This is a genomic window from Pseudomonas sp. MH10 (assembly GCF_034353045.1).
Classification (GTDB): Bacteria; Pseudomonadota; Gammaproteobacteria; order Pseudomonadales; family Pseudomonadaceae; genus Aquipseudomonas.
This window is the reverse complement of sequence record NZ_CP133783.1, coordinates 3,104,183-3,219,525: the sequence shown is the minus strand read 5'-3', so window position 1 is coordinate 3,219,525 and position 115,343 is coordinate 3,104,183. Positions and strand designations below refer to the sequence as shown.

Annotated in this window: 83 protein-coding genes, 1 tRNA gene and 1 riboswitch (2 of these 85 running past the window's edge); of the genes, 61 read left to right on the top strand and 23 right to left on the bottom strand. The window is 57.0% G+C overall.

Features of this window, described 5'->3' with window-relative positions:
* The 4 genes from msrA to aceE form a co-directional block, all read right to left on the bottom strand.
* Nucleotides 1-127 carry the 5' end (the start) of a peptide-methionine (S)-S-oxide reductase MsrA gene (gene msrA / locus RHM59_RS14310; RefSeq protein WP_322167318.1) on the bottom strand. The gene continues 521 nt to the left of window position 1, outside the view, so the window shows 127 of its 648 coding nt (coding positions 1-127); its start codon is at nucleotides 125-127; the stop codon falls past the left edge of the window.
* A 163-nt stretch (nucleotides 128-290) separates the two neighbouring features.
* Nucleotides 291-2,999, bottom strand: a complete 2,709-nt coding sequence (locus RHM59_RS14305; RefSeq protein WP_322224465.1) for a putative bifunctional diguanylate cyclase/phosphodiesterase — start codon at nucleotides 2,997-2,999, stop codon at nucleotides 291-293.
* 295 nt (nucleotides 3,000-3,294) lie between these two features.
* Entirely contained in the window at nucleotides 3,295-4,944 is a 1,650-nt protein-coding gene (gene aceF / locus RHM59_RS14300) for a dihydrolipoyllysine-residue acetyltransferase (protein ID WP_322224463.1), read from the bottom strand.
* A 153-nt stretch (nucleotides 4,945-5,097) separates the two neighbouring features.
* Nucleotides 5,098-7,743 carry a pyruvate dehydrogenase (acetyl-transferring), homodimeric type gene (gene aceE / locus RHM59_RS14295; protein ID WP_322167322.1) on the bottom strand — a complete coding sequence of 882 codons (2,646 nt, stop codon included), beginning with the start codon at nucleotides 7,741-7,743 and terminating at the stop codon, nucleotides 5,098-5,100.
* A gap of 383 nt (nucleotides 7,744-8,126) precedes the next feature.
* Here aceE and glnE point away from each other — a divergent pair, with 383 nt between their 5' ends.
* The 7 genes from glnE to RHM59_RS14260 all read left to right on the top strand — a co-directional run bounded on the left by glnE (nucleotide 8,127) and on the right by RHM59_RS14260 (nucleotide 17,490).
* Entirely contained in the window at nucleotides 8,127-11,075 is a 2,949-nt protein-coding gene (gene glnE, locus RHM59_RS14290) for a bifunctional [glutamate--ammonia ligase]-adenylyl-L-tyrosine phosphorylase/[glutamate--ammonia-ligase] adenylyltransferase (protein WP_322224461.1), read from the top strand.
* A gap of 128 nt (nucleotides 11,076-11,203) precedes the next feature.
* Entirely contained in the window at nucleotides 11,204-12,238 is a 1,035-nt protein-coding gene (gene waaF, locus RHM59_RS14285) for a lipopolysaccharide heptosyltransferase II (RefSeq protein WP_322167324.1), read from the top strand.
* 11 nt (nucleotides 12,239-12,249) lie between these two features.
* The gene (gene waaC, locus RHM59_RS14280; RefSeq protein WP_322286706.1) at nucleotides 12,250-13,311 is read left to right on the top strand and encodes a lipopolysaccharide heptosyltransferase I; all 1,062 of its coding nucleotides are present in this window, start codon (nucleotides 12,250-12,252) and stop codon (nucleotides 13,309-13,311) included.
* A complete protein-coding gene (locus RHM59_RS14275; RefSeq protein WP_322167325.1) occupies nucleotides 13,311-14,435 on the top strand; it encodes a glycosyltransferase family 4 protein in 1,125 nt (374 codons plus the stop codon). The genes waaC and RHM59_RS14275 overlap by 1 nt, the downstream gene beginning before the upstream one ends.
* Nucleotides 14,432-15,238: a lipopolysaccharide core heptose(I) kinase RfaP gene (gene rfaP / locus RHM59_RS14270; protein WP_322224459.1), complete on the top strand. Its 807-nt coding sequence runs from the start codon at nucleotides 14,432-14,434 to the stop codon at nucleotides 15,236-15,238. The genes RHM59_RS14275 and rfaP overlap by 4 nt, the downstream gene beginning before the upstream one ends.
* A gap of 63 nt (nucleotides 15,239-15,301) precedes the next feature.
* The gene (locus RHM59_RS14265; protein ID WP_322224457.1) at nucleotides 15,302-16,054 is read left to right on the top strand and encodes a lipopolysaccharide kinase InaA family protein; all 753 of its coding nucleotides are present in this window, start codon (nucleotides 15,302-15,304) and stop codon (nucleotides 16,052-16,054) included.
* Entirely contained in the window at nucleotides 16,054-17,490 is a 1,437-nt protein-coding gene (locus RHM59_RS14260; RefSeq protein WP_322224455.1) for a lipopolysaccharide kinase InaA family protein, read from the top strand. The genes RHM59_RS14265 and RHM59_RS14260 overlap by 1 nt, the downstream gene beginning before the upstream one ends.
* Nucleotides 17,491-17,554: 64 nt before the next feature.
* On the opposite strand, the gene RHM59_RS14255 is transcribed toward RHM59_RS14260, so the two are convergent.
* Nucleotides 17,555-23,599, bottom strand: coding sequence for a membrane-targeted effector domain-containing toxin (locus tag RHM59_RS14255; RefSeq protein ID WP_322224453.1), 6,045 nt, complete (start codon nucleotides 23,597-23,599; stop codon nucleotides 17,555-17,557).
* A 223-nt stretch (nucleotides 23,600-23,822) separates the two neighbouring features.
* Here RHM59_RS14255 and RHM59_RS14250 point away from each other — a divergent pair, with 223 nt between their 5' ends.
* The 7 genes from RHM59_RS14250 to RHM59_RS14220 all read left to right on the top strand — a co-directional run bounded on the left by RHM59_RS14250 (nucleotide 23,823) and on the right by RHM59_RS14220 (nucleotide 32,396).
* Complete coding sequence (locus RHM59_RS14250; RefSeq protein WP_322167330.1) at nucleotides 23,823-25,580, top strand: carbamoyltransferase; 1,758 nt, start codon at nucleotides 23,823-23,825, stop codon at nucleotides 25,578-25,580.
* Nucleotides 25,564-26,694, top strand: a complete 1,131-nt coding sequence (locus RHM59_RS14245) for a glycosyltransferase (protein ID WP_322224451.1) — start codon at nucleotides 25,564-25,566, stop codon at nucleotides 26,692-26,694. The genes RHM59_RS14250 and RHM59_RS14245 overlap by 17 nt, the downstream gene beginning before the upstream one ends.
* Nucleotides 26,694-27,590, top strand: a complete 897-nt coding sequence (locus RHM59_RS14240; RefSeq protein WP_322224449.1) for an antimicrobial resistance protein Mig-14 — start codon at nucleotides 26,694-26,696, stop codon at nucleotides 27,588-27,590. Before RHM59_RS14245 ends, RHM59_RS14240 begins: the two co-directional genes overlap by 1 nt.
* A gap of 8 nt (nucleotides 27,591-27,598) precedes the next feature.
* Nucleotides 27,599-29,005, top strand: a complete 1,407-nt coding sequence (locus tag RHM59_RS14235) for a PIG-L deacetylase family protein (protein WP_322170681.1) — start codon at nucleotides 27,599-27,601, stop codon at nucleotides 29,003-29,005.
* Between the two features lie 30 nt (nucleotides 29,006-29,035).
* Complete coding sequence (locus RHM59_RS14230; RefSeq protein WP_322167334.1) at nucleotides 29,036-29,992, top strand: glycosyltransferase; 957 nt, start codon at nucleotides 29,036-29,038, stop codon at nucleotides 29,990-29,992.
* 296 nt (nucleotides 29,993-30,288) lie between these two features.
* A complete protein-coding gene (locus RHM59_RS14225; protein WP_322167335.1) occupies nucleotides 30,289-31,173 on the top strand; it encodes a glycosyltransferase family A protein in 885 nt (294 codons plus the stop codon).
* On the top strand, nucleotides 31,170-32,396 hold the full coding sequence (locus RHM59_RS14220) for an O-antigen ligase family protein (protein WP_322167336.1): 1,227 nt from the start codon (nucleotides 31,170-31,172) through the stop codon (nucleotides 32,394-32,396). Before RHM59_RS14225 ends, RHM59_RS14220 begins: the two co-directional genes overlap by 4 nt.
* 3 nt (nucleotides 32,397-32,399) lie before the next feature.
* Here RHM59_RS14220 and RHM59_RS14215 read toward each other — a convergent pair whose 3' ends face one another.
* Nucleotides 32,400-33,050 (bottom strand): toluene tolerance protein, encoded by a 651-nt coding sequence (locus RHM59_RS14215; protein WP_322167337.1) that lies wholly within the window; start codon nucleotides 33,048-33,050, stop codon nucleotides 32,400-32,402.
* A 106-nt stretch (nucleotides 33,051-33,156) separates the two neighbouring features.
* Between RHM59_RS14215 and msbA the strand changes: the two genes are divergently transcribed.
* A complete protein-coding gene (msbA, locus tag RHM59_RS14210; RefSeq protein WP_322167338.1) occupies nucleotides 33,157-34,953 on the top strand; it encodes a lipid A export permease/ATP-binding protein MsbA in 1,797 nt (598 codons plus the stop codon).
* Nucleotides 34,954-35,172: 219 nt separating this feature from the next.
* Nucleotides 35,173-36,594 carry a bifunctional D-glycero-beta-D-manno-heptose-7-phosphate kinase/D-glycero-beta-D-manno-heptose 1-phosphate adenylyltransferase HldE gene (hldE, locus tag RHM59_RS14205; RefSeq protein WP_322224447.1) on the top strand — a complete coding sequence of 474 codons (1,422 nt, stop codon included), beginning with the start codon at nucleotides 35,173-35,175 and terminating at the stop codon, nucleotides 36,592-36,594.
* 500 nt (nucleotides 36,595-37,094) lie between these two features.
* Here hldE and RHM59_RS14200 read toward each other — a convergent pair whose 3' ends face one another.
* From RHM59_RS14200 to RHM59_RS14185, 4 genes are read right to left on the bottom strand one after another with little or no spacing between them, the layout of a single operon-like run.
* Complete coding sequence (locus RHM59_RS14200; protein WP_322167340.1) at nucleotides 37,095-38,042, bottom strand: metal ABC transporter ATPase; 948 nt, start codon at nucleotides 38,040-38,042, stop codon at nucleotides 37,095-37,097.
* A gap of 39 nt (nucleotides 38,043-38,081) precedes the next feature.
* On the bottom strand, nucleotides 38,082-38,894 hold the full coding sequence (locus RHM59_RS14195; protein ID WP_322224445.1) for an aldo/keto reductase: 813 nt from the start codon (nucleotides 38,892-38,894) through the stop codon (nucleotides 38,082-38,084).
* Nucleotides 38,891-40,081, bottom strand: coding sequence for an NAD(P)/FAD-dependent oxidoreductase (locus tag RHM59_RS14190; RefSeq protein WP_322224443.1), 1,191 nt, complete (start codon nucleotides 40,079-40,081; stop codon nucleotides 38,891-38,893). Before RHM59_RS14190 ends, RHM59_RS14195 begins: the two co-directional genes overlap by 4 nt.
* Nucleotides 40,082-40,131: 50 nt before the next feature.
* Nucleotides 40,132-40,464, bottom strand: a complete 333-nt coding sequence (locus tag RHM59_RS14185; protein WP_322184245.1) for a multidrug efflux SMR transporter — start codon at nucleotides 40,462-40,464, stop codon at nucleotides 40,132-40,134.
* A gap of 93 nt (nucleotides 40,465-40,557) precedes the next feature.
* Here RHM59_RS14185 and RHM59_RS14180 point away from each other — a divergent pair, with 93 nt between their 5' ends.
* On the top strand, nucleotides 40,558-41,442 hold the full coding sequence (locus tag RHM59_RS14180; protein WP_322167344.1) for a LysR family transcriptional regulator: 885 nt from the start codon (nucleotides 40,558-40,560) through the stop codon (nucleotides 41,440-41,442).
* A 14-nt stretch (nucleotides 41,443-41,456) separates the two neighbouring features.
* A complete protein-coding gene (gene waaA / locus RHM59_RS14175) occupies nucleotides 41,457-42,734 on the top strand; it encodes a lipid IV(A) 3-deoxy-D-manno-octulosonic acid transferase (protein WP_322224441.1) in 1,278 nt (425 codons plus the stop codon).
* Between the two features lie 159 nt (nucleotides 42,735-42,893).
* On the opposite strand, the gene RHM59_RS14170 is transcribed toward waaA, so the two are convergent.
* On the bottom strand, nucleotides 42,894-44,333 hold the full coding sequence (locus RHM59_RS14170; protein ID WP_322167346.1) for a TolC family outer membrane protein: 1,440 nt from the start codon (nucleotides 44,331-44,333) through the stop codon (nucleotides 42,894-42,896).
* 141 nt (nucleotides 44,334-44,474) lie between these two features.
* Nucleotides 44,475-44,579, top strand: a riboswitch (TPP riboswitch).
* Nucleotides 44,580-44,735: 156 nt separating this feature from the next.
* Between RHM59_RS14170 and thiC the strand changes: the two genes are divergently transcribed.
* Both thiC and cytX read left to right on the top strand, forming a co-directional pair.
* A complete protein-coding gene (thiC, locus tag RHM59_RS14165) occupies nucleotides 44,736-46,625 on the top strand; it encodes a phosphomethylpyrimidine synthase ThiC (protein WP_322224439.1) in 1,890 nt (629 codons plus the stop codon).
* 150 nt (nucleotides 46,626-46,775) lie between these two features.
* On the top strand, nucleotides 46,776-48,062 hold the full coding sequence (cytX, locus tag RHM59_RS14160; protein ID WP_416195095.1) for a putative hydroxymethylpyrimidine transporter CytX: 1,287 nt from the start codon (nucleotides 46,776-46,778) through the stop codon (nucleotides 48,060-48,062).
* On the opposite strand, the gene RHM59_RS14155 is transcribed toward cytX, so the two are convergent.
* A complete protein-coding gene (locus RHM59_RS14155) occupies nucleotides 48,031-48,780 on the bottom strand; it encodes an RsiV family protein (protein ID WP_322167349.1) in 750 nt (249 codons plus the stop codon). The genes cytX and RHM59_RS14155 overlap by 32 nt on opposite strands.
* A 206-nt stretch (nucleotides 48,781-48,986) precedes the next feature.
* On the opposite strand from RHM59_RS14155, the gene RHM59_RS14150 reads away from it, so the two are divergent.
* The 13 genes from RHM59_RS14150 to RHM59_RS14090 all read left to right on the top strand — a co-directional run bounded on the left by RHM59_RS14150 (nucleotide 48,987) and on the right by RHM59_RS14090 (nucleotide 62,127).
* Nucleotides 48,987-49,604: an NUDIX domain-containing protein gene (locus RHM59_RS14150; RefSeq protein WP_322167350.1), complete on the top strand. Its 618-nt coding sequence runs from the start codon at nucleotides 48,987-48,989 to the stop codon at nucleotides 49,602-49,604.
* On the top strand, nucleotides 49,595-50,047 hold the full coding sequence (locus RHM59_RS14145) for a DUF1249 domain-containing protein (RefSeq protein ID WP_322167351.1): 453 nt from the start codon (nucleotides 49,595-49,597) through the stop codon (nucleotides 50,045-50,047). Before RHM59_RS14150 ends, RHM59_RS14145 begins: the two co-directional genes overlap by 10 nt.
* A gap of 180 nt (nucleotides 50,048-50,227) precedes the next feature.
* Nucleotides 50,228-50,713: an Hcp family type VI secretion system effector gene (locus tag RHM59_RS14140; RefSeq protein ID WP_322224435.1), complete on the top strand. Its 486-nt coding sequence runs from the start codon at nucleotides 50,228-50,230 to the stop codon at nucleotides 50,711-50,713.
* Nucleotides 50,710-52,182 (top strand): hypothetical protein, encoded by a 1,473-nt coding sequence (locus RHM59_RS14135; protein ID WP_322224432.1) that lies wholly within the window; start codon nucleotides 50,710-50,712, stop codon nucleotides 52,180-52,182. Before RHM59_RS14140 ends, RHM59_RS14135 begins: the two co-directional genes overlap by 4 nt.
* Complete coding sequence (locus RHM59_RS14130) at nucleotides 52,179-52,565, top strand: hypothetical protein (RefSeq protein WP_322167354.1); 387 nt, start codon at nucleotides 52,179-52,181, stop codon at nucleotides 52,563-52,565. The genes RHM59_RS14135 and RHM59_RS14130 overlap by 4 nt, the downstream gene beginning before the upstream one ends.
* Nucleotides 52,566-53,195: 630 nt before the next feature.
* A complete protein-coding gene (locus RHM59_RS14125) occupies nucleotides 53,196-53,582 on the top strand; it encodes a hypothetical protein (RefSeq protein ID WP_322224431.1) in 387 nt (128 codons plus the stop codon).
* Between the two features lie 382 nt (nucleotides 53,583-53,964).
* Entirely contained in the window at nucleotides 53,965-54,774 is an 810-nt protein-coding gene (gene cpdA / locus RHM59_RS14120) for a 3',5'-cyclic-AMP phosphodiesterase (protein ID WP_322167356.1), read from the top strand.
* Nucleotides 54,775-54,880: 106 nt separating this feature from the next.
* Complete coding sequence (locus tag RHM59_RS14115) at nucleotides 54,881-55,486, top strand: YqiA/YcfP family alpha/beta fold hydrolase (RefSeq protein WP_322184241.1); 606 nt, start codon at nucleotides 54,881-54,883, stop codon at nucleotides 55,484-55,486.
* An 86-nt stretch (nucleotides 55,487-55,572) separates the two neighbouring features.
* Nucleotides 55,573-57,477 carry a DNA topoisomerase IV subunit B gene (gene parE, locus RHM59_RS14110; RefSeq protein ID WP_322167358.1) on the top strand — a complete coding sequence of 635 codons (1,905 nt, stop codon included), beginning with the start codon at nucleotides 55,573-55,575 and terminating at the stop codon, nucleotides 57,475-57,477.
* Complete coding sequence (locus RHM59_RS14105; protein WP_322167359.1) at nucleotides 57,477-58,454, top strand: esterase-like activity of phytase family protein; 978 nt, start codon at nucleotides 57,477-57,479, stop codon at nucleotides 58,452-58,454. Before parE ends, RHM59_RS14105 begins: the two co-directional genes overlap by 1 nt.
* Complete coding sequence (locus RHM59_RS14100; protein ID WP_322167360.1) at nucleotides 58,451-58,975, top strand: retropepsin-like aspartic protease family protein; 525 nt, start codon at nucleotides 58,451-58,453, stop codon at nucleotides 58,973-58,975. The genes RHM59_RS14105 and RHM59_RS14100 overlap by 4 nt, the downstream gene beginning before the upstream one ends.
* A 7-nt stretch (nucleotides 58,976-58,982) precedes the next feature.
* Nucleotides 58,983-61,241, top strand: coding sequence for a DNA topoisomerase IV subunit A (gene parC, locus RHM59_RS14095; RefSeq protein WP_322224430.1), 2,259 nt, complete (start codon nucleotides 58,983-58,985; stop codon nucleotides 61,239-61,241).
* Nucleotides 61,242-61,422: 181 nt separating this feature from the next.
* Nucleotides 61,423-62,127 carry a PqiC family protein gene (locus RHM59_RS14090; protein ID WP_322224428.1) on the top strand — a complete coding sequence of 235 codons (705 nt, stop codon included), beginning with the start codon at nucleotides 61,423-61,425 and terminating at the stop codon, nucleotides 62,125-62,127.
* A gap of 186 nt (nucleotides 62,128-62,313) precedes the next feature.
* On the opposite strand, the gene RHM59_RS14085 is transcribed toward RHM59_RS14090, so the two are convergent.
* Nucleotides 62,314-63,873, bottom strand: coding sequence for an AhpA/YtjB family protein (locus tag RHM59_RS14085; protein WP_322167363.1), 1,560 nt, complete (start codon nucleotides 63,871-63,873; stop codon nucleotides 62,314-62,316).
* 130 nt (nucleotides 63,874-64,003) lie between these two features.
* Here RHM59_RS14085 and serB point away from each other — a divergent pair, with 130 nt between their 5' ends.
* Nucleotides 64,004-65,218 carry a phosphoserine phosphatase SerB gene (gene serB, locus RHM59_RS14080; protein ID WP_322167364.1) on the top strand — a complete coding sequence of 405 codons (1,215 nt, stop codon included), beginning with the start codon at nucleotides 64,004-64,006 and terminating at the stop codon, nucleotides 65,216-65,218.
* Nucleotides 65,219-65,255: 37 nt separating this feature from the next.
* On the opposite strand, the gene RHM59_RS14075 is transcribed toward serB, so the two are convergent.
* The 4 genes from RHM59_RS14075 to RHM59_RS14060 all read right to left on the bottom strand — a co-directional run bounded on the left by RHM59_RS14075 (nucleotide 65,256) and on the right by RHM59_RS14060 (nucleotide 70,678).
* The gene (locus tag RHM59_RS14075; protein WP_322167366.1) at nucleotides 65,256-67,043 is read right to left on the bottom strand and encodes a molecular chaperone; all 1,788 of its coding nucleotides are present in this window, start codon (nucleotides 67,041-67,043) and stop codon (nucleotides 65,256-65,258) included.
* Between the two features lie 186 nt (nucleotides 67,044-67,229).
* Nucleotides 67,230-68,093 (bottom strand): archaetidylserine decarboxylase, encoded by an 864-nt coding sequence (asd, locus tag RHM59_RS14070; RefSeq protein ID WP_322167367.1) that lies wholly within the window; start codon nucleotides 68,091-68,093, stop codon nucleotides 67,230-67,232.
* Between the two features lie 50 nt (nucleotides 68,094-68,143).
* Nucleotides 68,144-68,959 (bottom strand): thiosulfate sulfurtransferase, encoded by an 816-nt coding sequence (gene rhdA / locus RHM59_RS14065; protein ID WP_322224426.1) that lies wholly within the window; start codon nucleotides 68,957-68,959, stop codon nucleotides 68,144-68,146.
* Nucleotides 68,960-69,142: 183 nt separating this feature from the next.
* Nucleotides 69,143-70,678, bottom strand: a complete 1,536-nt coding sequence (locus RHM59_RS14060) for an HDOD domain-containing protein (protein ID WP_322167369.1) — start codon at nucleotides 70,676-70,678, stop codon at nucleotides 69,143-69,145.
* A 207-nt stretch (nucleotides 70,679-70,885) separates the two neighbouring features.
* On the opposite strand from RHM59_RS14060, the gene motA reads away from it, so the two are divergent.
* Together motA and motB are read left to right on the top strand one after the other, a co-directional pair.
* Nucleotides 70,886-71,737 carry a flagellar motor stator protein MotA gene (motA, locus tag RHM59_RS14055; RefSeq protein ID WP_322167370.1) on the top strand — a complete coding sequence of 284 codons (852 nt, stop codon included), beginning with the start codon at nucleotides 70,886-70,888 and terminating at the stop codon, nucleotides 71,735-71,737.
* 3 nt (nucleotides 71,738-71,740) lie between these two features.
* Complete coding sequence (motB, locus tag RHM59_RS14050; RefSeq protein WP_322224424.1) at nucleotides 71,741-72,772, top strand: flagellar motor protein MotB; 1,032 nt, start codon at nucleotides 71,741-71,743, stop codon at nucleotides 72,770-72,772.
* Between the two features lie 610 nt (nucleotides 72,773-73,382).
* Here the strand turns inward: motB and rsgA are convergent.
* Entirely contained in the window at nucleotides 73,383-74,414 is a 1,032-nt protein-coding gene (gene rsgA, locus RHM59_RS14045) for a small ribosomal subunit biogenesis GTPase RsgA (protein ID WP_322167372.1), read from the bottom strand.
* A gap of 99 nt (nucleotides 74,415-74,513) precedes the next feature.
* On the opposite strand from rsgA, the gene orn reads away from it, so the two are divergent.
* Nucleotides 74,514-75,050 carry an oligoribonuclease gene (orn, locus tag RHM59_RS14040; protein ID WP_322167373.1) on the top strand — a complete coding sequence of 179 codons (537 nt, stop codon included), beginning with the start codon at nucleotides 74,514-74,516 and terminating at the stop codon, nucleotides 75,048-75,050.
* 130 nt (nucleotides 75,051-75,180) lie between these two features.
* Nucleotides 75,181-75,795 (top strand): trimeric intracellular cation channel family protein, encoded by a 615-nt coding sequence (locus RHM59_RS14035; protein ID WP_322167374.1) that lies wholly within the window; start codon nucleotides 75,181-75,183, stop codon nucleotides 75,793-75,795.
* Nucleotides 75,796-75,913: 118 nt separating this feature from the next.
* On the opposite strand, the gene queG is transcribed toward RHM59_RS14035, so the two are convergent.
* Nucleotides 75,914-76,993, bottom strand: coding sequence for a tRNA epoxyqueuosine(34) reductase QueG (queG, locus tag RHM59_RS14030; protein WP_322167375.1), 1,080 nt, complete (start codon nucleotides 76,991-76,993; stop codon nucleotides 75,914-75,916).
* 63 nt (nucleotides 76,994-77,056) lie between these two features.
* On the opposite strand from queG, the gene RHM59_RS14025 reads away from it, so the two are divergent.
* The 12 genes from RHM59_RS14025 to RHM59_RS13970 all read left to right on the top strand — a co-directional run bounded on the left by RHM59_RS14025 (nucleotide 77,057) and on the right by RHM59_RS13970 (nucleotide 92,052).
* Nucleotides 77,057-78,556: an NAD(P)H-hydrate dehydratase gene (locus tag RHM59_RS14025; protein WP_322224422.1), complete on the top strand. Its 1,500-nt coding sequence runs from the start codon at nucleotides 77,057-77,059 to the stop codon at nucleotides 78,554-78,556.
* The gene (gene tsaE / locus RHM59_RS14020; protein ID WP_322224420.1) at nucleotides 78,544-79,014 is read left to right on the top strand and encodes a tRNA (adenosine(37)-N6)-threonylcarbamoyltransferase complex ATPase subunit type 1 TsaE; all 471 of its coding nucleotides are present in this window, start codon (nucleotides 78,544-78,546) and stop codon (nucleotides 79,012-79,014) included. The genes RHM59_RS14025 and tsaE overlap by 13 nt, the downstream gene beginning before the upstream one ends.
* A gap of 15 nt (nucleotides 79,015-79,029) precedes the next feature.
* A complete protein-coding gene (locus tag RHM59_RS14015) occupies nucleotides 79,030-80,448 on the top strand; it encodes an N-acetylmuramoyl-L-alanine amidase (RefSeq protein ID WP_322170684.1) in 1,419 nt (472 codons plus the stop codon).
* Nucleotides 80,445-82,355, top strand: a complete 1,911-nt coding sequence (gene mutL / locus RHM59_RS14010) for a DNA mismatch repair endonuclease MutL (RefSeq protein WP_322224418.1) — start codon at nucleotides 80,445-80,447, stop codon at nucleotides 82,353-82,355. Before RHM59_RS14015 ends, mutL begins: the two co-directional genes overlap by 4 nt.
* A complete protein-coding gene (gene miaA / locus RHM59_RS14005; RefSeq protein WP_322167379.1) occupies nucleotides 82,355-83,326 on the top strand; it encodes a tRNA (adenosine(37)-N6)-dimethylallyltransferase MiaA in 972 nt (323 codons plus the stop codon). Before mutL ends, miaA begins: the two co-directional genes overlap by 1 nt.
* 91 nt (nucleotides 83,327-83,417) lie before the next feature.
* Nucleotides 83,418-83,678, top strand: a complete 261-nt coding sequence (hfq, locus tag RHM59_RS14000) for an RNA chaperone Hfq (RefSeq protein ID WP_299828917.1) — start codon at nucleotides 83,418-83,420, stop codon at nucleotides 83,676-83,678.
* 12 nt (nucleotides 83,679-83,690) lie between these two features.
* The gene (gene hflX / locus RHM59_RS13995; RefSeq protein ID WP_322167380.1) at nucleotides 83,691-84,992 is read left to right on the top strand and encodes a ribosome rescue GTPase HflX; all 1,302 of its coding nucleotides are present in this window, start codon (nucleotides 83,691-83,693) and stop codon (nucleotides 84,990-84,992) included.
* A gap of 96 nt (nucleotides 84,993-85,088) precedes the next feature.
* Nucleotides 85,089-86,270, top strand: a complete 1,182-nt coding sequence (hflK, locus tag RHM59_RS13990) for an FtsH protease activity modulator HflK (RefSeq protein WP_322167381.1) — start codon at nucleotides 85,089-85,091, stop codon at nucleotides 86,268-86,270.
* A complete protein-coding gene (gene hflC / locus RHM59_RS13985; RefSeq protein ID WP_322224415.1) occupies nucleotides 86,270-87,139 on the top strand; it encodes a protease modulator HflC in 870 nt (289 codons plus the stop codon). The genes hflK and hflC overlap by 1 nt, the downstream gene beginning before the upstream one ends.
* A 293-nt stretch (nucleotides 87,140-87,432) precedes the next feature.
* Complete coding sequence (locus RHM59_RS13980) at nucleotides 87,433-88,620, top strand: ATP phosphoribosyltransferase regulatory subunit (RefSeq protein WP_322167383.1); 1,188 nt, start codon at nucleotides 87,433-87,435, stop codon at nucleotides 88,618-88,620.
* A gap of 54 nt (nucleotides 88,621-88,674) precedes the next feature.
* Nucleotides 88,675-89,967, top strand: coding sequence for an adenylosuccinate synthase (locus RHM59_RS13975; protein WP_322224413.1), 1,293 nt, complete (start codon nucleotides 88,675-88,677; stop codon nucleotides 89,965-89,967).
* A gap of 150 nt (nucleotides 89,968-90,117) precedes the next feature.
* Complete coding sequence (locus RHM59_RS13970; RefSeq protein ID WP_322224411.1) at nucleotides 90,118-92,052, top strand: methyl-accepting chemotaxis protein; 1,935 nt, start codon at nucleotides 90,118-90,120, stop codon at nucleotides 92,050-92,052.
* 139 nt (nucleotides 92,053-92,191) lie between these two features.
* Here RHM59_RS13970 and RHM59_RS13965 read toward each other — a convergent pair.
* Nucleotides 92,192-92,278: transfer RNA gene (locus RHM59_RS13965), tRNA-Leu, on the bottom strand.
* A 234-nt stretch (nucleotides 92,279-92,512) separates the two neighbouring features.
* Here RHM59_RS13965 and rnr point away from each other — a divergent pair.
* Together rnr and rlmB are read left to right on the top strand one after the other, a co-directional pair.
* On the top strand, nucleotides 92,513-95,140 hold the full coding sequence (rnr, locus tag RHM59_RS13960) for a ribonuclease R (protein ID WP_322224409.1): 2,628 nt from the start codon (nucleotides 92,513-92,515) through the stop codon (nucleotides 95,138-95,140).
* Nucleotides 95,137-95,895: a 23S rRNA (guanosine(2251)-2'-O)-methyltransferase RlmB gene (gene rlmB / locus RHM59_RS13955; protein WP_322167387.1), complete on the top strand. Its 759-nt coding sequence runs from the start codon at nucleotides 95,137-95,139 to the stop codon at nucleotides 95,893-95,895. The genes rnr and rlmB overlap by 4 nt, the downstream gene beginning before the upstream one ends.
* A gap of 339 nt (nucleotides 95,896-96,234) precedes the next feature.
* Here rlmB and RHM59_RS13950 read toward each other — a convergent pair whose 3' ends face one another.
* On the bottom strand, nucleotides 96,235-97,335 hold the full coding sequence (locus RHM59_RS13950) for an IS110 family transposase (RefSeq protein WP_322167083.1): 1,101 nt from the start codon (nucleotides 97,333-97,335) through the stop codon (nucleotides 96,235-96,237).
* Nucleotides 97,336-97,586: 251 nt separating this feature from the next.
* Here RHM59_RS13950 and rpsF point away from each other — a divergent pair, with 251 nt between their 5' ends.
* The 6 genes from rpsF to RHM59_RS13920 all read left to right on the top strand — a co-directional run bounded on the left by rpsF (nucleotide 97,587) and on the right by RHM59_RS13920 (nucleotide 103,701).
* Nucleotides 97,587-98,012, top strand: a complete 426-nt coding sequence (gene rpsF, locus RHM59_RS13945; RefSeq protein ID WP_322167388.1) for a 30S ribosomal protein S6 — start codon at nucleotides 97,587-97,589, stop codon at nucleotides 98,010-98,012.
* Between the two features lie 28 nt (nucleotides 98,013-98,040).
* Nucleotides 98,041-98,271 (top strand): 30S ribosomal protein S18, encoded by a 231-nt coding sequence (gene rpsR, locus RHM59_RS13940; RefSeq protein WP_002551829.1) that lies wholly within the window; start codon nucleotides 98,041-98,043, stop codon nucleotides 98,269-98,271.
* 36 nt (nucleotides 98,272-98,307) lie between these two features.
* Entirely contained in the window at nucleotides 98,308-99,204 is an 897-nt protein-coding gene (locus RHM59_RS13935; protein WP_322224407.1) for a hypothetical protein, read from the top strand.
* Nucleotides 99,205-99,223: 19 nt separating this feature from the next.
* Nucleotides 99,224-99,670, top strand: a complete 447-nt coding sequence (gene rplI / locus RHM59_RS13930; protein ID WP_322167390.1) for a 50S ribosomal protein L9 — start codon at nucleotides 99,224-99,226, stop codon at nucleotides 99,668-99,670.
* Between the two features lie 109 nt (nucleotides 99,671-99,779).
* Nucleotides 99,780-101,174, top strand: coding sequence for a replicative DNA helicase (dnaB, locus tag RHM59_RS13925; RefSeq protein ID WP_322167391.1), 1,395 nt, complete (start codon nucleotides 99,780-99,782; stop codon nucleotides 101,172-101,174).
* Between the two features lie 226 nt (nucleotides 101,175-101,400).
* Nucleotides 101,401-103,701, top strand: a complete 2,301-nt coding sequence (locus RHM59_RS13920; RefSeq protein ID WP_322184237.1) for a YgiQ family radical SAM protein — start codon at nucleotides 101,401-101,403, stop codon at nucleotides 103,699-103,701.
* 49 nt (nucleotides 103,702-103,750) lie between these two features.
* On the opposite strand, the gene RHM59_RS13915 is transcribed toward RHM59_RS13920, so the two are convergent.
* Nucleotides 103,751-108,082 carry a hypothetical protein gene (locus RHM59_RS13915; RefSeq protein WP_322224405.1) on the bottom strand — a complete coding sequence of 1,444 codons (4,332 nt, stop codon included), beginning with the start codon at nucleotides 108,080-108,082 and terminating at the stop codon, nucleotides 103,751-103,753.
* 295 nt (nucleotides 108,083-108,377) lie between these two features.
* Between RHM59_RS13915 and RHM59_RS13910 the strand changes: the two genes are divergently transcribed.
* The 3 genes from RHM59_RS13910 (at nucleotide 108,378) to RHM59_RS13900 (ending at nucleotide 115,158) form a co-directional block, all read left to right on the top strand.
* Complete coding sequence (locus RHM59_RS13910) at nucleotides 108,378-111,668, top strand: transglutaminase family protein (protein ID WP_322224403.1); 3,291 nt, start codon at nucleotides 108,378-108,380, stop codon at nucleotides 111,666-111,668.
* A 101-nt stretch (nucleotides 111,669-111,769) separates the two neighbouring features.
* Nucleotides 111,770-114,256 carry a circularly permuted type 2 ATP-grasp protein gene (locus tag RHM59_RS13905; RefSeq protein ID WP_322224400.1) on the top strand — a complete coding sequence of 829 codons (2,487 nt, stop codon included), beginning with the start codon at nucleotides 111,770-111,772 and terminating at the stop codon, nucleotides 114,254-114,256.
* The gene (locus RHM59_RS13900; RefSeq protein ID WP_322224398.1) at nucleotides 114,256-115,158 is read left to right on the top strand and encodes a transglutaminase family protein; all 903 of its coding nucleotides are present in this window, start codon (nucleotides 114,256-114,258) and stop codon (nucleotides 115,156-115,158) included. Before RHM59_RS13905 ends, RHM59_RS13900 begins: the two co-directional genes overlap by 1 nt.
* An 81-nt stretch (nucleotides 115,159-115,239) precedes the next feature.
* On the opposite strand, the gene RHM59_RS13895 is transcribed toward RHM59_RS13900, so the two are convergent.
* Nucleotides 115,240-115,343: the 3' portion of a hypothetical protein gene (locus tag RHM59_RS13895; RefSeq protein ID WP_322184233.1), read on the bottom strand. It continues 82 nt past the right edge of the window; only the last 104 of its 186 coding nucleotides appear in the window; its start codon lies off the right edge, out of view; the stop codon is at nucleotides 115,240-115,242.

Below are 115,343 nucleotides of genomic sequence, written 5' to 3'. Positions count from 1 at the left end.
CCAGTAGTGGGTTGCCGTTGACGAAATGTTTCTCCGGAACGGTCATCGGTGTTTCGCGGCCCGGGAGGGCTTGTTCAGCGGTAGGCAATACGTTTTTGTTCACGAGTATCTCCGAGCGCAAAGCCATGATTCATGTCCTCTAGTCAGCGGGAGGTTACAGAATGGGGATGGTCGATGGGGTCATAAAGAGGTGATAGAAGAAAGACCGACAGTTTGCCCGACTGTTCAGCTGTGAGGGAAGGGGGGAAGGAGGGATCAGGACGAACGTAGTATTCAGCGCGACAGCGGTATCAGCAGGTCAAGGGATCAGCCAGCGGGCCGCGTGGGTAACGTCGGAGTTTGTCGATCAGGTCGCTGCCTGGAATAGGGCGGTCGAACAGATAGCCTTGGCCGACGTCACAACGGTGTCGGCGCAGGAACGCCAGTTGTTCGACAGTTTCGATCCCTTCGGCCACTACTTTGAGTTTGAGGTTGTGCGCCATGGCGATCACCGCTGAGGTGATTTCCATATCATCCTGGTTGTCCGGAATGTCGCGAATGAAGCTGCGATCAATCTTGATCACATCAATCGGGAATTTTTTCAAGTAGCTGAGGGACGAATAGCCAGTACCAAAATCGTCCATGGCCAGGGTCAGCCCGAGCTGTTTAAAGAAATCGAGTTGTTGGCGAGTGTCGTCGGTCGCTTCCAGCAGCAGCCCTTCAGTCAGTTCAAGCTCCAGCATGGTTGCAGGCAGGCGCTCTTCTTTGAGGATGTTGGCAATCGACGTCACCAGGTCGGGATCAGAAAACTGTTTGGGTGAGACGTTGATCGCGACGTGCAGGTGATTCAGCCCGGCAGCGGTCAGTTCTTTGCTCATGCGACACGCCTGACGCGCGACCCATTTCCCGATGGGAATAATCAGTCCGGTTTCCTCGGCCACGCTAATGAACTGATCTGGACGGATCATGCCTTTTTCCGGGTGATTCCAGCGCAGCAGTGCTTCCATCCCCAGTAGACGCCCACTGCGCAGGCACAGCTTGGGTTGGTAAAACACTTCCAGTTCATTCTGAGTCAGTGCACGACGCAGATTGTTTTCGACGAACAGCTTGTAGCTGGCCTCGGCATTCAGCGCTTCGGTGAAGACCTGCACCTGATGCTTGCCGTTGGCTTTGGCTTTGTGCAGCGCCAGGCCGGCATTCTTCATCAGTGTTTGCGGGTCGCCGCCGTGAATGGGTGCACAGGCGAGGCCCACGGAGCCGGTGACACTGATCAATTGGTTGTCGACGAACATAGGCTTGTCGAGGGTTTTGAGCACCTGAGCGGCGATCTGCATGCCGGCTTCGACATCAGTGTCGTCCAGTAGCACCGCGAATTCATTACTGGCAAAGCGCGCAAGGCTGCCGCTGGGGCTCAGGCTGTTGCGCAGACGCCGGGCAAGGCTGATCAGCAGTTTATCACCGGTCTGGTGGCCGAGACTGTCGTTGATGCGCTTGAAGTTGTCGATGTCCACCAGCAATAGGCTGATCGGTGTGTCGCTGTCCCGTGCAAACCGTTCATCAAGGTTGCGGATAAACGCCGGCCGGTTACCCAGGCTGGTGAGGTTGTCGGTGTACGCCAGGCGCTCGATGCGCTGTTGTGCCGCCTTGGTCTGGGTTATGTCTTCGTAGATGCCGATGTAGTGGGTCAACTCGCGGTCGTCACCATACACCTTGGAAATCGACAGTTGGCCCCAGTAAGGTTCGAGGTTTTTGCGACGGCTTTTGAATTCGCCCTGCCAACTATTGCTTGTGTCGAGGCTTGAATTGGCGTCGATCAGCAGTTCGTTGAGGTTTTCCAGCGCTGGCAGTTCGGAGAGCCGATGGCCGTGCACTTCTTCAGTGGTGTACTGAGTGATCGCGGTGAAGCTGGGGTTGACGTACTCGACCACGCCGTTGCAGTTGACCAGCAGAAACGCGTTGGCGCTTTGCTCCACGGCACGCTGGAACAGGTGCAGGGCGCTGGTGGCGGCGCGACGGTTATGATTGTTGATGACTTGGGCGAACTGGTCGGCCAGTTCGCCAGAAAAGGCAATTTCATCGGACTGCCACGGGCGTGAAATGCCGATCTGCTCAAGGCACAGCACGCCAACCACCAAGCCGTCGATGCGGATGCTGGCGTCGAGTATTGCATTGATGTCTTTGGGTCTTAATTTTTCGGCCAATTCGCTGGTACGCGGATCGTGCATGACATCGTTGGCATCGATGGCGCGGCTGGTGTGCAGCGCTTCGAGGTAGTTCGGGAAGTTAGTAAGGTCAATGCCTTTGGGCTGTATGAATTCACTGGTGTCACGGTGGAACGCAGCTATGGGTTCCAGATGACTGCCGCTGAGATCCCAAATGCTGGCGCTGGAGATGTCATATATTTCGCAGGCGCTTTGGGTGATCAACTTGGCCGCTTCTTGCACCGAATCATGTGTGCTGTAACGATGACGGGCCAAACGCAAAATCAGGCTTTGCTGGGCACGAACTCGCTCCAGGTGCTGCAACTGATCTTGCTGAGCGCGCTGGTTGAGTTCGAGGGCGACGTGCAGCCGGTTGTTTTGGGTGTCCAGATCGGTCGCGTTGGACGGGTCGTTGTCTGCGAACAGTCCCTCGACCACCATCAAATAACCGCGAAGCAAGTCGCGGTTGTGTTGTCGATAACCTTCGCCCACTTCCAGCAGGCTGATAGCGCCTTTAGCGCAATGCAGTGTGTAGCGGATCTGATAGAACGGGCTGTCGGCCAATTGGTGCTGCACGGAGTCGTGCATTTGATAGCGCACTTCTGGCTCCATCAGGCTGGCATACGGCGAGCCAATCAGCGCACACAGGTCTACTGCCGGTACGCCGAACTGTTTTTCGCAATTGGGATCAAGGTACAACAGCGCCCAGCTCGCTTCATTCAGCCGTTCGAAACGCAGCATGCCGAGCCGCGAGGGCACCGGCAATTGCGTTACTACCTCGACCGCAGTTCGACCGGCGGCATCGGGCTGGCTTTTCATCAAGAACTCGCTTTCAGAATGCTGATCGCGCACGGGCTCAAGCCCTCTGTTATGTCGCGTGCCGCAAGGTTGCATCATGCGGCTCTGGCTGACAAGTGAGCGCGGTGGCTTAGTGCTATAAATCTATCGGTTTAGTGCGTTCTTTTAGGCAAAAAAAGCCCCGCCAAGTTGGCGGGGTTGAGGTACGAGCGTGGCAGCTCGGAAAATCGGTTTCTGTAGTAGCCAACTTGTTGGCGAAAGCTTGGCGCGGTCTTTCTGACAATACGCCTCGCCAGCAAGTTGGCTCCTACAGTTTTTACAGCAGCATCGTGCGAATGTCCGCCAGCAGCTCGCCCAAACGCTTGGTGAAGCGAGCGGCAGCGGCGCCGTTGATGACGCGGTGATCGTAGGACAATGACAACGGCAGCATCAGTTTTGGCTGGAAGGCTTTGCCATCCCAGACTGGCTGGATGGTGGCCTTGGACACGCCAAGGATTGCCACTTCCGGCGCGTTGACGATTGGCGTAAAGCCAGTGCCACCAATGTGCCCGAGGCTGGAAATCGTGAAGCACGCGCCCTGCATGTCGTCGGCAGACAGCTTTTTCGAACGGGCTTTCTCAGCCAGTTCAGCTGCTTCAGCCGCCAGTTGCAGCAAGCTCTTCTGATCAACGTTCTTGATGACCGGGACCAGCAAACCTTCCGGGGTGTCCACGGCAAAGCCGATGTTCACGTATTTCTTGCGGATGATCGCTTTGCCGCTTGGCGCCAACGAACTGTTGAAGTCCGGCAGTTCCTTGAGCAGGAAGGCACTGGCCTTGAGCAGCAGTGGCAATACGGTCAGTTTGACGCCGGCCTTTTCTGCGACAGCTTTTTGCGCGACACGGAAAGCTTCCAGCTCTGTGATGTCAGCCTGATCGAACTGAGTCACGTGTGGAATGTTCAACCAGCTGCGATGCAGGCTGGCGGCGCCAAGTTGCATCAGGCGCGTCATCGGTACTTCTTCGGTTTCGCCATAACGGCTGAAATCGACCACCGGAATCGGCGGAATGCCCGCGCCACCGGTAGCACCGGCAGCCGGAGCAGCTTTGGCCTTTTGCATCATGGCCTGGACGTAAACCTGCACGTCTTCCTTGAGCACGCGACCGTGGGGGCCGGTTGCGCCGACAGCGCTCAGCTCGACGCCGAATTCACGGGCCAGTTGGCGTACTGCCGGGCCAGCGTGAGTCTTGGTGCCGTCTTTGGCCGGTGCAGGCGCTTGGGCCGGCGCAGCGGGTGCCGCTTCGGCTTTTAATGCTGGCGCAGGTGCCGCTTCAGCCTTGGCTGGAGCCGCAGCAGGTGCAGCCGCTGGAGCCGGCGCGGCCGGTGCAGCTGCACCGGCCACTTTCAATTTCAGGATCAGGTCACCAGTGCCGACTTCATCGTCCAGCTTGATGATGATGCTTTCCACAACGCCGGCAGCCGGCGAAGGGATTTCCATACTGGCTTTGTCGGATTCGAGGGTGATCAGTGATTGATCCGCCACGATGGTGTCGCCGACCTTGACCATCACTTCAATAATCTTGGCCTTGCCCGACGAACCGATATCAGGAACATGGATGTCCTGAACGGTTTCGCTGGCGGCAGCCGCAGGCGCCGCAGCAACCGGTTCAGCCGCAGCTGGAGCAGGCGCTGCTTTTTCTGGAGCAGCCGCTGCAGCAGGAGCAGCCGCCGCAGGTGCTGGTGCAGAAGCTTCACCTTCTACTTCCAGCTCAAACAGTTCGTCGCCTTCTTTCAGGCGGTCGCCCAGTTTCACTTTCATGCTTTTGATGACACCGGCTTTGGGCGCAGGAATTTCCATGCTTGCCTTGTCCGATTCCAACGTAAGAATGCTCTGTTCGGCTTCGATGCGATCGCCGACCTTGACCATTAACTCAATGACTTCGCCTTCACCGTTGCCGATGTCGGGTACTCGAATTAGCTCACTCACAATGTCTCTCCTTCGGAGAACCTGTTCACTCTCGACTGCACTGTATGGGTTGCGACGAACACAGCGTCGGACGCTCATTTACGTGTGTAAATTCCGCATCCTCAGCTGCTCCGCGCTTCTTGTCAGCGCCCTTTGCGATCTGGAGACAGACTCTTAACAGTCCAGTGGGTTACGTTTTTCAGGGTCGATGCCGAACTTGGCAATGGCTTCAGCCACTACTTTAGGTTCGATATCGCCGCGATCAGCCAAGGCTTCCAGAGCTGCAAGCACCACGAAGTGGCGGTCGACTTCAAAGAAGCTACGCAACTTCTTGCGGCTGTCACTGCGGCCGAAACCGTCAGTTCCCAGGACTTTGTATTCCTTGGTTGGTACCCACTGACGAATCTGGTCAGCGAACAGTTTCATGTAGTCGGTCGATGCGATCACTGGACCCTTACGGCCAGTGAGGCATTCTTCCACGTAGCTCAGGACAGGTTTCTGACCTGGGTGCAGACGGTTGCTGCGTTCTACTGCCAAGCCATCGCGACGCAGTTCGTTGAAGCTGGTAACGCTCCAGACGTCTGCACCGACATTGAACTGCTCGCGCAGAATCTTCGCCGCTTCGCGTACTTCACGCAGGATAGTGCCCGAGCCCATGAGTTGGACGTGGTGTGCTGCTTCCTTGGTGTCTTCTTCAAGCAGATACATGCCCTTGATGATGCCTGCCTCGGAACCCGCCGGCATGGCCGGGTGCGCGTAGGACTCGTTCATCACGGTCAGGTAATAGAAAACGTCCTGCTGCTCTTCGAACATCAGGCGCATGCCTTCACGGATGATCACCGCGAGTTCATAGCCGTACGTCGGATCGAATGTGCGGCAGTTCGGGATGGTCGAGGCCAGAATGTGGCTGTGACCATCTTCGTGCTGCAGACCTTCGCCGTTGAGCGTGGTGCGACCGGCCGTGCCACCCACCAGGAAGCCACGGGTGCGGCTGTCGCCAGCGGCCCAAGCCAAGTCACCTATCCGTTGGAAACCGAACATCGAATAGAAGATGTAAAACGGAATCATCGGTTGGTTGTGGCTGCTGTACGAGGTACCGGCAGCAATGAAGGAGGACATGGCACCTGCTTCGTTGATGCCTTCTTCGAGAATCTGACCTTTCTTGTCTTCGCGGTAGAACATCACTTGTTCTTTATCGACTGGCTCGTAGAGCTGGCCGACGGACGAGTAGATGCCCAGCTGACGGAACATGCCTTCCATACCGAAAGTGCGCGCTTCGTCCGGGATGATCGGCACGATGCGTTGGCCGACTTCCTTGTCCTTGACCAATTGCGACAGAATCCGCACGAAGGCCATGGTGGTGGAGATTTCGCGGTCGCCAGTACCGTCAAGCAGTGCTTTGAGGCTTTCCAGCGGTGGCGTCGGCAAGCTGAAACTCTTGGCGCGGCGCTGAGGCACGAAGCCGCCCAGTGCAGTGCGGCGCTCGCTCAAATAACGGGCTTCGGCGCTGTCTGGTTCTGGTTTGAAGAACGGCAGGGTGTCCAGTTGGTCGTCTTTGATAGGAATGTCGAAACGGTCGCGGAAGCTTTTCAAGCTGTCGACATCGACTTTCTTGGTGTTGTGCGCGGTGTTTTTCGCTTCACCGGCGCCAGTGCCATAACCTTTGATGGTCTTGGCCAATACCACGGTCGGTTGACCCTTGTGGTTGACTGCCTGGTGGTAAGCCGCATACATCTTGTACGGGTCGTGCCCACCGCGGTTGAGCTTCCAGATTTCGTCATCGGACAGATCAGCAACCATCGCCTTGAGTTCAGGCGAGTTGAAGAAGTGTTCACGAACGAATGCGCCGTCTTTGGCTTTGTAGTTCTGGTACTCGCCGTCGATGACTTCGTCCATCCGGCGTTGCAGGATGCCGTCGGTATCTTTAGCCAGCAGTGGGTCCCAGAAACGGCCCCAAACAACTTTGGTCACGTTCCATTGAGCGCCACGGAACACGCCTTCGAGTTCCTGGATGATCTTGCCGTTGCCGCGAACCGGACCGTCGAGACGTTGCAGGTTGCAGTTGACGACGAAGATCAGGTTGTCGAGTTTTTCGCGACCGGCCAGGGAGATTGCGCCCAAGGATTCCGGTTCGTCGGTCTCACCATCGCCCAGGAAACACCAGACTTTTTGCTTGCCTTCAGGGATGTAGCCGCGGTGTTCCAGGTACTTCATGAAGCGTGCCTGGTAGATCGCCTGGATCGGGCCAAGGCCCATGGACACAGTCGGGAACTGCCAGAAATCTTTCATCAGCCACGGGTGTGGATAGGACGACAGGCCTTTGCCATCAACTTCCTGACGGAAATTGTTCATCTGGTCTTCGGTGATCCGGCCTTCCATGAATGCACGGGCGTAAACGCCTGGTGATGCGTGACCCTGGAAGTAGATCAGGTCGCCGCCGTGTTCATCGGTCGGAGCCTGGAAGAAGTAGTTGAAGCCTATGTCATACAGCGTCGCGCTGGAGGCGAAGCTGGAAATGTGACCGCCCAGGTCGGGGTCGTTCATGTTGGTTTTGACCACCATGGCCAGTGCGTTCCATCGCACCAACGAGCGAATGCGGCGTTCCATGAACAGGTCGCCAGGCATGCGTGCTTCGTGGGTAACGGGAATCGTATTACGATACGGCGTCGTGATGGCGTACGGCAGCTGGGAGCCACTTCTGGTGGCCAGCTCGCCCATACGGGTCATCAAATAATGAGCGCGGTCTTCGCCTTCTTTGTCGAGAACCGATTCCAGGGCGTCCAGCCATTCCTGGGTTTCGACGGGATCGAGGTCTTGCATGGCTTGCTCCAGGGCGGAAAGGCTTCCAGAATCGGTTGCCTGAGTTTGCGACTGGCCTTGTGGGCAGACGACATAAAATTTTTGGATGACCGGAGGTTGTACCGGCGTTGTGTAGTTTTACTACAAATCGTCAGCCATTTCAGCCTTTCGACTTAGCCTCCTAGTAGTAAAACTACAGAAGAGCGTGAGTCCGGCTCCTGTTGTGTTGTGATGTAAATCGATAATGTGAGTGCGAAGCGAACTGTAACAGGTTAAAACTTGATGCTGGCTGCTAATAAATCCTATTTTTCAGCTATTTATTACCTTTGTTTGACGATCCTGTCATTGATGCATTTCTTTCTACCATTGCGGCGGTCCCTTCCCACGCCGACCAAGGATAGACCATGAGCCTCCCTTTGCTGGCCGATCTGCCGGCCATCCTCCTGCCGTTTGTCGATCGTGCGCAACAGACTTTACGCACTAATGCGACGGCGTTATCGGACACTGCCTTGGCTCAACTTGATGCGTGGCCCGACACCCGACAGGTAACCTTCGACCGGGTGTGCGCGGCCAGCGATTTTGTGGCCGAGCAAGTGTCCCGTGACACGCACATGTTTTTGGACCTGGCGGACTCCGGGCAGTTGGACCGCAGTTTTGCCGTGGGTGAACTGCGTGGCCAAATCTCCGCCGCCGTGCTGACCGCCGACACAGAAGACGACCTGGGCCGCCTACTGCGTCGACAGCGCACCCGGCATCAAGTTCGTATTGTTTGGCGTGACCTGACCCGCCAGGCCGACCTGATAGAAACCTGCCGCGACCTGTCGGACATGGCCGATGCCTGCATCGACTTGGCTTACCAATGGTTGTATCTGCGCCATTGTCAGCAATTGGGCACACCCATGGGTCGTCGCAGCGGGGAACCGCAGCAGATGGTGATCTTGGGGATGGGCAAGCTGGGGGCGGTTGAACTCAATCTGTCGTCCGACATCGACCTGATCTTCGGTTACCCCGAAGGCGGTGAAACCCAAGGGGTCAAGCGGCCCATTGATAACCAGGAGTTTTTCATCCGGCTGGGCCAGCGGCTGATCAAGGCGTTGGACCCGATCACGGTGGATGGCTTCGTGTTCCGTGTTGATATGCGCTTGCGGCCATACGGGTCTTCCGGCGCGCTGGTGCTCAGCTTTAATGCACTTGAACAGTACTACCAGGATCAGGGCCGTGATTGGGAGCGCTACGCCATGATCAAAGCGCGAGTCGTCGGTGGAGATCAGCTAGCGGGGGCGCAATTGCTCGACCTGCTGCGGCCATTTGTTTACCGACGCTACCTGGACTTTTCGGCCATCGAAGCGCTGCGCACCATGAAGCAGCTGATTCATCAGGAAGTCCGCCGCAAAGGCATGGCCGATAACATCAAGCTCGGCTCCGGCGGCATTCGAGAAGTCGAATTCATCGCCCAGGCGTTCCAGTTGATCCATGGCGGTCGCGACCTCAGCTTGCAGCAACGGCCTTTATTGAAGGTGCTGAACACCTTGGAAGGTCAGGGTTACTTGCCGCCTGCGGTGATTAGCGAGTTGCGCGAAGGCTATGAATTCTTGCGCTATACCGAGCATGCGATCCAGGCCATCGCCGATCGTCAGACCCAGATGCTGCCAGACGGCGAAGCTGACCAAGCGCGTATCGCCTTCATGCTGGGCTTTGCCGACTGGGCGAGCTTTCATGAGCGGCTGATGTATTGGCGCGGCCGGGTGGCGTGGCACTTTCGCGGGGTTATCTCCGATCCTGATGAAGAGGAGGGCGGCGAAGACAGTGAAATGGTCGTCGGCGGAGAGTGGTTGCCGCTGTGGGACGATTCTCAGGATGAGGAAGCGGCTTGTCGACAACTGGAAGAGGGCGGTTTTGCCGACGCTGCTAACGCATTGAAACGCTTGTCGGGATTGCGCAACAGCCCGCAGTTACGTGCCATGCAGCGGCTGGGTCGCGAGCGTCTGGATGCCTTTATTCCGCGGCTGTTGGCCCAAACGGTCGAGCACAGCAACCCGGACTTGGTGCTGGAACGCGTGCTGCCGCTGATTGAAGCCGTTGCTCGGCGTTCGGCGTATCTGGTGTTGCTCACCGAGAACCCAGGGGCATTGCGACGCCTGTTGACGTTGTGTGCCGCCAGCCCGTGGATCGCCGAGCAGATCGCGCGCTTCCCATTGTTGCTGGATGAACTGCTTAACGAAGACCGTCTATTCAGTCCGCCGCTGGCCCCAGAGTTGGGCGCCGAATTGCGCGAACGGTTGACGCGTATTCCCGAAGACGACCTTGAACAACAGATGGAAGCCCTGCGCCACTTCAAATTGGCGCACAGCCTGCGTGTGGCGGCCTCGGAGATCAGCGGTCATCTGCCGTTGATGAAAGTCAGCGATTACCTGACCTGGTTGGCGGAAGCGATTCTTGAACAGGTGCTGGCGTTGGCGTGGCGACACACCGTGGCCAAGCACGGCACACCGAAGCGTTCCGATGGCACCTTATGTGATCCGGGGTTTGTCATCGTCGGCTACGGCAAAGTCGGCGGCATCGAGCTGGGCCATGGTTCTGACCTGGACTTGGTGTTTATCCATGACGGCGACCCGCAGGCCGAGACCGATGGCGCCAAGCCCATCGACAGCGCGCAATTCTTCACTCGGTTGGGCCAGCGAATTATTCACCTGCTGACTGCCCAAACCAACTCTGGCCAGTTGTACGAGGTTGATATGCGCCTGCGACCCTCAGGCGCATCGGGGCTATTGGTCAGTTCATTGGGCGCGTTTGATCGTTACCAGCGCAACGAAGCCTGGACCTGGGAACATCAGGCGTTGGTCCGCGCTCGGGTGTTGGTGGGCAGCCATGCAGTCGGCGCAGCCTTTGAGGCCGTGCGCGCCGCAATAGTGGGGCGCGAACGTGACCTACCTGCATTGCGGACCGACGTCAGTGAGATGCGCGCCAAGATGCGCGGGACCCTCGGTAGCAAGGCCACCGCCGCCGGAACGGCCGCCAACGCCTTTGAAGCCACGGCGCCGTTCGATCTCAAGCAGGATGCCGGTGGTATCGTCGATATCGAATTTATGGTGCAATACGCCGCCTTGGCGTGGTCCTGGGAGTATCCGCAGCTGCTGCGTTACACCGACAACATCCGCATTCTTGAAGGGCTGGAACAGGCCGGTCTAATCCTGGGCGCAGATGCAGACCTTTTGCGGGAGGCTTATAAAGCCTATCGTGCAGCCGCTCACCGTCAGGCCTTGCAGAAGCAGGCCGGGGTAGTGGGTGGTGATCAGTTCCATGCCGAGCGGCGAGAAGTGTTGCGGATCTGGGCGGGGTTAGGCTTGAGCTAATCAGTCTTGCCCGGCGAGCCAAGGGAAATGTGTCTTTATAGCTATGACGGGGAGGCGTCAGGTTGTGTGGAAGTGCTCCGCAACCTGAAAAGCCTCCCTGATCGTTTCTGGTGGTTTTTGGATTAAGCATGAGAATTCTGATCGTAGGGCCAAGCTGGGTCGGCGACATGGTGATGGCGCAAACACTGTTTCAGTGCCTGAAGCAGCGTCACCCTCAGTGTGAAATCGATGTGCTAGCGCCCGAGTGGAGTCGGCCGATCCTTGAGCGCATGCCTGAAGTGCGCAAGGCTTTGAGCTTTCCGCTCGGCCACGGTGTACTTGAATTAGCCACTCGCCGACGAATCGGCAAGTCATTGAAGGGGCAGTACGACCAGGCAATTCTACTGCCCAATTCCCTGAAATCAGCGCTGGTTCCGTTTTTTGCGGGCATCCCCAAGCGTACGGGGTGGCGTGGCGAGTTTCGCTACGGCTTGCTCAACGACGTGCGCACCTTGGACAAGCAACGTTACCCGCTGATGATCGAACGCTTCATGGCCTTGGCCTATGAGGCTGGCGCTGAGATCCCCCGACCTTATCCTCGCCCAAGCCTGCAAATCGATGCCGCTACCCGCGACGCCACGCTGCAGAAGTTCGGTTTGAGTCTTGATCGTCCGGTGTTGGCGTTGTGCCCCGGTGCCGAGTTTGGCGAATCCAAGCGCTGGTCGGCTGAGCATTACGCCAAAGTCGCCGAAGCCAAGGTCCGTGAGGGCTGGCAAGTCTGGCTGTTTGGCTCAAAGAAGGATCATCCGGTCGGCGAAAGCATTCGTGAACGGTTGATCCCCGGTTTGCGTGAAGAGTCAGTCAACCTCAGCGGCGAAACCTCGTTGGCCGAAGCGATTGATCTGATGTCTTGCGCGGACGCGGTGGTGTCCAACGATTCCGGGCTTATGCACGTTGCTGCGGCGCTCAACCGGCCATTGGTGGCGGTTTACGGCTCCACTTCGCCGGCCTTTACGCCGCCGTTGGCTGAACACGTCGAAATCGTCCAGTTGGGCATTGAGTGCAGCCCGTGTTTCGAACGTACCTGCCGTTTTGGTCATTACAATTGCTTGCGTCTGCTTGAACCCAAACCTGTGGTCGAGGCGCTGGGTCGCTTAGGCGGCACCCCGGTCGAGGTTTCCTGATTTTGTGTAGTTTGCGGGTACTGTTGATTAAGACCTCCTCCATGGGGGATGTGATTCACGCGCTGCCAGCGCTGACCGATGCTGCTCGTGCGCTGCCAGGCATACAGTTCGATTGGGTCGTCGAAGAAAGCTTCGCCGAGATTCCCTCCTGGCACCCTGCGGTGGCCGAGGTCATTCCGGTGGCAATTCGTCGCTGGCGCAAGAATCTCTGGCAAACCTTCAAGAACGGCGAATGGCGCGGCTTGAAGAAACGCTTGAGCGAAACCGACTACGACTTGGTAATTGACGCCCAAGGGTTGGTGAAAAGTGCGTGGCTTACCCGTTACGTGAACGCGCCGGTGGTTGGCCTTGATCGGCTGTCGGCCCGCGAACCCTTGGCGAGCCGATTCTATGATCGGCATTTTCCCGTCAGTCCAGAGCAGCATGCGGTGCAGCGCTCGCGGTTGTTGTTTGCGCAGGCATTGGGCTATGAAGTGCCGGACGATATCGGTGATTACGGCCTTGACCGCTCGCGCTTGATAGACGCACTCGTGGATGAGCCGTTCGTGCTGTTCTTGCATGGCACCACCTGGGCCACCAAGCATTGGCCGGAACTTTACTGGCGGCAGTTGGCGCAGCTCATGATCGGGCGCGGCCTGCACGTGCGACTGCCGTGGGGTAATCCTGCCGAGTTGGCGCGTGCCGAGCGCATTGCCCACGGGCTCGATAACGTTGTGGTGCTGCCCAAACTCAATTTAGCGGGTGTCGCGCGGGTGTTGGTCGGTGCTCAGGCTTGTGTCGCGGTGGACACCGGCCTCGGGCATTTGGCGGCGGCGCTGGATGTGCCGACCCTGTCGCTGTTCGGTCCAACTGACCCGGTGTTGACCGGTGCTTATGGTCGATCCCAGGTCCACATGGCCAGTGACTTCCCTTGCGCGCCCTGCCTGCAAAAGAAATGCACCTATCGCCCGACCGCTGAAGAACAGCGTCGTTTCGATCTAAATAGCGAGTGGCCGTTGTGCTTCACTCGTTTGAATCCCGAGCGAGTAGCCAGCCAATTGGGCTCGCTGTTGCTGGCAAAGGAACTCAGTTGATGCAGTTGGCTTTTGTACTTTATAAATATTTCCCGTTTGGCGGCCTGCAACGCGACTTCATGCGCATTGCCCTGGAGTGCCAGCAGCGTGGCCATCAGATTCGCGTGTATACCTTGACGTGGGAAGGCGAGGTGCCACCCGGTTTTGAGGTGGTGATGGTGCCGGTCAAGGCGCTGTTCAACCACACGCGCTACGAAAGGCTTAGCGCCTGGGTCGAGGCGGATCTGCTCAAGCGTCCAGTGGACCGTCTGATCGGCTTCAATAAAATGCCGGGGCTGGATGTGTACTACGCCGCCGATGGCTGTTTCGAAGACAAAGCGCAAAATCTGCGTAATTCGCTGTATCGCCGCTGGGGTCGCTATCGCCACTTCGCCGCTTACGAGCGTGCGGTGTTCACCAAAGACGCGAAAACTGAAATATTGATGATCTCAGAAGTGCAGCAACCGCTGTTCGTCAAGCACTATGACACCCCTGCCGAGCGCTTCCATCTGCTGCCGCCGGGGATTGGCCTAGACCGCCGAGCACCCATTGAAGCGCCGCAAATTCGCGCCGAATTCCGTCAAGAGTTTGGTCTGGCCGATGATGACTTGTTGGTGGTGCAAATTGGCTCCGGGTTCAAGACCAAGGGCGTGGACCGTAGCCTCAAGGCGCTGGCCGCCTTGCCATCTGAGCTGAAAAAACGCACGCGACTGTTTGTAATCGGCCAAGACGATCCCAAAGTATTCCAGGTGCAAAGTGCCACGTTGGGAGTCAGCGAACAGGTGCAGTTCCTCAAGGGGCGCAGTGACATACCGCGCTTCTTGATGGGTGCCGATCTGCTGATTCACCCGGCGTACAACGAAAACACCGGCACAGTCTTGCTTGAAGCCTTGGTCGCGGGCCTGCCAGTACTGGTCAGCGCTGTCTGTGGTTATGCGCATTACATTGCCGAAGCCGACTGCGGGAGAGTGTTGACCTATCCGTTCGAACAGGCGCAACTCAATCAATACCTCGCTACCATGCTGGCTGATGATTCGGCACGGGTAGCCTGGAGCCGACACGGTTTGGTCTTTGCCGATACAGCGGACCTTTACAGCATGCCGCAGCACGCGGCCGATGTGATTCTGGCGGAGCACCACCGATGAAACTGATTCTCGCTGAACCATTCAAAAGCCTCTGGAATGGACGTGATGCGTTCACCGAAGTCGAGGCGTTGGACGGTCAGGTTTATCGTGAACTCGAAGGGCGGCGCACCTTGCGCACTGAAGTGGAAGGGCGCGGTTACTTCGTCAAGATTCACCGGGGTATTGGTTGGGGCGAGGTGGCCAAGAATCTGGTGACTGCCAAGCTGCCGGTACTCGGCGCTGGTCAGGAGTGGCGGGCGATCAACCGCCTGCACGAGGTCGGCGTACCGACCATGACCGCCGTGGCCTACGGCGAGCGCGGGAATAATCCGGCCGCCCAGCATTCGTTTATCGTCACCGAAGAACTGGCGCCCACCGTTAGCCTGGAAGACTTCAGTATTCACTGGCGCCAGGAACCACCGGCACCGCGCCTCAAGCGCGCGTTGATCGCTGAAGTCGCGCGCATGACCGGCATGATGCACCGCGCCGGGGTCAATCACCGTGACTGCTACATCTGCCACTTTCTGTTGCACACCGACAAACCGGTGACCGCCGAGGACTTCAAGCTGTCGCTGATCGATCTGCACCGTGCTCAGACCCGCAAGACAATCACCTTGCGCTGGCGCAACAAAGACTTGGCGGCGCTGTTTTTCTCGGCGCTGGACATCGGCCTGACTCAACGCGATAAATTGCGCTTCATGTGTGGATACTTCCAACTTCCGTTGCGCCAAGTGGTCGCACAAGAGTCGGCACTGCTCGCGTGGCTGGAAACTAAAGCCAGCAAACTGTATGAGCGCAAGCAACGCTACGGGGATGCGCTGTGATGGTGGCTGGCAAACGGACAGTTTCGACAACCATGGCATCTCGGCTAATTCGTGGGAACGGCAATGAGTGACTTCATCGCAGCAACCGAGCGCGGGCTGCTTGAGCGACATGGCCTGGCTGATTTCAATTCGCTGTGGGACGTGCAACTGGACGCGGTGGATGAGCCCAATATCGGGCGCGGCGGGTGGAGCAGCGTGTTTCGTCTGGAGCTCGAAGGGGCGGGTTTCTACCTCAAGCGCCAAAATAATTACCTGACGCGAACCTTGCATCGGCCGTTCGGCGAGCCGTCGTTCTCCCGCGAGTTTCGCAACATTACTCGTTATCAATCGTTAGGCATTCCGTCCCTGCAGGCAGTGTTCTTTGGCGAGCGCCTGATTGAAGACGAACGCCGGGCCATTCTGATGACCCGGGCATTGGACAGCTGGACTGACTTGGACTCGCTGTTACAGCAGTGGCCAACCTTGAGCGCCCATCAGCGTTTGGCGATTTTGCAGGCGTGTGGTCAGCTGGCGCGTACGCTGCACGCGGCCAATCAAGTTCATGGTTGTTTCTATCCCAAGCATATTTTCCTGCGCTCGCGTGCCAATGCGTATCTGGCGCAACTGATTGATCTGGAGAAAACCCGCCCGGCGTTTTTTGGCTGGCGTGACCGGATCAAAGACCTGGAGCCATTGCTGCGTCGGGCGCCGTTCTGGACCGAAGCTGAAGTGCGCGAACTGCTAGCGACGTACCTGCAAGCGGCTACCGACAGTGAGTTAGTCGGTCTCTGGTGGCAGCGTCTGGCGAAGCGCAGCAGCTATAAAGAGGCACTCTGATGCAGTTGTCAGAACTTAAATCCGCCGGGCGGACGCCGACGCTGCCTATTAACCTGGCGCTGGCCGACGCTGCCGGCCCGGCTGAATTGCAATTGTTGACCTTGTTGCGCGTGCTGCCGGGGCAACGCTATGTCGGTGCTGGCATCTGGCGCGGGCGTGCGGTGTTGGCGAAATTGTTGGTTGGCCCCAAGGCGGCTCGGCACTTTCAGCGTGAGCGCGACGGCGTTCATCTGCTGTCCGAACAAGGCATGACCACTCCTTTGTTGCTGGTCGAAGGCCTCAAAGAAGGCGAGGGTGGCTGGCTGCTGTTCGAGTTTCTGGAGAACGCGCAAAGCCTTGGCGATGCCTGGGCAGACGTCGAAGCATTGCCGGCACTGGCGCACGAGCAGCAAACGGTATTGGGCGAAGCACTGTCGGCAATCGCGACGCTGCACAGCAAAGGTCTGTGGCAAGAAGACCTGCACCTCGACAACCTGCTGCGCCACGACGGTCAGTTGTATTTGATCGACGGCGCGGGCATTCGCGCTGAACAGGCGGGTAAGCCGTTGTCGCGGCAACAGGTGCTGCAAAACCTCGGCGTTTTTTTTGCTCAGTTGCCGAAGACTTTGGAGCCGTTCACTGAAGAGCTGTTGGTGCATTACCTGTTGAGTAACGCTGAACACGCCCTCCCGATGGAAGCCCTGAAAAAACAGATAAACAAAACTCGCGGCTGGCGTCTGAAAGACTTCCTCAGCAAAGTTGGGCGCGATTGCAGCCTGTTCAGCGTCAACGACGGCCCCTTCGGCCTGCGCGCGATTCGTCGCGAAGAAGTGACGGCGATGTCGCCGGTGTTGACTGACGCCGATGCGTTGCTTGATCGCGGTCATTTATACAAGACCGGGGGCGCGGCCAGTGTGGGCCGTGTCGAGGTGGCGGGCCGTCCACTGGTGATCAAGCGCTACAACATCAAAAATTTCGCCCATTGGCTCAAGCGCTTCTGGCGCCCAAGCCGCGCCTGGCACTCCTGGCGTGAAGGTAATCGACTGGCGTTTCTCGGGATAGCGACGCCTAAGCCGCTGGCGTTGCTGGAGCTGCGATTCTTCTGGCTGCGGCGCAAGGCGTATCTGGTGACTGAGTATTTGCCGGGGCCGGACATCATCGAGCGGTTTGCGTCGCATGTGGTCTCGGGCATTGCACCGGAAGCAGAGTTGCTGGCGCTTGATCACTTGTTTGCTCGTCTGATTGACGAACGCATCAGTCACGGTGATCTAAAAGGACATAACGTGTTCTGGCATCAAGACCGCTGGGCACTGATCGACCTCGACGCCATGTGCCAGCACACCTCGGCTTCATCGTTCGCCTGCGCGTTTGCGCGGGACCGAGCACGGTTCATGCGCAACTGGCCCGTCGAAAGCGCGCTGCACCAATTGCTGGAGCAACGCTTGCCTCGGGGTTGAGATGCTCTTGTGCGGCCATCTGTAGGAGCCAACCAGTTGGCTCCTACAGATATTTCCAGGTCAATCAGCCGACGCGGATCAAATTCAGGTCCTCAAGTGCTTGAACCAGATCCCACAGATCATCGTATGGCTGTCGATGGATCGATTCCCATGCCGGGTGTTCGACGTACAACAGGCCTTGCTCATCCCGGCTAATAACAATGCGCTCAAGGCCGGTGTCTTTTGATCGATGCACGATCACCGAATGGTCCGGTATGGACTCATCGATCAGGAACATTCCAGGCTCGGTCAGCTCTGTCTCGGTCGACAAGACCAGGGGTGTTCTATCGACGACTGCTGATTCGGTGACGTAATCCAGCGTTTGCATTTCAAGGCGGTAATCGCTCTGCAAATAGACGCTTTCGCGGGCATGGTTTTCCACCAGATGTTCGCCCGGATCCCTGAATGGTCCCCGCACCGAGCTTGGGCCGACATCAATGACTCGAATTCCTATAGCCCCTTCAAGCTCCGCAACGCCGGGAACAATTTTCTGGAAAGTATTGGCGTGGGTGTTGCCCACCAAGGCAATCCAGTTGTGTGACCCCATGACTTCTTGGTGCTTGCGAATCGTACGCGAGGCAAAGAAGTTCATCATTTGCTGGCGCGTGGTGGGCGCCTTGTTTTTGAGGCCTTCCAGGTGATAACTGGCTGAGCAATCAATGGCCCTGACTTCCAGTCCTTGTTCCCGTGCCCGAATCACCAGGTTTTCGAAGGTGTAGACCTTGTTGGGGTCCGTGGCGTAATCCCGGTCGAGTTTCTTCAAATCATGCAACAGGGTCTTGCTCATCTGCCCGGTCTCGGCGAAGCGGTCGAGATCGGCTTGATGCAGGTCCGTCTGCAGGTGTTCCATGTACAAGGTTTTTACCTGCTTGCGCGAGAGGTGCGGCAGGTTGTCGATAATGAATTGTTTGCTGGCGATGGAGCCATGCGCTTCGCCCACAACTGCGCCCGAGGTGTGTCCGTACAGCGTGTCGATGAAGTCTGGAATCGTTGTCCCTGGTTCAACGTTGGGTAGCGTTGGACGCGGCGGTAGAGCAACGGCAATGACCTGTTGCGCATCTTGTTGCAGTTGCCTGCGCAGGTCGAAAAACGCGTCGCGGACTGGGGTCAGGTGTTCGTCGTTGAAGGCATAGTCGTCATGCAGCCCGCCGTCACGGAAGTTCGCCAGTTCATGCATCGTCGGTCGCAGGTCGATGGGCAGATCGTAATTGGCGTCGAGGAGGGATTGCTGGATGGCCGTGAGTGAATGTTCCGCCGGCCAGGCATCCGGATCGACTCGCTGCCAAAGGCCAGTTTCATCTAGCTGAAAACCATGGCTGCCCGCGAAAGTAACGCTGTCCGCAGCTGAATGGGCGTTGCCCTCGAACAGTCGATACAACGCATCGTCCAAGTGTTTAGTTGGGGCTGTAGGGGGGGTTACCGTGAGGGTTGCAATCCGGAAATCAGCCATTTGTAGCGTGAAGTCGGCCTTGGCAAACGGATCGCCGGCAATCGATCCCGCTGCATCGCGACTCACTCGCGACGCGCTGCCAGCGGGGAGGCCTTCGAATCGCACACTGATCGCACCATTGAGTTCAGCGATCCCCGGGACCTGCCGCCAAGTGTTCGCCATTTTTTGGTCGAGCAACGCGATCCAGCGCCGTTGCGGCAGTGCCGTCGTGTCTGCGGCAATTACGTTGCTGCCAAAAAAATTGCTCATTTTTTGGGCGGCTGCAGGGTCATCTGCGGCAATGGCTACAGGGTTGTTATTGGACGGGTAGCTGACCGCCGAGTTGAACGGTTTGACCTCAATACCGTGTTTATGCGCGGCCTTTATGAGGTGGTAGTAGTCGTATTCCTTACTCTGATTATCCAGGGCGCCACCGTCGAGCTGTTTAAGGTGGTATTTGATCTCATGGGATCCCGATTTCGTCTTGCTGCCCAGTTTTTTGTACTTGGCCAACTTCCTCGGGTGGAGGTCGGTGAACAGGTGCTCGATGTACAACACTTCGACTTTTTGCTCGACGAGCAGCGGCATGTTGTCGATCAGCCATTGCTTACTGACTACCGAACGGGGCGCTTCGCTGATCACCAAACCATTGGTTTTTCCGAAGATCCCGTTGAGCAACGTCTCTGGCCGCGCCGCCACGTCAAACAGCGGAAGGTCGGGTCGGACTGGAAGTCTGACCTGTTCAAAAAAGGCGCTTGCGTCCCGGTAAAGAGCCTCCCTGAATCCTGAGTACGCTTTACGCAGGTCCGCGTAAATCTGCTCCATCCATTGCTCGATTCCAAGGCCGCTAAGGCCCAGCTGTGCTGCCGAGGGGTCGATGATGCCGTGCGTGTAAGGCCGCATATTTGGGGGCAGTTCATAGCTGTTCAATTCGCTGGCTGCTGAAGGTGGGTTGGCAGCTTCTTCCTCCAACGGATGAAAGTTCGGACGGCCGCCGCCACGCAGGTTCAGGTCGACCACCTGCCATTGGCCATTGCTGTCGAGGTAAACCGGTTGCTTGCCAAAAAAGGCGAAGGGATTACTGCCATCGACGATATGCCAGCAACGCATTCGTGCGTCGAATTGGACCCTGAACGTCAGGCCCTGCAGCTCGATGTAGTGTTGGCCCTGAACCAGAGTGACGCCTTTGGCATGCCCGCTGGCGATAGACGTTGTCTCTCGCAATGACACGCTTACGGCATAGGCTTGATTGAGCGTGCCCTGGGGAATGGCCGAATCTGTTTCTCGACGCAACGGCTGCCAGACCCCAGCGCTATTTTTTTCCGCAAATTGACCGGTGGGGATCAGCTCATCGGGGTGGCGAACATTCACCCTGAACAGCGGCGCGTGAGCGTTCGGGGTTGGACTTCCTGCCCAAAACTGCTCACCGTGAACCTGCATTGGGCGAAGCTGTTCAACGGGCGGTGACATTCGTTGAAGGTGTTTAGCGGCGTTGAGCACCTGTTTTTTTCCGCCATTGCCGGCCACATTGCGCAGGACATGGCCAAACCCCTTGAGCCCCGAATGCAGGTCGCCCGCGGCGCCGAGGCCATTGAACAGCGAGCTGAGAAGGTAGCCACTGGCGGCTTCCTTGTCGCCGTCGCTGAAAGCTTCGAGCGCGTGCAAGCTGTCACGCATCGCCAATAAAGCACCGACCGCGAAACTGGCAGGGGGAAAGGGCAGGGTGACGGCGGTGGCGATCAGTTCGACGCTGGTCCAGATCAGTTTTCTGAGCAGGTCGTTGCGTCCGCTGATGGTGTCTTCGACGTCGTGGACTTTGCGTTGGATGATCTGGTTGAAGTGCTGATCGTAGAGGTCAGTCAGTGGCGAGTCGGGCAGTATCGGGGGCTGACTGTTCCCGCCTGCTTTCATGTCCGCCAGAAAGAACGCCAACTTGCGGTTGGCGCTGATGCGGCAGCGATCCTTGTAGTAGTCACTCATACCGTGGTGTTTGAGCGTGTCAACAAAACTGCCGAGCAGGCGGAAATCCAGTCCGTCGGGCGCGTTCGGGGTATAGAGCAACGCGTCTCGGGCGTTGCCGGTGTGGTCCGGGGTCAGCACATGGCAGCCCAGCGCGGTTTCGGTTCGGGCGCCGGGCAGTGGCAGGAAATCCAGCAGGTTGCCGAGTTCAGGCACGTCAGTTGCGATCAGCGGGTTATTCAATTTGAACTGCAACGGGTAAAGGGGATGGCGACGACGAGTATCGGGTTCGCTGACGTGCATCTGCTCAATGGATGCCTTGAGCCACTGATATTGGTGTGCGTTGATTTCGTTTTTTAGATGGCTACGCAAGGCGGCAGCGTTCATCTGTAATTGGGTGATGAGCAGGCTGGTACGGCGACGGTACGTATAGCCCGTGCCGTGCGCATTGAGCAGAGTGCTCTTGATGCGAGCCACGTACTGATCGCTGAGCCACGCACCGTGTACCGAACGCGCCACTTTCTCGGCCGTTAGCGGCGTCAGGTCGATACCGTCGGGGCCCTTGAATCGAGCGTCGGTCAAAGCGTTGGTGGTGATCGGGTTGACGCTGTCGTCGTAGCCGTTGCGCAACATCTGAGTGTAATTCAGGGTTTCGCGGCTCGAAATGATCATGATTTCGTCAGAGTCGACCTGGCCCTCAGCGGTCCCGAGCAGTTCATTGATTTTCTGTGTGGCTCGCCGATGCACGTAGTCATCAAACGTCTGAATCTGCGCATGGGCTTTGGCCTCGTAGTGCACGTGGGCGGCATTGATGGCGTCCTCGAGTGCAACCAACTCCTGACGTTGGCTTGCGCTGGCGTTCAGGTACCAATGTGGAGTGTGTTGTTCCTGTTCGGCGAGCATCACCCCAATGCGCTTGTTCACCAGTGCGCGTAGCCCTTCGTCATAAGCCTGGGCTTGGGTGAAGGTGATGAAGTCGGCCGGTGGCTGGGGCTTTTGTTTCAGTTCGGACAACTGCTTTTCGAGGGCGATACGTTGGGTAGCGGGCACCTGCTTGAGCAGGTATTCGCTCAGGTCCGGGAACGCGCTCCAACTCGTCAATTCCTGACGCAGCTGATTTTCGTTGTCGAACCCTTGGAATTGACGGCCTCGCGGGTTTTCGGCCATGAACATCACCAGGCGTTCGAGCTGGCCTTGCGCGTCTTCTTGGCGGAACAGCAGCAGGTTGCTCAATACGTCGTGGTTGTTCAGCTTCACCTGCTGCACGCCTATCGTCCCGCCCGTTGCTTCACCGGCGGCTTGATTGAAGGCTTCGATCAAGTTGAAGTCCCGTGGCAGGATATGACCTTGCAGCTTCGCCGCGTAGGCCATGGCCGTCACCTGCTGGCGGGTCACGTCGCGCATGACCCGCTGGACGTTTGGCGATCCGTAGGCTTCTCGTTGCACTGGGGCGAAAGCGCTGCGTAAGTCCAGCGTCTGGATCAGTCCGCCAATATAGCCGTTGGTCAGTCCTGGGTAGGCCGAGCCAAGCGGCTGCCCCTGAAGAGTGACGGTGCTCCACGTCAGGAAAGCCGAACCAGCGTCCATGTCGCCGGGATGCAGTCCGTAGAGTGCCAGTTGAGTCAGGGAGCGGGTGACTTTATAGGGCTCGTTGCTCAGCGGTAACGTGCGCCATGTGGAAATCATCAGGTGTTGCGGGTTCAGATCATGGCCCAGATCGTTTTCGATTCGAGCGCGCAGGCGCTCGGTGGCAAACTGCTCTGGTGACGAAGCGCCGCCGAGCAGGCTCGATAATGCAGCACGTGCTTGCTCGTACTGTTTCAGGCTTTCGCCGTAGTGCAAGAGTTCTTCCCGGCTCGCGAGCGTGAACCAGTCCGGCAGGGCTTTGCGTTGCTTGCTTGCGTTGCTGCTGATGTCACGCAGTGCAAGCATCGCCGCTGGGCCAAAAAGTCCGGTCATGCGGATGGACTGATTGAGCAGATGTGCTCCGCCTTCGAACGCATGGCTGATATCCGCGCGTTGTTTGTCCAGTTGCCTGTCAAAAACGTGTTCGAACGGCATTTCGGCAATGGGCGTCAACTGCCAATCCAGCGTATCGAAGAGTTCAAGAAACAGGCCAGGGTCGGTTTCGATCTCGAGGAGCAGGGCCTGGAACCGTTGTTCGACATTGTTTAGCAACAGGCTGCGCAGGGCCGAGTTGTTGACCCAATGGGTAAGGGACTCAAGCAGCAACGCCCGGGAGCTAAACCCCTCCACGCCATAACCCGGCAGCACCAGTAACGTCGGTCCTTGGTGAGCGATGATTACCAGCGCACCGGCCAACTCAACGGTGTTTTGATCATTGAGCTTCAGTTGCAGGCTATAGAGTTCAGGTGCGAGGTGAGCGCCACTGTCTGTGGCCGACAGTGGCAGGCATTCGTTGTAGATAGAGTGCAAGGAACCGTCGGCAATTTTCAGCGCGACTTCATCGCGCAAGGCTTGCCCAAAGCCGGCAATGAACAGCTCACGCCGTGGTGTGTTTTGGGCGCTGGGTGCGCTCCAGAAAAAATCGATTCGGTTATGTATTTCTTGCAGTGTCAGGCCCTCAGGCTCTGGCAAGTGCGCGAGTTCGTTGGTCAGCGTGGCGCTTAGCGTCCTCAGGCGGCTGAGTAAAACTGAGGTGTTATTCAATAATGTCTGCATGCAGGACTCTTTAGTGGAGGCGTGGGGTGTTTCACGTCAATCGAACCAAAAAATCCAGCAGGCGGAGTGTTAGATAGTTATTGAAGTGTGGCGGCGGCAACCCGACCACAGGTAGCCTCATTACGCTATAATCCCGCGCTTTAGCTGTTCCTCGCGCCTGTTGCGAGGGCACATTTTTTCAGGCGCACGCCGCCTGCATACAGACTAAAGAGGCTAGACCCCTGTGGCATTGACGATTCTTGGCCTGTCCGGCGCCCTTAGCCATGATCCTTCCGCAGCCCTGTATATCGACGGCAAGCTGGTAGCGGCCGCTGAAGAAGAACGCTTCGTTCGCGATAAACATGCAAAGAACCGCATGCCGTACGAATCGGCAAAGTTCTGTCTGGAACAAGCGGGTATCAAGCCTTCTGATGTTGACGTGGTGGCGATTCCATTCGCGCCAGTCAGCCTGTTTGGCAAGGCTCGTTGGCATTACGCCAAGCGTTACTGGTATGCACCGGATCGCGCCCTTGATGCGCTGTTGATGGGCAACCGTCGCTACAAACGCTACCGCAACAAGATCGTCTTCTGCCTGGAACAGCTGGGCTTTGATCCGAAAAAGATCAAGATCGAACCGGTTGAACACCATTTGGCTCACGCCTCCAGCGCTTACCATTGCTCCGGTTTCAAAGAAAAAACCGCGATCATGGGCATCGACGGCAAGGGTGAATACGCCACCACGTTCTTCGGTTATGGCGAAAACGGCAAAATTCACAAGATCAAAGAGTTCTTCGATCCGGACTCCCTCGGCGGCTTGTATGGCGCGATCACTGAATTCCTCGGCTTCGAAATGCTCGACGGCGAATTCAAAGTGATGGGCATGGCGCCGTATGGCGATGCCAGCAAATATGACTTCTCGCGTCTGGCGACTTTTGAAAATGGCGAACTGGTGATTAACACCGACTACGCCAACGTCGTCGGTTTGCGTCGCTATAAAGAGAAAGGCAAGGGTTTTTACTTCTCGCCGAAATTGATCGAATGGCTGGGCCCGCGTCGTCAAGGCGACGTTGCTGACGAGCCGTACATCCATTACGCGGCCAGCATACAAGCGCTGTTCGAGAAGCTGTCATTGCAGATGATGGACTTTTATCTGGGCGACATCCTCAAGGAAACCGGCAAGCTAGCGTTCGCTGGCGGCTGTGCGTTAAACGTCAAACTTAACCAAAAAATCATCGCTCGCCCGGAGGTCAAAGAGTTGTTCGTGCAACCGGCGTCCGGCGATGCCGGCACCGCAGTGGGTGCTGCCGCGTATGTGTCCCACTCCCGTGGCGTACCGGTCGAGAAGATGGAACACGTCTACCTCGGCCCGGAATACAGCAACGAAGACGTGATCGCCGCGTGCGCTCGTCACCCGAGCAAACCGGTCTGGCGCCAGATCGACAATACCCCGCAGCGCATTGCCAAAATCATGGTCGAAGGCAATCCTGTGGCGTGGTTCCAGGGGCGGATGGAGTTTGGTCCGCGCGCACTGGGCGGTCGTTCAATCATTGGTTGCCCGAGCATTCCTGGCGTGGCTAACCGGATCAACGAACAAATCAAGTTCCGCGAGCGCTGGAGGCCTTTCTGCCCGTCTATGCTGGATACGGTCGGCCCGCAGATGATCAAGATTGATCACCCCGCGCCGTTCATGACCTTCACCTTCGAAGTGGCTGAAGAGTGGAAAACCCGGGTGCCGGAAGTGGTCCATGAGGATGGCACTTCCCGCGCTCAGGTGCTGGAGCGCCGGTTCAATCCGCGCTACTACGACATGATGAAAGCGCTGGAAGAACTGACCGGCAACGGCGTGTCGCTTAATACGTCGCTCAACCGACGTGGTGAGGCGATGATTTGTTCGCCGACCGACGCGCTGAACATGTTCTTCGGCTCCGATCTGGAATACCTGATCATGGAAGACATTTTGGTCCTCAAAGACGGCGTAGACGCTTATGACACGTTCGGCTGATCGCCATGTGCTGCAGTTTTGTCACGGCTATGACGGGCCGTTTCTCGACTGCGCCCGGCAATACGCCAGCTTGTTTGCCGGTAAAGGGTATCGGGTCACTACGGTATTCCTGACCGGCGCCGCTGATCCGGAGGTGGCCGCTGCGTGCGCCTCTGATGAAGTGTTGTTCCTTGAATACAGTTCCAAGGCCATCCGTGGCCTGAAGCTGGGGGCGATTCGCGATCTGCGCAAAATCGCCGCCACGCGTTCTTTCAGTTTCTGCATCGCTCATCGTTTCAAGCCGGTTTACATCGCCTTGTTGGCGACTCGCTTGCCGGTGATCGGTGTGCACCACGCGTTTGGCGACTACCATCGCCGTACCCGCAAACTGTTCGCGCATCTCTTTCGTTGGCGCCTGAGCCTGCTGGGCGTGTCCGACGCAGTGCGCGATGACATGCGTAAAAGCCTGCCGAAGTGGCCGACGGGTCGCATTCAAACCCTGTACAACCGGATCGACGTCGAGCAATTGCAGGCCACTCAGTTGCCGCCTGCCCAAGCCCGTCAAGAGTTAGGGCTTTCAGCGTCCGCATGGATCGTCGGCAATGTCGGTCGTCTGCACCCGGATAAAGATCAAGCAACGCTGCTGCGCGGTTTCGCCTTGGCGCTGCCGAATTTGCCCACTGAGAGCCAGTTGGTAATTCTTGGCACCGGTCGGCTGGAACACGATCTCAAAGCCTTGGCGCTGGAATTGGGCATTGGTTCACAGGTGCTGTTTCTCGGCCAGATTTCTGAAGCCCGCCGCTACTACAAAGCGTTCGATGTGTTTGCGCTGAGTTCGGACCACGAACCGTTCGGTATGGTGCTGCTGGAAGCCATGGTCGCGGGTGTTCCATTGCTGGCAACGGCGGCGGGTGGCGCCAAGGAAGTGGTTGAAGGCGTCGGCATTCTGTTTCCATTGGGTGATGATCAGCGTTTGGCCCAAGGCCTTATTCATCTGGCGACCCTGGATGAATCACAGCGCGCGGCCTGCGCCGAGTTAATGCTGCTGCGATTGCAAGAGCGGTTCTCTGATCAATCTGTGCGCGATGTGTTCTGGCGCTTGCCGCAAGTCATCAGCCTGATCGCGGAGTCGTAATGCTCAACCGATTTCAACGCTGGCGTGAACGTGGCTGGACCCCTATCGATGCCCCGACCTACGCCCAGGCCTGGCAACGCTTTGGTGGCAGCGTCGCAACTCATCCCCTGGTGATCGAACGCTTGGCCGCGCTGGCCGACATCCCTGTGCGTTACCTGGGTTGGGAACAGGGCGGCGAATTGCAGGCCGCGATCCCGACCTGGGGTCGCTCATTGGCGCTGTCAAAAGACGTGCTCAAGCGTAAAGGCAAAAAAGGTTTGTTCGATTTGGGCAATGCCGAGCTGATTTTGCCGGTGGCCAGCGGCGCGCAGGTTGCGCTACGGCACCGAGGACGCTATCTCTCGGCGCTGAATGAAGGCCGCGTCAGTACCCTGAAGCCTCAGCCGGAAGCGCTGGCAATGTCCCGTGCGCCGGAAGAGCTGTCAAAAAAATTTCGCTACAACCAACGGCGTGAGTTGCGGCTGCTGGAAGAGGCGGGCGGCGTAGTGCGCCCCGTCACTGATTTCACCAGCGCTGAATTGGCCGGCATGTATTGCAACCTGTTCCAGCGACGCTGGGGGTTCCCGGCCACGGGCGCTGAACGAATGGCAGACGTGGTCGAATTGATGCGTGAGCTGATGATCGGCTCGGTGCTGTTTCTGAACGATGCACCGATTGCCATCCAGTTGGTATACCGAGTCGAAGCGCCGGAATGGATCAGCGTCGAATACATCAACGGTGGCGTTGATCCTGAAAATCGAGGCTTTAGCCCTGGTAGCGTCCTCAGCTTCCTTAATACCCAAAGTGCTTGGGAACAGGCGCGCGCCGTTAATAAGCCACTGCGGTTCTCGTTTGGGCGTGCTGATCGCGAGTACAAGGACCGTTGGTGCAATCCCGTGCCGGTGTTTCAGGTATGACCTCAGGGCTGAGCCGAAAGCAGCAGTTGCTCAAGCGCCACCGGCGCAACAAGCGCGCGGTGTTGCTGATCGGCCTACTGCTGCTGGTTGTGATCGGTGTGCTGGTGGCGTGGTGGTTACCGCTGCTGTTGGCGGTTGTGGGATGGGTAGCCCATGAAGCCTGGTTTGCCGACCATTTGTTTTACTCCCCGAAAGATGATTATTGTTACCGCCTCCCGGAGGACAACGAACAGCTGAATGTCCGTCTGGAGGGCGAGTCTTTGCGATGTGATCACCCGCTGACGCTGACCGGCGATGAAACATTGATCGTTGAGCTGCGAATCAAAAGCTCGTGGCTTGGACGTTTTCTGGACCCCGTCATTGATTTGCTGAGCACCGACGCCAGCGATCAGCAGGCCTTCGAACGCGGCGTCGACGGTTTGCGTTACCTGAATTTGACCGGCCTGGGCGCCTCATTGGCCGACAGCTCGCTGCGTGTGCGCGGACGGTTTTGTCGGGTGTTGGGGCCACCGAGGTTGTGGGTATTTCGCCACACTGATGCCCGCCGTCAGCGGGTCATGGTGATTGCGCCCCACGCCGATGACGCCGAGTTGGCAGCGTTCGGCTTATACAGCCAAGCGGATGAAGCCTGGATCGTGACCCTGACCGCCGGTGAAATCGAAGCCGAACATTATCAGCAGATGGGCATGCCGCCTGCTGAAGCGGCGCGAGTCAAAGGCCGTTTGCGTGCTTGGGACAGCATCGCGGTGCCGCGTTGGGGTGGGGTGCCGGAAGCCCATTGCGTACAGCTCGGGTATTTCTGTCTGCAACTAACTGCAATGCAGGCCTCGCCGGATCAGCCCATTGCATCCCGAGAAGCAGAATTGAGTGATACCCGACTGTTTCGTCAGTTCAATCCGATGCTGTTACCCGGCGATTCGGACGGTGCGCCGACCTGGAACAATCTGTTGGCGGATCTGCGTGCTGTGTTGTTGAAGGCCCGTCCTCAAGTGTTGGTCATGCCGCATCCGTCGATTGACCCTCACCCAGATCACATCTGCGCACAGGCCGCCGTGCTTGAGGCATTGCAAGGCTTGGAATGGCAGCCGCAAACGATTCTCGGCTATGCCAATCACCTCCATGACAACGACCGCTGGCCCATGGGCAACGCCTACACCGGCGTAAGTTTGCCGCCCTATTTTGCAGGCGATGATTTGATCCCTTACAGCCTTGAACTGTCGGCCTCGACACAACGTGACAAGGCCATGGCGCTGGGCATGATGCACGACCTGCAACCGCCAGCGCCTTTCAAGCGCCGGGTCCGTCGTTGGTTGCAACAGCTGCTGGCGGGGCGACGTTGGCCGGCAGAAGGTGAAAACGAATTTTTCAGAAAAGCCGTCCGCCGACACGAGTTGTTCTGGCGCAAGGACAGTTGATTTAACCGGCACTGCGCCTTGAGGAAAACGATGAAGGTTCTATTTCTGGTGCAAAAGGAACAGCGTGCCATTCTGGATCGCCTGTATGAGGGCGTCGCGGAGCATTGCGAATGTGATTTGCGCTGGCTGACTTCGGCGCAACAGCGGAACCTGCGAGGCTACTTCCGGCGTGAAGTGGACGTCACACGTTACGACCGCATCGTTTTCTTTCTTCGCTTCAAACAAGAAATTCGTCAGGTACCGTTTATTCGCACGGTTCCCAATCTGGTCATTCTCGAACACGACGCCTACCAAAATTACATCCCCTGCAAATACACCGGCAAATTCAGCGCGCACTATCGCAAACTGCCGTGGGTGCGGGTGATCAGTTCAGGGTTCATGGTCAGCGAGCGTCTGCGCGAAGAAGGTGTCGACGCGGTGTTTGTACCCAAAGGCTACGACCAGAATTTGTTACAGGACCAAGGCCGCAAGCGGGACATCGAACTGGCCTTCGTCGGCAGCACCAACAGCGTTGCCTATAGCGGTCGTAAGGCGTTGCTTGAAGAGCTAGGCCGGGTGGAAACGCTAGTCGTGACCCGGACCAAATCCGGCGAGGAATATCGCGACACGTTGAATCGGATTCAGTTTTTTGTAAGCGCGGATGTCGGCATGGGCGAATACATGATCAAAAATTTCGAAGCCATGGCCTGTGGCTGCGTATTGTTGGCATTCGATCAAGGGGCCGCCGAGAATAGTGCGCTGGGTTTGATAGATATGCAGAACGTGGTGTTCTACAGCAGCATTCCCCAGTTGCAGGAAAAGCTCGCGCTGCTACGTACCGACCCCGAACTGGCATCGCGAATAGCCATCAACGGAAGAAATCTTGCGGTATCACAATTCAGTTTCGCGGCAATTGGTAAACGCGTTGTCCAAGAGCTTGAGCCTAAACTTCGGGTCCAGGCAAAATTGAGCTGGTTCGACCGTCTTCGAGGAACCGTTGGAATTTGATCGGTGGTTGGACTCAGCTATTGAGTTTGACGGGTATGCTCTCCGAGGACGATGCTGCTCGGATTGATGTGCCCCGAACGAAAATTCAGTACGTGGACATGAGAGGGCAGGCGTTGGAAAACAACACTTCTACTTTAAAAAAATCGGCAGTAAACAGTGATGGCTATGAAACCTACATTGCGTAAGGATGCTCACCTGTTTTTTTTTGGCAGGTGGGATGATCCGCAGGCATCAAGCAGTAGCAAACCACTACGGCAATGGATGCAACGGCAGGAAGGGACGGATTGGACTCGAACATGAAATGGCCTTTGGTCTCGATTCTGGTGCCGTGTTTCAACCACGAGCGCTACATCGAAGAGTGCTTGCTGAGTATCCTTCGGCAGGACTATGACAACTTTGAGTTGATTGTCGTTAACGACGGATCGACCGACGCCAGCGCCGAAAAAATCGAGGCGTTGCGCCAGATCTACGGTTTTCAGTTCTATCAACAAGAAAACGAGGGCGTGAGTGCTGCGCTGAATACGGCCCTGAGTCATGCTGTCGGCGAATTCATCATCACCCACGATTCCGATGATGTGATGCTCGAAGGCCGCGTGCGTCGTCAGGTCAGTTATCTGCAAGAGCATCCTGGCGTTGGCTTACTCGGTGCAAGAGTCATTTATATAGATGCTGAAGGGACGCAGCTCAAACACAGCGAGCCTACCAAGAACTCGGTGCAAAGCTGGACATTTGATCAACTGCTCGCGAGTGCCCATGCGGTGGGTGCGCCTGTTGCGATGTACCGCCGGGAAGCAATCGACAGGGTTGGGGGTTACGATCCAACGATCAAGGTCCAGGATTTTCAGATGACCTTGAAAATTGCTCGCTTGGATTATCGCGTCGATATCTTGCCTGACTTCGTCACCTTGTACCGCCGACACGATACAAACATTTCCAAGGTTGCCTACAAAAGTCAGCTTATTTATGACTTGCAGGTCATCGAATCGTACAAAGACAACCCTGCTTATGCGTCAGCTAAATTGGCCATCGTCAATAAGGCGCTGAAAGAGTCAGTGGTCGCCGACAAAGACTTTGCTCGCGGACTGTTCATCAGCATTCCGGTATACCGTTGGAACAGACTGACGTGGAAACGCTTCAGGCATTTCATCTTCAAATCCAACAAGAATAAAGGTGTTCGGTGAGTCGTAATCTTCAGCAGTCCAGTAACTTCATCGATGGCTTCCACGATATACGAACTCAATTGAGCGCATTGCGCAGTCATTTCGGAATGGCGGGCCAGTTGCTTGGCTTTGGGTTGTTCTGGAGCGTTGCCGGGGTGCTGCTGACGCCCTCGATGAAGTTTTATACCTGGTTAATGACGGCGTTTGTGTATTTACCGTGCATCTATCTGCTGATCAAACGGTTCGGGGATTTTCGGGAAATGGTCCAGGGACGGCGAGAGCTGTGGCTGTTTCTGGTGTTATTCAGTTGGTCGGTTATATCCCTGAGCTGGAGCGGCACGGATGAAAATTATTTAACGCTGATCAAGCGCGAACTGTTTTTCCTGTCGCTGGTGCTGGGCTGGGTCGTGTGGGGCCGGATATTCAATCGACAACTGCAAAGCATGCTGATTATTTGGGGCGCGATGGCTGGCGTGTATGCGCTGGTTTCCATCATTGCGTTTCCAATGCGCGATCTGCCGAGGATTTATGGGTTTGGCAGTTTCATGGATAACCCGAATCCAGCCGGTTATACCATCGGGTTTTTGCTGGTGCTCAGCTGCACTTGGTGGCCTCAACGCCTTTGGGCAAGGCTGGCGTGGGCGGCATTGCAAGCGTGCTCATTGTCGTTTGTCATCATGACCGGCAGTCGTGGCCCGCTTGTTTCATTGGTGGCGGTGGCCGGCGTGGTTATGTTGGTGGGAGGAAGACCGCTCTACAGGATGTTGGCGGTGACATTGGTTATCGCTGCTGTTTGCCTGTTCATGTTTGAACCCTCGTTGTTGCAGCGGGGTGATTCCGAACGGCTGGGGTTGATAAAAAACGCGCTGGAGCTTATACCGCAGCATCCGTGGCTCGGCATCGGCCTGAGCGCTAACTATGCGGTGTCGGCCGGCGGTGCGATTTTCGACCACTGCCATAATTTTGTGCTCGATACCGCGTTGCAATACGGCGTGATATTTACCGCGCTGTGGGTGTTTCTCTGGGGCTGGGTCGGGTTGCGCGCTTGGCGCTGCCGCGATCAAACGCTGGGCATGGCCGTGCTGCTGGCGTGGGTCTTCGCCTCGGTGGCCTTGCAGTTTGATGTGTTTACCCTGTTCGGGCGGGCGCGAGCGATGTGGATGGTGGTTTGGGTGCCGTTCCTGCTCAGTTTGTGCCTGAGTAAAACCCCGGTCAGCGAGCGGCCATTGATTGACCGCGTCTGAATCTTACAACGCCAGCTTTTCTATAAGGGTGCTGCGCTCCCAGCCATGAGTGCTGTGGGCGCTGTAGCTGTTAAAGAAATGTGTGCCTTGTTCTTGAAGCAGCCACTCATGGTCGTTCCGATAGCGGCGCATATGTTGGAAGTTGCGCAAGCACATGCTCTTGCGCAACGGACCGCGCAGGGTGCGCATGTCGGCAATGTCGATCAGCCCCAGTTCGTTGTCGGGTGTCATCACGACATTGCCCAGATGCAACGAGCGAAAATAAATCCCCAGATTGTGCAGGTTTGCAACGAAGCGTCCAAATGCCTGGAGCAAAACAGGATCGCTGAAGTTTGTGGGATCAGCGATGACTTGCCGTAACGTCAAGCCTGGCAACGGTTCGTAATGCACCACATCACGGGAAATAGTGGCGACCCGGTAGGTGGCCAGGATGTCCGGGCAGCGCACGCCGCGCTTCTTTAACTCCACTGCGTTATCGGAAAAACGTTGGGCATAAGGAAAGAATGCTGCCGACGAAATCAGCCGTTTGCGCCGAAACAATTTCATGAAGTTGCCGTCCTCGAGGCGCAGCACCTTGTCTCCGAAGAAATCGGCCTCGATCACCTCCGCATCTTTGCGTAAGGCTTGGTAGTCAGCGTAAGCGAGTGCGAGCATGCGGGCTCCTTCAAAAATGGCCGCCATCATACCCCAGCCGGCGGCCTAGGGTTTAATGGCTCCGGGCTGTGATAGTATTCCGGCTCTCTTTTCTGTACCGATGACTATGAGCAAGCCAGAACAAAGCTCCAGTATGAAAATCTATTTCCGACTGCTGACCTATGTCATGCCTTATATCGGCATCTTTTTCCTCAGCATCATCGGTTTCGTGATATTCGCATCAACCCAGCCAATGCTGGCGGGCATCCTCAAATACTTCGTCGATGGACTGAGTAACCCGGAAGCCGCACTGTTTCCCAATGTTCCCTACCTGCGTGACTTACAGCTGTTGCAAGCGGTGCCGTTGCTGATCGTGTTGATCGCAGCCTGGCAGGGCTTGGGCTCGTACCTGGGTAACTATTTTCTGGCCAAGGTCTCGCTGGGTCTGGTGCATGACTTGCGCGTCGAGTTGTTCAATAAGCTGTTAGTTTTGCCCAATCGCTATTTTGATACGCATAACTCGGGTCATCTGATTTCACGCATTACTTTCAACGTCACCATGGTCACTGGCGCTGCGACCGACGCGATTAAAACCGTGATTCGTGAAGGCTTGACGGTGGTGTTCCTGTTCATCTATTTGCTGTGGATGAACTGGCACCTGACCTTGGTCATGCTGGCGATTTTGCCGGTGATTGGATTGATGGTTGGCAGCGCCAGCAAGAAATTTCGCCGGCAAAGCAAAAAGATCCAAGTTGCAATGGGCGATGTTACCCACGTTGCTTCGGAAACCATCCAGGGTTACCGCGTCGTGCGCAGCTTCGGCGGCGAAAGTTATGAAGAAGAGCGTTTTCGGGAGGCCAGCCAAGGCAACACCGATAAGCAACTGAGAATGAACAAAACCAGCGCGATCTATACGCCGATGCTGCAATTGGTCATCTATTCCGCCATGGCGGCGCTGATGTTTCTGGTGTTGTTGCTGCGTGGCGATGCGACCCCCGGCGATCTGGTGGCTTACATTACAGCGGCGGGCTTGTTGCCCAAGCCGATTCGCCAGTTGTCAGAAGTCAGTTCGACTATCCAGAAGGGCTTGTCCGGCGCAGAAAGTATTTTCGAGCAGTTGGACGTTGAGCCAGAAGTGGACCTCGGCACTGTCGAGCGTGATCGCGTGACCGGCCACCTTGAAGTGCGTAACTTGAGCTTCACCTATCCCGGTACAGAGCGGCAGGTGTTGAACAACATCAGTTTCACTGCAGCGCCGGGGCAGATGGTTGCACTGGTTGGCCGTTCGGGCAGCGGCAAGTCGACGTTGGCAAGCCTGATTCCACGTTTCTACCACCATGGTGGCGGCGGAATTTTTCTGGACGGTGTAGAAATCGAAGAGTATCGCTTGCGTAATCTGCGTCGGCACATTGCCCAAGTCACTCAACACGTCACGCTGTTCAACGACAGCATTGCCAATAACATCGCTTACGGTGATCTGGCAGGTGCGCCTCGCGCCGACATTGAAGCCGCCGCAGCCGATGCTTATGCGTTGGAATTTGTCGAGCAACTGCCGGAAGGTTTCGACACTCAGGTGGGTGAGAACGGTGTGTTGCTGTCCGGTGGGCAGCGTCAGCGCTTGGCGATCGCCCGGGCCTTGCTCAAAAATGCACCGCTGCTGATTCTGGATGAAGCGACCTCTGCACTCGATACCGAATCGGAGCGTCATATCCAGGCGGCATTGGATCAGGTCATGAAAGGCCGGACCACGCTCGTCATAGCCCACCGCTTGTCGACCATCGAGAAGGCCGATCTGATTCTGGTCATGGATCAGGGCAGCATCGTCGAGCGTGGCACTCACGCGCAGCTATTGGCTCAGAACGGCTATTACGCTCGTCTGAATGCTCTGGGGCTTGATGAACCGGTGGTTGCGGGTATCGCGTAGCATTCAAACGGTTCTATTTGTCTGTAGGCGCCAACGTGTTGGCTAAAGGACTCACGATTTGGTTGTCAGGTGTGCAGCCTCGCCAACACGTTGGCGCCTACAGATATATTGTCTTACACCTTAAGTCTCCTGAATCCTCGGCTGTTCAGCCACCTAGAGTTCCCTCTCCAACCCTGTGCTAAGATTCCGCTCTTGTTCATTCTAGTAACGGGTTGTTTGATGAAGTTGTCCATGCCGCGTTTTGATCAGGCGCCTGTCTTGGTGGTTGGCGATGTCATGCTCGACCGTTATTGGCATGGCGGTACCTCAAGAATTTCACCTGAGGCGCCCGTGCCAGTGGTCAAAGTCGAGCAAATCGAGGACCGCCCGGGCGGTGCCGCCAACGTTGCCCTGAACATCGCCGCCTTGGGCGCGCCAGCTTCTTTGGTTGGCGTGACCGGGGAAGATGAGGCTGCCGACAGCTTGGTCAACAGCCTGAAAGGCGCAGGCGTGAATGCGCGCTTCCAACGCATCGCCCATCAGCCGACCATCGTCAAGTTGCGGGTCATGAGCCGTCACCAGCAACTGCTGCGGATCGACTTTGAAGAATCGTTCGCCACTGACTCGCTGGCGCTGAGTGCCGATGTCGAAGACATGCTCGACGGCATCAAAGTCATGGTGCTGTCCGACTACGGCAAAGGTGCGTTGCAAAACCACCAAGTGCTGATTCAGGCCGCACGGGCGCGTGGCATTCCGGTGTTGGCTGACCCAAAAGGCAAAGACTTCTCTATTTATCGCGGTGCCAGCGTACTCACGCCGAACCTCAGTGAGTTTGAAGCCATCGTGGGTCATTGCGCTGACGAGGCTGAATTGGTCGCCAAAGGCGCGCAGTTGATGAGCGAGTTGGACTTGGGCGCACTGTTGGTTACCCGTGGCGAGCACGGCATGACCCTGCTACGTCCCGACCAGCCTGCGTTGCACCTACCAGCCCGTGCCCGTGAAGTATTCGATGTCACCGGTGCCGGCGATACGGTCATTTCGACCCTGGCGGCTGCCATCGCCGCAGGTGAAGATCTGCCTCACGCCGTCGCGCTGGCTAATTTGGCAGCAGGGATCGTGGTCGGCAAGCTCGGTACAGCGGCCATCAGTGCACCGGAACTGCGTCGTGCCATTCAGCGTGAAGAAGGGTCGGAGCGTGGCGTTCTCAGCCTCGAACAACTGCTGCTTGCGATTGATGATGCGCGCGCGCACAAAGAGTCGATTGTGTTCACCAACGGCTGCTTCGACATCCTCCATGCCGGGCATGTAACCTATCTCGAGCAAGCACGCGCTCAGGGTGATCGGTTGATCGTAGCAGTCAACGATGACGCGTCTGTCAGCCGCCTGAAAGGGCCGGGCCGACCAATCAACAGTGTCGATCGGCGCATGGCCGTGCTGGCAGGCTTGGGCGCGGTGGATTGGGTGATCAGCTTCCCTGAAGGCACACCGGAACATCTGCTGTCCCAGGTCAAGCCAGATGTGTTGGTTAAAGGCGGCGATTACGGCATTGATCAGGTCGTCGGTGCCGAGATCGTTCAGGCGTACGGCGGTACGGTCAAAGTGCTGGGGCTGGTTGCCAACAGCTCAACCACGGCAATCGTCGAGAAAATCCGCAATCAGTGATGTGAAGGCTCCTAGTGGTCTGGTGTGGTTTGACTGAGGCTCTGTGGGACCGAATTTATTCGGGAGTGGATTTTCAATCCGACCTCGTACGTGTCTGACACGACGCCTTCCCGGATGAATTCGGTCCCACCGATTCTGGCGACACAGAACTTTCTGTAGGAGCTGCCGAAGGCTGCGATCAGATTTTCAGTGCCTACTATTCCGTGTCTGCCAAAAGTCTCTGTGGGAGCTGGCTTGCAACGAAAGCGTTAATGCAGGCGACCCAGGTTTTAGGTCGACATTAGCGGCGCGACTACCGGCCTCTTCGCAGGCAGGCCTCCCCACAGGATTTGTGGCTGCTTGCTATCAACCGTGTCAATGAAACCCCCGAGTCGTACCGGCTTCGCAGCCCTCGCCAGGTCCTACAGTTGTCCGTGTTTGCTGCGACAACGCGTTGACGGACCACCTCAGGGCATGAATGAATTCTGTCCCACAAGGGGGGGCACACAGAGGCGCGCAAATTACAGATGCCCGCGGGCGAGCTGCATCAATTTACCGGTCAAGCGTTTGAGCCCGGTCTTTTTCGGCGGCGGGGTCATGCCTTGCTGTCGTAGCCAGTCCTTCCAGCGAATCCGCTCTTCCCGTACGACCCAGCCCTCTTGTGCTGCAAAGCTTTCCGCCAGGTACAGACCACGAGTTCCCGCCGGTTGCAGTTTGTCGCGCTTGAGGGTGTACAGCTCTGCTTTGGGCACGCCGTCTTCCAGCGGCATCAAATACAAGTCCGGTTTGCTGCGGTTCAAGCGCGCTACCAGTTCATCGTTTTCCAGGCTTTCATCGACATGGAATAGGCTGAGCGGGCGAGCGTCTTTCGGCACTTCCAGGCGCATGTCATAGATCAGCTGCAGCGATGAAGTGGGCAAATGCACGTAGGCGCGCGGGCGTTCCATCAACATCATGTTGCCGCAGCGCACCGGTCTTGCCGCCCCAGACAACGGACTCAACCGAAAGGGCAGGGCCTCACGGTAGTGCAGCGCCGACGCGTAGGGCGCTGGCAGCCACGTGTCGCCGAAGCGTCCGCTTAGCCAGCCTTGTGGCGTTTCGATCAGGCATTCTTCGGCAACTTCCTGAATAGCCGTGTGCAGCGGTAGATTAAGCTCGTGGGCGGGCACATAACCAGAGATCAGTTTTAACACCACATCACCACGGTCTTGCCGACGCTGGCGGACCAGTACCCAGTAATCACGGTTTTGCCAGTTCAGGGTCAGCCGCACTGAGACCCCGAGATTGGCCAACTCAACCGAAAATCGTTCGGCATCGGGTACGTCGATCTTGCGACGACGTTGCAGTGTTTGGGAAAAATTCAACGGCATGCCGACGCTCTGGTAACTCAAACCTTCAGGCGTGGCATCGACAATCAATGGCAGGGTTTTAAAGTTGCTGGGGTTTTTCCGAATCAACGTTCGCGGCATTGCGGCTCCTTCGTTCGTTGGGGTCAGCCGTCGCCAGATTCAGGTTTGGCCAAGAATCACGGCGGCAGCAATTGCCACGTTATGGGCCAGGTGCAGCGGATTAATCGTTCCGACAATAGCACTGGCAACACCAGGATGCGCAAACAGCAGTTGGAAGCTGGCGTGAATCGGGTCAATTCCAGGGCTTAGACAGACATGCCCGCTGGCCAGCGCTTTCTTCACCAGAACGGCTTTTCCATGGCTGGCGGCGTAGTCCAGAACCGGCCTTTCAGTTTGCTCGTTGAGATTGTAGGTGACCATGGCGCAATCGCCTTCGCGCAACGCGAGTAAGCCGCCTTCAACGGTTTTGCCGGAGAACCCATAACCGCGGATTTTGCCCTGTTGTTTCAATTCGGCCAGTGCTTCATAAACCCCGGATTCATTGAGTACGGCCAGATCGTTGCCGTCAGAATGCACGAGCACTAAATCGATGAAGTCGGTTTCAAGGCGTTTAAGGCTGCGCTCAACTGACAGGCGGGTGTGGGCGGCGCTGAAATCATGGCGTGACTGACCACCTTCGAATTCTTCCCCGACTTTGCTGACGATGACCCACTCATGACGCTGCCCACGCAACAACGGACCGAGCCGTTCTTCGCTGGTGCCATAGGCCGGGGCCGTATCAATCAGGTTTACCCCTAAGTCTCGCGCCAGTTTAAGCAGCATTTCTGCTTCACGGTCGTCCGGAATTTTGAAGCCGTTGGGGTATTTCACCCCTTGATCGCGGCCCAACTTGACGGTACCCAGACCCAGCGGAGAAACGCTCAACCCCGTGCTGCCCAGTGGGCGATGCAATTCGTGCAAGGTCTTCTTCATGGCAGCAGCCGATCCCACTCTGGTATCGCCATCGGCGGTTTTGGCAGGCCGACCAGAGGCGGCTGCGGTGTTGGATGAACCCCGTCCCGTGCCAATGCCGCCAGTACTCTATCGGCAAAATCCGGGGCCAGCGCAAGTTTGGTGGGCCAACCCACCAGCAGGCTTTTCTGCACAGACAAGTACGCGTTGTCTGGTCGGACCAGGCCTGACTGCGCGGGCTCTGCGCGATCAATACGCAAGGTCGCCCACTGTGCCTGGCTCAAATCGACCCACGGCAGCAAATTACCAAGTTCTTTTTTCGCTGCCGCAATTTGTGCCGCAGGATCGCGGGCTACACCGTCAGCTTCCGACAAGTCGCCGCCGAGGTACCAGACCCACTGGCCGTCAGCTGCTGGATGAGTGGTGACCGTGACCCGAGGTTTTGGTCCGGCGCCGAGGCAGTGGGCGTAAAGCGGTTTCAGCGTCGGACCTTTGACCATTACCATGTGCAGCGGGCGACGTTGCATGATTGGGAAGGTAACGCCCATCGACTTGAGCAACTCGGCATTACCTGCGCCTGCGCTCAAGACCACTCGCTGAGCATGAATCTCACGGCCATCGACCCGCAGACCGGTCAACTCTTGCCCGGCATACAGCGGTTCGATTTTTTCGCCTGCCAGCAAACTCTCGCCCGACAACTCGGCGAGGCGCTCAATCAAGCTGGGCACGTCGATCACAAGCTCAGCCAGCCGATAGACCTTGCCTTTAAATGCGGGATTTTGCAGCGCGGGCGGCAAGTCAGTGCCGGTGACTTGATCAACGCGACCCCGCACGGCTTTGCTGGCGAAGAAGCTGGTGAGGTTGCCCGCGATGGTGCCCGGCGACCACAAGTAATGGGCATCGGACAGCAGGCGCACGCTGGACAGATCAAGCTCGCCTTTTCCCGACAAGGCTTCACGCCAGCGGCGAGGCATGTCAGCGATGGCTTCCGATGCGCCACTCAGGGCGCCATGCAGCGCGTATTTGGCACCGCCGTGGATAATCCCTTGGGATTTTGTGCTTTGCCCGCCGCCGAGGCTGGCGTTTTCCACCAAAACAGTCGAGAACCCCTGACGGCGCAAACGCGCATTGAGCCAAAGACCGGCAACGCCGGCGCCGACAATCAGTACGTCAGTGGTCAGGATGGAGGGAGTGGGCACAGATGGCATGAGCGACCTCAGTGGCTAGACGAATCTGGCCATTATAGAGGATCGCGTTTTCAATGCCCGGCGGTTTTTGAGAACAGCTGAATCACCACCACACCGGCCACAATCAGGCCCATGCCGAACATCGCCGGCACATCGAGTTTTTGCCCGTAAACGAACAGCGCCGCGATGCTCACCATGACAATTCCCATGCCGGCCCAGACCGCGTAAGCAACACCCACCGGGATGCTGCGAACCACTAGCGTCAACATCCAGAACGCGATGCCATAACCCACGATGACCAATAGCAGCGGCACAGGCGTGCTGAACCCTTTGACCGCTTTCATGGAAACGGTGGCTATGACTTCGGCGCAGATGGCGATGGCCAGATAGTAGTAGGCGGTCATGGTGTTACTCCTTTTCATAAGCTGCGCATTCTAGCGGTTCAACAGATGGGGTAAAGTCATTACCCATCTCATTAATCGATAGGTTGGCCGGCTGTGCAATGGAACCTTGAGCAAATGCGTCTGTTCGTCAGCGTCGCCGAGCAGCGTTCGTTTTCGGCCGTAGCCCGTGACATGAAGCGCGCTCAGTCAGCGGTAAGTAGCGCCATCGCGCTGCTGGAAGCCGATTTGGGGGTGGTTCTATTTGAACGCAGCAGCGGTCGGCAGCCTCGGTTGACCGAAGCGGGTGGTGCGCTATTGGAAGAGGCGCGGGAATTGTTGCGCCAATGCGAGCGCCTCGATGGCCGGGCGCTGGCATTGATGCGCGGTCAAGAGGCGCGCTTGCGCTTGGCCCATGACGAAGCCATGCCTTATCAGCCGGTGCTGGACAGTCTCGAAGCCTTGGCCGAACGATTTCCGACGCTGGAAATGCAACTGGCCAGCGGCGCTCAGGGCGATGTGGCGCGCAAGCTGGTTGAGCGTCGAGCGGATTTGGGTTTGCTGTTTCACCACGAACAGATGCCCCAAGCCCTGGAGCGCCGGGTCTTGGGCAGCGTCGAGATGGTCACGGTGTGTGCGGTGGGGCATCCGTTGGCGGGCGAGCCTCGGGTGAGTCGCCAGCTATTAGGTCGCCACCGTCAGCTATTGATCGCGCCCCAGCAAAGCGGCTACCCCGGCGGCGAACAGATCAGCGCGCAGGTCTGGCGCGCTGACAGTTTCTACGTGATGGCCGAGCTGCTCATGCGCGGCCTCGGTTGGGCCTGGCTGCCGCGACATGTGGTGCAGTATCCGGCCTATCAAAACCTGATGGTTGAGCTAATCAGCGACTGGACGCCGCCCGCCTTGGTGGTGGAAATGGTCTGGCGCCGGGATGAACCGCTGGGCCCGGCCGCGAGGTGGCTGGCCGATAGCTTTGCCCAGCATCTGCAAGCGATTGGCTGATAAACTCCGCCGCCATGAATAGACTCCTTTATAGCGTGTTGTTTCACGTCGGTTTGCCGCTGCTGGCCCTGCGTCTCTGGCTGCGGGCGCGAAAAGCGCCGGCTTATGCACAGCGGATCGGCGAACGTTTCTCGTTTGGCCTGCCAGCTATGCAACGCGGCGGAATTTGGGTGCACGCCGTTTCCGTCGGCGAGAGCATCGCTGCAGCGCCGATGATCCAAAGCCTGTTAGCGCGCTATCCGCAGTTGCCAATCACCGTGACCTGCATGACGCCCACTGGCTCGGAGCGGATCAAAGCCTTGTTCGCGGGCGAATCCCGGATTCAACATTGTTATTTACCCTACGATTTGCCGTGGGCTGCGGGGCGCTTTTTGAATCATGTCCAGCCTTCGCTGGGGGTGATCATGGAAACTGAGCTGTGGCCTAACCATATTCACCAGTGTGCCAAGCGCGCAATCCCGGTGGTGCTGGCTAATGCCCGGTTGTCCGAGCGTTCAGCGCGTGGCTACGGGCGTTTCGCCAAGTTGACGCGGCCGATGCTGGCTGAGATGAGTGGTCTCGCGGTGCAGACTGAAATAGAAGCGCAGCGCTTTCGTGATCTAGGCGCACGACCGGAGTGTGTTGAAGTCACCGGGTCGATCAAGTTCGACTTGAGCATCGACCCGCAGCTGTTGATCCGGGCGGCAGATTTGCGTGAGCAGTGGCAGTCCGTTCAGCGTCCGACGTGGATCGCGGCCAGCACCCATGCGGGCGAAGACGAAACCGTGTTGGCGGCCCATCGGCAACTGCTGATCAGCCATCCCGACGCGTTATTGATTCTGGTGCCGCGCCACCTTGAGCGCTTCAACAGCGTTTACGATTTGTGTCAGCAGCAAGGGTTCGAAACGGTTCGTCGCTCGACCGCGCAGCCCGTCACCTCCACCACCTCGGTGCTGCTGGGCGACACCATGGGCGAGTTGCTGTTTCTTTACGCAATCGCTGATTGTGCGTTTGTCGGCGGCAGCCTGGTGGCCAATGGCGGGCATAACCTGCTGGAACCGGCAGCATTGGCCAAACCGGTGCTAAGCGGTCCCCACCTGTTCAACTTTCTGGAAATCGCCGCACTGCTTCGCGCTGCCGGGGCGTTGCAAGAAGTGAGCGATGCGAAAGGGCTGGCAGTAGCAGTGCAACAGCTATTCGACCAACCCACGAAAGCCCAGCAAATGGCCGATGCCGGATTGAAGGTAATGCATGCCAACCAAGGCGCGTTGCAGCGTTTGTTGGACATGCTGGCGCGGGTGGCTGGGTTGTAAGCTCATGCCAATATCTGTAGAGCCAACTTGTTGGCGAGAGGACGGAGGCAGTTCGTCAGGTAAAACGCCTCGCCAACCAGTTGGCTCAGATTGAGTTCCTGTGTCGGACCTATACCGGGAAGGCGCTGTGTCCGACGTTGATGATGTTGTAGGCAGCAATCACTTCTCTGACGGCTTTTGGAAGTTCTTCGCCGACTCTTTAGCCAAGTCCGGCGGCAGGAAGTCTTTATCCGGGTTGTAATCAGCTTTCAAATACCGGGACAAGTCCTGCAAGTCCCCCGGATTCAATGTCCCGGCTGCTTGCTTCAAACGCAGGTTGTCGAGGATGTAGTCATAGCGCGTGTTGTTGTAATCGCGCACTGAGCTGTAGAGCTGACGTTGGGCGTCGAGCACGTCGACAATGTTACGGGTGCCCACCTGATAGCCAATCTCAGTCGCTTCCAGTGCGCTCTGGTTAGAGATGATCGACTGCTTGCGCGCCTGGACCTGCTCAACATCGGTGTTTACCGCGCGGTGCAGGTTACGGGTGTTTTCCACCACTTGGCGACGCAGGCTTTCACGCTGCTGTTCGCTCTGGTTCAGCCGTGCATAAGCTTCGCGCACTTGAGAGCTGGTCAGGCCACCGCTGTAAATCGGAACATTCAACTCGATGGCAATACTGCGTTGCTCAACGTCGCCGCCATAGTTTTGGCCGGTGAAGTTCGGGTTGCTGAAACCGAACGCATCGTTATCGCCACGCTTGTAGCTGGCAACGGCATCCACGGTCGGTGCGTGACCGGCCTTGCGTTGGCTCAAGGTTTTTTCTGCCGCCGTCACGGCGTAGTTACTGGCGAGCAAGTTCAAGTTTTGTTGTGATGCCGTGTCCACCCATGCCTTGGCGTCATTGGGGGTTGGTGGCAGCACCGGTAAGGTGTGAACAATGCCTTCGATGGAGTTGTATTCGCGATTGGTCAAGGTCGCCAACGCCTGGAACGCATCGTCCACCTGGCGCTTGGCAACAATGCGATTAGCCCGTGCCGTGTCGTAGCTGGCTTGCGCCTGCAGCACGTCGGTCTTGTCTGACAGACCCACATCGAAACGTTCGTTGGACTGGTCAAGCTGACGTTTGAATGCAGCTTCTTCGGCCTTGGTCGAGGCCAAATTGTCTTCGGTGCGCAAAACCGTGAAGTAGTCTTGAGCGCTTTGCAAAATCAGATTTTGCTCAGTAGCGGAAAGCTGCAGGATCGCCTCTTCGTTGACGTCTTTCGCGGCTTGAAACTGGTACCAGCGGTCTGCACGGAAAATGGGTTGGCTCAACGTGGCCTGATACACCGTGCCACTGCGAGTGAAGTTCGCCGAGGGCTGATCGATCTGGGTGCGAGTGGTTTGCACGTCAGCGCCGGCAGACAGGTTGGGCAGTAATCCGGCGCGAGCCTGGGGCACCACTTCTTTTTGCGCTTGGTAGTTAGCGCGTGAGGCCGCCAGGTCTGAGTTGTTATCCACAGCCTCTTGGTAGACGTTGACCAAACCCGTCTTGGTCGGCAAAGGCACGTCAGCAGCCCAGACCATTCCATTGGAAGCACAAGACACGGCAAGAGCCAGTGAAAGTTTGCGCAGCATGAGGCGTTCCCTAAAGAGAGTAATAAATCGCGTAGCGAGTGTAGTGCCCGGCTTAGTTCGCAACAATCCTGCATATCGGCCATTTATCGAGTGATATTCAACGTTATTGGCGTTATGCCCATCTCTTGCACTAGACTGGCGTCGTTCTTGTCGGGGTGCCTTGCTATGAGGCTGAGATCGGTTAATCCGGATCCCGTTGAACCTGATCAGGTTAGCGCCTGCGTAGGGAACAAGATTTCTCGTCTCCCGGCGAGTCCTCTTGAGTGTCGTCCGGGGTCGATTGTTCATAAAGTGAACAGTAGCGCTTCCTTTCTATGCTCAGCACCGTTCTTGGTGCACCCGTCCGTTTCAGGTTTGCTCCGACAATAAATCCGCCGCTGGATGACGTCTGGAGTGCCCGTGATGAGTTCAAAATTAAAAAACACCGCTAACTTGAGTGAATCGGCCCAAGTCGATTCAGGATCAGTTCAGCCGTTTACCCGTTCGCAAAAAATCTACGTTCAAGGCTCGCGCCCAGACATTCTGGTGCCAATGCGCGAAGTCAGCCTGGACGTCACACCGACCGATTTCGGCGGCGAGATCAATGCTCCCGTGGTTATTTATGACACCTCAGGCCCATACACCGACCCGAACGTGATCATTGATGTGCGCAAAGGCTTGGCTGACATCCGTTCGCCGTGGATCGATTCGCGCAACGACACCGAACGCCTGTCGGGGTTGAGTTCCAACTTCGGCCAGCAGCGTCTCAGCGATGTCGAACTGACCAAGCTGCGCTTTGCCCATGTGCGCAATCCGCGTCGGGCCAAAGCAGGTGCTAACGTCAGCCAGATGCACTATGCGCGTCAGGGCATCATCACCGCCGAGATGGAATACGTCGCCATCCGCGAAAACATGAAGCTGCAAGAAGCCCACGCGGCCGGCCTGCTGACTCAGCAACATGCCGGTCACAGCTTCGGCGCCAGCGTGCCAAAACACATCACCGCTGAATTCGTCCGTGACGAAATCGCCCGTGGTCGCGCCATCATTCCGGCCAACATCAACCACGTTGAGTTGGAGCCGATGATCATCGGCCGTAACTTCCTGGTGAAAATTAACGGCAACATCGGCAACAGCGCACTGGGCTCTTCCATCGAAGAAGAAGTGGCCAAGCTGACCTGGGGCATCCGCTGGGGTTCGGACACGGTCATGGACTTGTCCACCGGCAAGCACATTCACGAAACCCGTGAGTGGATCATCCGCAACTCACCGGTGCCAATCGGCACCGTGCCGATTTATCAGGCGCTGGAAAAAGTCGACGGGGCGGCCGAAGACCTGACCTGGGAGTTGTTCCGCGACACGCTGATTGAACAAGCCGAGCAGGGCGTGGATTACTTCACCATCCACGCTGGCGTGTTGTTGCGTTATGTACCGCTGACCGCCAAGCGCGTCACCGGGATCGTTAGCCGTGGTGGTTCGATCATGGCCAAGTGGTGCCTGGCGCATCACCAGGAAAACTTCCTGTACACGCATTTCGAAGACATCTGCGAAATCATGAAGGCCTACGACGTCAGCTTCTCGCTGGGCGATGGCCTGCGTCCGGGTTCCATTGCCGACGCTAACGATGCGGCGCAATTTGGCGAGCTGGAAACCCTCGGCGAACTGACCAAAATCGCTTGGAAGCACGACGTACAAACCATGATCGAAGGCCCAGGCCACGTGCCGATGCAGTTGATCAAAGAGAACATGGACAAACAGTTGGAATGCTGTGACGAGGCGCCGTTCTACACCCTCGGTCCGCTGACCACCGACATTGCTCCGGGTTACGACCACATTACGTCAGGTATCGGCGCGGCCATGATTGGCTGGTTCGGTTGCGCGATGCTTTGCTACGTCACGCCGAAGGAACACTTGGGTCTGCCGAATAAGGATGACGTCAAGACCGGGATCATCACCTACAAGATCGCGGCCCATGCGGCGGACTTGGCAAAAGGGCATCCTGGCGCGCAAATCCGCGACAACGCCTTGAGCAAGGCCCGGTTTGAATTCCGTTGGGAAGACCAGTTCAACCTAGGCCTCGATCCCGACACAGCACGCTCGTATCACGATGAAACCCTGCCAAAGGACTCGGCAAAAGTCGCGCACTTCTGCTCCATGTGCGGGCCGAAATTCTGCTCGATGAAGATCACCCAGGAAGTGCGCATCTACGCGGCTAACCAGAAAATCGACACCGTGGACGCTGCCGTGCAGGAAGGTTTGCGTGAGCAGGCCGAGCGCTTCAAGCAGGAAGGTAGTCAGTTGTATAAGAAGGTTTGATTTGAACCGATGAAAAATCCCCTGTAGCAGCCAACTTGTTGGCGAGGGTGACTGCGCGGTTTTTCAAATTGACCGCGTCGTTTGCTTCGCCAGCAAGTTGGCTCCTACAGGTTTTGGATAAACCGCTCCTCCGAGATCACACCCGTGACTATTGCATCCAACACCTACTCTCCCGACATTCCTGTGCCTCTGGGCAAGCGTGTGTTCGGCGGGCGAGATCTGTTTTCCCTGTGGTTTTCCCTCGGCATTGGCCTGATGGTTCTGCAGACCGGCGCGTTGTTGGCACCGGGGCTAGGGATGTCAGGTTCTATGCTGGCGATTTTTCTCGGCACCCTAGTGGGCGTATTGCTGCTGGCTGCCGTTGGTGTAATTGGCAGCGATACCGGGCTTTCAGCCATGGCGGCGCTTAAGCTCAGCCTCGGCACCCACGGTGCATCGCTGCCTGCGATTTTGAACTTGGCGCAACTGATTGGCTGGGGCGCTTTCGAGATCATCGTGATGCGCGATGCCGCCAGTTTGTTGGGGGCACGGGCATTTGCCGACGGCAGCCTGTGGGCGAACCCGTTGCTCTGGACTCTGGTTTTTGGCGCGCTGGCGACCTTTCTGGCCGTCAGTGGCCCGTTGACCTTCGTCCGTAAGGTCCTGCGCAAGTGGGGCATTTGGCTGTTGCTGGCCTCCTGCGTTTGGCTGACCTGGAACTTGTTGACCAAGACCGATCTGACCGCGTTGTGGGCCCACGCCGGCGACGGCACGATGCCGTTTGCCGTCGGTTTCGACATCGCCATCGCCATGCCATTGTCTTGGTTACCGTTGATTGCCGACTATTCGCGCTTCGGCAAGCGCGCCAAAAGCGTGTTCGCCGGTACGGCGTTGGGCTTCTTTATCGGCAATTTCTGGCTGATGAGCCTGGGGGTGGCCTACACCCTGGCATTCGCGCCAAGTGGTGAGATGAGCCCGCTGTTGCTGGCGCTGGCCGGTGCCGGGATGGGTATTCCGCTGCTGTTGATTTTGATCGACGAATCGGAAAACGCCTTCGCCGATATTCACTCGGCAGCGGTCTCCAGTGGCATTCTGCTGCGGATCAAAGTCGAGCACCTGGCCTTGGGTATCGGTGTGATTTGCACCTTGATCGCCTGCTTGGCGCCATTGGCGCAATACCAGAACTTCTTGCTGCTGATCGGCTCGGTCTTCGCGCCGTTGTTCGGCGTGGTTTTGGTCGATCACTTCATCCTGCGCCGTCGCAGCCTTCAGGCCGCTACCGTCGGTTTTCGCGGGATGAGCCTGTTGGCGTGGTTGGGCGGCGTCAGCACTTATCACCTGCTGGCGAATCTGTACCCGGATGTGGGCGCAACACTGCCAGCGCTGGTGGTGTCTGGCGTGTTGCAATTGCTACTGGGCCGAGTATTTAGTCGCGGCTCGGGAACAGTTCCGGCTTGAGGATCCCATTGAGCTGAAGGTAAGACATCTTCAGCTCAATGTGGCCCATGGCGTACGGCGCAATCGTCGTCACGCCGTATTTCAGGATGACTCCGCCATACGTCAACGCGACGTTCGGGGTTTTCTGGAACGGCCAGGCCTGCACGAACGCCGGGTCCTGAGCGACTTTGGTATTGATCATCCATTCTTTGTGCGCTTGTTGCGCCGTCAGCCAGAAAGCATCTTCCTCACCAGGCACTAACATGTCTTGCAGCGTCAGGGCCTTGTGCAACGGGCGAGAATAGTTAATGAACGCGCGCCCCGGCGTGCCGTGTTCGCCGCCGTTTTCCAGGTAGCTGGACAGTTCAATGATCACCAGACCGTCATGCTGCTCACGTACTTTGGCCTGCAAATAGCTGTTGGTGCTGTTCGGCGCTTGCTGCAGGAATTGCTGTTCATAGGCGTTGAGCGATGCCGGTAATGGCGTAGCCCCAGGCGTATTCCGAGCCATCTGCAGCAGCGTGTTTTGGATCAGGCTGTCCAGATTCGGTTCGTCTGGGAAATGCACGGTGTCAACGTTCACCAAGGGACAGTCCGGCGTTGCGCAGCCCGGTTTAATCTGTTCCGAGGCGTCACGCTGAGCGTCGAGCGGTGAGTGAAAATTGGGTTGAAACAAGCTTTGGCAGGCGCCCAGCGCCAGCGCGAAGCAAGCCAGGGTAGTGATCCTCAACAATGACATGGTGATCCTTGGCAAAAACAAAAAAGGCGGGTCGACGTGCTTCGACTGCAAACAGCTCCATCAGTTCGCCACTACGCTAACTTGATGTCGTCTGCGGGCTGCTAGTCTACCGTGGTTGCTTCAATGGCAGTGTTTGGGGGCTGCATCTGGCGATAGAGCGCGTTAGGATGTTGCCAAGCCGGTTCAGGCTCAGTAGCGAGAAATGTATGACTGACACGAACAACTCCGTCCCATCGGCGGTAGAGATTACGCGACGCGAAAATTGCTATCAGGGGTTTTATCGCCTGGACCGTGTACACCTGCGCCACGAGCTTTTTAACGGGGGCATGAGCAAGGAAATCAGTCGTGAATTGTTCGTCCGCCACGATGCGGTGTGCGTGCTGCCCTACGACGCCAAGCGCGACAAAGTGGTGTTGATCGAGCAGTTTCGAGTCGGTGTGCTGGGCAAAATCGACAATCCGTGGCTGATTGAATTGGTCGCCGGGTTGATCGACAAGGATGAGCAGCCGGAAGAGGTTGCCCACCGCGAGGCAGAAGAGGAAGCTGGTCTTGTTTTCAGCGAAATGGTGCCAATCACCAAATACTTTCCATCCCCAGGCGGCAGCAGTGAATACGTTCACCTGTACCTGGGGCATTGCGACAGTGAGGGGGCGGGTGGTTTGCACGGTCTGGAATCGGAAGGTGAGGATATTCGCGTATCGGTGTGGGCGTTTGACGATGCCTTAAAAGCCATAAGCGATGGACGAATTTTTAATGCCGCTACGCTTATTGCTTTGCAATGGCTGGCATTGAACCGAACTGAAATCAGGGGGCTATGGTCGTGAGACTTGTGCGCGAGCGCTATAGGGTTGACCTCGTCGGGCTGCAAGCTGCCTGCGAGGCAAACTATGCGCGCTTGATGCGACTGCTCCCGGACATGCGCAATCAACAGCGTTCGCGCCGGGTCGCCGTGACCCAAGGCGATCAAATGCTTGGCGTACTGGCGGTCGAAGTCCTCCTCGACTGTCCTTACACCACCACCTTGCAGGTACGTCAGGAACACAGCCTGCCGTGGCTCCCGGTACCCAAACTCGAAGTTCAGGTGTACCACGACGCGCGCATGGCCGAAGTCATCGGCGCCGAACACGCCCGCCGTTTTCGTGGCATCTACCCATACCCCAACGAAGCCATGCACCAGCCGGATGAAAAGGCTCAACTTAATTTGTTCTTGGGTGAGTGGCTGAGTCACTGTTTGGCGTGTGGACATGAGTTTGAAGTGGTGCGTTGAGGGTTTTTCGATTGTTTAGAATAGTTGATTGAGTTGCGCAAGAAGTTGCGCAACATGGTTCGAGCAAACAATTGAAGTAACTCTTTATTATTTTTTCATCGTGCGATTTTCAGAAACGTCCTACAGCCAACTGGGGAAACTTTCCAATAAACTACCCTCCATCAAAAAGGAGAGGTAGTCATGGCTAACCCTGGATACATGACCATCACCGGCAAGGCTCAAGGATTGATTTCGGCAGGCTGCTCCAGTAAAGAGTCGATCGGCAACAAATACCAGTCAGCGCATACCGACGAAATAATGATGCTTCCTTATACTCGAAACCTGACCAATTTTGAGAATAACAACAGCTCGACCCACGGCCCCATTATTATCTCCAAATACATCGATAAATCGTCTCCCTTATTAGAGCAAGCACTGACCCGAAGAGAAGAGTTGGACTGCACGTTTGATTTTTATCAAACAACGCCCTCGGGTACGCAGGAGAAGTTTTATTCGATATCGATCAAGGGTGGACTCATTGTCGACCTGACACAGGACATGCCTGATGTGATCTTTCAATCTGACGGTGAAATGCGAGAGCACGTCGCTTTTCGTTTCCGTGAGATTAATTACACGAACCTCAGAGCGGCCACCAGTGGCTATGGCTTTTGGGGTGAACCACGATGAGCGCCAGCAGTGATGATATCTGGGATGTCCACCAAGCAGCAGGTCAACTTCAAGGACAAGCCCTTAGTGTCAGCGCCCGACACCTTGATCAAGGTCATGGGCGCGTGTTGTTTATTCGGGAAGTGTCCTATTACGCCAAACGTATTATTGATGACGTTGAACTCGGTCGTAAAACCCCCACGCAGGGCATCGACGCCATATTGAAAGAGTACCGCAGCCTTGCGAGTCAATCGCAGGCGTTGGCGCGTGATCGCCAACGTGCCGTAAGCAATAGCGTCAAACGCATTCCAGTGCCACGGCTCACCCAACCGGCTATGCGACCTGATCCCGAGCGCTTACTGCGTTATGTCTTTGCTCAACACCTTAAGGTGACCAATGAAAAGACCCTGGCCACCCTCCACCTGCCGGTTCCGACGTCAATATATGAGCGTTACCAGCTTTTTCCTCCAGAGCTGCAGCCGGAACCCATCGAACTGCATGACCCAGGGTTCTACATCGTTCCCAGAAGCACTACGGTTGAACGACTGGAAGCGCAATTGTTCACCTCAGCCAGTTCCAGGGTCATTGCCAAGTTCAGGATCCTGAACCCTGGGTTGGATCAGATAAAAGCCGGGCAAATGATTGTGCTCAGCGATCCCGATAATGGGCGATGCACCGAGGAAGAAGCGCGGCTGATGGCAACGGCACGCGTGGTGAACAAGGTATTGGAGGATCTTAGCCCGGAAGAAGCCGACTTCATGGTTCTCCACCGTGATGAAATCGAGTCTTTCATCAAGTACGGCTCTATTGGGACCAGCATGGCCGCGGCGGTTTACAAAGACAACATAGACACGGTAGGACAAATCCTGAAAGCCATTGAAGACCTGCACAAGCGCACCTTCAACCAACACGGGCACCTGCGATCCCCCGAGTTCTTTGCCGAACGCAAACAACTGTTTGCTCAACTCGACACCCACCTCACCACGCTGACCAAACATACCATCGACTACCCCGACCACCCGAAACTGAAAACCGCCTTGGGCATTTCCAGCCGCAGCTTGGTGCATCGCTGGGGCCGGGCCGGTGCACACGACATGAACCCTGGATACGCCACCCACTTAGCCGCAGTGTCCAAAGCCTCCAAGTACATAAATTATGGTGGCTGGGTGGGCACTGCTATTAGCGGCGGGGCTTCTTATATGAAAGTGCAGGATGTTTGCCGGGCGGGTGATGTTGAGGCGTGTGAGAAGGTGAAGTTTACGGAGACAGGGGGTTTTATCGGCGGGGCTGCAGGCGGTTTTGTCGCAGGCGGAATTTTAAGCGCCGTCGGAACTGGAGCGATCTGCTTTGCTATCGGGGTTCCGACTGCTGGGGTGGGAACACTTGCATGTGGTCTTGTGGTAGTGGGGGGAGGGTCTTTCGCCGGAGGGTATTTCGGGGGAATGGGTGGTGAAAAGGCAGGCGAGTTGATTTACGAGGTCAGAAAATGAGCATTAGTACCGCCGATAAAATTTACCTCTGTGTCTGGTTAGTTTATTTTGCAAGCATGCTTGCTTGGATTGGCGCAGCGATGTATCTCGCCTACACCAAAATGGACCTGATGTTGGCCCACATGAAGAATAGTCCGATAGTTATGATTCGCAGGTTTTTGATACACGCGGGTCCTTGGGGGCGGATGCATGTCTTTGGGGTAATAATGGGGATGATGGTCACGCCTGGTATGGCTCTTCGGAGGGGGGCGGTTAGCGCCGAGGATCTGAAGAATTTTCCTGCCGATCTGAAGCGCAAACTGATTGTGATGCAATGGGTTGGTTGGGGGCTGCTTTTGGTTATGTGTGCACTGGCAGCATATGCAAAATTCGGTAATGCCTAGCTTTGCGGTTAGTTACTCGCCCTCGTCAACCGCGTTGAAGCGATAAGCGAAGTGATTTACGAGGTCAGAATGAGCTTGGGTACTGCTGACAAAATATTCCTCACTGTTGGGTTAATAGATTTCAGTGGAGCTGTGATTTGTATTGGGGTTGCATTACATATCGCCTATACGAAAATGGATATGCTGTTGGATTGCTTCAGAAACAGCCCTGCTGTCAAAGCTCTAACGCCTCTACGTTTCGGAGGGGCGTGGGGGCGACTATTAATAGTTGGAGGGATTTCTGGCTTCGTTACCTTTTCCGATTTTTATATTAAGAGAGGCAGTATTAGTGCGGAGGATCTCAGTGGGTTGCCCGCAAATATTAAATGGAGACTAATAGTGTTTCACTGTTGCGCTATTGTTGTCTTAATAGTGATGATTGGTGTAGGGGTGGTTGCCCAGCTCAATCTTGTTTAGTATTTAAAATAAGCAGTGTGAGGGCTTGCAGTATGCGTCAAACCCAGTCGCGGCTTGTTTTCGGGGTAGGAGCGTTTGTATGTGGCGTTTTAATTATTGGCGAGGGGGCTTTGCAGCACAGATCTGCTGGAAAGGCGTTGAAACGGCAGGCAATGTGATTTACGAGGTCAATAAATGAATGTGAGTACCGCTGACAAAATTTTCCTTTGTGTAGGCCTAGTAAATTTTGGAGGTATTTTTATTTGGATCGCCATAGCGCTGTATCTCGCCTACACCAAAATGGACTTGATGCTGGGTCATATGAAGAATAGTCCGATAGTTATAATTCGCGTCTTTTTGATACACACGGGTCTCTGGGGACGGCTTTATGTCTTTGGGTTAATAATGGGAATGATGGTCACGCCTGGTATGGCTCTTCGGCGGGGGGCGGTTAGCGCCGAGGATTTTAAGAATTTCCCCGCCAATCTGAAGCGCCAACTGATTGTTATGCAGTGGGCTGGTTGGGGGCTGCTATTGGTTATGTTTGGATTTGGAGCGTATGCCAAGTTTGGTCGTGGCTAGCTTTGCGGTTGCTTACTCGCCGTCCGCAAGATCGACTCATCGAAACAATTCGAAGGCTACGCAAACCTTGTTGTAGGGGTTGCCACGTCTATAGTGTGATGTCGGGACAAAACCTGGGTTGGCATAAACCATAACGTGCAATAAAAGCTGGTGGCTCGGGGTCATTCATGAGCAACGTATACCTTGGTTTGGGTGGTTGCAGGATAAATAATTATTGGATAAGAGGTTATCAAAAATGTGATTACTGCTGAGCAACGGTAGCGGGAGTTGGTTTCGATGACAGTGAATTCGCACGCACAATGTGACCCATTCCTCACCCCAAGGTTTGCCCGTCCGCGCGCTTACGACCATAATCGCCCAATCCCGCCCAAGGAGACGGCCTTTGCCGAGCGCATCCCATCAAGCATCGTCGGTGCTAGTAGTCCAACTGTCCGACAGCCATCTCTTTGCCAACGCGGACGGCAAACTGCTGGGCATGAACACCCGCGACAGCCTGAGTAAGGTGATCGAGCGTGTCTTGGCCGAACAACCGACTATTGATTTGCTAATAGCAACGGGTGATCTGTCCCAAGACGGTAGCGTTGAGTCTTACGAGGCGTTTCGCCAAGTCAGTGCGCAAATTTCGGCACCCACTCGCTGGATTCCCGGTAATCACGACGAGCTACCGGAGTTGGCTGAAGCCGCCCGGCACAGTGAGTATCTGGAGCCGATCACCGATCTCGGCCATTGGCGCATTACCTTGCTGGATTCCGCCGTCCCCGGTTCAGTACCCGGTTTTTTGCAGGACGCTCAGTTGCAATTGCTGGCCCGCTCGTTGAGCGCCGCCCCGGAGCGCCATCATCTGGTGTGCCTGCACCACAATCCGGTTCCCATTGGCTGCCAGTGGATGGACCCGATAGGCCTGCGTAATCCCGAGAAGCTGTTTGCCGTGCTTGATCAATTTCCCCACGTGCGGGCAGTGCTGTGGGGGCACGTGCATCAGGAATACGACCAGATGCGGCATAACGTGCGTTTGCTGGCATCGCCTTCGACCTGTATTCAATTCGCCCCAGGCAGCCTCGAATTCAAGGTCGACACTGCGGCGCCGGGCTATCGCTGGCTACGTCTGTACGCCGACGGCCGGCTTGAAACCGGAGTCTCGCGGGTCGAGGGGCTGGATTTTGAGGTGGACTACGGCGGCGAAGGTTATTGAGCGACATGTCCCGTTTTTAGCGGGAAACGTCCGAAGGCAAGTTATCCGGCGTTAGTCCCTGTAAACTCTGCGTCTTTGTTTCGATCAAGAACGCAAGGGAGCGGACATGACTGGCGAACCCTCAACATTGCTGTATATCCACGGCTTGAACAGCTCGCCGCTGTCGACAAAAGCCAGCCAGTTATCGACGTTGATGCAGTCCTTGGGGCTTGGCGCGCAGTTACGCGTGCCTGCACTGCATCATCATCCACGTCAGGCCATCGCTCAGCTCGACGCCGCGATTGCCGAGCTGGGCAGGCCGCTGCTGGTCGGCAGCTCACTCGGCGGCTACTATGCGACTCACTTGGCTGAGCGCCACGGTCTCAAGGCAGTGCTGATCAACCCGGTGGTCAATCCGCATCGGTTGTTCGACGGGTTCCTCGGTACTCAACAGAACCTGTACAGCGGCGAAAGTTGGGAGCTGACCCACGACCATGTGACGGCGTTGGCCGAACTGGAAGTGCCGCCCCCGCAGGATCCGCAGCGTTTTCAAGTGTGGCTGCAAACGGGTGACGAGACCCTCGACTACCGCCACGCCCAGACGTTTTACCGCGCTTGTGCCTTGCGTATCCAGGCGGGCGGTGATCACAGCTTTCAAGGCTTCGCCGAGTGCTTGCCGGTGTTGCTGACAATGGCCGGCTTCGCGCCGGAGCTTGTAAACGTAAACCTGTAGGAGCCAACAAGTTGGCTCTTACAGGAGATCCAGTTTTTGCGCGATGACGCGACCGACTTTTAATGAATAACTGACGACGAGACCCCATGGCCAATCCCAGCGCTAGCTCTTATAACGCAGACGCCATCGAAGTCCTCTCGGGCCTCGACCCGGTTCGCAAGCGTCCGGGCATGTACACCGACACCACGCGGCCGAACCACCTTGCCCAGGAAGTCATCGACAACAGCGTCGATGAAGCCCTCGCCGGGCACGCAAAATCAGTGCAAGTCATCCTCCACGCCGACAATTCGCTGGAAGTCTCCGATGACGGCCGCGGCATGCCGGTGGACATTCACCCGGAAGAAGGCGTCTCGGGCGTCGAGCTGATCCTCACCAAACTCCACGCAGGCGGCAAGTTCTCGAACAAGAACTACCAGTTCTCCGGCGGTTTGCACGGTGTAGGGATCTCGGTGGTCAACGCGCTCTCGAATCACGTTCGGGTGCGGGTCAAGCGCGACGGCAACGAATACGAAATGACCTTCGCCGATGGCTACAAGGCCAGCGAACTCGCAGTAATAGGGACCGTTGGCAAGCGCAATACCGGTACCAGCGTCTATTTCGCGCCGGACCCTAAGTATTTTGATACGCCGAAATTTTCCGTCAGCCGCCTCAAGCATGTGCTCAAGGCGAAAGCGGTGCTATGTCCGGGCCTGTTGGTCAGTTTCGAAGACAAAGCCACTGGCGAGAAAATCGAGTGGCATTACGAAGACGGCTTGCGCTCCTATCTAGAGGACGCTGTCAGCGATTTCCTGCGTCTGCCGGACGTGCCGTTTTGCGGCAGTTTTGCCGGTAATAAAGAAGCCATCGATTGGGCGCTGCTGTGGTTGCCCGAGGGCGGTGACAGCGTTCAAGAAAGCTACGTCAACCTGATCCCGACTCAGCAAGGCGGCACCCACGTCAACGGTCTGCGTCAGGGGCTGCTGGATGCGATGCGCGAATTTTGCGAGTTTCGTAGCCTGTTGCCGCGTGGCGTCAAACTTGCGCCGGAAGACGTGTGGGAACGGATTGCGTTCGTTCTGTCGATGAAGATGCAGGAGCCGCAATTCTCCGGCCAGACCAAAGAGCGGTTGTCGTCCCGTGAAGCTGCCGCCTTTGTTTCCGGTGTCGTCAAAGATGCGTTCAGCCTGTGGCTTAACGCCAACTCCGAGCTGGGCATGCAACTGGCCGAACTGGCGATCAACAACGCCGGGCGCCGCCTGAAGGCCAGCAAGAAGGTCGAGCGTAAGCGCGTCACCCAAGGGCCGGCATTGCCGGGCAAACTGGCTGATTGCGCGGGGCAGGACCCTATGCGCTCCGAGCTGTTTCTGGTTGAGGGTGATTCTGCGGGCGGTTCGGCCAAACAAGCGCGGGACAAAGAGTTTCAGGCGATTTTGCCGTTGCGCGGCAAGATTCTGAACACGTGGGAAGTCGATGGCGGCGAAGTACTGGCCAGCCAGGAAGTGCATAACATTGCCGTCGCGATTGGCGTCGATCCGGGCGTCGCTGATATCAGCCAATTGCGTTACGGAAAAATCTGCATCCTCGCCGACGCCGACTCCGATGGTCTGCACATCGCCACCTTGCTCTGTGCGTTGTTCGTTCAGCATTTCCGTCCGCTGGTCGACGCCGGTCACGTTTACGTGGCAATGCCGCCGCTGTACCGGATCGACCTCGGCAAAGAAATCTATTACGCACTGGACGAAGCCGAGCGTGACGGGATTCTTGACCGTCTGGTGGCGGAGAAGAAGCGCGGCAAGCCTCAGGTCACACGCTTTAAAGGTCTGGGCGAAATGAACCCGCCGCAATTGCGCGAAACCACCATGGACCCGAACACGCGTCGTTTGGTCCAGCTCACGCTGGATGACTACGCGGCAACGTCTGAAATGATGGACATGCTGTTGGCGAAAAAACGCGCGGGTGATCGCAAGACTTGGCTCGAATCCAAAGGCAACCTGGCTGAGGTTTTGACTTGATGCGACGTTGGTTGAGCGCACTCCTGTTGATCGCGTCGCCGGTATTTGCAGCCCCTGTGCCACAGCTGAAAATGCTGGCCGAGCATGCGGTCGATGGCATGGTCGGCGGTAACCTCTCAGGCCTGGCGTCTTGCGGTGGTGTGTTGTGGACCGTGTCGGATCGCGACGATGCGCTGCTCTACCGCCTCGACACGTCCGCTGCCGTATGGAAAGCAGAAGGTCAGGCGATTCTGGTGCCGCCGGTGCCAGACAGTGGTCTGCCATTTACTCTGGTTTCGATGGCCAAAGCCTCGGCGCTGGTTCGTGGCGGCAGTTTGGATTTTGAAGGCGTGACCTGTGATGGCGCAGGTAATCGATACCTGGTCAGCGAGGGCTATGCCTCTGTGTTGCAAGTGCCGGTCACGGGCGCGCCGAACTGGTTGAACCTTCCAAAGAGCGTGGTTCAACAAGCCCGAGATAGCGGCCTGCTGCAGGACTTCAATGCAATCTTCGAAGGCATTGCGATCAATCCTGCCGGCGATCAACTGTGGCTTGCAGCCGAGCGTGAAAAACGCGGGCTGCTGTCGGTTCGTCGAGAGCAAGGCGCCTGGGATTGCAAAGGCAGTTGCGTAATGCTCAGCGAGGGCGGCAAGCAAATCATGCCTGCACAAATGGGCAGTCGTAGCGTTTCGAAAGATTTCTCTGATATTTCGCTGTTCGAAGGGAAGCTATTTACCCTGGAGCGTGCTGCTTACCAAGTGTGCCGTCGCAACCTCGACACCGGCGCAGTCGAGCGCTGTTGGTCATTCGCTGACGACGCGCTGGTGCCTGCAAAGCGCTACGCGCAAAAATTTGGCTTGGCCGAAGCATTGGTTATAGATGCAGAGGGCGCGTGGATCGGCGTCGATAACAATTTTGGTGCGCGGGCAGACGGTGAAAAACGGCCGATTGTCTGGCGGTTCGCGGCGCCCAAGGAAGGTTGGAGCGCCAAGCCTTGAGCCAGTCGCCACCGGGAAAACGTGCCGGTCGTGTGCTGTTGATCCTTGCATGGTGCGCTGGGCTGTTTTTGGCGACTCGTTATTTTGGTGTATGGGAACAGCGTCAGGAAAACCCGAATCCGGTCGTGACGTCGCAACATGGTGACGGCTATATCCAGGTTTTATTGCAAAGCAATGCTCAGGGCCACTTCGTTGGCAACGCCCAGATTAATGGCAAGACCGTGGAGTTCTTGCTCGATACCGGCGCCACCGACGTTGCGATTCCTGCCGAGGTGGCGGACACCTTGCACCTGAAGCGCGGCATGCCAGTGACCACCAGCACCGCCAACGGGATGGCTCAGGGCTTCCGGACTTCGCTGGAACGTTTGCAGCTTGGCGACATCGTCCTGCATGACGTGCGTGCCATGGTGTTGCCCGGCCTTGACGGCGAACAGATACTGCTCGGTATGAGTGCAATGAAACAACTCGAATTTACCCAGCGCGGCGGCACCATGCTGCTGCGCCAGACCACACAAAAATGAGGCTTGCATGAGCGATTCCCTTGACCTCAGCCTGGATGGCGTAGAACGCCGATCACTGGCCGACTTCACCGAACAGGCCTACCTCAACTATTCCATGTACGTGATCATGGACCGTGCCTTGCCGCATATCGGCGACGGCCTGAAGCCCGTACAGCGGCGCATTATCTACGCAATGAGTGAGTTGGGCCTTGATGCCGACTCCAAGCACAAGAAGTCGGCGCGTACCGTCGGTGACGTACTCGGTAAGTTTCACCCCCACGGTGACTCCGCTTGTTATGAAGCCATGGTGCTGATGGCTCAGCCTTTCAGTTATCGCTATACCCTGGTTGATGGCCAAGGAAACTGGGGTGCGCCGGATGATCCCAAATCATTCGCCGCCATGCGTTACACCGAAGCGCGTCTGTCGCGTTACTCGGAAGTGTTGCTCAGCGAATTGGGCCAAGGCACTGCGGATTGGGTGCCCAACTTCGACGGCACTCTGGATGAGCCCGCAGTGTTGCCGGCACGTTTGCCAAATATTCTGCTCAATGGCACCACTGGTATTGCGGTAGGCATGGCCACTGACGTGCCGCCGCATAACCTGCGGGAGGTCGCGTCGGCCTGTATCCATTTGCTCGACGAACCTAAAGCCACCATCGAAGAGCTGTGCGAGCACATCAAGGGCCCGGACTATCCGACCGAAGCAGAAATCATCACTCCCCGCGCCGACCTGCTGAAAATGTACGAAACCGGCAAAGGCTCGGTGCGTATGCGGGCGGTGTATCGCATCGAAGATGGCGACATCGTTGTGACTGCGTTGCCGCATCAAGTGTCCGGTGCCAAGGTGCTGGAACAAATCGCCGCGCAGATGCAGGCCAAGAAACTGCCGATGGTTGCCGACTTGCGCGACGAGTCGGACCACGAGCATCCGTGCCGGATCGTGATCATTCCACGCTCCAATCGCGTCGAACTCGATGAGTTGATGCAGCACTTGTTTGCGACCACCGAGCTGGAGTCCAGCTACCGGGTTAACATCAACATCATCGGCCTGGACGGCAAACCCCAGCTCAAAAACCTGAAAGCGTTGCTCAGTGAGTGGCTGGTGTTCCGTATCGGCACGGTTCGTCGGCGCTTACAGTTCCGCCTGGACAAAGTCGAACGTCGCTTGCACCTGTTGGACGGTTTGCTGACGGCATACCTGAACCTGGATGAAGTGATTCACATCATTCGAACGGCCGAGCATCCTAAGCCCGAGTTGATCGCACGGTTTGGGCTGACTGAAATTCAGGCCGATTACATTCTTGATACACGTTTGCGTCAGTTGGCTCGTCTGGAAGAGATGAAGCTGCGGGCCGAGCAAGACGAATTGCGCAAAGAGCAGGCGCGCCTGCAATCGTTGTTGGGCAGCGAAACCAAGCTGCGCAAGCTGGTCCGCAATGAACTGATAGCCGATGCTGAAACCTATGGCGATAACCGTCGCTCGCCGATTGTCTCCCGTACCGAAGCCAAGGCGTTGTCCGAAAACGAGTTAATGCCGACCGAGCAGGTCACGGTTGTGCTGTCGGAAAAAGGCTGGGTGCGTTGCGCTAAAGGCCACGATATCGATGCCACAGGGCTTTCCTATAAAGCCGGCGATGGTTTCAAAACCTCTGCGGCTGGGCGCTCCAATCAATTTGCTGTATTTATCGACTCCACGGGGCGCAGCTATTCGTTGGCGGCTCACACACTGCCTTCAGCGCGTGGCCAGGGCGAACCGCTGACCGGAAAGTTGCAGCCGCCACCGGGCGCGACCTTTGAGTGCGTGCTGCTACCGGACGACTATGCCTTGTACGTCATTGCTTCTGATGCCGGTTATGGCTTCGTCGTGAAAGGCGAAGACTTGCAGGCCAAGAACAAAGCGGGCAAAGCCTTACTCAGTTTGCCGAAGGGTGCGAAGGTGATCCTTCCTCGTCCAGTCCCCAATCGCGAGCAGGATTGGCTTGCCGCCGTAACGACCGAGGGACGGTTGCTGATCTTCAAAGTTGCCGATTTGCCGCAGTTAGGCAAAGGGAAAGGCAACAAGATCATCGGTATCCTCGGCGAGCGTGTGGCCAGCCGCGAAGAGTACGTGACGGATCTGGCGGTCATACCCGAAGGCAAAACATTAGTTCTGCAAGCAGGCAAACGCACGCTATCGCTCAAGGCTGATGACCTGGAGCACTACAAAGGTGAGCGCGGCCGTCGCGGGAACAAGCTGCCTCGCGGATTCCAGCGGGTAGATGCGTTATTGATAGAAAACGCGCCATAAAAGCGATTTAGGCGCTTTGTCTTCGTTTTGACGCGAAGATCGACGCATAATCGCTGGAGTCACAGTCAATATTCACGGATGATATGCGGTCTTGAGTCACCAGCGTGGCTGAGTGCCTTCATATTTTTGTGAGTATTTTTTAGGCTGTGACCCGCCTTGTGGCGGCTATCTGGATGTGACGATGAATCTTTTGCGACTTCCTTTTGTATTGTTAATGACCTGCGTGCTGGGCCTGGTCGGTTGCAGCCTTCAGCAACCTACGTCTCTTTATCAGCTCGACGCCGGGCAACCGGGTCAACCTAAACAAAGTGCTGGAGTGGCCGTTTTACTGGGTCCCGTTTCAGTGGCCGATTACCTGCAACGTGAAACGCTGTTGCAGCGTCAGCCAGATGGCAGCCTGATCGCATCGACCGACGGTCGCTGGGCAGGCAGTCTGTCTTCAGACATTGATCAACTGCTTCTGCGGCAACTGGCTTGGAAACTCGACAGCCAGCGCGTGGTGTTGGCCCCGGCCACCACCAGTTTCACCCCTGACGTGCAAGTGGTGCTGTCTATCACCCGGCTTGATTCAGGCGTGAACCAGCCGGCCATTCTCGACGCTCAATGGCGCTTGCTGGATCGAAAGGGCCAGGTTCGTGACACCAAGCTGATTCACATGGAAGAGCCGCATTTGGGTAGCTCGGCCGCCCAAGTGAAAGCTCAAGGTGTGTTATTGCAGCGTCTGGCCGATCAACTGGCCGTCGCAGTCAAGCCGCTGGCAAACCAGCCGATAGACGAGCCGAAGAAAGTAGCGCCCGCCCAAGTCCGAAACAACAAAGACCAAGACAAACCAAAGATGCCAATGGCTTCGCCGATTCGTACTGACATGGAAATATTCCGCTTCTAAACGAACGGATTTATGACCATAAAAAAGCCCGCAGCGATGCGGGCTTTTTTACTGAGTATTTTCACTGCCGCTTCGGCAACCACCGCATAACCTGTTGAATCAAAAGATGCTCCTCTTCGCTACGGGAAAGGATAGGCATGACGCAAATCTGTAGGAGCCAACGTGTTGGCGAGGCGGACGAAGCGGTTAGACCTTGCCACGGCTCTCGTGCATTCGTGACAGTTGACGTTCGAGCATCGACGGATACGGTTCCATCAGGCGTTCGACGCAGCAGGCGCCTTCAGGGTTGGCGATAGGGCGTATGCGGGCGCGCTGGCGTACCAGCGGGTCATCATTGATCTTACGTTCAACCAGCAGCAAATTACGGCTGTGTTGCGAAAGGGCCAGCGCGCTTTGTGCAGTGTCGGTGAGCAGCAGGTCGATTTGGCTGAGGCCGGACAAGCCATCTCCCAGTGTCAGCCCCAATTGCAATTGCAGTGTGATGCCGCTGTCAGCGACTTCTATTTGCAGGGCGTGACTCAGCGCCCGAAGCAGTTCGCCGCAGCAAATCGCGTTGGTCAGGTAGTCGTCACCGCTTTCTTGGCTGTGAAACAGCATCAGTGTGCTGCCGTCATTCAACGTCTGCACTTCGCCCTCATAGAGCGAGGCCGCCTGATCAATACAGTCGCGGTAGCGTTGTAGCAAATCGGTCAGTCGTGCGCGGGGTAAGCGACGCAATTGATCTTGAGCGCCAAGCTGCACCGCCAGGACCGCACTGTGCTGAGGTTGAGTCGGCGCAGCAGGTGCTTTCACTGCGGATCTGATCATCGGGGCCGGCGTGGAGTGGTCGCGCAGATCCGCAAACGGATCTTCTTCGTCCTCTTCATCTTCTTCGGCGACGATACGCCGAGGCACTAAGGCCGGCACGCGCGGTTTGGGTGCTTCGTCAAAGTCCCGGTCGTGCGGATCGTCGCTGGCAAACATGGGCTCAATGTCGTCTTCCGTCTCGATGTACGGATCGTGGCCTTCGCTTTCATCGTGCTCAGGTTCGGGTATGGGCTCAGGCTCCGCAGGTTCTGGAGCGAAAGACGCTTGCAGCTGACGAGCCAAGTCACCGATTTCATCTTGACGGTCAGTAGCGGGCGTGTGTTCGTCGATGTCCCGCAACCACACGCGCAGTTGCAGCAGCGGGGTGGAAATATAACGGCCAAGACGCAAGCTCAGTGCCAGTGCCAGCGCCAGTAAAATTCCGCTGAGAATACCCATGCTTTGCAAACTGATGGTCATCGGCTGCTGGAATTGAGTCATGTCCAGACTGATGCGCAAGTGCCCGGCCATCACATCTTGGAAAGTGATCTTGATTTCATACAACCCTTCTGACTCACCTAGGAGTCCGTTTTTCGGGCGATTTCCGGCTTCGGCAAGGATGCGGTTATCCACGCTATAAATAGCGGCATGAGCCACTAGCGGGTTTTTCACCAGGTTGCCTAGCAGCACGTTGAGGCTGAGGATGTCGTTGGACACCAGCAACTCAGTGGCGGAAGTGGCTGTCTGGGTTGTCAGGGCCTGGCCGAGTGCGTCCGCCTGTTCGTGCATGGCTTGCTTGAATTGCAGGCCCATGACGCAGGCGTAGATCAGCAGCGCCAAAGCGACGAGGATCACGTTATGGCTGGCGATACGCAAGGCAAGCGGTACACGGCGGTGGCGCAATGCCCGAAAGATCAGTAGGAAAAAATTATCGGTTTTAACTGGCGTGGGCCGGTTCACTGAGCACGGCTCTTTTGGTGAAGTTGCCGGGCAGTATAACGACCGACCCTTGAGCGGCAAAGCGCTCGCTGTGCCCGATGGTCACTGAAAGTGGTTAGAATGCGGTTTTTTTCCACTGCGGGGGTGCGCCTTGCGCGAAATCGTCCTGATAAACATCACGGGTGAAGACCGTCCTGGTCTCACTGCGGCCATCACTGGGGTACTTGCCCAGGGTGGAGTCAACATTCTTGATATTGGTCAGGCGGTGATCCACGACACGTTGTCGTTTGGAATCTTGGTTGAGATTCCGGGAACCGAGCAAGGTTCGTCAGTGCTTAAAGATATTTTATTCACTGCCTACAAACTCGATCAGCAGGTACGGTTCACGGCCGTGTCCGAAGACGACTATGCGCAGTGGGTTGATGGCCAAGGCAAGGCGCGGCATATCGTGACGTTGCTGACACGTAAGGTCACGGCTGAGCAGTTGCAACGCGTTAGCTCCATCACGGCTAAATACGGCTTGAATATCGACCAGATCGATCGGCTGTCTGGACGGATGCCGTTGGACACGCCCGCTGACAAGGGCAAAGGCTGCATTGAGTTTTCGGTGCGCGGCGAGCCTGCCGACCCGAAAGCCATGCAGGCTGAATTTCTGAGCGTCGCCCAAGAGCTGAATGTCGACATCGCCTTTCAGCAGGACTCTTTATTTCGACGTAACCGGCGTCTGGCAGTGTTTGACATGGACTCGACGCTGATCGAAGCCGAAGTCATTGACGAGCTGGCCAAGGCCGCCGGCATCGGTGAGTTGGTGTCCGAAATCACGGAGCGTGCGATGCGCGGCGAGTTGGATTTTCGCGCCAGTTTCAAAGAGCGTCTGGCGTTGCTCAAGGGGCTGGATGTCAGTGTGCTGGATGAGATCGGCGCCTCTTTGCGCCTGACCGAAGGCGCCGAAACATTGTTCGCGGAGCTCAAAAGACTGGGCTACAAAACGGCGATTTTGTCGGGTGGTTTCACGTACTTTGCAAAACAGCTGCAAGCGAAGCTCGGCATCGACTATGTGTTTGCAAATGAGCTGGAAGTGGTCGATGGCAAAGTGACTGGCGTGGCCATTGAGCCTATTGTCGATGCACAGCGCAAAGCTGACCTATTGCGTGAATTGGCGCAAAAGGAAGGCTTGAGTCTTGAGCAGACCATTGCCGTCGGAGATGGCGCCAATGACCTGCCGATGCTGGCGATTGCCGGTCTCGGCGTGGCGTTCAGGGCCAAGCCGTTAGTGAAGCAATCTGCCAAACAGGCGATCTCGACACTGGGCCTGGACGGGATTCTTTACCTGCTGGGTTTCCGGGATCGTGACGGCCGAGTTTGATCAATACAGCGGTGTTCTGGCGACACCGCATGATCGATCAAAGTAATGTCCACAACGAATCGAACTCTTCTTCCTGTGCGGTTTCGAGCGACTGAGGCTTGCGCGGCAGTTCGATGGTTTTATATTCGAACTGGTTGAAACTGCCTGTGCCTGTGCGGCGTTTGCCCAAGGCTGCGCGATGCTCGTCGCCGCTGTTATTGATCATGACGCTCAGGCCTTCCTGAAAGGGTAATCGTGGCGCAAGCAAGGTCGCTGGCTGATCGATTGCCCGCACTTCCGGCAGTAATAACGCGCGCAAATACGGGCTGGCGGGGTCGGTGTTGCGCATCAATTGCAAGCCGCAGGGCTGGGCAAAGGGTGCCACCAACTCAATGCCCATTTGCGTACCACCGCTACGTACCTGACGAATCCAGCGCACGACGGCGATGCTCCAGCCTTGCCCGCTGCCATCCTGGATGCCGACCATTTCTCCGGCCTGCAATTGGCTAGGTACTTCTTTAGGCCACGCCAAACAATAGCCGCCGGGACTATGGTTGATGACGCTTAGCGCAAAAGTCGGGAATGAATGCTGAGCGTTCGATGCTAAATCACCGCCGTCCGCTTCGACATATTCGTACTCAATTTCTTCGTAGGGGTGCGCGGACGATTCGCGGGCGCCGTCGAAAGCGGCTGACCAAACATCGGGCGTCGCGGTAATCGAGAGTTGGGTATGAAACTGCGCCGCCTTGTTGGCAGCAGGAATTTTAAGCATTTCGCTGAACGACTTTTGTCCGCCAAGGTAGTAGTGCAGCGCACTCATGCCGATACACAGCGTGAGAAGACCTTGGCCCGCGGTGCGCTGGAACGTTCTTTCCGAAACGTCGCCCCACGCTGCCGAGAGGTGTTGCAGCAGGTCGAGAGAGAAACCGTGTGGTACCAGTAGCTCTGAGCCTGCGCGCTTATCCACCGGTAAATCGAGGTAACCCTTGATGGTTGCCGCCAGTGTCAGTGGATTGATACCCAGCAGACTCGGTAATTGCTGATCGAGATACAACGATTTATAGCGCGGTGGGGCATCAACATCCTGCGCCACAGCGAACAGGCTGGTCGCCTCAGCGGGAGATTGTAGTTTTACCAGACGGCTCCAAGGCTCCAGGACCTCGGCGAGCCGACCAATATTGAGCTGACGCATTTGATTGCAGCGAGAGCAACCCAGCAATACAGCCACTACATAAGTTTGTTCGGTGCTCAGCGTTTTGGTGTGGCTGGCAAGAGGGTCGGGTATCGCAATGTTTTGCAAATGATGATGGCGAGCTATCAGATAAATCTGATGCAGCTCCAGCCACAAGCCTTCCGGCACGGGGCAATACAACTGGCTCGCTCGAATCAGTGTGCCGTTGAGGCTGTGCAAGGCACGTTGCGTCGCTGTGGCCAGCAGCGTGGTGCGGTCTTTGGAGAACCGCGGCGAGATGCGTACGATGATCTGTTTATAGCCCGCCGCCAGCTGGTTTTGCAGTGCCTGGCACAGGTTGGCGACTTTGCGCGGGCGCTCGTCGAGCACGATGGCCTGGCTGAGGAAGTGCCGCTCAAGGTTCTTGCAGACGTAATAGACCTCTGGGCGCAGCAGTTCGAGCAGTTGCAGGCGATTTTCGCTGGGTGTTAGCAAATGGTTAAGTTCGCCCAGCGCCTGATAGAGCAAACGAGCTGTTTCACCAAGGTTGGCTTTGGGCAGGACGGCAATCCAGCGTTTCAAGTCGCGTGGGGTCGGTTCACAAAACGACAGGCTCAACTGCGTAGGCGACGGCGTAGGTGCGCGCAACGACAGATGAAGGCTTGAATTACTCATTTGCTCGGGAAACTCCAATCACGCAATGGCTCGAGCGGTTGCTCATTCTGAACAAAGCCATGTCCGACGACCGACTCTAGCAGCATCGGCGTGCGCTGACAGCTTTCGATAGCCATTTATCCATGACGGCTGGCGGGTTGCCCTGCCAGCCTATCGGGGTGAGGCCGCTAAGGGAGTGAGTTGATGTCACGCCTGAGTAGCCTGACCCAACGCTTGACCCATCTGCACCGGACTGAGTGCGCCCAATCGGTCGGCCCATTTCATTTGATTTGGCCCAAACAACACGATGGCAGTGGAGCCGAGCTTGAAGCGCCCAAGCTCTGCGCCTTTTTCCAAATGAATCGGAGCGCGAGCGGCTTCGTCGTAGCGCACTGTTTTCAGTTCGCGCTTGGGCGGTGTGACCAGACCGGCCCATACCGTTTCGATCGAGGCAACGATCATCGCGCCCACCAGGACGACGGCCATCGGACCACACTCGGTATCGAACACGCAGACGACGCGCTCGTTGCGGGCAAATAACTCCGGAACGTTTTCGGCTGTGGTCTGATTGACCGAGAAGATGCGTCCAGGGACGTAAACCATTTCACGCAACGTGCCAGCCAGCGGCATGTGTACGCGGTGGTAGTCTTTTGGTGACAGATAGACCGTCGCGAAATCGCCGCCCATGAAAGGGGCAGAAAGACTGGCATCGCCGCCCAACAGCTCGAGTACGCTGAAGCTGTGACCCTTGGCCTGGAAAATCCGGCCATGCTCAATAGGCCCCAGTTGACTGATGGCACCATCAGCAGGGCTGAGAATTGCGCCCCAGGTTTGATCCAGCGGTCGAGCGCCTGGCTTCAAGGCACGAGTGAAGAAGTCGTTGAAGTGGTCGTAAGCGGTCAGGTCTTCAACCAGTGCTTGCGACATGTCTACCTGATAGCGCCGAGCGAACCACGCGGTGAAGGCATTTTTAAACCAGCGGACCCGGCACTCGGCCACGCAGCCGGCCAGGCGGGACAGCAGGTGGTGCGGCAGCAAATATTGGCTGAAGATAAACAAACGCTGTTTCATCACATTTCCTAACGTGTTCTTTAATGAATAGCCACAGTCTGCAGCGTGTTTTATTTCTCGACCGGGGTATCAGGATGGTTGCCCCATTCGCCCCAAGAGCCGGCATAGCCTTTTACGCGTGGATAGCCCAGCGCCTTGGCCACCAGATAGGTAAAGCCCGAGCGATGGTGGGTCTGGCAGTGGGTAATTACTTCTTTGTCCGGAGTAATGCCGAGCTTTTCGAGAATTTGCGGCATGTCTTTGCGGATTCGCAAATTGCGCGACGTATCCATGCCAGCAGTCCACTCGAAGTTCACTGCCCCTGGGACGTGGCCAGCTTTGGCCGCAAGGACTTTTTCGCCAGAGTATTCGGTGGGTCCGCGCGCATCCCAGATAGCCAGATCAGTCGCGCCCAAACGGCTTTGCAAATATTCCCGGGTTGCGGTGGGTTCGCTGTGCAAGGTCAGAGGGACAGGGCCGCCGACGTTCGCCGGGACCTCGGTCGACAGAGGCAGTTGTTCACCCAGCCAAGCGTGCAGACCGCCATCCACATAGTGGTACTGCGAGTGGCCAATGACATCCAGTAGCCAAATGAAACGTCCGGCCCATCCGCCGCCTTCGTCGTCGTAGACCACATAGACCGCGTCGGGATTATGCCCTAGCTCGCCAAACAACACTTCCAGTTGGGCGTGCGACGGCAGCAACCCCGGCGCTGGAGCTTGACCCTGCTGGGTTCGTTTTGGGTCGACAAAACGTGCGCCTGGAATATGTCCGGCGCCATAGCGAGCGCTGCTGGTCAGGTCGACGAGGATCAACTCTGGCGCGTCAAGACGGGAGAGCAAGTCGCAGGGCTCGATGACTAACGGCAAGCTAGAGAATTCAGACATGTGAGGTCTCCAGAAAAAAGAGGCGAATTGTAGCGTACGAGATCCCGCTTCGTCTGCGATGCCGCGCGGGGCGGACCTAAATCCCTGTAGAGCCAATGTGTTGAAGAAGGCGTTCACGCGGTGTGTCAGGTAAACCGCATCGCGAAAAAGTTCGCGCCTACAGAGGGTCAGCTATTTAAGCGGTCAGGCCTTGCGGCTGCTGAAGCTGCTCAGTGCCCGCTCAATGCATTGCGAGGTTTTGCCGAATGCTTGGACGCTGATTTCCGAGAACGGCCCGCCGCCCTGATCCGCGAACACCAGCATGACCACCCGCTCATTACTGCTGAGCGAGCGCAACAGTAAGTGTTCGCCGGTGAACAGGCTTTTTAGCCTGACGGGCAGCAGCGCCGAAAATTGAGCGGTGTTGGCAGGCGTCAGACGCAATTGGGTCGGTTGAGCCAGCAAGCGTTGCAATACCGTGCTCTCAGCAATGTCCAAGGTCAGGTGCATGGCGTCCTTGTCCAAGCCGGCAATTTGCTGAACACGCAAAACCGTCATATTGCGGTCAATCATCAGCAGCATCAGGCGCTGCATGCCGCAGGCCACCAGTGCGTCTCGGGCAAGCGTTGTGAGGTGCATGGCATTGTTGAAGCGGCTCGGCTCTTCCAGTAACTCAGTGCAATACTTTCGCCACAAATGCAGCGCTTCGGCCGAAGGCGGCGGTGCGGGTAACAGGCCGCGATGAATTCGCCGTGTGTCCGCAGGCCATATGAGTGCTTCGGCAGGGTGCCAGAGCCCCGTCGCGAAGTGTTTTCGAGCACTTTGTACCGCTTGTTGGTGGACTTGTTGCTGCACGTCATCCAGCGAGACTTGCAGGTACAGGCTGGTCAGCATCTGCCAGCGCAGGCTGTGCGGACCGTCCCAGGCTTGTTGTGCAGACAATGCGATGCCATTGGCGAGCAGGATCGTATTGGCAGGCTGGTTGAGCCAGCGGCGCAGTTCGGGGTCAGCGTCGAGGCGTTGCCGTTGTCGCAGTGGATTAAGGTGGTCGCGAGCAATATGCAGCGACTTGACCAACAGTCGGCGTTCGTTGATCAGCGCGCTGTAGCCCTGAGTTACCCATATTGGCAGCCGCCAGGCCACTGCGAGCACTTGGCACAGCTTGAGCAGGCTTACGCCGAATAATGCGTTTTCGACAATGCGCGCCGACTCACCTTTGTGAATCACCCGCAGCTCCCATTCTTCAAGCAGCTTTGGGTGTGCAACGGCCATTGGCCAGAGCGGCGATAAAAACAGCAGGCTGCCCCAATGAATGTCCTGCCAAAGCCGCGCCAGACGACCGGCGAACAGCCCGTTGGCTTGCTGCATCGCGTGCTGACTGATCATCTGGAATTGCCGCAAGCTCGGCGAGATATCCTCTATTTCCAGCGCAGGCAAACGTTGCAGCAGTTCTTCAGTGCGCTTCAGACCTAGACGATTAATAGCCACCTCGAGGCTTTCCGCAGGCTCGCTCAAGCCAATGCTGTGATGGTTGACCTCGCGCAAGACGCTGAGAACCAGCGACGGGCTTTCCTGCATCAACTCGGCGATATCGCGCAGCGAACGGCGGCTATCACCGAGCGCACTCAGCACTTGAGTGTGGCTATTAATGGGTACCGGCAGGCGAATCCCGTCCAACTGTTTGTGCCATGCATCAAGGGTGCGCGGAACGGGAAGCGGTGCTGAAGTTTCTGGTGGCATTGCAGGCGGCCTGTACAGCTAATCGTTTAGGACATTATCGGATGCGGCATGCATGGCATGTCAGCGCGAGCACCCTGCTACAAGGGTCGAACTGGCTTTTCGCCTGAACTGGCTATAGTCTGGCGCACTTACGCCGATAAGTAGAAGAAGAGTTTCAAGAACTTCCACTCATGATCTCGAACCCGACTCAGTAAGAACTCTCTCTATATGGCTAAAATTATCGGCATTATTGTCGTTTTCGCGAGCGTTCTCGGCGGATACGTCATGTCCCACGGCAAGATCGGAGCATTGATCCAACCTTTCGAGGTCATGATCATCGGGGGCGCCGCCCTTGGCGCATTCCTCCAGGCCAACCCCGGCTACATGACTCTGCATGTGGTCAAGAAGTCGCTGAAGATGTTCAGCTCTCGCTTCTCGCACACGTTTTATCTGGAAATCCTGGGCCTGGTCTACGAAATTCTCAACAAAAGCCGCCGCGAAGGCATGATGGCGATTGAAGGTGACATCGAAGACGCTTCGGCCAGTCCGATTTTCGCCAAATATCCCTCCGTGCTCAAAGATGCGCGTATGACCGATTACATCTGCGATTACCTGCGGATCATGTCGTCAGGGAATATGGCGCCGCACGAGCTTGAAGGTTTGTTCGACATGGAACTGCAAAGCATGAAGGAAGAGCTGGAACATCCTTCGCACGCAGTGACTGGTATTGCCGATGCCATGCCCGGCTTCGGTATCGTCGCCGCCGTTCTTGGTATCGTTGTGACCATGGCATCGCTGGCTGACGGCGATCAGGCGGCTATCGGTATGCACGTGGGTGCGGCGCTGGTGGGTACGTTCTTCGGTATTCTTGCTGCGTATGGTTTCTTTGGACCGCTGGCGACTTCCCTGGCTCACGACGCCAAGGAAGAACTCAATGTGTTCGAGTCCATCAAGGCCTCGCTGGTCGCTTCAGCGTCCGGCATGCCGCCTTCGCTGGCGGTAGAATTCGGTCGCAAGGTTTTGTACCCCAAGCACCGCCCTAGCTTCAGTGAGCTTGAACAAGCGGTTCGCGGTCGCTGAGTCATGGAAAATAACCAGCCGATAATCGTCAAGCGCGTCAAGCGTTACGCCGCCGGGCACCACGGCGGCGCGTGGAAAATCGCGTTCGCCGACTTCGCGACGGCAATGATGGCGTTCTTTCTGGTGCTGTGGCTGATGTCCTCCGCTACGCCCCAGCAGAAAATCCAGATTGCCGGTTACTTCAAAGACCCTATTGGGTTCACCGAAAGCGGTACACCCTACATTATCGATCTAGGCGGCTCGCCCGCGCTGGCGCCGGACAAGACCCTCAACCCCGAGGTCAAGTCCGAGCCGCAGCCGGATAAAATCAAGACCGAAACTGACCAGTCTGAAACGCTGGCGGAGCAAGTTGAGCAAGAACGCTTGGATATGCTGTTGCAAGAGCTGCAAACCAAGGTCGATGAAAATCCGCAGTTGAAGAAATTCAAGGACCAGATCCAGTTCGAGATCACTCAGGACGGTTTGCGCATCCAGATCATGGACGCCGATAACCGGCCGATGTTTGACATCGGCAGTGCTCGCTTGAAGCCCTATTTCGAAGACATCCTCCTGGCCATGGCCGACACCATTAAAACGGTGCCGAACAAGATCAGCATCAGCGGCCATACCGATGCGACCCCTTACGCAGTGAGCGGCGAGTATGGTAACTGGGAATTGTCGGCGAACCGAGCTAACGCTGCGCGTCGAGCATTGGTCGCGGGTGGTTATCCGGAGCCGCAGGTGGCCAGGGTTGTGGGCTATGCCTCGTCATCCTTGTATGACAAGGAGCATCCGCAAAGCGCAGTCAACCGGCGCATCGACATTATTGTGCTGACCAAGAAAGCCCAACAGCGTATCGAAGGGACAGTGTCCCCGTCGCCGGACAACACAGCGCCGCCTGCGCCAGCCAATGGGTCTGCACCGACCGGCGCCCCCGGCGCTTCAGCCACACCGGCTCCGGTTGATCCCCAAGAACCTGTGCAGCCCCATGAACTTCGGCAAAAACTGAACATTTTTGAAGATGGAGCGCTGAAGATGGACGAGACCAAGAAGTAGTTCTCGTGCATCTTTCTGTAGGAGGGTCCGCCACGTCTTCACGCCGCGCTGTCTCGCGCAGCAAGCTGTGTGGCACTTTGTGTGGTTTGAGGTTGCAGGGTGTCAGGACTGAAGCCTTCCCGAATAAATTCAGTTCAGATGTTGGCTCCTACAGATGGCCGCCTGCCTGTGGATCGTCTGTGAATTGAATATCGAATTGCGGAAAGAGGCCCCGTGAAACCATGCGGCCGAACGCAGGCGTTGCGCAGGGGGTAACGAGGCAAGGATGCCGAGTAAGCCGTGCGCGGCCAGGGACGGCCGCTCACGGCGACCCCCGGAGCGACGCCGGAGTGAGGGAAGACCGAGCCTAGGCGAGGTCCTGCATGGTGGGGCAAGCGTTTTGGGGGACCTTTTTGGCGTTTGAAAAAGGTGCCTCGCTGTAAAAGCGAAACCATAAGCGCAGCAACCACAAAGGCCGGATATACACGCCAAACCCAGCGCCAACCCATTGTTTTCAAAAGATTAAAAAGTAGTTTGATAAGCGTCAGCGTGTTGGCGAAGGGACCTGGCGCTATGTGTCAGGCACACAACCTCGCGAACACGTTGGCTCCTACAGATTCTCAACAGCTCCTCAGTAACTGTTTTCCGGCAAGCTGGCGATGATCGAGCGGTAGCTGTTCATCCGTTGCTGCTGCACGCGGCCTTCTTCGAGGGCTTTGAGCAGTGCACAGCCGGGTTCGCGATCATGTTTGCAATCGCGAAAGCGGCAGGTGCCGATCAAGTTATTGAACTCAATGAAACCGGCTTCCACGTCTGAACGGCTGACGTGGCCCAAGCCAAACTCGCGAATACCTGGGGAGTCGACCAAGTCTCCGCCGCGCGGGAAGTGAAACAGGCGGGCAGTGGTCGTAGTATGCGTGCCTTGTCCGGACTGTTCAGACAACGGACCTACACGGGCTTCGACTTCTGGCAGCAAGCTATTCACCAGCGACGATTTACCAACGCCAGACTGACCCACAAACACGCTAATCCGCCCATCCAGCTGATCTTGCAACTGTTGCATGCCGTCGCCTTGATGTGCAGACACTTCCAGCAACGGATAGCCCAACTGCCGATAAACCGCCAACAGCGCATTCAGCGCCGGGGCGTTTTGATCGTCAATCAGGTCAGCTTTGTTTAGCAGCAGCAAAGGGCGGATGCCCGCGTGCTCAGCCGCGACCAAGTAACGGTCGATCAGGTTGGCATGCGGTTCAGGCAAGGGTGCAAAGACGATCACGATCATGTCGACGTTGGCGGCCACAGGCTTCAGCTGACCGCGGCTGTCCGGGCGGCAAAGCTCGGTGGTGCGCGGCAATTGCGCGACGATAACGCCGATGCCTTGATTGCCAGCACGCCATACGACACGGTCGCCGGTGACCAAAGCGGGCAGGTTGGCGCGCAAGTGGCAGCGGAACACTTGGCCAGCTTGCTCGCCTTCTTGCGCTTCGACTTCGACCTGTACGCCAAAGTGCGCGATCACAAGCCCAGTTTGCTCGGGGCCGAGGTCGCCGCCCTCAAGGGTTTCAAGGGTTGCCGATTCACGTTTGGCAGCACGCGCAGCGCGCTCGCCTTGAATCTTTTCGATGCGCCAGTTTTGACGACGATTGAGTTGGCGTTTGGCCATGGGTGTTCCGATTTGATAAAGCAGCTGATTAGATAAACGCGAAGGAGTCTAGCACGCTCGGCTAGGCTAAACTGCGCGCCTAAGTTGAGGAGCGCTGACATGCAGAACACGCAAAATCTGATTTGGATCGATCTGGAAATGACCGGATTGGACCCTGACACCGACGTCATTATTGAAATGGCGACCATCATTACCGACAGCGAACTGAACACGCTGGCCGAAGGTCCGGTGATTGCTGTGCATCAAAGCGACGCAACATTGGCTGCGATGGACGAGTGGAATACCCGTCAACACGGCGGTTCTGGCTTGGTTCAGCGGGTTCGTGACAGCCGCATCAGTGCTGCGCAAGCTGAGGCGCAGACCTTGGCGTTCATCCAGCAATGGGTCCCCGAACGCACCTCGCCGATTTGTGGCAACAGCATCTGCCAGGACCGTCGTTTCCTCTATCGGCACATGCCGTTGCTGGAAAACTACTTCCACTACCGCAATCTTGACGTCTCCACGTTGAAAGAGCTGGCGGCACGTTGGGCGCCCGAGCTGAAATACAAAAAAGGTGGTACCCACCTGGCGCTGGACGACATCCGTGAATCCATTGGTGAGCTGCGTTACTACCGTGAGCACTTTATTAAGGTGTAAATAGGCACAGAAGATCCGCACCTCTCCATAGGAGCCGACGTGTTGGCGAGGCGTAGTACCAGGCCTACCGCGTCAAGCCTCTCGCCAACAAGTGGGCTCCTACAGATTTAATATTTGCAGGGACGCCACCATGTTACTGACGCTCTATCTAATCGCGATTACCGCCGAGGCCATGACCGGTGCCTTGTCCGCAGGGCGACGCGGAATGGACTGGTTTGGCGTGGTGTTGATCGCTTGTGTGACGGCATTGGGCGGCGGTTCAGTTCGCGACGTCTTGTTGGGAAACTACCCGCTGACGTGGGTCAAACACCCGGAATACCTGATTCTGACCAGCGTCGCTGCCTTGGTGACAATCTTCATCGCACCGTTGATGCGTCACCTACGCTCGCTGTTTCTCGTGCTCGATGCCTTGGGGTTGGTGGCATTTACCTTGATTGGCTGCATGACGGCACTCGAAACCGGCAACGGCTTGATGGTGGCCTCGGTGTGCGGTGTGATCACGGGTGTATTCGGTGGGATTCTGCGGGATATATTCTGCAACGACGTCCCGTTGGTGTTCCGTCGAGAGTTGTACGCCAGCGTCTCGTTTGCAGCGGCCTGGTGCTTTCTACTCTGTCATTACATCGGGCTGCCGAACGAACAGGCGATTCTGATTACGCTGTCGGGCGGCCTCCTATTCAGGCTGTTGGCCATCCGTTTCTGCTGGGAAATGCCCAAGTTCGTTTATCGCGACATGCCGGAATAGCGCAGCACCGGGTTGTTATCTGTGGGACCGAATTTATTCGGGAAGGCGTCGGTGATGTGAAATCCATTCCCGAATAAATTCGGTCCCACAAGGTTCCTGCGGTGCCGAGTTCAGGTCTTCACCGACCATGCCGCCGCAACGCCCATTCAACATGCTCGCGAACCAACTCCGACGGAAAATCACGTCGCGCCTCCAGCGCCTCCAGCACCGGGATGGTCGACGGCGCATTGCCCAGCCCTACGGCCAAATTGCGCAGCCAGCGTTCATAACCCGCCCGGCGCAGCGGTGAGCCTTCGGTGTTGCTGAGGAAGGTTTTTTCATCCCACAGAAATAGCTCTGCCAAGCCGGCGTTATCCAGGTTGTGCCTGGGTTGAAAATCCCCTTGGCTGGTGGGCCGAGCGAAGCGGTTCCAGGGGCATACGATCTGGCAATCATCGCAGCCGAACACCCGATTGCCAATCAATGGGCGCAACTCTTCGGGGATCGCGGTTTTAAGCTCAATGGTCAAGTAGGAAATACAGCGTCGGGCGTCCAGTTGGTAGGGGCCGACAAAGGCTGCCGTGGGGCAGATGTCCATGCACGCGGTGCAGCTTCCGCAGTGTTCGGTGGCGTGGGGCGGATCGACGGGCAAGGCCAGGTCGACAAACAGTTCACTGAGAAAAAAATAGCTGCCCGCTTTGCGGTTTAAGACCAGCGTGTTTTTGCCGATCCAGCCCAGGCCTGCTTTTTCACCGATGGCTTTCTCCAGAACCGGCGCGCTGTCGACGAACGCCCGATAACCAAACGGGCCGATAACCTGCTGAATACGGTCAGCCAATTGTTGTACGCGCTTGCGGATCAGCTTGTGGTAATCCCGACCGAGTGCATAGCGCGAGACGTAGGCTTTTTCTGATTCAGCCAAGCGCTGCACCATCTCGGTGTCGCCCGGTAGATAATCCATGCGCAGCGACACCACGCGCAACGTTCCGGGCACCAACTCTTCCGGGTGCGAACGCTTGCTGCCATGGGCTGCCATATAGTCCATCTCGCCGTGGTAACCCGCCTCCAGCCAGCGCTGTAAATGCTGTTCGTGTTCGCCCAAGTCCAGGTCAGTAATGCCGACTTGTTGAAAACCCAGCTCGCGGCCCCAGTCCTTGATTGATTGGGCGAGGGCGGCCAGGTCTGCAGTAATTGGCTGATCGGCAGTAATAACGGGCATGCGAAAGGGGCAACCGGAGCTGAGGTGCGTATAATTCTGCCAGACATCGGAGCCCGATAACGCATGCAACTCTCTAAAACTCAATTACCCGACGCGTTGTATAGCGCCGCGCGCGTGCGGGACCTCGACGCCCGGCTGATTGCCGCTGGCACGCCAGGCTTGGAATTGATGCAGCGTGCGGCCCATGCCACCTGGCGTGCCCTGCGCCGCCATTGGCCGCAAACGCGTGAGCTGACCGTCATGGCGGGACATGGGAACAACGCGGGTGATGGCTATCTAGTTGCCATGTTGGCGCAGAACGCCGGATGGCACGTGACCGTATTCGCGGTGGGTGATCCGTCACGATTGTCCGGTGATGCCGGGCATGCGCACGCTGATGCGGTCGCGGCCGGCGTTAGCATCGAAAGATGGACCGCCGCGCAAACATTGAGCGGTCTTGTGCTGGACGCATTGCTTGGCACCGGCCTGAGCGGAGAGGTTCGTGCCCCGTATATCGGCGCGATCAATGCGATCAATGCCAGCGGCCTGCCGGTCGTGGCGGTGGACATACCGTCTGGCTTGTCCGCAGACACAGGCGCCAGGCTCGGCGTCGCAGTGCAGGCGCAGCTCACGGTGACGTTCATCGGACTGAAAATCGGTTTGTTTACCGGTGATGCGGCAGAGGTGGTGGGCGACCTGGTCTTCGACGACCTGCAAGCAGACTCGGCAATCGTTGCATCAATTCCCGTAAGCGCTCGGCGACTTAATGAGGTTAATACACCTCGCTTGGCCGCCCGTCCCGCAACGGCTAATAAGGGCATGTTTGGTCGAGTCTTGCTGGTCGGGGGCGATCACGGCTTTGGCGGCGCCATTCTGCTGTCGTCTGAATGCGCATTGCGCAGTGGCGCGGGCATGGTCACCTTGGCAACCCGTCAAGCGCATGTGCCTGCAGTCCTGGCGCGACTGCCGGAAGTTATGTGCGCGGGCATTCGCTCGTCCGGCCAGCTAGGCGGGTTGATAGAGCCAGCGGCGGTTCTAGTCGTCGGACCAGGCCTGGGGCAAGAAAGCTGGGGGCGCGCCTTGTTGTCGGTGGCTGCCAACGCTCAGCGGCCACAGGTCTGGGACGCTGACGCCTTGAATCAGTTGGCGCGCGGTTGGGTTTCGTTGCCGCCGCACAGCGTGATCACCCCGCACCCCGGCGAAGCGGCGCGCTTGCTGGGTATCAGTACGAAAGAAGTCCAGGCGGATCGCCCGGCAGCTGCCCGCGCGTTGGCGCAGAAGTTTCAGACGGTGGTGGTGCTCAAGGGTTCGGGCAGTTTGATCGCCGACGTTGATGGGCGCTTGGCGCTGTGTGATCACGGTCACCCGGCCATGGCCGCCGCTGGATTGGGCGATGTGTTGGCCGGACTGATCGGTGCATTGATGGCGCAGAAACTGCCCGCCTTCGAAGCTGCCTGTCTGGCCGTCTGGTTGCACGCCCGCGCTGGTGAGGCTTCGGGTGCCTTGGGGCGTGGAATGGCGGCCACTGACTTGATCCCATCCATTCGTCATTTATTAGAGGAGCATTCTCCGTGTCTGAACTAACGCTGCATTTGGCCAATGAAGGCGCCATGATGAGCTTCGGTTCGCGCATCGCTCAGGTCACCGCCGGGGTGGGCGTGATCTTTTTGGAAGGTGATCTGGGCGCGGGCAAAACCACTTTGTCACGTGGGATCATCCGGGGGTTCGGCCATGTGGGTGCGGTTAAAAGTCCGACCTTTACGTTGGTAGAACCTTACGAGATTGGCATGATCCGCGCGTATCACTTTGATCTTTATAGGCTGGTTGACCCCGAAGAGCTAGAGTATATGGGTATCAGGGATTACTTCGATGGCGGTGCACTGTGCTTGATCGAATGGCCCCAAAAAGGGGCAGGTTTTTTGCCAAAGCCTGACCTGACCATTACCATTGGGCCGCATGCGGAAGGTCGAACACTGACTTTGAGCCCGAACGGCTTGCGTGGCGATACCTGGTGTGCCGCTTTGGCTTTGGAATTTCAATAAATGATGGGGTTAGGTATGCGCATGCGCGCGCTGGTTACTGTTGTAGGTCTGCTGCTCACGGCACTGGCTGTTGACGCTTTAGCGGCCTCGCAGGTCCGAAGTGTTCGCCTATGGCGTGCGCCGGACAATACGCGGCTGGTTTTCGACCTCTCCGGCCCTGTGCAGCACAGCGTGTTCACCCTCACCTCACCAGACCGTCTGGTGATCGATATAAACGGAGCAACCATGGCTGCTCCGCTGAAACTGTCTACGGCCAATACCCCGATTACCAGCATCCGCTCGGCGCAACGAACGCCCACTGATTTGCGTGTGGTCATCGACCTGAAAAAGGCGGTTACGCCGAAAAGCTTCATGTTGGCGCCGAACCAGCAGTACGGCAATCGACTGGTTGTGGACCTGTTCGATGATGCCGCCGATGCCAATCCGAGCGCGACTATCCCGGACACTGCGGCCAATACGGCGCCTGCCGTGCCGGTCAGTCCTGCTAAACCCGAGATCAAACTGACGCCCGTGCCCAATGGCAAACGCGATATCGTGATTGCCATTGATGCGGGCCACGGTGGAGAAGACCCTGGCGCAGGTGGCGCACGCGGTCAGAAAGAGAAAGACATCGTGTTGTCCATTGCCAAAGAACTGCAGCGACAGATCAACGCCGAAAAGGGCTATCGCGCCGAGCTGACCCGTACCGGCGACTACTTTATTCCCCTGCGTAAACGCACGGAAATCGCACGCAAGAAGGGCGCCGACCTGTTTGTCTCGATTCACGCCGACGCAGCGCCGTCATCTGCCGCCTTTGGCGCTTCGGTGTTTGCATTGTCTGAGCGCGGCGCCACGTCCGAAACCGCCCGTTGGTTGGCCGACAGTGAAAACCGCTCTGACTTGATCGGCGGTGCAGGTGCAGTAAGCCTCGACGACAAAGACAAAATGCTGGCCGGCGTGCTGCTGGACTTGTCCATGACCGCGTCGTTGTCTTCAAGCCTTAACGTCGGGCAAAAAGTGCTGAGCAATATTGGTCGCGTCACGTCGCTGCACAAATCGCGGGTCGAGCAAGCCGGGTTCATGGTGCTCAAATCCCCGGATATCCCGTCCATTCTCGTGGAAACCGGCTTCATTTCAAATGCCGCAGAGGCGGCGAAGCTTACCGGTGCGTCCCATCAACAAGCCTTGGCGCGCTCGATCAGCGCGGGCGTGAAGCAGTTCTTCCAGCAAAATCCGCCCTTCGGCACTTATATCGCATGGTTGCGAGACAACGGCAAAATTGTCCAGGGTCCGCGTGATCACACTGTCCGTTCGGGTGACACGCTGGGAATGATCGCTTTGCGTTATCAGGTAAGCGTCGGCAGTTTACGCAATGCCAATCACCTTAAGACCGACGAATTATTGATCGGCCAGCGATTAAGCATCCCGAATACGACGTTGGTAGCCCAGCCATGAGTGACCATGTCGGCAGCAGCGCCCGGATAGAGCTGCTCAGCCCGCGACTCGCTAACCAGATCGCTGCTGGCGAGGTGGTAGAAAGGCCCGCTTCAGTCATTAAAGAGTTGTTGGAAAATAGCCTCGACTCGGGCGCAAAGCGCATCGATATCGACGTTGAACAGGCCGGAATCAAATTGCTGCGTGTGCGCGATGACGGGGGTGGTATTTCCTCCGACGATTTGCCGTTGGCCCTTGCCCGGCATGCCACCAGTAAGATTCGTGAACTGGAAGATCTTGAGCGAGTCATGAGCCTGGGCTTTCGCGGCGAGGCATTGGCGTCGATCAGCTCCGTGGCCCGGTTGACCCTTACTTCCCGCACCAAAGATGCCGATCAAGCGTGGCAGGTCGAAACTGAAGGCCGCGACATGGCATCTCGGGTGCAGCCAGCAGCGCATCCCGTGGGGACTTCGGTAGAAGTCCGGGATCTGTTCTTCAATACACCTGCGCGGCGTAAGTTTCTCAAGGCAGAAAAAACCGAATTTGATCACCTGCAGGAAGTGATCAAGCGGATGGCGTTAGCACGTTTCGACGTCGCGTTTCATCTGCGCCACAACGGGAAAACCATCCTCAGCTTGCACGAAGCCAATGATGACAATGCCCGTGCTCGTCGTGTCGGCGCGATCTGTGGTCCGGGTTTTCTGGAGCAAGCGCTGCCGATTGAGGTTGAGCGCAATGGCCTGCACCTGTGGGGATGGGTCGGTTTGCCAACGTTCTCTCGCAGCCAGGCTGACCTGCAATATTTTTATGTGAACGGCCGTGCCGTGCGCGACAAGCTGGTAGCCCACGCTGTACGTCAAGCCTACCGCGACGTGTTGTTCAATGGTCGTCATCCAACGTTCGTGCTGTTTTTCGAAGTCGATCCGGCGGTGGTCGACGTCAACGTGCACCCGACCAAGCACGAAGTCCGCTTCCGTGATGGGCGTATGGTTCATGATTTTTTGTACGGCACTTTGCACCGCGCCCTGGGTGATGTCCGCCCTGAAGACCATTTGAACGGATCGGCGCCGGTAACCGCCATCGTGCGACCAACCGGGCCGGACGCTGGCGAGTTTGGGCCCCAGGGTGAAATGCGGTTGGCCAATAATCTGCCGGAGCAACCGCAATCCGAACCGTGCGCGCGAGCCGCCGGTACCGGTGCGGGAGCCGGTTATCAATACCAATATTCGCCGCCTCGACCGGGTACAGTCTTGCCGGCGGCTGAAGCCCAGAGCGCCTACCGCGAATTCTTTGCGCCGTTGCCAGGCTCAGGCTCGGCGCCGTTGCCTGACTCCCAAGACGATACTCCTCCATTGGGCTATGCGTTGGCGCAGCTCAAGGGTATTTATATACTCGCGGAAAATGCCCACGGTCTGGTGCTGGTGGACATGCACGCAGCCCACGAACGCATCATGTACGAACGCCTGAAAATCGCCATGGCCAGTGAAGGGCTAAGCGGCCAGCCGTTGCTGGTGCCTGAATCCATCGCGGTCAGTCAGCGGGAAGCTGATTGCGCCGAAGAGCACATGGACTGGTTCCGGCGTCTGGGCTTCGAGCTGCAGCGACTAGGGCCCGAAACCTTGGCGATTCGGCAGATCCCGGCGTTGCTTAAGCAAGCCGAAGCCAATCGACTGGTACACGACGTGTTGGCCGATCTTATGGAGTACGGCACCAGCGACCGCATTCAAGCGCACCTCAATGAATTACTCGGCACCATGGCCTGTCACGGCGCGGTGCGTGCAAATCGGCGATTGGCCCTGCCGGAAATGAACGGTTTACTGCGCGACATGGAGAACACCGAGCGCAGCGGACAGTGCAATCACGGCCGCCCGACCTGGACCCAGTTAGGTCTGGACGATCTGGACAAACTATTTCTGCGCGGTCGCTGATGAGTGAATTACCCCCGGCGATCTTTTTGATGGGCCCCACCGCTGCCGGCAAGACCGACCTGGCGATGGCGCTGACCAAAGCGCTGCCATGTGAGCTTGTCAGCGTCGACTCTGCACTCATTTACCGTGGCATGGACATTGGCACCGCGAAGCCCTCCAAAGAGCAACTGGCCGAATTTCCACACAGGCTGATCGATATCCTTGATCCGGCGCAAAGTTACTCAGCCGCTGACTTTCGCGCAGATGCATTGGCGGCGATGGCTGAAATCACCTCTCGTGGAAAGATTCCGTTGCTGGTGGGCGGAACGATGCTGTATTTCAAGGCCTTGCAAGAGGGGTTGGCGGACATGCCGCCGGCCGATCCCGTTGTTCGGGCGCACCTTGAAGCCGAAGCTTTGGCTCTCGGCTGGCAGGACCTCCACGATCAATTGGCGGAAATTGACCCGGTGTCCGCAGCTCGAATTCATCCCAATGATCCGCAGCGGCTGATTCGTGCCCTGGAAGTCTATCGAGTGAGCGGTTTGAGCATGACCGCACACCGCGAGCAACAAACTGCGCAAAGTACTGAAGCAGCGGCTTCGGGGCGCCATCAATTGCCCTATACTGTCGCGAAGTTGGCCATCGCTCCGTTGGACCGCCACTTGCTGCATGAGCGAATTACGCAACGATTTGTACAGATGTTGGAACAGGGGTTCGTTGATGAGGTCTTAGCCCTGCGAGCCAGAGGTGACCTGCATGCCGGGTTGTCCTCTATCAGGGCCGTTGGCTATCGCCAAGTCTGGGAACATCTGGACGGAGAATTGACGTGGGACCAGATGCAGGAGCGCGGCATCATTGCCACGCGCCAATTGGCCAAACGGCAGTTCACCTGGTTACGGAGCTGGAAAGATTTGCACTGGTTGGACAGCATGGCTTGCGACAATCTGCCGCGTGCCTTGAAATACCTGGGATCGGTCTCCATATTGAGCTGAGACCTTGCAATTGCCGTCTATCCTTGGGGGGTGGCGGCGTAAGCCAATTTGCTTACTATTTTTTCTATTGATCCTTAAAGGAGTGCGGCACATGTCAAAAGGGCATTCGCTACAAGACCCTTACCTGAACACTTTGCGTAAAGAAAAGGTTGGGGTTTCGATTTATCTGGTTAACGGTATCAAGCTGCAAGGCACGATCGAGTCCTTTGACCAGTTCGTAATTTTGCTGAAGAACACTGTCAGCCAAATGGTTTACAAACACGCCATCTCTACCGTTGTACCGGTTCGTCCAATTCGCTTGCCTAGCGCGACCGAAACCGAAGCGGGTGACGCTGAGCCAGGTAACGCCTGATAGGAGTCTGCTTTGTTCTTTGAGCGCCACGGTGGTGGTGAGCGGGCTATTCTCGTTCACTTGGATGGTCAGGACCCTGAGGCGCGCGAAGATCCGCAGGAGTTTCAGGAGCTGGCGAACTCAGCCGGCGCCGAGACTGTTGGGTTCGTTAGCGTGCCGCGTCATCGCCCTACAGCCAAATACTTGATCGGCAGCGGCAAGGTTGAGGAACTTCGCGACTTGGTCAAAGCCGAGCACGTCGACATCGTTATCTTTAATCACGTCCTTACGCCCAGTCAGGAACGCAACCTCGAACGTGTTTTCGAGTGTCGCGTGCTTGATCGTACGGGTTTGATTCTGGATATCTTTGCGCAGCGTGCGCGTACTCATGAAGGTAAATTGCAGGTCGAGCTGGCTCAGCTTGATCACATGAGTACACGTCTGGTTCGTGGCTGGACGCACTTGGAACGGCAGGGCGGCGGTATCGGCATGCGCGGTCCGGGTGAGACCCAGCTGGAAACCGACCGACGCTTGCTGCGGGTACGCGTAAAGCAAATCAAGAGCCGTCTGGAAAAGGTCCGTAGTCAGCGGGACCAAGCTCGCCGAGGTCGTCAGCGCGCGGATATTCCCTCTGTTTCCTTAGTGGGCTACACCAACGCGGGTAAGTCGACGCTGTTCAACTCGGTGACCGACTCCAACGTTTTTGCTGCTGACCAGCTGTTCGCTACCCTCGACCCGACCCTGCGGCGTCTTGAACTCAATGATTTCGGGCCGATTGTGTTGGCCGATACCGTAGGCTTCATTCGTCATTTGCCGCACAAACTGGTCGAAGCGTTTCGGGCGACACTCGAAGAATCAAGCAATTCTGACCTGCTGTTGCACGTCATTGATTCCCATGAGCCTGAGCGTTTGTCGCAAATCGAGCAGGTCATGGCAGTTCTCGGTGAAATTGGTGCCGATGAGATACCGATTCTTGAGGTATATAACAAACTCGATTTACTCGAAGGCGTAGAGCCTCAGATCCAGCGCGATGCCGATGGCAAGCCGCAGCGGGTCTGGTTGTCTGCGCGTGATGGTCGCGGTTTGGATCTGCTTAAACAGGCTGTGGCTGAGTTGCTCGGTGACGATTTATTCGTTGGCACCTTGCGCTTGCCTCAGCGTTTTGCTCGACTGCGCGCACAGTTCTTCAAGTTGGGCGCTGTGCAAAGCGAAGAGCATGATGAAGAGGGTGGCAGTTTGTTGGCGGTCCGTTTGCCGCGTGTTGAGTTCAATCGCCTAGTGAGTCGCGAAGGAATGCAGCCGCTGGAATTCATCGAGCAACACACTTTGCAATAAAAGCTTGAGAAAGTGGCTGTGCCGCTAACGCAGGCATTCTGTAGCATTGGTCGGCGCGCCGTGGGCGCGTCTTTGCTTTATCAGATGGAGAGCGCTATGGCTTGGAATGAGCCGGGTGGCAACTCGAATAATCAGGATCCTTGGGGTGGTAAGCGCAAGGGCGGCGACCGCAAGGGGCCACCAGATCTCGACGAGGCCTTCCGAAAGCTACAGGAAAGCCTTAATGGGTTGTTCGGTGGTGGCAAAAAACGCAGCGGCAGCGGCGGCGGTGAAGATGGCGGGCAGCGCAAAGGCGGTGGCCTGGGTCTTCTCGGTATCGGGCTGGTCGTGCTGGTCGCGATCTGGCTCTACAGTGCTATTTACGTCGTGGATGAGCAGGAGCAAGCCGTGGTGCTGCGCTTCGGCAAATACTACGAAACCGTCGGTGCGGGCTTGAACATCTATTTCCCGCCGTTCGATCGTAAATTCCAGGAAAACGTCACCCGCGAGCGAGCGTATAGCAAGCAAGGGCAGATGCTCACCGAAGACGAAAACATCGTCGAAGTGCCGCTGACCGTGCAATACAAGATCACAAACCTGAAAGATTTCGTGCTGAACGTTGATCAGCCAGAAGTCAGTCTGCAGCACGCGACCGAAAGCGCCCTGCGCCACGTCGTGGGGTCCACCGCGATGGACCAGGTGCTGACTGAAGGTCGTGAATTGATGGCCAGCGAAATCAAGGAGCGTCTGCAACGCTTCCTCGATACCTATCGCACCGGCATCACCGTGACTCAGGTGAACGTACAAAGCGCTGCGGCGCCGCGTGAAGTTCAGGAAGCATTCGATGACGTAATTCGTGCCCGTGAAGACGAGCAGCGTTCGCGCAATCAGGCTGAAACCTACGCTAACGGTGTCATTCCGGAAGCTCGTGGTCAGGCTCAGCGCATTATCGAAAACGCCAATGGCTATCGTGATGAAGTCGTGTCGCGTGCCAAAGGTGAAGCTGATCGCTTCACCAAGCTGGTGGTCGAGTATCGCAAGGCGCCGGAGGTGACGCGTGAGCGTCTGTATCTGGACACCATGCAAGAGGTGTTCACCAATACCAGCAAGGTACTCGTGACCGGTGGCAATAAAGGGCAGAACAATCTGCTTTACCTGCCGTTGGACAAGATGATCGAAAGTGGTCGTGCTACCAACGCTCCGGTAATCGGCGCACCTGCCGCTAGCACTGAGATCGGGGCACGTGCTGCAACCGAGGCCCAGCAGCAGCATGATACGCGTACAAGGGAGAGTCGCTGATGAGCAATAAATCGCTGATCGCCCTGATTGTCTGTCTAGTGCTGGCGGTCGTTGCCTGGAACAGCTTCTACATTGTTACTCAGACTGAGCGTGCGGTCCTGTTGCAATTTGGTCGTGTCGTCGAGTCAGACGTACAGCCGGGTCTGCACGTAAAGGTTCCTTACGTGAATCAGGTGCGGAAATTCGATGGTCGCTTGTTGACCCTTGATGCACCGACGCAACGGTTCCTGACGCTGGAAAAGAAAGCCGTCATGGTGGATGCCTATGCCAAATGGCGCGTGAAGGATGCCGAGCGTTTCTATACGGCGACTTCCGGTCTCAAGCAAATCGCTGACGAACGTCTGTCTCGTCGTCTTGAATCCGGGCTACGAGATCAGTTCGGCAAGCGCACCCTGCATGAAGTGGTATCGGGTGAGCGTGACCAACTGATGGCGGATATCACGGCTTCGCTGAATACAATGGCCAGCAAAGAGCTGGGTATCGAAGTCATCGATGTCCGGGTCAAGGCTATTGACCTGCCGAAGGAAGTGAACCGCAGCGTTTTCGAACGTATGAGTACCGAGCGCGAGCGTGAAGCACGTGAGCACCGTGCCAAGGGTAACGAGCTGGCAGAAGGCATTCGTGCCGACGCCGATCGTCAACGTCGTGTTCTGTTGGCAGAAGCCTATCGTGAGTCTGAAGAAGCTCGCGGTGATGGCGATGCTCAGGCTGCGGCGATCTACTCCAAAGCCTACGGTCAGGATCAGGAGTTCTACGCGTTCGACCGTAGCCTGCGCGCCTACCGAGAAAGCTTTGCGAGCAAGAGTGACGTGATGGTGCTGGACCCAAGCAGCGATTTCTTCCGTTACCTGGAAAAATCCAAGCCGTAATCGATCCACCCGCCGGGCGGCAAAAATGCCTGGCGGGGTGATCACGGGGTAAAACGTGTGTATGATGCGGCAGCCGGGAAAATCCCGGCTTTTTTGCGTCTGCACGATGGATAGGCCGCGGCGTGGTAATGCGCTGGGCAAGGTTTTTCGAGGAGTGTGGTCGCAGGGTAACCCTGGGGCTGCCCGTTCTGCTGGGCTTGTTATTGATACAGGCACGCTAAACGTGACCACACTCTGCTTCACTCAAGGCTCGCCCTCAGGGCTGGCCGCCCGGATCATAGGGGATTGGCGTAATGGCAACGGTTGACCGCTGGCTGCTACCAGATGGCATCGAAGAAGTACTGCCACCAGAAGCGGCGCGCATTGAAATAGCGCGTCGCCAGGTGTTGGATCTGTTCCAGAGCTGGGGTTATGAGTTCGTCGTTACCCCGCATATCGAGTACCTGGAGTCGCTTTTGACCGGCGCGGGCCAGGATCTTGATTTGCGCACGTTCAAAGTGATTGATCCGCAGTCGGGTCGGCAGATGGGCTTTCGTGCGGATATCACGCCGCAGGTCGCGCGGATCGATGCGCATACGCTGCGTCGTGAAGGGCCAAGCCGTCTGTGTTATGCCGGTAGTGTTTTGCATGCACAGCCGCGAGCGCTGACATCGTCGCGCAGCCCCATTCAGTTAGGTGCCGAGCTGTATGGCGATGCCAGTCCGAGCAGTGATGTTGAAGTCATCAGCCTGATGCTGGCGATGCTGCAATTGGCGGATGTGCCGGATGTGCACATGGACCTGGGCCACGTGGGTATCTACCGTGGTTTGGCGCGTGCCGCCGGTTTGTCAGGTGAAGTCGAGCAACAGTTGTTCGATGCCTTGCAGCGTAAGGCTATAGACGAAGTCATTGCACTCACCGCCAATTTGCCGGCTGATATGGCGACGATGTTGCGTGCGCTGGTCGATCTGTGTGGCGGGCCTGAAGTACTGGTCTCGGCCCGTGATCGCCTGGCCCATGCGCCGGCGCCGGTATTGGCCGCACTGGACGATTTGTTGACCATTGCTGAGCGCCTTTCTGCGCGTTTCCCGCAATTGCCGTTGTACTTCGATCTCGGTGAACTACGGGGTTATCACTACCACACCGGCGTCGTGTTCGCCGTATTCGTGCCGGGTGTTGGTCAGTCAATCGCCCAAGGCGGTCGTTATGACGACATCGGCGCAGATTTTGGCCGGGCGCGTCCTGCTACCGGTTTTTCTACCGATTTGAAAACCCTGGTGACAATGGGGCGTGCGGAAATCGAGCTACCGTTTGGCGGTATCTGGATGCCTGATAGTACGGATGCGGCACTCTGGCAACAGGTCTGTCAATTGCGTAGCGAAGGTCAACGTGTCGTTCAGGCATTGCCTGGTCAAGCGTTGTCTGCCGCTCACGATGCCGATTGTGACCGGCAGTTGGTTCAGCATGACGGGCTTTGGCAGTTGCTGCCGCTGGCCTCTTGAGTTTTCCTGCCGGCCGCTGCCGGCACCTAGTTTGCGTGAATGAGGACAAGTGTTATGGGTAAGAATGTCGTAGTCCTGGGCACCCAATGGGGTGATGAGGGCAAAGGCAAGATCGTTGATCTGCTGACCGAACACGCTACCGCTGTGGTTCGTTATCAAGGCGGACACAACGCTGGCCACACGTTAGTTATCGACGGTGAAAAAACCGTATTGCACCTTATTCCGTCCGGAGTATTGCGCGAAGGCGTGCAGTGCTTGATCGGTAACGGTGTGGTGGTTGCGCCTGACGCACTCATGCGCGAAATCATAAAGCTCGAAGAAAAGGGTATTCCGGTTCGTGAACGTCTGCGTATCAGTCCTTCTTGCCCGCTGATTCTGGCTTATCACGTCGCGCTGGATCAGGCGCGTGAGAAAGCTCGCGGCGAACTGAAGATCGGCACCACCGGTCGCGGTATCGGTCCGGCTTATGAAGACAAAGTAGCGCGTCGCGGTCTGCGCATCGGCGATTTGTTCCATCGTGAACGTTTTGCCGCGAAATTGGGTGAGCTGCTCGATTACCATAACTTTGTTCTGGTTAATTACTACAAAGAGCCTGCCATCGACTTCCAGAAAACACTCGACGAGTGCATGGAATACGCTGAGCTGCTCAAGCCAATGATGCTCGACGTCACTGCTGCGCTGCATGAGATGCGCCGCGAAGGCAAAGACATCATGTTCGAAGGTGCCCAAGGTTCGTTGCTGGATATCGACCACGGTACCTATCCGTACGTGACCAGCTCGAACACCACCGCTGGCGGCATCGCCACCGGTTCGGGTTTTGGTCCGATGTATCTGGACTACATTCTCGGCATCACCAAGGCTTACACCACACGCGTTGGCTCGGGTCCATTCCCGACTGAGCTGTTTGACGACGTTGGTGCGTTCCTGGCCAAACGTGGGCACGAGTTTGGTGCAACCACCGGCCGTGCGCGCCGTTGCGGTTGGTTCGATGCGGTTATTCTGCGTCGCGCTATCGAGATCAACAGCATCTCCGGTCTGTGCCTGACCAAGCTCGACGTGCTTGATGGTCTAGAAACCATCAACATCTGTGTGGGTTATCAGAACGAGAACGGCGCAGTCATCGATGCACCGACGGATGCCGACAGCTACATCGGTCTGGTGCCTGTGTACGAGGAAATGCCGGGCTGGACCGAATCGACCGTGGGTGCCAAAACCCTGGAAGAGTTGCCAGCAAATGCTCGTGCTTACATCAAGCGCGTAGAAGAGCTGGTCGGCGCGCCGATTGACATTATTTCGACAGGTCCGGATCGCAACGAAACCATCGTACTGCGTCACCCGTTTGCCTAATAAGTCGTTGAAAGATAAACAAAGGGTCGCTTATGCGGCCCTTTGTTGTTCTATGGCGTGATAGATGCTGGAGCGGCACGGCACTTGCTGTGAATTCACTTATTAAAGAATGCCATCATTTTAATGGCGTCTGCAGTAGAGGAATTCCACATGTCGGCCGTCCTTTCTCTTTTACGAAGTCGCTTATTGCGACCCGTGTTTATCGCCCTTGGCGTTGCCCTTTTGGTGCAGGTGGTTGTGGCGGTTGCCCTGACCCGGAGCACCGTTACCGCGCTTGAAGCGGATTTGGCGGCCCGCCTCGGCGTTGATTCACAAAATCTCACTGCACAATTAGAGCAGGCGAGTAGTGAAGTTACTTCCAGCCTTGATGCCCTTTCTTCCAGTACCCGACAGCGCCTGAGCGCCGGATTGTCGTCGCGGCTTAAAGACGAGCAGGTGCAACTGCGTGGCACGCTCGAAAAAGATCTGCATGATTCTGCCAACGACATGGCCCAGTTGCTGGCGGCTGTTGCCCCGCGCGCCATGTGGGATAACGACACGCCGACCTTGTCGGAATTCGCTCGTCGCGCTCAACGAAATCCCAATGTGTTGTTCGTGGTTTATAACGACGCACAGGGCGAGCACCTAACACGCTACCTGAATCGCGATAATCCCCAGATAAAAGCCTTGCTGGACAAAGGCGAGGGTGACCGGCCCATCGATAAAGTCTTGAGCGCCGCCCAGCACGACCCCTCGGTTTATTACGTTGAAGCCTCGATCAGCCCGAATGGGGTGGAAATCGGTAAAGTGATCATGGGCGTTACCACCTCCACGGTTGAGACCAATTTGGCGGCACTGGATACCCGGTTCTCGGCATTGATTGTGGGTGCCGAGCAATTGGTGTCCGACAGTCTGGTAGGTGCGGCAGCCGACAGTTCGAAAGCATTGCGCACGCGCTTGCAGTCGGCCCAAGCCGCAGCGTCGGCAATGGCCGCCAATACCAGCACAACCGTCCAGGAAGCAGCCGCTACCTTGCGCTGGCGCATAGGTTTGGGCTTGGCGTTGGTTGGGCTTGGCGTGCTGTTGCTGTTGGCCGTGGTACTCGGTCGTCGAGTCGTAAGCAAATTGCATTTGCTGATCTCGGCGCTGAACGACCTTGCGGCGGGAGAGGGCGATTTGACCAAGCGTGTCCAGCTCAATAGCAACGATGAAATTGGTGACATGGCGGCGGCGGTCAATCGCTTCGTCGACAAATTGCAGCCCATTGTGCGCGAGGCGGGGGATGTCGCTCAGCTCACGGGTGTAGAAATTGGTGCGTTGAGCCGCCGAAATGCGGGTGCGGGTGCGGCGGCGGAGTCTCAGCGTGATGAAGTGGCTGCCAGCCTCCAGGCTCTTTCGCAGATGGCCGATGAAGCTCAGGCTGAAAGTCAGGCCATGCAGGCGGCCTTGCAGCAGGTAGTGGGTATTCGTCAGGCCACCGATGAAAATACCCGGACCTCCGCGCAAGTCGGCGGTTTGATCGAGGCGTTGGCGGGCCAGGTCGATACCGGTGCCAAAGTCATTGAGCGCTTGGCGCGGCAGAGCGAACAGATTGAAGTGGTGCTGACGGTGATTCATGGCATCGCGGAACAAACCAACTTGTTGGCACTCAACGCAGCAATCGAAGCGGCCCGAGCAGGTGAAACAGGTCGTGGTTTCGCGGTGGTAGCCGATGAAGTTCGCGCGTTGGCGAGCAAGACGCAACGTTCGACGGGCGATATTCAGGCGCACATCGGCGCATTGCAGCAAGGTGCTAAAGAGGCAGTGGCCGCGATCGGCTTGGCTGGGCGCCAAGCCAACGAAGGGCTGGCGGTACTGCGTGACAGTGCGAAGCTGCAATTGTCAGTACAGGCTTCGGTCGAGCAAGTGCATGCGGCTATTGGATTGGCAACACAAGCAGCTGAGCATCAGGCCCAGGGTGCGCAAGCGGTGAGAGGGCGTGTCGAAGTGATTCATGCTCAGGCGCAGCGCGCGGCTCAGGCAGTGGTCGAAACCACAGCCAGTGGCAAGGTGCTGGATGGTTTGGCTGCGCAACTGAAGGCGAGCCTTGGGCAATTTCGCGCGTAAATAAACTTAGCGAGATGGCGAGAAAGAGTGCAATTGGGGCGCACTCTTTCTCCGCGGTCTCTGCGGCATGAAATGTTTGATTTGAAATCCCAAGCGCAGAAAGCACAAAACCGAGCACGTGGCTCGGTTTTGTTTAAATTGGTGCCCAGAAGAAGACTCGAACTTCCACGACCTTGCGGTCACCAGCACCTGAAGCTGGCGTGTCTACCAATTTCACCATCTGGGCAGTTCGTTGGGTTCGCCAATAAATTCTGATTTAACTCTGAAATTATCGTTTACTTTCAACTACAACAACGTTTGCCGTCGTTGTGGGGCGCATCTTACGGATGAGTGTAGGAGCTGTAAACCCCCGCTGTGAAATATTTTTTCGGATCGCGGGGCTGCGTAACAAATGGTGTCTTCGCGTTTCAATCCGGTATATGCCAAACTAAATAAATATAGATAAGGTGAACTCATTCTAATGGCCGATTGGCAGTCCCTCGATCCCGAGGCCGCGCGTGAAGCGGAAAAATACGAAAACCCTATCCCCAGCCGTGAGCTGATCTTGCAACATCTTGCTGACCGCGGGTCGCCGGCAAGTCGTGAGCAATTGGTGGAAGAGTTTGGGCTAACGACTGAAGATCAGTTCGAAGCCCTGCGTCGTCGCTTGCGCGCTATGGAGCGGGATGCTCAGTTGATCTACACCCGCCGGGGCACGTATGCCCCTGTGGATAAGCTCGATCTGATCCTCGGTCGCATCTCGGGCCACCGTGACGGCTTCGGTTTCCTGATCCCGGATGACGGCTCGGATGACCTGTTCATGAGTCCGGCGCAGATGCGTCTGGTGTTCGACGGTGATCGAGGTTTGGCCCGTGTTTCCGGTCTTGATCGCCGCGGTCGCCGCGAAGGTGTGATGGTGGAAGTCATTTCCCGCGCCCATGAAACCATCGTGGGTCGCTACTTCGAAGAGGGCGGCATCGGTTTTGTTGTGCCAGATAACCCGAAGATCCAGCAAGAAGTGCTGATCACGCCGGGGCGCAATTCCAGCGCCAAGGTCGGTCAGTTCGTCGAAGTGAAAATTACTCACTGGCCAACGGCGCGGTTCCAGCCGCAAGGCGACGTGGTGGAGGTGGTCGGCAATTACATGGCGCCTGGCATGGAAATCGATGTCGCGCTGCGCACCTATGACATTCCGCATGTCTGGCCAGAAGCGGTGCTCAAAGAAGCCGCCAAGCTCAAGCCGGAAGTGGAAGAGAAAGACAAGGAGCATCGCGTCGACCTGCGTCACTTGCCGTTCGTGACCATCGATGGCGAAGACGCTCGTGACTTCGACGATGCGGTTTACTGCGAAGCCAAGCCGGGCAAGCTGCGCTTGTTCTCGGGTGGCTGGAAGCTGTACGTCGCTATTGCCGACGTATCGAGCTACGTCAAGATCGGTTCAGCGCTGGATACCGAATCGCAAGTGCGCGGTAACTCGGTGTACTTCCCGGAGCGCGTTGTGCCAATGCTCCCTGAGCAATTGTCCAACGGCTTGTGCTCGTTGAACCCGCACGTTGATCGCTTGGCCATGGTGTGCGAGATGACTATCTCGAAAACCGGCGAAATGACTGACTACCAGTTCTACGAAGGGGTCATCCACTCCCACGCTCGCCTGACCTATAACAAGGTCAGCGCGATCTTGGAGCAGCCGAAAACGGCCGAAGCCAAGCAATTGCGTGAAGAGTATTCCGACGTTGTGCCGGACTTGAAGCAGCTGTACTCGCTGTACAAGGTCCTGCTGGCCGCCCGTCATACCCGTGGCGCGATCGATTTTGAGACTCAGGAAACCCGGATCATCTTCGGTACCGAGCGCAAAATCGCCGAAATTCGCCCGACCACGCGTAACGATGCTCACAAACTGATCGAAGAATGCATGCTGGCCGCCAACGTGGCCACTGCTGCATTCTTGAAAAAGCACGAAATTCCTGCCTTATACCGCGTCCACGACGGGCCGCCGCCAGAGCGCCTGGAAAAACTTCGCGCGTTCCTCGGCGAGCTGGGTCTGTCGTTGCACAAAGGTAAAGATGGCCCGTCGCCGAAGGATTACCAGGCATTGCTGGCCAGCATCAAGGATCGTCCGGATTTCCACCTGATTCAGACCGTGATGCTGCGTTCGTTGAGTCAAGCGGTGTACAGCGCCGACAATCAGGGCCACTTCGGCCTGAATTACGAAGCGTATACGCACTTCACTTCGCCGATCCGCCGCTACCCGGACCTGCTCACGCACCGTGCGATTCGTAGCGTGATCCGCTCCAAGCAAGACACACCACACGTTCGTCGCGCCGGTGCCATGACTATTCCGAAAGCGCGCATCTATCCTTACGATGAAGCAGCGCTGGAACAGTTGGGTGAGCAGTGCTCCATGAGCGAGCGTCGCGCCGATGAAGCCACGCGTGATGTGGTCAACTGGCTCAAATGCGAGTTCATGAAAGACCGCGTGGGTGAATCATTCCCTGGCGTAATCACTGCGGTGACGGGTTTCGGTCTGTTCGTTGAGCTGACTGACATCTACGTCGAGGGCTTGGTGCACGTAACGGCCTTGCCGGGCGATTACTACCACTTCGACCCCGTGCATCACCGCTTGGCGGGCGAGCGCACGGGCCGTAGTTTCCGCTTGGGCGACACGGTTGAAGTACGGGTCATGCGCGTCGACCTCGACGAACGCAAGATCGACTTCGAGATGTCCGAAAAGACTATTAGCGCGCCGATTGGTCGCAAGCGTCGCGGTGCTGAAACCACTCCGGCTCCGGCGGAAAAAACCGAAGCGCCTGCCAAGTCCTCCGGGCGTCGTGGTGCTCCGGCGAAAGCTGCGCCAGCGGCCGAAGCTTATCGGCCAAGTGATGCTGCGGCGAAAAACGCTGAAGTGCGCAAAAGCCGTGAAATGAAGCAGGCTCTGCTGTCCGAAGCGAAAGGTGGTGGAAAGGCGGCGTCGGGAAAGTCCAGTAAAGCTGACCCTGCTTCGACGGGTAAGCCAGCCAAACCAAGTAAACATCGTAAGGGCCCGCCCAAAGCGGGCTCGACACCTGCCGACAAAAACGGCGGAGTGCGTAAACCTAAGGCCAAGTCATGAGTTCGCTGGAAAAAATCTACGGCGTTCACGCCGTAGAAGCACTGTTACGACATCACCCGAAACGGGTCAAGCAAGTCTGGCTGGCGGAAAATCGTAACGATCCGCGGGTTCAGGTATTGATCCAGCTCGCCAACGAAAATCGTGTGGCGGTGGGTCAGGCTGAGCGTCGTGAAATGGACGTTTGGGTCGAAGGCGTGCACCAAGGTGTTGTTGCAGACGTCAGTCCGAGTCAGGTGTGGGGCGAAGCCATGCTTGACGAGCTTCTCGATCGTACCGAAGGTCCGCCCCTGATTTTGGTGTTGGACGGCGTGACCGATCCGCACAACCTTGGCGCTTGCCTGCGTACCGCCGATGCGGCGGGTGCGTTGGCTGTGATTGTGCCGAAAGACAAATCGGCAACATTGACGCCGACCGTGCGAAAAGTAGCCTGCGGCGCAGCGGAAGTGATTCCGTTGGTGGCAGTCACCAACTTGGCGCGCACACTGGAAAAACTGCAGCAGCGTGGTTTGTGGGTTGTCGGTACGGCGGGGGAGGCTGAAGTCGAGTTGTATCAGCAAGACCTGACCGGTCCGACTATCTTGATAATGGGTGCTGAAGGTAAAGGCATGCGTCGCCTGACGCGTGACCATTGCGACTACCTGGTAAAACTGCCGATGGCCGGTAGTGTCAGCAGTTTGAACGTGTCCGTCGCCACTGGCGTATGCCTGTTCGAGGCCCTGCGCCAGCGTAGCGTGAAGGCAGCCGCCAAGAAGTAACCCTGTAGAAGCCAACTGGTTGGCGAAGGCTTGGCGCGGTGTATCGGTCATGCCGTGCTTGCCGCCTCGCCAACACGTTGGCTCCTATGTATGGACTCGCCTCCACTGTCAACCCGCTTTTAAACACCGCTACCCGGTTGCATCTATGTATAAGGCCTATTCGAGGAAGCCGTCTTCGGCTTCTGGCCAACATTGGTTCAGCTCGCGGTATGCCAATTACATTCAGGCCTCAAGGGCCAGTAGGAGCCAAGGCATCAATCCGCGACGGTCTGACCTGGGGTCAATGTTTTCTAGCAAGGGTTGAAGCGCTTTCGCGCCACGGTGGCAGAACTCTGTGGATCAGTGGCCCATCGCAGCTTGGCCATTGGCCGGTTGGCGGCGATAAGTCTGTTCATTCTGTAGCAGCGCCCAGACGATGCGCAGGTTACGGTTCGCTAACCGGACCGCCGCCTCTTTTCGACCCAGGCGCCCTAACCAGCGCAGCAGCCGCAGATCGTCGGGCTGCTGTGAATCAGGCCGCAGTTGCCTCAACACCGAATGGGCACCCTGAACCATCAAGCTGCGTATGTAGCCATCGCCTCGCTTGCTCATTTTGCCCAGGCGCACCTGCTCCCCGCTGCTGTGCTGCTCAGGCACCATGCCGAAGTAGGCGGCAAACATGCGCGCATTGGAGAAGCGTTCAGGTTCAGTCTGCTTGGCCAGCAGTGCCGTGGCGATAATCGGACCGATACCACGCACGGTCATTAGCCGTTTGGCGGTTTTGTCATCGTTCGCAGCAGTCTCCAGACGGCCAGTCAAGATGTTGATTCGCTCGCCCGTGTGGTGCCATTCACCCAGTAATTCGTCTATCAGTTCGCGCAACATATCGGGCAACGGCTGAGTAGCGTCTTCCAGCACTCGGGGTATGGTTTGGCTGATAGCAACATCGCCCTGCGCCAGCGCAACGCCGTGCTCTAACAGTAAGCCTCGCATCTGATTACTGATCGTTGTACGGCGGCGTACATAACCCTGACGAGCCCGATGCAAGGCCTGCATGGCCAGCGCTGCGGTGCTTTTGATGGGCACAGCCGCAATGCGGCTATCGCGGCCGGCACGCAATATCGCCAGCGCATCGTTGCGATCGTTCTTGGCACCGCTGCGATGATTAGCCACCAACCCCGCTGGAAGAATCCGCGCCAGATTGCCCTGATCCTGGAGCTGCCGCGCCCACGACTGAGCGCCTGGGCCAGTTTCCACCAGCACTATGACCTCTGGCGGCAGGTGACGCAGAAATGTAAAAAACGCTTCGCGCGACTTGATCCGCTCTTCGTAAAGTACATGGCCCAGGGCATCTTCCCCGGCGACCTGGAATACCCGCTTGGCAAGATCGACCGCCACTGTCGTGCAGGCCGATAGAGCGGCAGAAGACAAAGACTGATTAATCGTCGTATTCTTTTTCATGGACTCGCCCTCGCTGTCGTTGGCTTCTTAGACTGCCACCGTGGCGCATTGACGCCTCGGCTTGGGCGAGTCCATCCAATTACAGATGTGTACACCAATCTCCTTGCGCCATCGCCCTACCTTCTCTACAATTGCGCCCCTTGCTGTCATGGCAGGCGCTTCTGTGCCTGTGCTGGGCAAGACTCACAGGTGTCATTCACTCCTTGTCTGACCGTTTTTTAGCGGCAGGCTACAACCCGTAAGGAGCATTCATGCGTCATTACGAAATCATCTTTTTGGTCCACCCGGATCAAAGCGAGCAAGTCGGCGGCATGGTAGAGCGTTACACCAAGCTGATCGAAGAAGACGGCGGTAAAGTTCACCGTCTGGAAGATTGGGGCCGTCGTCAATTGGCCTATGCAATCAACAATGTTCACAAGGCTCACTACGTGATGCTGAACGTTGAATGCACCGGTAAGGCTTTGGCTGAACTGGAAGACAACTTCCGTTACAACGATGCCGTGATCCGTAACCTGGTCATCCGTCGCGACGAAGCCGTAACTGGCCAGTCCGAGATGCTCAAGGCCGAAGAAAACCGCAGCGAGCGCCGTGAGCGTCGTGACCGTCCTGAGCACTCCGACAACGCCGATGGCGATGACGGTGACAACAGCGACGCCAGCGATAACGCTGACGAGTAATCCACGGACCTTTTGAGGAGCCAATTACATGGCACGTTTCTTCCGTCGTCGTAAATTCTGCCGCTTCACCGCTGAAGACGTGAAGGAGATCGATTACAAAGATCTCAACACTCTGAAAGCATACGTATCCGAGACCGGCAAAATTGTTCCAAGCCGTATCACCGGTACAAAAGCTCGTTATCAGCGTCAGCTGGCCACCGCTATCAAGCGTGCCCGCTTCCTGGCCCTGCTGGCCTACACCGACAGCCACGGCCGCTGAGACCAGGCAGTCGACAAGTAGTAAGGGATAGAACGCATGCGCGCCATGGCTAATTTCATCATGCGCGGCCGCGTGCAGGCCACTCTTGTAGTGGTCGGATGTGCGGCATTGCCGTTGTTGTTTTGGTTGAGTGCTGCCGCAGGTTGCCTTGTGCTTCTGCGGCGCGGTTTGAGTGATGCCGTTGGCATCCTCGCCTGGGCTTTACTGCCGGCTTTGGTCTGGTGGTATTTCGGTGAACCTCGCACCTTTATGGTGTTGCTCGGTTCGCTGGGGTTGGCAGCGTTGTTACGCGCCAGCGAGTCCTGGGTCCGCGTGCTGCTGGTCAGCGTGGCACTGGGTCTGTTGTACGCAGTGGTTTTGGGAGCGGTTTTCCGCGAACCCATCGAAGTGATGGCGCAGGAGTTGCAAAAACTTCTGCCGCAAGTCCTCGACGGGCTCTACCAGAAGTTATCGGTAGAAGAGCGAGCGCGACTAGGAGCATTGATTGCACCGGTACTAAACGGCCTGATTGCGGCTTTGTTGCAGATCGTCAGTGTGCTGACCCTGATTCTGGGGCGTTACTGGCAAGCGTTGTTGTACAACCCTGGTGGTTTTGGCCGCGAATTTCGCAGCATAAGACTCCCGAGGGTACCGGCGTTGTTGCTGCTGGTGTGCATGCTTCTGGGGCCGAATTTCGGTCCTCAGATGGCGATGTTGACACCGTTGTGCAGCGTACCGCTGATGTTCGCCGGGCTGGCTTTGGTTCATGGCCTGGTTGCTGAAAAGCGACTGGGCAGGTTCTGGCTGGTGGGGTTGTACGTAACGCTGTTGCTGTTTATGCAGCTGATCTATCCGTTGCTGGTGGTGTTTGCCATCGTCGACAGCCTGATTGATTTTCGCGGTCGTTTTGCGTCGAAAGACGTTGGTAACGGCTCTGCGGACGGTGAAGGTTAAAAGTTAAGAGGATTTTCACATGCAACTGATCCTTCTGGAAAAAGTCGCGAACCTGGGCAACCTGGGCGACAAAGTAAATGTTAAGGCCGGTTACGGTCGTAACTATCTGCTGCCGTACGGCAAAGCAACCGCTGCAACCGCTGCCAACGTGGCTGCGTTTGAAGAGCGTCGTGCTGACCTGGAAAAACTGGCTGCAGACAAAAAAGCTTCGGCTGAAACGCGCGCTGCCCAACTGGCTGAGCTGGAAGTGACTATCACTGCCACCGCCGGTGACGAAGGCAAGCTGTTCGGTTCGATCGGCACCCACGACATCGCTGATGCACTGACCGCCTCTGGCGTTGAAGTTGCAAAAAGCGAAGTTCGTCTGCCGAACGGCACTATCCGTAACGTTGGTGAATTCGACGTAGCCGTGCACCTGCACAGCGACGTAGAAGCAACCGTACGCGTTATTGTGGTAGCTGCTTAAGCAGCACTTAACGCTTGGCGACTTGCTCGCTAGACGTTTAACATCGGGCACGATCCTGTTCACAGGTCGTGCCCTTTGTTTTTCTGTTCTCCCTGATTTTTAAGTGGCCATGAACGAAATATCCGCCCCCGAGCAATACGATCTGCAAACTGCCGCCCTCAAGGTGCCGCCGCACTCCATCGAGGCCGAACAGGCCGTGCTCGGTGGTTTGATGCTGGACAACAACGCCTGGGAGCGCGTGCTCGATCAAGTATCCGATGGCGACTTTTATCGACACGATCACCGTCTGATCTTCCGTGCCATCGCTAAACTGGCCGACCAGAACAGCCCTATCGACGTGGTTACCCTGTCCGAGCAACTGGACAAAGAAGGTCATACGTCGCAGGTTGGCGGTCTGGGTTATCTGAGTGAACTGGCGAAAAACATTCCGTCCGTCGCCAACATCAAGGCTTATGCGCAAATCGTGCGCGAGCGGGCGACCTTGCGGCAGTTGATTGGCATTAGTGCGGAAATCGCTGACAGCGCGTTTAATCCGGAAGGCCGCAGCGCCGCCGAGATTCTCGACGAAGCTGAGCGGCAGATCTTCCAGATTGCCGAAGCACGCCCGAAAAGTGGTGGCCCGGTCAGCGTTACCGACCTGCTGACCAAAGCCATTGATCGCATCGACACGCTGTTCAACACGGATAACGCGATAACGGGCTTGTCCACCGGTTATACCGACCTGGACGAGAAAACCAGCGGCCTGCAACCGTCTGACCTGATCATCGTTGCCGGCCGTCCGTCGATGGGTAAAACCACGTTCGCCATGAACCTGGTGGAAAACGCCGTGCTTCGTAGCGACAAAGTAGTGCTGGTGTATTCACTGGAAATGCCAGGTGAATCACTGATCATGCGTATGTTGTCGTCGCTGGGTCGTATCGATCAGAGCAAGGTCCGCGCCGGTCGTCTGGAAGACGATGATTGGCCACGCCTGACCTCGGCGGTCAATCTGCTCAACGACCGCAAACTGTTCATCGATGACACTGCCGGTATCAGCCCGTCGGAAATGCGCGCGCGGACTCGCCGGGTGGTGCGTGAGCACGGCGAAGTTGGCCTGATCATGATCGACTACCTGCAATTGATGCAGATTCCTGGCTCAAGCGGTGACAACCGTACCAATGAGATTTCCGAGATTTCTCGTTCGTTGAAGTCCTTGGCCAAAGAATTTCAATGCCCCGTGGTCGCCTTGTCTCAGCTCAACCGTTCCCTGGAGCAACGGCCGAACAAGCGCCCGATCAACTCCGACCTGCGGGAATCCGGAGCGATCGAGCAGGATGCTGACGTGATCATGTTCGTGTACCGGGACGAGGTGTATCACCCCGAAACCGAGCACAAAGGCATCGCTGAAATCATCATCGGCAAGCAGCGTAACGGCCCAATCGGCACTACGCGGCTGGCGTTCATCGGCAAATACACCCGATTCGAAAACCTCGCGCCGGGCAGTTACAACTTCGACGACGATTGATGCGACGCTTCCGGCCTTCTGGGACCGAATGTATTCGGGAATGAATTGCACGTCCGGCGACCTTTGTAGTTGACCCAACGCCTTCCCAAATGAATTCGGTCCCACAGTGTGCCCGTATCAAATTCTTCCGCTGCTAATTCCGACCATTACCGTCGGAATTGGTCAAATTTTGTGCTATATTCCGCGCCCGCGATTTTCCAACGTGTACACGTGCAGGTTTTTTGATATGCAAGCAGCCAAGCCGTTATTTGACTATCCCAAGTACTGGGCCGAGTGTTTCGGGCCAGCACCTTTCCTGCCCATGAGCCGGGAAGAGATGGATCAACTTGGCTGGGATTCCTGCGACATCATTATTGTTACCGGTGACGCCTACGTGGATCACCCGTCTTTTGGCATGGCGATCATTGGCCGGCTGTTGGAGTCTCAGGGCTTCCGCGTCGGGATCATTGCCCAGCCAGACTGGCATTCCAAAGACGATTTCATGAAGCTCGGCGAGCCGAACCTGTTCTTCGGCGTCGCCGCTGGCAACATGGACTCGATGATCAACCGCTACACCGCTGACAAAAAAGTCCGCTCCGATGATGCTTACACGCCTGGCGGTATGGCCGGCAAGCGTCCGGACCGTGCGAGTCTGGTATACAGCCAGCGTTGCAAAGAAGCCTACAAGCACGTGCCCATCGTATTGGGCGGCATTGAGGCTTCATTGCGCCGCATCGCGCATTATGATTACTGGCAGGACCGGGTGCGTAATTCGATTCTGATCGACGCTTGCGCCGACATCCTGCTATACGGCAACGCCGAACGCGCCATCGTCGAAGTCGCCCAGCGTTTGTCGTACGGCCACAAGATTGAAGACATCACTGACGTTCGCGGCACCGCGTTCATCCGTCGCGATACGCCGGCAGGCTGGTACGAGGTCGACTCCACACGTATCGATCGTCCGGGCAAGGTCGATAAGATCATCAACCCGTACGTCAATACTCAGGACACCCAAGCCTGCGCCATCGAGCAAGAAAAAGGCCCGGTAGACGATCCGCAGGAAGCCAAGGTCGTGCAGTTGCTGGCCAGCCCTCGGATGACCCGCGATAAAACGGTTATCCGTTTGCCGTCGATGGAAAAAGTCCGCGCTGACTCCGTGCTCTATGCCCACGCCAACCGCGTGTTGCACCTGGAAACCAACCCAGGTAACGCTCGCGCCTTGGTACAGAAGCACGGCGAAGTCGACGTCTGGTTCAATCCGCCGCCGATTCCCATGACCACCGAAGAGATGGACTACGTGTTTGGCATGCCATACGCGCGCATTCCGCACCCGGCGTATGGCAAGGAAAAAATCCCGGCCTACGACATGATCCGGTTCTCGGTGAACATCATGCGCGGCTGCTTCGGCGGCTGTACCTTCTGCTCAATCACCGAGCACGAAGGCCGGATCATTCAGAACCGTTCCGAAGAGTCGATCATTCGCGAAATCGAAGAGATCCGCGACAAGGTTCCAGGTTTCACCGGGGTTATTTCCGACCTCGGTGGCCCGACGGCGAACATGTACCGCATCGCCTGCAAGAGTACTGAGATCGAGTCTGCTTGCCGTAAACCGTCGTGCGTATTCCCCGGCATTTGCCCGAACCTGAACACCGACCATTCGTCGCTGATTCAGCTGTATCGCAGCGCACGGGCGTTGCCGGGCGTGAAGAAAATCCTGATTGCTTCCGGCCTGCGTTATGACCTTGCGGTCGAGTCGCCGGAATACGTTAAAGAGCTGGTGACCCATCACGTGGGTGGTTACCTGAAGATTGCCCCGGAACACACCGAGGAAGGTCCGCTCAATCAGATGATGAAGCCGGGCATTGGCAGCTATGACAAATTCAAGCGCATGTTCGAGAAGTACTCGAAAGAGGCCGGTAAAGAGCAGTACCTGATTCCTTACTTCATCGCTGCCCACCCCGGCACCACCGATGAAGACATGATGAACCTGGCACTGTGGCTCAAGGGCAGCGGTTTCCGCGCCGATCAGGTGCAGGCGTTCTACCCGTCACCGATGGCCACGGCCACGGCGATGTACCACTCGGGTAAAAACCCACTGCGCAAGGTCACGTACAAGAGCGATTCGGTGACCATCGTTAAAAGCGAAGAGCAGCGCCGGTTGCACAAGGCGTTCTTGCGCTACCACGACCCGAAAGGCTGGCCGTCGCTACGTGAAGCTCTTATCCGTATGGGCCGTGCAGATTTGATCGGTTCAGGCAAAGACCAACTGATTCCTTTGCATCAGCCTGCCACTGACGGTTACCAGAGCGCGCGCCGCAAGAACTCGACACCAGTCGGCAGCCATAAAGTGGCCAAGACCACGTTGATTCAGACCCAGCACACCGGCTTGCCACCTCGCGCGAGCGATGGCGGCAACCCATGGGACAAGCGTGAAGAAGCCAAAGCCGCTGCGTTCGCTCGCAACAAGCAAGCGACCAAAGAGCGTATCGATGCTGCGAAGGGCAAAGGTCCGAAACCGCCGAAGCGCAAGCCCGTCGTCCCGCGTTAAGGCGTTTATTGCCTGTTAAAAAGCCAGCCCCAGGGCTGGCTTTTTATATTCAGTTGATCCCTTCGAACACCTCGAACTTGCCCTCCGGCAAATGTGCTCTTAGTCCGGCTAAGCCCATGGTGCACGACGCGCACGTTGGTTTGGTCGAGAACACATGAATCGACTCCACGTCCTTAAAGTCGATCTTTTCTTTATAAAACCTGTTCAAAATCATGTGCTCTGTATCCAGCATCCGATGGTTTCCGCTCGGCAATAGTTCGGAGTGAGATTTTAGGTCGGGCAGGAAGATGACTTCGTCTGGGTCGCGCTGACCGCCGGTGGCCATACGGGTTCTCTGGCTGTTGATATAACTTACATTGTCAGACGAATGCGCTAAGCCATCTCGTATCGTCCACCCCGCTTCGGCGCTACGTTTGCCTTCAATGAATTTCGTCAGTTCTACGTCGGTGTCGGTCTTTTTCAATCCTGAAATGGCATAGAACACTTTATCCGCGTGGGCCTCGGGGTCTTTGAAGCTGACTTTCATGTACGCAAGGTTTTTATTGTTTTGAGACATCAGTCGAGTGGTATGCGGCATAAGGATATTGTCGGCGGTGAACTTGCGGGGTGACAAATGCAGCCGGTTCAGTTGGTTGGCGATTTCTGTCCTTGCGGCTAACGGCGTGCCCTTGGAAATTGCCTTCCAGTACGGGCTGGTTTTCCGGGGAACGATCTCGAAGTGTGAACGCGTGTATTTGCAAAACAATGCCGCTTCTTCCGCCGTGGTCCCCATGTCGTAAGGGCCGCCGATGTAGCGGTTGATGTAGGGGGTTCTACCGGCGTCTATTTCAGCTTTGATTGTCTTCAAATCAGCGTTTATGACATCTGGGCTTAACGTTTTGATGAACGCGTTCGCATCGAAGGATCCGTTGTAAATATGCGCCAGATAGTCATTGTCGGAGAGCTGGGTCGTGGGCGCGCTTTTGAGGTTGACCTGCATTCTCTCGAACGTGATGTTTTTTTGCCCCTCCGTAAATACAGCCTTGTAGTAAGCCTGATCATCTACGCGCGTCACGATTACTTTGAGGCCGTTGCCTCTGCGCACGGCCACCACGGCGGAAATCTCCCGCGTGTCATTGATGGTCCCGACGATGCCTCCTTTTACGGTGATTCTTTTAAATATGTCATTGCCACCCGTGACCTCGGCCAAAATCGAAACCTTGTACTGGTCTGGCCCCAGCTTGTGTTTAATCGTTTTCAAGTAATTGCTGTTTTGGGAGCGCCAGATAAAACGGTTATGGACAAACTCGCCGGTGTTTTGTGAAGCTGTGATGCTGATGTCGGTGAACCAGGGCTGCACGTTTCTTCCCAGGTTGGTCCGCGCCTGAAGGCCGCTGTGGTTGACGTTTCTAAAGGTATTTGCCGAGCAATGTTTCAAATCAAGGCCGCGAGGTAGGCGGCAGGTGGCAACCGTAGTCGACTTCAGCCTATCGCCTGCGTCGAAAGACTCGCTACGACGCAAGACGGAGCCTTCGCCCTTGGGAACAAGCTTGTAGCTGATGCCCCCAGCGTCTAACGTCAGTTCATCCCCCCAGAGAACCCAGGTTTTGCTCAGGTCCGGCGTGTCATCCAACACCGCCCAGTTGCCATTCTGATGACTGATTTCGATTTCATAGGGTGCTTTTCGGCTGAGGTCGCCCGCGTCATTGAGTTGCATTAACGCAGAACCGTACGGGCGATGAGTCTGGGGGTCGACGAGATAACGGCCGGGGCGAGTCAGTGACCTAAAGTCATCTTCAAAAACGACCACGTTTGACCACTCGTCAACAGTGTTCATCCGGTAATTCGCAGTCTTTTGTGTCCAGGCAGTGGCTTGACGGCTGCTGAGGGAAAGGAGCGCTGCGCGGCGAGACGAGGCCAGATCCAACAGTTTTCTCGCCTGAATAATTCCGGTTTCAATCAGGTTAAGGCCCGCGCGATTCAATCGAAGCGGGATCTTTCCGACGAACTTGAGCACGCCAGTGATGCCGGCAGCCGGGTTCAATGTCTGGTGAGCTGCCACCGCCATGCCTTTGGCCAACGTACCGAGGCGCGGCAGTCCGGCCCTTAAACCGAAGGTCGCAGTCGTTTTGACAAAGCGGGTGGAGAGTCCGGCGACTTTCGCAACGGGAAAGACAATGGACAGAATATCCAGCGTCAAACTGAGGGTTGCCAATAACGCTCTTAACTGTCCGCGAGGTGATTGGGCCGCCTCGATCAGGTCTTCGAGGGGGCCCCATACCGGAATGATGTAGTTTTTCAAAAACTCCACCAGTGCATTTGGCTTTTCAAACGCGGTGGACCCGCGCTTCATTTCAAACAGTTGTTGCCTATTTCTAAGCCCGATCTGGCGAGCGATGTCATTGATTATCTGCTTGCGACGAGGAAACGAGATCAGATGTTCGAAGGGGGCTTGGGGGGGGCCGTAGGTGTTTAGGTGATGAACGATCACCCTTGATTTGGCCTGAAGATCAGGCGCGGTGCCGGTGGAGTAGGCGGTCCAATCAAATGGCAGCGTTGCAGTGCTGCGGCTTTCAAGGGCCGTGCGGTGTTGAACAAGGTCGTCACGCCGACGGATCAACCCTGAATAGGGAAAAATCTCATGGTAATAGTGATTACCGCGATGGATGGAATGGAGAAGAAAGCCAAAACGCGCAACCGTTGGATGGGTGTGACTTGGGGTGTTCAACAAGTCCTTATTGTGCGGTGTGTTATGAGAAGCGCTGTACAGGTCCAGATTTCCGCTTCTAAGCGTGTGCAGCCGTACCTGCCCCTGTTCGATAGCCAAGCGTTCATCTTGCGCAAGATCATCCAGAAGTGCGTTGACCAGTGAGCGAACGGCCAACGCCGTATCGTCCCACCATGTGTCGAACGCAGCTGCGAACTTGGAAGGAATATCGGGCAACGATGAGATATTTAAAAAGTTGGGGTAGTAGTTGCCGTCATGTCCACGGACTAGAGCGGGCATCCAGGTTGATTGACCGCCCTTCAATCGCCCGGTCGCGAGTAAATCAAATGCCTTATAACCCTGCATAACAACCAGCGGGTGGTTGTAGGCAAATGAGCGGGCGTTCGCACGAATATATTCGTTGGAGTAGCCGCTGCGGTCGAGAAACAGGGTGTTTGCAGGTATGCCTCGCTGGTCTAACGCTTGCTGTGTCATCACCAGGCGGTCAGGTGGCGCTTTCTTCAATTGCTCGATGGCCTCTTTCAGGTTGCGTTCATGCTCGCTGAACGCTGCGAAAGCTTTATCGAGATCATCGGCGGTGTAGCCGTCTTTTGGTTTTGAACCGATCAACCTATTGGCTTGCGCCCAGTCAAGAAGCGGCGGCGTTAGGGTTGAGGAAATTAACGCCATGGTCTCTTCGGGGGCGTCAGTGATGAGGTTCATCGGGTAGGTTAATAATTGCTGATAACTCATCCGGTGGGACGCGCCAGGGCTGAGTATTTCGGCGAGATGAATCCCATGTTGCAGTTGGAGCCATGCGGTGCTGCGTCGATAAGCCAGTTGTGCAGGAACCCCATCGACCTTTAATCCAGCCGGGTAGTTTGGCGCCAATATCACTGTTGCAAACTGTGCCGCCGCTGGCGAAAAAACCATCCCTGAGTAGGTGAAGTGGCGTTCTATGTCGGCGCAGATAGCGGCGTAGCTTTTGCCCCAATTTGCCGTTTGATCGACATCAAAACCTTTGAGGTTGGAGTCAGGGTCAAGCTCCAGTGCGATGGCTTTTAAAATCAACTTCGCGAGTACGATGGGCGATGTTTTTTCCTGAGCGTCGGCTCCGTACCAGTCGAGTGCTTTAAGCAGGTGTTGTCCAAGGTCTTGCGCCGTTGCCGACTCCAATAATGTAGCCAGCGTGGCCATGGGGCGTAGGCGAATGTCTGCGACCGCCAGTTGTACCAGTTCCGGAAATATCAACTGGTCGAGAATGGACTCGGTATTGCTAGCCTTGAATGCCTGAGTAGTTTTTTTGATGATCGTTAGACCGTTGCTGTCCAGCAGCTCTTCAATGGTTACCGATTCGTTGATTATTGTTCGCAGCAATGCTTCCTTCGCGAGATTTAGCGTCTCGATGCAAGCGTCGATGTCGGATAGATTCGAGGGTAGTTCCAAACGATAGCGAGACAAGAGTTGCGCTGGGCTTACGTGTTCGACGGGTAGCGACTGTGTATCTGGCGCCGTGCGTTGTGCCAATGTCAGCAACGGAAAATCAAAGTTCGGCTTATTTTGATTTCGTTGACTGCCGAGCATTCCCAGCAAGGTATCGAAATCAGCCAGCTCATGCCGGCCCCAATGGGCAAAGCCTATTTTGCCATTGATTATTTTTAATTCGAACGGCTGTTCATCTAGTGGTTGATTCATTTAAACCTCTCTTGGGTAAACAAAAGCAGCACCGACGAGCGGTACCGGAGAGGCCATGTAAGCCGCAATGCGAGCAGCAAAGAGGCTAAATAGGTATTTCGGGGGCAGGAGAAGTAGCGGTGCGCAAAAGGAGCGTCGTCCTAGCTCCTTTTATGTGCGACGCTTGCACCGAGGCTCATGCTTGGCGCTATTTTGGTGCTGTGCGTGACGCTACAGGCCGCAAACCGCCGTATTTGCTGGAATGGCATAAGTCTTGCGCGGTTCCATTACCGTTCAGGCTCGCAGGAGGCACGCCGTGTCGATTCATATTGCCTTGCACCACGTTACGCATTACCGCTACGACCGAGCGGTTGAACTGGGTCCGCAGATCGTGCGCCTACGTCCGGCGGCTCACAGCCGCACGCGGATTTTGTCCTATTCCCTGAAAGTCTTGCCTGAGCAACACTTCGTCAACTGGCAGCAAGACCCTCAGGGCAATTATTTAGCGCGTTTGGTGTTCCCTGAGAAAACCAACGAGCTGCGGGTCGAAGTCGATCTTGTCGCCGAAATGGCGGTGTTCAACCCGTTCGACTTCTTCCTTGAGCCCTACGCGGAAAAGATCCCCTTTGTTTACGCCAGCGATGAGCAGCGTGAACTGGCGCCGTACCTTGCCACGTTACCGCTGACGCCGAAGTTTGCCGCTTATCTGGCGAGCATCGACCGTACGCCGTTGCCGACCATCGACTTTTTGGTGGCACTGAACCAGCGGCTAAGCCAAGACATCGCGTACCTGATCCGCATGGAACCGGGCGTCCAGACACCCGAGTTCACGCTGGACAACGCGTCCGGTTCCTGCCGCGACTCGGCCTGGCTGTTGGTGCAGTTGATGCGCCACTTGGGCATGGCGGCGCGATTTGTATCGGGTTACCTGATCCAGCTCAAAGCCGACGTTGAAGCGCTAGACGGGCCTTCCGGCACCGATGTCGACTTCACGGATCTGCACGCATGGTGCGAGGTTTACTTGCCTGGCGCTGGCTGGGTCGGGCTTGATGCCACCTCGGGCCTATTTGCGGGTGAAGGCCATATTCCGTTGGCCTGTAGCCCCGAGCCGTCCTCGGCGGCACCAATCAGTGGCTTGGTTGAACCGTGCGAAACCGAGTTCACCCACGAGATGTCAGTTGAGCGGATTTGGGAGGCGCCCCGCGTTACCAAACCGTACAGCGAAGACCAATGGCTGGCGATTCAGGCCCTTGGCCGGAAAATCGACACCGATCTGATCGCCGACGACGTGCGCCTGACCATGGGCGGCGAACCGACCTTCGTGTCCATTGACGACCGCGACGGCGACGAATGGAACACCGCAGCCCTGGGCCCGGAAAAGCGCAAGCTCTCTGCCGAACTCTATCAGCGCATGCGCAAGCACTACGCGCCGCTGGGGATCGTGCACTTCGGTCAAGGCAAGTGGTACCCCGGCGAGCAACTGCCGCGCTGGTCGCTGAACTGCTTTTGGCGCAAAGACGGCCAACCGGTCTGGCACAACAACGCACTGATTGCCGATGAAACAGAAGAGTACGGCGCCGATGGCGAAATGGCCGGGCGCTTCCTCGCCAGCGTTGCCGAGCGCCTGAAGTTGCCGGTGCGTTTCGTGTTTCCGGCTTACGAAGACAATTTCTACTACCTGTGGCGCGAAGGGGCGTTGCCCCTGAACGTCAGCGCCGAGGACTCACGTCTCGAAGACAAGCAGGAGCGTGCTCGTCTGCGCAAGGTCTTCACCCAAGGTCTGGATAAAGTCATCGGCCAAGTGCTGCCGCTGTCCCGGGCGAAGGCGGGCGATAAATGGCAAAGCGGCCGCTGGTTCCTGCGTGACGAACATTGCCGACTGGTGCCGGGGGATTCGGCGCTGGGTTACCGGCTGCCGCTGGCCTCGCAACCCTGGGTCAAGGCTTCGGAATATCCGTTCATTCACCCCACCGACCATAACCAGGACTTCCCTGCGCTGCCGAGCAGCGATCAGGTGAAATCGCAGCTCAACAGCCTGACCGAACAGGTCGACGCCAATGAAGAACGCGAACCCAAAGCTGCCGAGTCCGCCCATTGGCTGACGCGCACGGCGCTGTGTGCCGAGGCCCGGGATGGGCGTCTGTACGTGTTCATGCCGCCGCTGGAAAAGCTTGAGGATTACCTCGAACTGGTCAGCGCGGTGGAAGCCACGGCTGAGGAGTTGCATTGCCCGGTTTTGCTCGAAGGGTACGAACCGCCAAGCGACCCGCGTCTGGCGAACTTCCGTATCACGCCTGATCCAGGTGTGATTGAAGTCAACGTACAGCCGTCGTCCAGTTGGGATGAGTTGGTTGAGCGCACCGAGTTTCTCTACGAGCAGGCGCGGCTGACTCGACTGACCACCGAGAAATTCATGATCGATGGTCGTCACACTGGCACCGGTGGTGGTAACCACTTCGTCCTTGGCGGCGCGACGCCTGCGGATTCACCGTTTTTACGCCGTCCCGATTTACTGCGCAGTTTGCTCAGCTATTGGCACAACCATCCGTCGCTGTCGTACCTGTTTTCTGGCCTGTTCATTGGCCCGACCTCCCAGGCGCCGCGTGTGGATGAAGCCCGCAACGACTCGCTTTATGAGATGGAAATCGCCTTCTCGCAGATGCCAGAGCCAGGTGAAGAGTGCGCGCCATGGCTGGTGGATCGGCTGCTGCGTAACCTATTGATCGACGTCACCGGTAATACACATCGGGCGGAATTCTGCGTCGACAAGTTGTATTCCCCGGACGGCGCGACCGGCCGGTTGGGCTTGCTGGAATTGCGCGCGTTTGAAATGCCGCCCCATGCCCGCATGAGTCTGGCTCAACAATTACTGCTACGGGCATTGGTTGCGCGTTTCTGGCGTGAACCCTATGCACCGGCCAAGCTGGCGCGGTGGGGTACGCAATTGCATGACCGCTTCATGCTGCCGCACTTTATCGAACAGGATTTCGCCGACGTTATCGTCGAGTTGACTGCCGCCGGTTATCCGTTGCGTGCCGAATGGTTTGCCGCGCATCTGGAGTTTCGTTTCCCGAAAGTCGGTGATTACGCGGTCAGCGGCATCGAATTGGAAATCCGTCAGGCGTTGGAGCCTTGGCATGTGTTGGGCGAGGAGGGTGCGGCCGGTGGTGCGGTCCGTTATGTCGATTCGTCGTTGGAGCGCTTGCAAGTCAAACTTAATGGATTGCCGCCGCAGCGTTACATGCTGACCTGCAACGGCATTCCGGTGCCGCTGCAACCCACCGGGCGTGTCGGTGAGTTCGTCGCCGGCGTGCGTTATCGCGCTTGGCAACCGTCCAACTGCCTGCAGCCGAACATTCCGGCGCATGCGCCGTTGGTTTTCGACCTGCTGGACACATGGATGCAGCGTTCCTTGGGCGGCTGCGAGTATCATGTCGCGCATCCCGGCGGGCGCAATTATGAAACCTTGCCAGTTAATGCCAACGAAGCCGAAAGTCGACGTCTTTCCCGCTTCTTCCGCATTGGCCATAGCCCCGGCAAATTGGAAGTGCCGTTGCTGACCGTGAATGATGAGCTGCCCATGACGCTGGATATGCGTCTTCACTAAAAAAAGCCCATTTCAGGGGAATGACGCGCGGAGGCGCAACTCCTCTGCGCGTCATAGTCTCTGCGCTAATTTGACGTCTTTTGCTGTCTGCCGAGCCTTCCATGCCCGACCTGCTTGACCGTTATCCGCTGACTGCGGGTACTTATCACGAAATGCTCGACGCCAGCGGCGCCATTCGGCCGCATTGGCGCCACCTGTATGAGCATTTGCAACGCAGTACGCCTGCGCAGTTAATGCAGCGCCAGGCACTGATGTCTCGTCAAATTCACGAAAACGGCGTGACCTACAACGTTTATGCCGACCCCAAGGGCGCAGACCGGCCCTGGGAGCTGGATTTGCTGCCGCATTTGATCCCCGCGCAGGAGTGGGCCTCGGTCGCCGCAGGCATCGCTCAGCGTGCGCGGTTGCTCAACGCCGTGCTGGCAGACTTGTACGGCCCGCAGCGGTTGATCGCCGACGGTTTGCTGCCGGCCGAACTGGTGTTTGGTCACAACAATTATTTATGGCCGTGTCAGGGGGTAAAACCGCCCGAAGGCGTGTTCCTGCACATGTACGCCGTGGACCTGGCGCGCACCCCGGACGGGCGTTGGTGGGTAACCGCCGACCGTACGCAAGCGCCGTCGGGCGCGGGTTATTCGCTGGAAAACCGGCAGATTGTGTCCCGGGCCTTTCCCGATCTGTACCGCGATTTGCAGGTCCAGCACCTGACTGGCTTTTTCCGTGCGTTGCAGGAAACCTTGGTCCGTCAGGCCCCCAGCGACAAAGAACCGCCTTTGGTGGTGCTGTTGACCCCTGGGCGATTCAACGAAAGCTATTTCGAACACTTGTACCTGGCCCGACAGCTGGGTTATCCGCTGGTTGAAGGCGGAGACTTGACCGTTCGCGACGCCACGGTTTACCTCAAGACCCTCAGTGGCCTGCGCCGGGTTCACGCGATCATGCGTCGTCTTGACGATGATTTCTGCGATCCGCTGGAGTTGCGCACCGACTCGGCGCTGGGTGTTCCCGGTTTGCTCGAAGCGGTTCGCCAAGGCCGGGTGATGGTTGCCAATGCCTTGGGCAGCGGCGTTCTTGAGTCGCCGGGTTTGCTAGGGTTTTTGCCGAGAATCAGTCAGCACCTGTTTGGCGAACAGCTGATCTTACCGTCCGTGGCAACGTGGTGGTGCGGCGAGCCGCCGGTATTGGCCCAGGCACTGGAAAAACTTCCAGACCTGTTGATCAAACCGGCTTTCCCTTCACAAAGCTTTGCCCCGGTGTTCGGTCGTGATCTCAATGCTGAGCAGCGCCAAGCGTTGGCCGCGCGGATGCAGGCCCGGCCCTATGCCTACGTCGCACAAGAGCTGGCGCAGTTGTCCCACGCGCCGGTCTGGCAGCCCGATGGCGACCAGTTGCAACCGCGAGCCATCGGCATGCGGGTGTACGCCGTCGCCAGTGCTGACGGCTATGAAGTGCTGCCGGGTGGCTTGACCCGCGTTGCGGCCCAAGCCGATGCCGACGTGGTGTCCATGCAGCGCGGTGGCGCGAGCAAGGACACCTGGGTCTTGGGTGAGCGTGCCGATGGCATCAAGCCTTGGAAAACTCAGCGGGCCTTGGGTGTCCGTGACCTGATTCGACGTGATCCTTACCTGCCTTCGCGGGTGGTGGAAAACCTGTTCTGGTTTGGTCGCTATTGCGAGCGCTGCGATAACAGCGCGCGGTTGTTGCGAATCATGCTGACCCGTCACGTCGATGGCGATGATCCGATGGCGTTGCAAGCGGCAGTGGAACTGGGAGAAGTCCTGCGTTTATTGCCCGAAGAAGGCGAGCTGCCCGACCGGTTGCTGGCCGCGCTGCTCGGCGAGGATTGGTCGCAAAGCCTGCGCGCCAACCTGCAACGTTTGCAGTGGGCGGCCTCGCAAGTGCGCGGCAAACTGTCACGAGAAAATTGGCAGGCGCTGGTGGAGCTGCAACGCGAATCCCTGAGCCTGGAAACCGAAGACCCTGACTTCGGCGAACTCCTCGACTTCCTTAACCGCTTGGTGATGTCGCTGGCAGCCTTGTCAGGGTTCGCCCTGGACGACATGACCCGTGACGAAGGCTGGCGTTTTTTGATGATCGGTCGTCGTATCGAGCGTCTGCAGTTTCTCAGCATCAGTTTGGCGGCGTTCCTGCGTGATGGGGCGGTGAACGATCAGGCCGGCCTTGAATGGCTACTGGAGTTGGGCAACAGCAGCATCACCTACCGTTCGCGTTATCTGGCGATGCCGCAGTTGATTCCGGTGCTGGACTTACTGTTATTGGATGAGCAAAACCCCCATGCGGTGTTGTTCCAACTGAAATTGGTGAAGCGCTCGTTGAACCGTCTGAACGAAGATTTTGGTGTGCCGCGTGATACCCGGCTGGGATTATTGGTAGAGCGCCTGGCGGCGTTTGATCTCAGCAGTTTGGAGAACCCATTGTTTGGAAAAAACAGCGTGCGCGCCGTGCTCGATGGCTTGGCCGATTTGCTGCAATCCATTGGTGAAACCAGCGGACAAGTCTCTGATCGTCTGGCCCTACGCCATTTTGCTCATGTTGATGATGTCAGCCAGCGCACGGTGTCTGTCTGATGAGCGCGCATTACCAGATTTCTCATGACACCCATTACAAGTACGACAGCCCTGTGTCCCTGGCGCAGCAGCTCGCGCATTTGTGGCCGCGACCTTGCGCGTGGCAACGATGCACCCAACAAGAACTGCTGATCAGCCCGATACCGACCAGTCGCCGTGATGAGCTGGACGTGTTCGGTAATCCGCTGACCCGTCTGGCATTCGAGCGGCCCCACGATGAGTTGCAAGTCAACGCACGGCTACGGGTTGAAGTGCTGGTGCGGCCAACGCTGGATTTCAATCTTTCGGCGGGCTGGAACGCCACCAGCAGCGCTCTGACCTACAGCGGTAAGCCGCTCTCGACGGCAATTCTTGAAGCGTGTCGGTTTCGTTTTGAGTCGCCGTACGTGCATTTGAAACAAACCTTCGTTGACTACTCTGACAGTTGCTTTTCTCCCCATCGACCGCTGCTGCTGTGCGTGCAAGCATTGATGGAGAAGATTTTTACCGAGTTTACATTCGACGATGAGGCAACTCAGGTGGCGACGCCACTGGTCGAAGTGCTGGAAAATCGGCGTGGCGTTTGTCAGGACTTTGCTCACCTGATGCTGGCATGCCTGCGTTCGCGTGGGTTGGCCGCGCGCTATATCAGCGGCTACTTACTGACTCAGCCACCGCCTGGACAGCCACGACTGATCGGGGCTGATGCTTCGCACGCGTGGGTTTCGGTGTTTTGCCCGCTGTTGGGCTGGGTGGATTTTGATCCGACCAACAATGTGCAGCCAACACTGGAGCACATCAGCCTGGCCTGGGGCCGCGATTTCTCGGATGTATCGCCGTTGCGTGGGGTGATTCTGGGGGGTGGCAGCCATGACCCGGAAGTTGAGGTGACGGTCATGCCAATCAGCGCTGGGGCTATTTGATTCAGAGGGGCTTGCCGTCGTCTGCCGCTTGAGCGACAGACGTGGCGTACGGGCTTCGTCGATTGGCGAAGCCCATCGGTATCAGTTGGTAGGTGTTGGTTCTGCAGTTGCCTCTGCGTCGTCGGCAGGCTCTTGGCCTTCAACGGTTTCGCCTTCTGCGCCGGTTTCGGTCAGGGCAGCTGTTT

Excerpts from the sequence above, each read along its gene's own strand:
- RHM59_RS14025 (WP_322224422.1), top strand. The coding sequence starts at position 77,057 with ATGCAACTCTCTAAAACTCAATTACCCGACGCGTTGTATAGCGCCGCG.
- RHM59_RS14135 (WP_322224432.1), top strand. The coding sequence starts at position 50,710 with ATGAGCGCCAGCAGTGATGATATCTGGGATGTCCACCAAGCAGCAGGT.
- RHM59_RS14130 (WP_322167354.1), top strand. The coding sequence starts at position 52,179 with ATGAGCATTAGTACCGCCGATAAAATTTACCTCTGTGTCTGGTTAGTT.
- rsgA (WP_322167372.1), bottom strand. The coding sequence starts at position 74,414 with ATGGCCAAACGCCAACTCAATCGTCGTCAAAACTGGCGCATCGAAAAG.
- parC (WP_322224430.1), top strand. The coding sequence starts at position 58,983 with ATGAGCGATTCCCTTGACCTCAGCCTGGATGGCGTAGAACGCCGATCA.
- orn (WP_322167373.1), top strand. The coding sequence starts at position 74,514 with ATGCAGAACACGCAAAATCTGATTTGGATCGATCTGGAAATGACCGGA.
- rfaP (WP_322224459.1), top strand. The coding sequence starts at position 14,432 with ATGAAACTGATTCTCGCTGAACCATTCAAAAGCCTCTGGAATGGACGT.
- RHM59_RS13935 (WP_322224407.1), top strand. The coding sequence starts at position 98,308 with ATGCGCGCCATGGCTAATTTCATCATGCGCGGCCGCGTGCAGGCCACT.
- RHM59_RS14190 (WP_322224443.1), bottom strand. The coding sequence starts at position 40,081 with ATGCCATCTGTGCCCACTCCCTCCATCCTGACCACTGACGTACTGATT.
- RHM59_RS14140 (WP_322224435.1), top strand. The coding sequence starts at position 50,228 with ATGGCTAACCCTGGATACATGACCATCACCGGCAAGGCTCAAGGATTG.
- RHM59_RS13970 (WP_322224411.1), top strand. The coding sequence starts at position 90,118 with ATGTCGGCCGTCCTTTCTCTTTTACGAAGTCGCTTATTGCGACCCGTG.
- mutL (WP_322224418.1), top strand. The coding sequence starts at position 80,445 with ATGAGTGACCATGTCGGCAGCAGCGCCCGGATAGAGCTGCTCAGCCCG.
- RHM59_RS14155 (WP_322167349.1), bottom strand. The coding sequence starts at position 48,780 with ATGTCATTGTTGAGGATCACTACCCTGGCTTGCTTCGCGCTGGCGCTG.
- RHM59_RS13920 (WP_322184237.1), top strand. The coding sequence starts at position 101,401 with ATGCAAGCAGCCAAGCCGTTATTTGACTATCCCAAGTACTGGGCCGAG.
- RHM59_RS14265 (WP_322224457.1), top strand. The coding sequence starts at position 15,302 with ATGAGTGACTTCATCGCAGCAACCGAGCGCGGGCTGCTTGAGCGACAT.
- RHM59_RS13905 (WP_322224400.1), top strand. The coding sequence starts at position 111,770 with ATGCCCGACCTGCTTGACCGTTATCCGCTGACTGCGGGTACTTATCAC.
- hflK (WP_322167381.1), top strand. The coding sequence starts at position 85,089 with ATGGCTTGGAATGAGCCGGGTGGCAACTCGAATAATCAGGATCCTTGG.
- dnaB (WP_322167391.1), top strand. The coding sequence starts at position 99,780 with ATGAACGAAATATCCGCCCCCGAGCAATACGATCTGCAAACTGCCGCC.
- RHM59_RS14145 (WP_322167351.1), top strand. The coding sequence starts at position 49,595 with ATGGTCGTGAGACTTGTGCGCGAGCGCTATAGGGTTGACCTCGTCGGG.
- queG (WP_322167375.1), bottom strand. The coding sequence starts at position 76,993 with ATGCCCGTTATTACTGCCGATCAGCCAATTACTGCAGACCTGGCCGCC.
- RHM59_RS14245 (WP_322224451.1), top strand. The coding sequence starts at position 25,564 with ATGACACGTTCGGCTGATCGCCATGTGCTGCAGTTTTGTCACGGCTAT.
- RHM59_RS14170 (WP_322167346.1), bottom strand. The coding sequence starts at position 44,333 with ATGCTGCGCAAACTTTCACTGGCTCTTGCCGTGTCTTGTGCTTCCAAT.
- RHM59_RS14125 (WP_322224431.1), top strand. The coding sequence starts at position 53,196 with ATGAATGTGAGTACCGCTGACAAAATTTTCCTTTGTGTAGGCCTAGTA.
- RHM59_RS14090 (WP_322224428.1), top strand. The coding sequence starts at position 61,423 with ATGAATCTTTTGCGACTTCCTTTTGTATTGTTAATGACCTGCGTGCTG.
- hldE (WP_322224447.1), top strand. The coding sequence starts at position 35,173 with ATGAAGTTGTCCATGCCGCGTTTTGATCAGGCGCCTGTCTTGGTGGTT.
- hfq (WP_299828917.1), top strand. The coding sequence starts at position 83,418 with ATGTCAAAAGGGCATTCGCTACAAGACCCTTACCTGAACACTTTGCGT.
- rhdA (WP_322224426.1), bottom strand. The coding sequence starts at position 68,959 with ATGTCTGAATTCTCTAGCTTGCCGTTAGTCATCGAGCCCTGCGACTTG.
- RHM59_RS13950 (WP_322167083.1), bottom strand. The coding sequence starts at position 97,335 with ATGAAAAAGAATACGACGATTAATCAGTCTTTGTCTTCTGCCGCTCTA.
- RHM59_RS14230 (WP_322167334.1), top strand. The coding sequence starts at position 29,036 with ATGAAGGTTCTATTTCTGGTGCAAAAGGAACAGCGTGCCATTCTGGAT.
- rnr (WP_322224409.1), top strand. The coding sequence starts at position 92,513 with ATGGCCGATTGGCAGTCCCTCGATCCCGAGGCCGCGCGTGAAGCGGAA.
- motB (WP_322224424.1), top strand. The coding sequence starts at position 71,741 with ATGGAAAATAACCAGCCGATAATCGTCAAGCGCGTCAAGCGTTACGCC.
- aceE (WP_322167322.1), bottom strand. The coding sequence starts at position 7,743 with ATGCAAGACCTCGATCCCGTCGAAACCCAGGAATGGCTGGACGCCCTG.
- RHM59_RS14305 (WP_322224465.1), bottom strand. The coding sequence starts at position 2,999 with ATGAAAAGCCAGCCCGATGCCGCCGGTCGAACTGCGGTCGAGGTAGTA.
- RHM59_RS13915 (WP_322224405.1), bottom strand. The coding sequence starts at position 108,082 with ATGAATCAACCACTAGATGAACAGCCGTTCGAATTAAAAATAATCAAT.
- RHM59_RS14105 (WP_322167359.1), top strand. The coding sequence starts at position 57,477 with ATGCGACGTTGGTTGAGCGCACTCCTGTTGATCGCGTCGCCGGTATTT.
- asd (WP_322167367.1), bottom strand. The coding sequence starts at position 68,093 with ATGAAACAGCGTTTGTTTATCTTCAGCCAATATTTGCTGCCGCACCAC.
- rplI (WP_322167390.1), top strand. The coding sequence starts at position 99,224 with ATGCAACTGATCCTTCTGGAAAAAGTCGCGAACCTGGGCAACCTGGGC.
- RHM59_RS14195 (WP_322224445.1), bottom strand. The coding sequence starts at position 38,894 with ATGAAGAAGACCTTGCACGAATTGCATCGCCCACTGGGCAGCACGGGG.
- RHM59_RS14150 (WP_322167350.1), top strand. The coding sequence starts at position 48,987 with ATGACTGACACGAACAACTCCGTCCCATCGGCGGTAGAGATTACGCGA.
- RHM59_RS14075 (WP_322167366.1), bottom strand. The coding sequence starts at position 67,043 with ATGAGTAATTCAAGCCTTCATCTGTCGTTGCGCGCACCTACGCCGTCG.
- parE (WP_322167358.1), top strand. The coding sequence starts at position 55,573 with ATGGCCAATCCCAGCGCTAGCTCTTATAACGCAGACGCCATCGAAGTC.
- glnE (WP_322224461.1), top strand. The coding sequence starts at position 8,127 with ATGAGCCTCCCTTTGCTGGCCGATCTGCCGGCCATCCTCCTGCCGTTT.
- waaF (WP_322167324.1), top strand. The coding sequence starts at position 11,204 with ATGAGAATTCTGATCGTAGGGCCAAGCTGGGTCGGCGACATGGTGATG.
- miaA (WP_322167379.1), top strand. The coding sequence starts at position 82,355 with ATGAGTGAATTACCCCCGGCGATCTTTTTGATGGGCCCCACCGCTGCC.
- RHM59_RS14035 (WP_322167374.1), top strand. The coding sequence starts at position 75,181 with ATGTTACTGACGCTCTATCTAATCGCGATTACCGCCGAGGCCATGACC.
- RHM59_RS14275 (WP_322167325.1), top strand. The coding sequence starts at position 13,311 with ATGCAGTTGGCTTTTGTACTTTATAAATATTTCCCGTTTGGCGGCCTG.
- hflC (WP_322224415.1), top strand. The coding sequence starts at position 86,270 with ATGAGCAATAAATCGCTGATCGCCCTGATTGTCTGTCTAGTGCTGGCG.
- motA (WP_322167370.1), top strand. The coding sequence starts at position 70,886 with ATGGCTAAAATTATCGGCATTATTGTCGTTTTCGCGAGCGTTCTCGGC.
- thiC (WP_322224439.1), top strand. The coding sequence starts at position 44,736 with ATGAGTTCAAAATTAAAAAACACCGCTAACTTGAGTGAATCGGCCCAA.
- RHM59_RS14200 (WP_322167340.1), bottom strand. The coding sequence starts at position 38,042 with ATGCCGCGAACGTTGATTCGGAAAAACCCCAGCAACTTTAAAACCCTG.
- RHM59_RS14255 (WP_322224453.1), bottom strand. The coding sequence starts at position 23,599 with ATGCAGACATTATTGAATAACACCTCAGTTTTACTCAGCCGCCTGAGG.
- rlmB (WP_322167387.1), top strand. The coding sequence starts at position 95,137 with ATGAGTTCGCTGGAAAAAATCTACGGCGTTCACGCCGTAGAAGCACTG.
- RHM59_RS14060 (WP_322167369.1), bottom strand. The coding sequence starts at position 70,678 with ATGCCACCAGAAACTTCAGCACCGCTTCCCGTTCCGCGCACCCTTGAT.
- RHM59_RS14225 (WP_322167335.1), top strand. The coding sequence starts at position 30,289 with ATGAAATGGCCTTTGGTCTCGATTCTGGTGCCGTGTTTCAACCACGAG.
- RHM59_RS13980 (WP_322167383.1), top strand. The coding sequence starts at position 87,433 with ATGGCAACGGTTGACCGCTGGCTGCTACCAGATGGCATCGAAGAAGTA.
- RHM59_RS14240 (WP_322224449.1), top strand. The coding sequence starts at position 26,694 with ATGCTCAACCGATTTCAACGCTGGCGTGAACGTGGCTGGACCCCTATC.
- waaA (WP_322224441.1), top strand. The coding sequence starts at position 41,457 with ATGAATAGACTCCTTTATAGCGTGTTGTTTCACGTCGGTTTGCCGCTG.
- RHM59_RS14015 (WP_322170684.1), top strand. The coding sequence starts at position 79,030 with ATGCGCATGCGCGCGCTGGTTACTGTTGTAGGTCTGCTGCTCACGGCA.
- msbA (WP_322167338.1), top strand. The coding sequence starts at position 33,157 with ATGAGCAAGCCAGAACAAAGCTCCAGTATGAAAATCTATTTCCGACTG.
- RHM59_RS14185 (WP_322184245.1), bottom strand. The coding sequence starts at position 40,464 with ATGACCGCCTACTACTATCTGGCCATCGCCATCTGCGCCGAAGTCATA.
- rpsR (WP_002551829.1), top strand. The coding sequence starts at position 98,041 with ATGGCACGTTTCTTCCGTCGTCGTAAATTCTGCCGCTTCACCGCTGAA.
- RHM59_RS14260 (WP_322224455.1), top strand. The coding sequence starts at position 16,054 with ATGCAGTTGTCAGAACTTAAATCCGCCGGGCGGACGCCGACGCTGCCT.
- RHM59_RS13975 (WP_322224413.1), top strand. The coding sequence starts at position 88,675 with ATGGGTAAGAATGTCGTAGTCCTGGGCACCCAATGGGGTGATGAGGGC.
- RHM59_RS13900 (WP_322224398.1), top strand. The coding sequence starts at position 114,256 with ATGAGCGCGCATTACCAGATTTCTCATGACACCCATTACAAGTACGAC.
- rpsF (WP_322167388.1), top strand. The coding sequence starts at position 97,587 with ATGCGTCATTACGAAATCATCTTTTTGGTCCACCCGGATCAAAGCGAG.
- RHM59_RS14215 (WP_322167337.1), bottom strand. The coding sequence starts at position 33,050 with ATGCTCGCACTCGCTTACGCTGACTACCAAGCCTTACGCAAAGATGCG.
- RHM59_RS14115 (WP_322184241.1), top strand. The coding sequence starts at position 54,881 with ATGACTGGCGAACCCTCAACATTGCTGTATATCCACGGCTTGAACAGC.